The 115343-nt window shown below is 35.4% G+C and carries 111 protein-coding genes, 2 pseudogenes, 1 riboswitch and 2 other annotated features (2 of these 116 only partly in view); of the genes and pseudogenes, 75 read left to right on the top strand and 38 right to left on the bottom strand.

Annotated elements, in window-relative coordinates; translation table 11 throughout:
• Positions 1-119, bottom strand: partial view of a 1,4-dihydroxy-2-naphthoate polyprenyltransferase gene (locus tag GMB29_RS21610; protein ID WP_136352159.1) — the 5' end (the start) only. The gene continues 844 nt to the left of window position 1, outside the view; the window shows 119 of its 963 coding nt (coding positions 1-119); the start codon lies at positions 117-119; the stop codon falls past the left edge of the window.
• 261 nt (positions 120-380) lie between these two features.
• On the opposite strand from GMB29_RS21610, the gene GMB29_RS21605 reads away from it, so the two are divergent.
• From GMB29_RS21605 to GMB29_RS21555, 11 genes and pseudogenes are all read left to right on the top strand, one after another.
• On the top strand, positions 381-1784 hold the full coding sequence (locus tag GMB29_RS21605) for an isochorismate synthase (RefSeq protein WP_136352158.1): 1404 nt from the start codon (positions 381-383) through the stop codon (positions 1782-1784).
• Positions 1777-3528 (top strand): 2-succinyl-5-enolpyruvyl-6-hydroxy-3-cyclohexene-1-carboxylic-acid synthase, encoded by a 1752-nt coding sequence (menD, locus tag GMB29_RS21600; protein WP_136352157.1) that lies wholly within the window; start codon positions 1777-1779, stop codon positions 3526-3528. The genes GMB29_RS21605 and menD overlap by 8 nt, the downstream gene beginning before the upstream one ends.
• The gene (gene menH / locus GMB29_RS21595) at positions 3525-4337 is read left to right on the top strand and encodes a 2-succinyl-6-hydroxy-2,4-cyclohexadiene-1-carboxylate synthase (protein WP_136352156.1); all 813 of its coding nucleotides are present in this window, start codon (positions 3525-3527) and stop codon (positions 4335-4337) included. The genes menD and menH overlap by 4 nt, the downstream gene beginning before the upstream one ends.
• Positions 4338-4339: 2 nt before the next feature.
• The gene (menB, locus tag GMB29_RS21590; RefSeq protein WP_136352155.1) at positions 4340-5158 is read left to right on the top strand and encodes a 1,4-dihydroxy-2-naphthoyl-CoA synthase; all 819 of its coding nucleotides are present in this window, start codon (positions 4340-4342) and stop codon (positions 5156-5158) included.
• A gap of 248 nt (positions 5159-5406) precedes the next feature.
• A complete protein-coding gene (locus GMB29_RS21585; RefSeq protein WP_196305281.1) occupies positions 5407-6873 on the top strand; it encodes an o-succinylbenzoate--CoA ligase in 1467 nt (488 codons plus the stop codon).
• A complete protein-coding gene (gene menC / locus GMB29_RS21580; RefSeq protein ID WP_136352153.1) occupies positions 6870-7973 on the top strand; it encodes an o-succinylbenzoate synthase in 1104 nt (367 codons plus the stop codon). Before GMB29_RS21585 ends, menC begins: the two co-directional genes overlap by 4 nt.
• Before the next feature lie 396 nt (positions 7974-8369).
• On the top strand, positions 8370-9296 hold the full coding sequence (locus GMB29_RS21575) for a metal ABC transporter solute-binding protein, Zn/Mn family (protein WP_136352152.1): 927 nt from the start codon (positions 8370-8372) through the stop codon (positions 9294-9296).
• Positions 9297-9341: 45 nt separating this feature from the next.
• Positions 9342-10088, top strand: coding sequence for a metal ABC transporter ATP-binding protein (locus GMB29_RS21570; protein ID WP_136352151.1), 747 nt, complete (start codon positions 9342-9344; stop codon positions 10086-10088).
• 12 nt (positions 10089-10100) lie between these two features.
• On the top strand, positions 10101-11417 hold the full coding sequence (locus GMB29_RS21565; RefSeq protein WP_136352150.1) for a metal ABC transporter permease: 1317 nt from the start codon (positions 10101-10103) through the stop codon (positions 11415-11417).
• Positions 11407-12309, top strand: a complete 903-nt coding sequence (locus GMB29_RS21560; RefSeq protein ID WP_136352149.1) for a metal ABC transporter permease — start codon at positions 11407-11409, stop codon at positions 12307-12309. Before GMB29_RS21565 ends, GMB29_RS21560 begins: the two co-directional genes overlap by 11 nt.
• Positions 12310-12573: 264 nt before the next feature.
• A pseudogene (locus GMB29_RS21555) lies at positions 12574-12945 on the top strand (DapH/DapD/GlmU-related protein); the annotation flags it as partial.
• A gap of 306 nt (positions 12946-13251) precedes the next feature.
• Here the strand turns inward: GMB29_RS21555 and GMB29_RS21550 are convergent.
• The 3 genes from GMB29_RS21550 to GMB29_RS21540 form a co-directional block, all read right to left on the bottom strand.
• Positions 13252-13437 (bottom strand): hypothetical protein, encoded by a 186-nt coding sequence (locus GMB29_RS21550; RefSeq protein ID WP_136352148.1) that lies wholly within the window; start codon positions 13435-13437, stop codon positions 13252-13254.
• A 141-nt stretch (positions 13438-13578) separates the two neighbouring features.
• Complete coding sequence (locus GMB29_RS21545; RefSeq protein ID WP_136352147.1) at positions 13579-13734, bottom strand: DUF1540 domain-containing protein; 156 nt, start codon at positions 13732-13734, stop codon at positions 13579-13581.
• 152 nt (positions 13735-13886) lie between these two features.
• The gene (locus GMB29_RS21540; RefSeq protein ID WP_136352146.1) at positions 13887-14945 is read right to left on the bottom strand and encodes a metal ABC transporter solute-binding protein, Zn/Mn family; all 1059 of its coding nucleotides are present in this window, start codon (positions 14943-14945) and stop codon (positions 13887-13889) included.
• A 243-nt stretch (positions 14946-15188) separates the two neighbouring features.
• Here GMB29_RS21540 and GMB29_RS21535 point away from each other — a divergent pair, with 243 nt between their 5' ends.
• Positions 15189-15752: a beta-class carbonic anhydrase gene (locus tag GMB29_RS21535; protein ID WP_136352145.1), complete on the top strand. Its 564-nt coding sequence runs from the start codon at positions 15189-15191 to the stop codon at positions 15750-15752.
• A gap of 161 nt (positions 15753-15913) precedes the next feature.
• Here GMB29_RS21535 and yidD read toward each other — a convergent pair whose 3' ends face one another.
• A complete protein-coding gene (yidD, locus tag GMB29_RS21530; protein WP_136352144.1) occupies positions 15914-16153 on the bottom strand; it encodes a membrane protein insertion efficiency factor YidD in 240 nt (79 codons plus the stop codon).
• Positions 16154-16379: 226 nt separating this feature from the next.
• Here yidD and GMB29_RS21525 point away from each other — a divergent pair, with 226 nt between their 5' ends.
• On the top strand, positions 16380-16853 hold the full coding sequence (locus GMB29_RS21525; RefSeq protein ID WP_136352143.1) for an S-ribosylhomocysteine lyase: 474 nt from the start codon (positions 16380-16382) through the stop codon (positions 16851-16853).
• 130 nt (positions 16854-16983) lie between these two features.
• On the opposite strand, the gene folE2 is transcribed toward GMB29_RS21525, so the two are convergent.
• Complete coding sequence (folE2, locus tag GMB29_RS21520) at positions 16984-17886, bottom strand: GTP cyclohydrolase FolE2 (protein WP_136352142.1); 903 nt, start codon at positions 17884-17886, stop codon at positions 16984-16986.
• 158 nt (positions 17887-18044) lie between these two features.
• Complete coding sequence (gene ytzI / locus GMB29_RS21515) at positions 18045-18200, bottom strand: YtzI protein (RefSeq protein ID WP_136352141.1); 156 nt, start codon at positions 18198-18200, stop codon at positions 18045-18047.
• Positions 18201-18335: 135 nt separating this feature from the next.
• Between ytzI and GMB29_RS21510 the strand changes: the two genes are divergently transcribed.
• On the top strand, positions 18336-18776 hold the full coding sequence (locus GMB29_RS21510) for a Dps family protein (protein WP_136352140.1): 441 nt from the start codon (positions 18336-18338) through the stop codon (positions 18774-18776).
• A gap of 152 nt (positions 18777-18928) precedes the next feature.
• On the opposite strand, the gene GMB29_RS21505 is transcribed toward GMB29_RS21510, so the two are convergent.
• A complete protein-coding gene (locus tag GMB29_RS21505; RefSeq protein ID WP_136352139.1) occupies positions 18929-19141 on the bottom strand; it encodes a hypothetical protein in 213 nt (70 codons plus the stop codon).
• A gap of 150 nt (positions 19142-19291) precedes the next feature.
• On the opposite strand from GMB29_RS21505, the gene GMB29_RS21500 reads away from it, so the two are divergent.
• Positions 19292-19624 carry a hydrolase gene (locus tag GMB29_RS21500; protein ID WP_136352138.1) on the top strand — a complete coding sequence of 111 codons (333 nt, stop codon included), beginning with the start codon at positions 19292-19294 and terminating at the stop codon, positions 19622-19624.
• A 69-nt stretch (positions 19625-19693) separates the two neighbouring features.
• Complete coding sequence (ytkD, locus tag GMB29_RS21495) at positions 19694-20167, top strand: RNA deprotection pyrophosphohydrolase (protein WP_136352137.1); 474 nt, start codon at positions 19694-19696, stop codon at positions 20165-20167.
• Positions 20168-20200: 33 nt separating this feature from the next.
• Here the strand turns inward: ytkD and GMB29_RS21490 are convergent, their stop codons facing one another.
• The 3 genes from GMB29_RS21490 to GMB29_RS21480 are packed head-to-tail and all read right to left on the bottom strand — an operon-like array spanning position 20201 to position 22775.
• Positions 20201-21016, bottom strand: a complete 816-nt coding sequence (locus GMB29_RS21490) for an ABC transporter permease (protein ID WP_406600287.1) — start codon at positions 21014-21016, stop codon at positions 20201-20203.
• Positions 20994-21773 (bottom strand): ABC transporter ATP-binding protein, encoded by a 780-nt coding sequence (locus tag GMB29_RS21485; RefSeq protein ID WP_136352135.1) that lies wholly within the window; start codon positions 21771-21773, stop codon positions 20994-20996. Before GMB29_RS21485 ends, GMB29_RS21490 begins: the two co-directional genes overlap by 23 nt.
• Before the next feature lie 12 nt (positions 21774-21785).
• Complete coding sequence (locus GMB29_RS21480; protein WP_136352134.1) at positions 21786-22775, bottom strand: ABC transporter substrate-binding protein; 990 nt, start codon at positions 22773-22775, stop codon at positions 21786-21788.
• A 207-nt stretch (positions 22776-22982) separates the two neighbouring features.
• On the opposite strand from GMB29_RS21480, the gene GMB29_RS21475 reads away from it, so the two are divergent.
• Positions 22983-23762, top strand: a complete 780-nt coding sequence (locus GMB29_RS21475) for an alpha/beta hydrolase family protein (protein WP_136352133.1) — start codon at positions 22983-22985, stop codon at positions 23760-23762.
• Positions 23763-23833: 71 nt separating this feature from the next.
• On the top strand, positions 23834-24076 hold the full coding sequence (locus tag GMB29_RS21470) for a DUF2584 domain-containing protein (protein WP_136352132.1): 243 nt from the start codon (positions 23834-23836) through the stop codon (positions 24074-24076).
• A gap of 478 nt (positions 24077-24554) precedes the next feature.
• Here the strand turns inward: GMB29_RS21470 and pckA are convergent, their stop codons facing one another.
• Complete coding sequence (gene pckA, locus GMB29_RS21465) at positions 24555-26141, bottom strand: phosphoenolpyruvate carboxykinase (ATP) (RefSeq protein ID WP_136352130.1); 1587 nt, start codon at positions 26139-26141, stop codon at positions 24555-24557.
• A 390-nt stretch (positions 26142-26531) separates the two neighbouring features.
• Positions 26532-26715: riboswitch (SAM riboswitch) on the top strand.
• A 230-nt stretch (positions 26716-26945) separates the two neighbouring features.
• Here pckA and metK point away from each other — a divergent pair.
• The 3 genes from metK (at position 26946) to GMB29_RS21450 (ending at position 30856) form a co-directional block, all read left to right on the top strand.
• Positions 26946-28148: a methionine adenosyltransferase gene (gene metK / locus GMB29_RS21460; protein WP_227551767.1), complete on the top strand. Its 1203-nt coding sequence runs from the start codon at positions 26946-26948 to the stop codon at positions 28146-28148.
• A gap of 169 nt (positions 28149-28317) precedes the next feature.
• Positions 28318-29112: a FixH family protein gene (locus GMB29_RS21455; protein WP_136352128.1), complete on the top strand. Its 795-nt coding sequence runs from the start codon at positions 28318-28320 to the stop codon at positions 29110-29112.
• Between the two features lie 454 nt (positions 29113-29566).
• Entirely contained in the window at positions 29567-30856 is a 1290-nt protein-coding gene (locus tag GMB29_RS21450; protein WP_168733787.1) for a methyl-accepting chemotaxis protein, read from the top strand.
• 63 nt (positions 30857-30919) lie between these two features.
• Here GMB29_RS21450 and GMB29_RS21445 read toward each other — a convergent pair whose 3' ends face one another.
• The 3 genes from GMB29_RS21445 to GMB29_RS21435 all read right to left on the bottom strand — a co-directional run bounded on the left by GMB29_RS21445 (position 30920) and on the right by GMB29_RS21435 (position 33652).
• Positions 30920-32062 carry a glycosyltransferase family 4 protein gene (locus GMB29_RS21445; RefSeq protein ID WP_136352126.1) on the bottom strand — a complete coding sequence of 381 codons (1143 nt, stop codon included), beginning with the start codon at positions 32060-32062 and terminating at the stop codon, positions 30920-30922.
• An 85-nt stretch (positions 32063-32147) separates the two neighbouring features.
• Entirely contained in the window at positions 32148-32702 is a 555-nt protein-coding gene (locus GMB29_RS21440; RefSeq protein WP_136352125.1) for a phosphatase PAP2 family protein, read from the bottom strand.
• A gap of 440 nt (positions 32703-33142) precedes the next feature.
• On the bottom strand, positions 33143-33652 hold the full coding sequence (locus tag GMB29_RS21435; protein ID WP_136352124.1) for a gamma carbonic anhydrase: 510 nt from the start codon (positions 33650-33652) through the stop codon (positions 33143-33145).
• A 93-nt stretch (positions 33653-33745) separates the two neighbouring features.
• On the opposite strand from GMB29_RS21435, the gene GMB29_RS21430 reads away from it, so the two are divergent.
• Positions 33746-34555 carry an alpha/beta hydrolase gene (locus GMB29_RS21430; protein WP_136352123.1) on the top strand — a complete coding sequence of 270 codons (810 nt, stop codon included), beginning with the start codon at positions 33746-33748 and terminating at the stop codon, positions 34553-34555.
• Positions 34556-34647: 92 nt separating this feature from the next.
• Complete coding sequence (locus tag GMB29_RS21425) at positions 34648-35727, top strand: tetraprenyl-beta-curcumene synthase family protein (protein WP_136352122.1); 1080 nt, start codon at positions 34648-34650, stop codon at positions 35725-35727.
• Between the two features lie 83 nt (positions 35728-35810).
• Here the strand turns inward: GMB29_RS21425 and GMB29_RS21420 are convergent, their stop codons facing one another.
• From GMB29_RS21420 to GMB29_RS21405, 4 genes are all read right to left on the bottom strand, one after another.
• Positions 35811-36827 carry a FecCD family ABC transporter permease gene (locus GMB29_RS21420; RefSeq protein ID WP_136352121.1) on the bottom strand — a complete coding sequence of 339 codons (1017 nt, stop codon included), beginning with the start codon at positions 36825-36827 and terminating at the stop codon, positions 35811-35813.
• Positions 36824-37837: a FecCD family ABC transporter permease gene (locus tag GMB29_RS21415; protein ID WP_136352120.1), complete on the bottom strand. Its 1014-nt coding sequence runs from the start codon at positions 37835-37837 to the stop codon at positions 36824-36826. Before GMB29_RS21415 ends, GMB29_RS21420 begins: the two co-directional genes overlap by 4 nt.
• Before the next feature lie 68 nt (positions 37838-37905).
• The gene (locus tag GMB29_RS21410; RefSeq protein WP_136352119.1) at positions 37906-38829 is read right to left on the bottom strand and encodes an iron-hydroxamate ABC transporter substrate-binding protein; all 924 of its coding nucleotides are present in this window, start codon (positions 38827-38829) and stop codon (positions 37906-37908) included.
• Positions 38780-39625, bottom strand: a complete 846-nt coding sequence (locus tag GMB29_RS21405) for an ABC transporter ATP-binding protein (protein WP_136352118.1) — start codon at positions 39623-39625, stop codon at positions 38780-38782. The genes GMB29_RS21410 and GMB29_RS21405 overlap by 50 nt, the downstream gene beginning before the upstream one ends.
• Positions 39626-39948: 323 nt before the next feature.
• Here GMB29_RS21405 and GMB29_RS21400 point away from each other — a divergent pair, with 323 nt between their 5' ends.
• Positions 39949-40998 carry an NAD(P)/FAD-dependent oxidoreductase gene (locus GMB29_RS21400; RefSeq protein WP_136352117.1) on the top strand — a complete coding sequence of 350 codons (1050 nt, stop codon included), beginning with the start codon at positions 39949-39951 and terminating at the stop codon, positions 40996-40998.
• 140 nt (positions 40999-41138) lie between these two features.
• Here the strand turns inward: GMB29_RS21400 and GMB29_RS21395 are convergent, their stop codons facing one another.
• Both GMB29_RS21395 and GMB29_RS21390 read right to left on the bottom strand, forming a co-directional pair.
• Positions 41139-41711 carry a tRNA 5-(aminomethyl)-2-thiouridylate-methyltransferase MnmM gene (locus GMB29_RS21395; RefSeq protein ID WP_136352116.1) on the bottom strand — a complete coding sequence of 191 codons (573 nt, stop codon included), beginning with the start codon at positions 41709-41711 and terminating at the stop codon, positions 41139-41141.
• Positions 41708-42673, bottom strand: a complete 966-nt coding sequence (locus tag GMB29_RS21390) for a tRNA modification radical SAM protein MnmL/YtqA (protein WP_136352115.1) — start codon at positions 42671-42673, stop codon at positions 41708-41710. The genes GMB29_RS21395 and GMB29_RS21390 overlap by 4 nt, the downstream gene beginning before the upstream one ends.
• A gap of 232 nt (positions 42674-42905) precedes the next feature.
• Between GMB29_RS21390 and GMB29_RS21385 the strand changes: the two genes are divergently transcribed.
• The 17 genes and pseudogenes from GMB29_RS21385 (at position 42906) to GMB29_RS21305 (ending at position 58377) form a co-directional block, all read left to right on the top strand.
• Positions 42906-43178, top strand: coding sequence for a YtzC family protein (locus GMB29_RS21385; RefSeq protein WP_136352114.1), 273 nt, complete (start codon positions 42906-42908; stop codon positions 43176-43178).
• On the top strand, positions 43175-43345 hold the full coding sequence (locus GMB29_RS21380) for a glycogen biosynthesis protein GlgD (RefSeq protein WP_136352113.1): 171 nt from the start codon (positions 43175-43177) through the stop codon (positions 43343-43345). Before GMB29_RS21385 ends, GMB29_RS21380 begins: the two co-directional genes overlap by 4 nt.
• A gap of 414 nt (positions 43346-43759) precedes the next feature.
• On the top strand, positions 43760-44176 hold the full coding sequence (locus GMB29_RS21375; protein WP_136352112.1) for a GntR family transcriptional regulator: 417 nt from the start codon (positions 43760-43762) through the stop codon (positions 44174-44176).
• Positions 44142-44411 (top strand): annotated as a pseudogene (locus GMB29_RS21370) (ATP-binding cassette domain-containing protein); the annotation flags it as partial. The gene GMB29_RS21375 and the pseudogene GMB29_RS21370, both read left to right, overlap by 35 nt.
• 36 nt (positions 44412-44447) lie before the next feature.
• On the top strand, positions 44448-44684 hold the full coding sequence (locus tag GMB29_RS21365) for a hypothetical protein (RefSeq protein ID WP_136352110.1): 237 nt from the start codon (positions 44448-44450) through the stop codon (positions 44682-44684).
• A 16-nt stretch (positions 44685-44700) separates the two neighbouring features.
• Entirely contained in the window at positions 44701-44988 is a 288-nt protein-coding gene (locus GMB29_RS21360) for a hypothetical protein (RefSeq protein WP_136352109.1), read from the top strand.
• Positions 44989-45007: 19 nt separating this feature from the next.
• Positions 45008-45706 (top strand): ABC transporter ATP-binding protein, encoded by a 699-nt coding sequence (locus tag GMB29_RS21355; RefSeq protein WP_136352108.1) that lies wholly within the window; start codon positions 45008-45010, stop codon positions 45704-45706.
• The gene (locus GMB29_RS21350) at positions 45696-47015 is read left to right on the top strand and encodes an ABC transporter permease (RefSeq protein ID WP_136352107.1); all 1320 of its coding nucleotides are present in this window, start codon (positions 45696-45698) and stop codon (positions 47013-47015) included. Before GMB29_RS21355 ends, GMB29_RS21350 begins: the two co-directional genes overlap by 11 nt.
• A 180-nt stretch (positions 47016-47195) precedes the next feature.
• Entirely contained in the window at positions 47196-47681 is a 486-nt protein-coding gene (locus tag GMB29_RS21345) for a GNAT family N-acetyltransferase (protein WP_136352106.1), read from the top strand.
• A gap of 224 nt (positions 47682-47905) precedes the next feature.
• Positions 47906-49096 (top strand): MDR family MFS transporter, encoded by a 1191-nt coding sequence (locus GMB29_RS21340; protein ID WP_136352105.1) that lies wholly within the window; start codon positions 47906-47908, stop codon positions 49094-49096.
• 147 nt (positions 49097-49243) lie between these two features.
• On the top strand, positions 49244-50608 hold the full coding sequence (locus GMB29_RS21335; RefSeq protein WP_136352104.1) for a sigma-54 interaction domain-containing protein: 1365 nt from the start codon (positions 49244-49246) through the stop codon (positions 50606-50608).
• 333 nt (positions 50609-50941) lie between these two features.
• Entirely contained in the window at positions 50942-51646 is a 705-nt protein-coding gene (locus tag GMB29_RS21330; RefSeq protein WP_136352103.1) for a CoA transferase subunit A, read from the top strand.
• The gene (locus GMB29_RS21325; RefSeq protein ID WP_136352102.1) at positions 51643-52308 is read left to right on the top strand and encodes a CoA transferase subunit B; all 666 of its coding nucleotides are present in this window, start codon (positions 51643-51645) and stop codon (positions 52306-52308) included. Before GMB29_RS21330 ends, GMB29_RS21325 begins: the two co-directional genes overlap by 4 nt.
• Positions 52309-52333: 25 nt before the next feature.
• Complete coding sequence (locus tag GMB29_RS21320) at positions 52334-53653, top strand: GntP family permease (RefSeq protein WP_136352101.1); 1320 nt, start codon at positions 52334-52336, stop codon at positions 53651-53653.
• Between the two features lie 17 nt (positions 53654-53670).
• On the top strand, positions 53671-54447 hold the full coding sequence (locus tag GMB29_RS21315; RefSeq protein WP_136352100.1) for a 3-hydroxybutyrate dehydrogenase: 777 nt from the start codon (positions 53671-53673) through the stop codon (positions 54445-54447).
• 458 nt (positions 54448-54905) lie between these two features.
• Positions 54906-55132, top strand: a binding site (T-box leader).
• A gap of 237 nt (positions 55133-55369) precedes the next feature.
• Positions 55370-57784, top strand: a complete 2415-nt coding sequence (leuS, locus tag GMB29_RS21310) for a leucine--tRNA ligase (RefSeq protein ID WP_136352099.1) — start codon at positions 55370-55372, stop codon at positions 57782-57784.
• Between the two features lie 266 nt (positions 57785-58050).
• Positions 58051-58377 carry a rhodanese-like domain-containing protein gene (locus GMB29_RS21305; RefSeq protein WP_136352098.1) on the top strand — a complete coding sequence of 109 codons (327 nt, stop codon included), beginning with the start codon at positions 58051-58053 and terminating at the stop codon, positions 58375-58377.
• Between the two features lie 48 nt (positions 58378-58425).
• Here the strand turns inward: GMB29_RS21305 and GMB29_RS21300 are convergent, their stop codons facing one another.
• Together GMB29_RS21300 and GMB29_RS21295 are read right to left on the bottom strand one after the other, a co-directional pair.
• Positions 58426-58608 carry a sporulation protein Cse60 gene (locus GMB29_RS21300; RefSeq protein ID WP_136352097.1) on the bottom strand — a complete coding sequence of 61 codons (183 nt, stop codon included), beginning with the start codon at positions 58606-58608 and terminating at the stop codon, positions 58426-58428.
• A 212-nt stretch (positions 58609-58820) separates the two neighbouring features.
• A complete protein-coding gene (locus GMB29_RS21295; protein ID WP_136352183.1) occupies positions 58821-60086 on the bottom strand; it encodes a BaiN/RdsA family NAD(P)/FAD-dependent oxidoreductase in 1266 nt (421 codons plus the stop codon).
• 303 nt (positions 60087-60389) lie between these two features.
• Between GMB29_RS21295 and GMB29_RS21290 the strand changes: the two genes are divergently transcribed.
• Positions 60390-62021 carry a putative polysaccharide biosynthesis protein gene (locus GMB29_RS21290; RefSeq protein WP_136352096.1) on the top strand — a complete coding sequence of 544 codons (1632 nt, stop codon included), beginning with the start codon at positions 60390-60392 and terminating at the stop codon, positions 62019-62021.
• Positions 62022-62119: 98 nt separating this feature from the next.
• Positions 62120-62848 (top strand): pseudouridine synthase, encoded by a 729-nt coding sequence (locus GMB29_RS21285; RefSeq protein ID WP_136352095.1) that lies wholly within the window; start codon positions 62120-62122, stop codon positions 62846-62848.
• A gap of 196 nt (positions 62849-63044) precedes the next feature.
• On the opposite strand, the gene GMB29_RS21280 is transcribed toward GMB29_RS21285, so the two are convergent.
• Positions 63045-63266 (bottom strand): DeoR family transcriptional regulator, encoded by a 222-nt coding sequence (locus GMB29_RS21280; RefSeq protein WP_136352094.1) that lies wholly within the window; start codon positions 63264-63266, stop codon positions 63045-63047.
• Positions 63267-64031: 765 nt separating this feature from the next.
• Here GMB29_RS21280 and map point away from each other — a divergent pair.
• Entirely contained in the window at positions 64032-64778 is a 747-nt protein-coding gene (gene map, locus GMB29_RS21275) for a type I methionyl aminopeptidase (RefSeq protein ID WP_136352093.1), read from the top strand.
• A gap of 503 nt (positions 64779-65281) precedes the next feature.
• Here map and GMB29_RS21270 read toward each other — a convergent pair.
• Positions 65282-66586 carry an NCS2 family permease gene (locus tag GMB29_RS21270; protein WP_136352092.1) on the bottom strand — a complete coding sequence of 435 codons (1305 nt, stop codon included), beginning with the start codon at positions 66584-66586 and terminating at the stop codon, positions 65282-65284.
• Between the two features lie 270 nt (positions 66587-66856).
• Here GMB29_RS21270 and pepV point away from each other — a divergent pair, with 270 nt between their 5' ends.
• Positions 66857-68257, top strand: a complete 1401-nt coding sequence (gene pepV, locus GMB29_RS21265; protein WP_136352091.1) for a dipeptidase PepV — start codon at positions 66857-66859, stop codon at positions 68255-68257.
• A 165-nt stretch (positions 68258-68422) separates the two neighbouring features.
• Positions 68423-69076, top strand: coding sequence for a YdeI/OmpD-associated family protein (locus GMB29_RS21260; protein ID WP_136352090.1), 654 nt, complete (start codon positions 68423-68425; stop codon positions 69074-69076).
• A 169-nt stretch (positions 69077-69245) separates the two neighbouring features.
• Here GMB29_RS21260 and cysK read toward each other — a convergent pair whose 3' ends face one another.
• On the bottom strand, positions 69246-70175 hold the full coding sequence (cysK, locus tag GMB29_RS21255) for a cysteine synthase A (RefSeq protein WP_136352089.1): 930 nt from the start codon (positions 70173-70175) through the stop codon (positions 69246-69248).
• A 188-nt stretch (positions 70176-70363) separates the two neighbouring features.
• Here cysK and thpR point away from each other — a divergent pair, with 188 nt between their 5' ends.
• The 7 genes from thpR to GMB29_RS21220 all read left to right on the top strand — a co-directional run bounded on the left by thpR (position 70364) and on the right by GMB29_RS21220 (position 77719).
• Positions 70364-70939: an RNA 2',3'-cyclic phosphodiesterase gene (gene thpR / locus GMB29_RS21250; RefSeq protein WP_136352088.1), complete on the top strand. Its 576-nt coding sequence runs from the start codon at positions 70364-70366 to the stop codon at positions 70937-70939.
• On the top strand, positions 70940-71326 hold the full coding sequence (locus GMB29_RS21245; protein WP_136352087.1) for a CidA/LrgA family protein: 387 nt from the start codon (positions 70940-70942) through the stop codon (positions 71324-71326).
• Positions 71323-72009: an LrgB family protein gene (locus tag GMB29_RS21240; protein WP_196305202.1), complete on the top strand. Its 687-nt coding sequence runs from the start codon at positions 71323-71325 to the stop codon at positions 72007-72009. The genes GMB29_RS21245 and GMB29_RS21240 overlap by 4 nt, the downstream gene beginning before the upstream one ends.
• Positions 72010-72247: 238 nt before the next feature.
• Positions 72248-73204 carry a nuclease-related domain-containing protein gene (locus GMB29_RS21235; RefSeq protein ID WP_136352086.1) on the top strand — a complete coding sequence of 319 codons (957 nt, stop codon included), beginning with the start codon at positions 72248-72250 and terminating at the stop codon, positions 73202-73204.
• A 205-nt stretch (positions 73205-73409) separates the two neighbouring features.
• A complete protein-coding gene (locus tag GMB29_RS21230) occupies positions 73410-74342 on the top strand; it encodes a diacylglycerol/lipid kinase family protein (protein WP_136352085.1) in 933 nt (310 codons plus the stop codon).
• Between the two features lie 26 nt (positions 74343-74368).
• Positions 74369-76495: a type I pullulanase gene (gene pulA, locus GMB29_RS21225; protein WP_136352084.1), complete on the top strand. Its 2127-nt coding sequence runs from the start codon at positions 74369-74371 to the stop codon at positions 76493-76495.
• 411 nt (positions 76496-76906) lie between these two features.
• Positions 76907-77719 carry a phosphotransferase family protein gene (locus GMB29_RS21220; RefSeq protein WP_196305201.1) on the top strand — a complete coding sequence of 271 codons (813 nt, stop codon included), beginning with the start codon at positions 76907-76909 and terminating at the stop codon, positions 77717-77719.
• On the opposite strand, the gene GMB29_RS21215 is transcribed toward GMB29_RS21220, so the two are convergent.
• Entirely contained in the window at positions 77716-77994 is a 279-nt protein-coding gene (locus GMB29_RS21215) for a YtzH-like family protein (RefSeq protein ID WP_136352181.1), read from the bottom strand. The two genes, GMB29_RS21220 and GMB29_RS21215, sit on opposite strands and share 4 nt — an antisense overlap.
• 327 nt (positions 77995-78321) lie before the next feature.
• Here GMB29_RS21215 and trmB point away from each other — a divergent pair, with 327 nt between their 5' ends.
• Positions 78322-78996 (top strand): tRNA (guanosine(46)-N7)-methyltransferase TrmB, encoded by a 675-nt coding sequence (trmB, locus tag GMB29_RS21210; RefSeq protein WP_136352082.1) that lies wholly within the window; start codon positions 78322-78324, stop codon positions 78994-78996.
• A 943-nt stretch (positions 78997-79939) separates the two neighbouring features.
• Positions 79940-80785 carry a YtnP family quorum-quenching lactonase gene (locus tag GMB29_RS21205; RefSeq protein WP_136352081.1) on the top strand — a complete coding sequence of 282 codons (846 nt, stop codon included), beginning with the start codon at positions 79940-79942 and terminating at the stop codon, positions 80783-80785.
• 64 nt (positions 80786-80849) lie between these two features.
• On the opposite strand, the gene GMB29_RS21200 is transcribed toward GMB29_RS21205, so the two are convergent.
• Complete coding sequence (locus tag GMB29_RS21200) at positions 80850-81161, bottom strand: PepSY domain-containing protein (RefSeq protein WP_136352080.1); 312 nt, start codon at positions 81159-81161, stop codon at positions 80850-80852.
• A 257-nt stretch (positions 81162-81418) separates the two neighbouring features.
• Here GMB29_RS21200 and GMB29_RS21195 point away from each other — a divergent pair, with 257 nt between their 5' ends.
• The 8 genes from GMB29_RS21195 (at position 81419) to murC (ending at position 90694) form a co-directional block, all read left to right on the top strand.
• A complete protein-coding gene (locus tag GMB29_RS21195) occupies positions 81419-82492 on the top strand; it encodes a M42 family metallopeptidase (RefSeq protein WP_136352079.1) in 1074 nt (357 codons plus the stop codon).
• Positions 82493-82512: 20 nt separating this feature from the next.
• Complete coding sequence (locus tag GMB29_RS21190) at positions 82513-83061, top strand: DUF84 family protein (RefSeq protein WP_136352078.1); 549 nt, start codon at positions 82513-82515, stop codon at positions 83059-83061.
• Positions 83062-83475: 414 nt separating this feature from the next.
• Positions 83476-83976: a hypothetical protein gene (locus GMB29_RS21185; RefSeq protein WP_136352077.1), complete on the top strand. Its 501-nt coding sequence runs from the start codon at positions 83476-83478 to the stop codon at positions 83974-83976.
• A gap of 140 nt (positions 83977-84116) precedes the next feature.
• Positions 84117-84434, top strand: coding sequence for a thioredoxin family protein (locus tag GMB29_RS21180; protein ID WP_136352076.1), 318 nt, complete (start codon positions 84117-84119; stop codon positions 84432-84434).
• 35 nt (positions 84435-84469) lie between these two features.
• Positions 84470-85273: a DUF1444 domain-containing protein gene (locus GMB29_RS21175; protein ID WP_136352075.1), complete on the top strand. Its 804-nt coding sequence runs from the start codon at positions 84470-84472 to the stop codon at positions 85271-85273.
• A 401-nt stretch (positions 85274-85674) separates the two neighbouring features.
• A complete protein-coding gene (locus tag GMB29_RS21170; protein ID WP_136352074.1) occupies positions 85675-88257 on the top strand; it encodes a DNA translocase FtsK in 2583 nt (860 codons plus the stop codon).
• Between the two features lie 85 nt (positions 88258-88342).
• Positions 88343-88966, top strand: coding sequence for a hypothetical protein (locus GMB29_RS21165; RefSeq protein ID WP_136352073.1), 624 nt, complete (start codon positions 88343-88345; stop codon positions 88964-88966).
• A gap of 429 nt (positions 88967-89395) precedes the next feature.
• Positions 89396-90694, top strand: coding sequence for a UDP-N-acetylmuramate--L-alanine ligase (murC, locus tag GMB29_RS21160; RefSeq protein WP_136352072.1), 1299 nt, complete (start codon positions 89396-89398; stop codon positions 90692-90694).
• Between the two features lie 242 nt (positions 90695-90936).
• Here murC and GMB29_RS21155 read toward each other — a convergent pair whose 3' ends face one another.
• Positions 90937-91626 (bottom strand): FHA domain-containing protein, encoded by a 690-nt coding sequence (locus GMB29_RS21155; RefSeq protein ID WP_136352071.1) that lies wholly within the window; start codon positions 91624-91626, stop codon positions 90937-90939.
• A 131-nt stretch (positions 91627-91757) separates the two neighbouring features.
• Here GMB29_RS21155 and GMB29_RS21150 point away from each other — a divergent pair, with 131 nt between their 5' ends.
• From GMB29_RS21150 to GMB29_RS21140, 3 genes are read left to right on the top strand one after another with little or no spacing between them, the layout of a single operon-like run.
• Positions 91758-92741 carry a glycerophosphodiester phosphodiesterase family protein gene (locus GMB29_RS21150; RefSeq protein WP_406600356.1) on the top strand — a complete coding sequence of 328 codons (984 nt, stop codon included), beginning with the start codon at positions 91758-91760 and terminating at the stop codon, positions 92739-92741.
• 25 nt (positions 92742-92766) lie between these two features.
• Positions 92767-93696, top strand: coding sequence for an ABC transporter ATP-binding protein (locus GMB29_RS21145; protein ID WP_136352069.1), 930 nt, complete (start codon positions 92767-92769; stop codon positions 93694-93696).
• A complete protein-coding gene (locus tag GMB29_RS21140; RefSeq protein ID WP_168733785.1) occupies positions 93696-94457 on the top strand; it encodes an ABC transporter permease in 762 nt (253 codons plus the stop codon). Before GMB29_RS21145 ends, GMB29_RS21140 begins: the two co-directional genes overlap by 1 nt.
• A gap of 102 nt (positions 94458-94559) precedes the next feature.
• Here the strand turns inward: GMB29_RS21140 and GMB29_RS21135 are convergent, their stop codons facing one another.
• Complete coding sequence (locus GMB29_RS21135; protein ID WP_136352067.1) at positions 94560-95675, bottom strand: aminopeptidase; 1116 nt, start codon at positions 95673-95675, stop codon at positions 94560-94562.
• 268 nt (positions 95676-95943) lie between these two features.
• Between GMB29_RS21135 and GMB29_RS21130 the strand changes: the two genes are divergently transcribed.
• From GMB29_RS21130 to ccpA, 5 genes are all read left to right on the top strand, one after another.
• Positions 95944-96372 carry a DUF948 domain-containing protein gene (locus GMB29_RS21130; RefSeq protein WP_136352066.1) on the top strand — a complete coding sequence of 143 codons (429 nt, stop codon included), beginning with the start codon at positions 95944-95946 and terminating at the stop codon, positions 96370-96372.
• Between the two features lie 37 nt (positions 96373-96409).
• Positions 96410-96913 carry a YtxH domain-containing protein gene (locus GMB29_RS21125; protein ID WP_136352065.1) on the top strand — a complete coding sequence of 168 codons (504 nt, stop codon included), beginning with the start codon at positions 96410-96412 and terminating at the stop codon, positions 96911-96913.
• Between the two features lie 74 nt (positions 96914-96987).
• The gene (ytxJ, locus tag GMB29_RS21120; RefSeq protein ID WP_136352064.1) at positions 96988-97317 is read left to right on the top strand and encodes a bacillithiol system redox-active protein YtxJ; all 330 of its coding nucleotides are present in this window, start codon (positions 96988-96990) and stop codon (positions 97315-97317) included.
• 491 nt (positions 97318-97808) lie between these two features.
• On the top strand, positions 97809-98885 hold the full coding sequence (locus GMB29_RS21115) for a bifunctional 3-deoxy-7-phosphoheptulonate synthase/chorismate mutase (protein WP_136352063.1): 1077 nt from the start codon (positions 97809-97811) through the stop codon (positions 98883-98885).
• An 867-nt stretch (positions 98886-99752) separates the two neighbouring features.
• Positions 99753-100757 carry a catabolite control protein A gene (ccpA, locus tag GMB29_RS21110; RefSeq protein WP_136352062.1) on the top strand — a complete coding sequence of 335 codons (1005 nt, stop codon included), beginning with the start codon at positions 99753-99755 and terminating at the stop codon, positions 100755-100757.
• A 279-nt stretch (positions 100758-101036) separates the two neighbouring features.
• Here ccpA and GMB29_RS21105 read toward each other — a convergent pair whose 3' ends face one another.
• The 3 genes from GMB29_RS21105 to GMB29_RS21095 all read right to left on the bottom strand — a co-directional run bounded on the left by GMB29_RS21105 (position 101037) and on the right by GMB29_RS21095 (position 103564).
• Positions 101037-102194, bottom strand: coding sequence for an acetoin utilization protein AcuC (locus GMB29_RS21105; RefSeq protein ID WP_136352061.1), 1158 nt, complete (start codon positions 102192-102194; stop codon positions 101037-101039).
• Positions 102191-102835: an acetoin utilization AcuB family protein gene (locus GMB29_RS21100; RefSeq protein WP_136352060.1), complete on the bottom strand. Its 645-nt coding sequence runs from the start codon at positions 102833-102835 to the stop codon at positions 102191-102193. Before GMB29_RS21100 ends, GMB29_RS21105 begins: the two co-directional genes overlap by 4 nt.
• A 96-nt stretch (positions 102836-102931) precedes the next feature.
• The gene (locus tag GMB29_RS21095; protein ID WP_136352059.1) at positions 102932-103564 is read right to left on the bottom strand and encodes a GNAT family N-acetyltransferase; all 633 of its coding nucleotides are present in this window, start codon (positions 103562-103564) and stop codon (positions 102932-102934) included.
• 367 nt (positions 103565-103931) lie between these two features.
• Between GMB29_RS21095 and acsA the strand changes: the two genes are divergently transcribed.
• Positions 103932-105644: an acetate--CoA ligase gene (acsA, locus tag GMB29_RS21090; protein ID WP_136352058.1), complete on the top strand. Its 1713-nt coding sequence runs from the start codon at positions 103932-103934 to the stop codon at positions 105642-105644.
• Positions 105645-105748: 104 nt separating this feature from the next.
• Here acsA and GMB29_RS21085 read toward each other — a convergent pair whose 3' ends face one another.
• Positions 105749-108583, bottom strand: a complete 2835-nt coding sequence (locus tag GMB29_RS21085) for a transglycosylase domain-containing protein (RefSeq protein ID WP_136352057.1) — start codon at positions 108581-108583, stop codon at positions 105749-105751.
• 132 nt (positions 108584-108715) lie between these two features.
• Positions 108716-108934, top strand: a binding site (T-box leader).
• Between the two features lie 68 nt (positions 108935-109002).
• On the opposite strand from GMB29_RS21085, the gene tyrS reads away from it, so the two are divergent.
• Entirely contained in the window at positions 109003-110262 is a 1260-nt protein-coding gene (gene tyrS / locus GMB29_RS21080; protein ID WP_136352056.1) for a tyrosine--tRNA ligase, read from the top strand.
• A gap of 176 nt (positions 110263-110438) precedes the next feature.
• On the opposite strand, the gene GMB29_RS21075 is transcribed toward tyrS, so the two are convergent.
• Both GMB29_RS21075 and rpsD read right to left on the bottom strand, forming a co-directional pair.
• Positions 110439-110732 carry an RNA polymerase alpha subunit C-terminal domain-containing protein gene (locus GMB29_RS21075; RefSeq protein ID WP_136352055.1) on the bottom strand — a complete coding sequence of 98 codons (294 nt, stop codon included), beginning with the start codon at positions 110730-110732 and terminating at the stop codon, positions 110439-110441.
• A 389-nt stretch (positions 110733-111121) separates the two neighbouring features.
• Positions 111122-111724, bottom strand: a complete 603-nt coding sequence (gene rpsD, locus GMB29_RS21070; protein WP_136352054.1) for a 30S ribosomal protein S4 — start codon at positions 111722-111724, stop codon at positions 111122-111124.
• A 353-nt stretch (positions 111725-112077) separates the two neighbouring features.
• Between rpsD and GMB29_RS21065 the strand changes: the two genes are divergently transcribed.
• Positions 112078-113880, top strand: coding sequence for a sensor domain-containing diguanylate cyclase (locus tag GMB29_RS21065; protein WP_155443929.1), 1803 nt, complete (start codon positions 112078-112080; stop codon positions 113878-113880).
• A gap of 41 nt (positions 113881-113921) precedes the next feature.
• Here GMB29_RS21065 and GMB29_RS21060 read toward each other — a convergent pair whose 3' ends face one another.
• Entirely contained in the window at positions 113922-114401 is a 480-nt protein-coding gene (locus GMB29_RS21060) for a GAF domain-containing protein (protein WP_136352052.1), read from the bottom strand.
• A 123-nt stretch (positions 114402-114524) separates the two neighbouring features.
• Here GMB29_RS21060 and refZ point away from each other — a divergent pair, with 123 nt between their 5' ends.
• Entirely contained in the window at positions 114525-115175 is a 651-nt protein-coding gene (refZ, locus tag GMB29_RS21055; protein ID WP_136352051.1) for a forespore capture DNA-binding protein RefZ, read from the top strand.
• Here refZ and hisJ read toward each other — a convergent pair.
• Positions 115161-115343, bottom strand: the end of a protein-coding gene (hisJ, locus tag GMB29_RS21050) for a histidinol-phosphatase HisJ (RefSeq protein ID WP_136352050.1). The gene runs 624 nt beyond the window's last position; 183 of the gene's 807 nt are visible here — the last part of the coding sequence; its start codon lies off the right edge, out of view; its stop codon occupies positions 115161-115163. The genes refZ and hisJ overlap by 15 nt on opposite strands.

Raw genomic sequence — 115343 nt, 5'->3', positions numbered from 1 at the left:
AATGTATGCGGACGAAGTAGCATCCACCATATTCTCCACCCATGGTCCTTTTCAACAGAAGGAATAGATGGCGTTGTTCGTGGTTGCTTTCGAACCCTCCTTTTTTGTGAAGAAAACATATCATAACGACTCCATAGAATAGTTTTGGTAGATAAAATAAGAGTGTCATTCTTTTTCAATGCACTAATTCAGCTTATTATTACCAGTTATACCTATAAAATGATACCTACTTTCAAGATGTTTTCATTTTAATCCTGTTTCACAAGATATATAATATAGATATAATGCAATTTTAGACATTAAATCCTACTTATTGACATGCCTAAAACGTGGGTGTATCTTAACATAATATAAGCATTTTCGGTGTCGGGGGGATAAGCTTGTTAACAACTTTGGATGATACAATTAAAGATAATATACAACATGCATTGGAAGAGGCAAAAAAATCGCATCAATCTGTGATCGTTAGTCGCATAAAAGAAGTGGATGCAATTGACCCCCTCCATTTCTTTTCTTCAGGTGAGGAATCATGGTTAGGAGAACGTTTTTTCTGGTCTACCCCAACTGATGACTATACAATGGTTGGATTAGGAAATGAACTCGTCCTCGAGAATCATCTTGATAACAGTGAGCGTTTTCGCGAAATTGAAAAAGAATGGAAGCGTTTAAATAAACGAGTGGTGTCTGATCATCATAAAATAATCGGGACAGGCCCTCTTTTATTCGGTGGGTTTTCATTTGATCCGCTGAAAGAAAAGTCTTCCATATGGGATGCATTTAGTGAAGCGAAATTTGTTTTGCCGACAATCATGTTAACAGCAACAAATAATAAATCGTACATTACGATCAATAAATTAATTACACCATATGATAAGCTAGAAACTTGTATCCAACATTTTGAGCAATTCGTTGGGGAGAATCAAAATTATCATCTAGATTGTGAAAAAGGTAACGAATTCGCATCAATTGAATTAAAAACAACAGAATGGGTTGAAGCTGTGCAAAAAGCAACAGCTGATATTCATAAAAATGAAATGGATAAAGTCGTACTAGCGCGTGAAGTCCATTTGGAATTCACAGAAAAGATTGATCCATATCAACTAGTTGGCCGTTTGCAAAAAGAGCAACCAACAAGCTTTATATTTGGTTTTGAAAATGGAATGCAATATTTTATCGGTGCAACGCCTGAACGATTAGTTAAGAAAAAAGAAAATCAAGTTCTTTCAACCTGTCTTGCTGGTTCAATTAAAAGAGGAACAACTACCTACGAAGATAATGTGTTAGGACAGCAGTTATTGCAAGATGATAAAAACTTAAATGAACATAATATTGTTGTGAAAATGATAAAAGAAGTATTTAAAGATTGCTGCTATGATGTTGAAGTGCCAAATGATCCTGCCTTATTAAAAATAAAAAATATCCAACATCTTTATACACCTGTAAAGGGGTTTGCAAAAGAAGACCAAACACTTCTTTCATTGGTTGAAAAGCTTCATCCTACACCAGCTCTTGGAGGATTTCCGCAAGTCAAAGCAATTGAAAAAATTAGAGAGCTGGAGCCAATGCATCGTGGCTGGTATGCTGCACCAATAGGCTGGTTAGACTATGAAGATAATGGTGAATTTGTTGTAGCGATTCGTTCTGGATTAATTGAAGGAAATAAAGCTGCTTTATTTGCAGGATGTGGAATTGTTGCAGAATCCGATCCAAAATCGGAATACTTTGAAACGAGAATTAAATTAAAGCCTATGTTATCAGCTTTAGGAGGCGTAGAGAATGAGTGAAACAGATTCATTTACACAGTATGTTGCTAACTTTGTTGATGAATTAGTTTGTTCTGGAGTTGATACAGTCGTTATTAGTCCAGGATCACGCTCAACACCGTTAGCGATTTTAATGGCTGAGCATCCTGAGCTAACTTGTTATATGAATATAGATGAAAGATCAGCAGGCTTTTTTGCACTTGGAATTGCTAAGTCGCAACAAAAGCCTGTTGCCTTGCTATGTACTTCAGGAACAGCTGCTGCAAATTATTTTCCGGCCATTGTTGAGGCAAAATATGCCAGAGTTCCTTTGCTTGTGTTAACAGCAGATCGACCTCATGAACTAAGAGATGTTGGTGCACCACAGGCAATTGATCAAATACATATGTATGGTCAATATGCAAAATGGTTTGTTGACCTTGCATTACCTGAGGAGAATCTAGGAATGCATAGATATGTTAGAACGGTTGCCGGCAGGGCAGTTGCTACAGCAGCTGCAAGCCCAGCGGGAGTTGTACATTTAAACTTTCCGTTTAGAGAGCCATTAATGCCAAATTTAAACTTATCTAATTTGTGGAATAAAATGGATGGAAGACATACATATCTCCATATACCAACAACAAGTTCTGTTATTTCAGATATTGAAATAAACAAAATAGCTCAACTTATACAAGACGAAACAAATGGGTTAATTATTTGTGGTGAGCACAATGAACAGGATTTTGCAAAAACAGTTCAAAAACTATCTGAGTACTTAAAGTTTCCAGTTTTAGCGGATCCAATTTCAAGATTACGAGCAGGTATACATAAACAAGAAGGAATAATAACAAGCTATAACACTCTATTAAATGACCCAGCATTGCTAGATGAGTTGAAGCCAAATGTTGTGATTCGGTTTGGCGCGATGCCTGTATCCAAACCATTGACACAAATGTTGAAAAAGTATCCCGATATTAAACAAATTATCGTTGATCAAGGTGGCAGCTATCGAGATCCAACTTTAAATGCATCCTATTTAATTACGTGTAATGAAACCATTTTTTGTGAAAATCTGATGGCAAAAGTAAATAATAGAGATGTAACTCGTTTCTATGATACATGGGTAAAATGTAATACTGTTTATGGAGAAATGGTTGATCACTTATTAGAAAATGTAACAGAGATGTTCGAAGGGAAAATTGTTCGAGAGCTTCACAAACTTTTACCTAATCAATGTACATTATTCGTTGGAAATAGCATGCCTATTCGTGATGTCGATACGTTTTTTGGACAAACAAACAAAGAAATTACGATCATGTCAAATAGAGGTGCTAGCGGCATAGACGGTGTTGTATCAACAGCATTAGGTGCAAGTGTAAACAGTAAACAACCTACGTTTCTTCTTATTGGAGATTTATCTTTTTATCATGATTTAAACGGTCTTTTAGCAGCGAAATTGAATCATCTCGATCTAACGATTATTTTAGTTAATAATGATGGCGGCGGTATTTTTTCATTTTTGCCACAATCTAAGGAAGAAAGGCATTTCGAAACACTGTATGGCACACCTATTGGATTAGACTTTTCAAAAGCAGTGAGCTTATATGGGGGGATGTATGAGAAAGTCGAATCATGGGATGAACTACAGAATCATTTTAATATGATTCAATCTTATAAGGGCCTAAAAGTCATTGAGATACAAACAGATCGAAAAACGCGTGTAAAAATTCATCGGGAATTGTTAGATCATGTTTCCCAGGAAATAAGAAAAGTGTTGAAACAATGAACATCAGGGGTATACATTATCATGTTGATGTCATGTTTGACGGGGAACCACTTGTTTTTCTTCATGGCTTTACAGGATCTTCACTAAATTGGAAACAGGTCATTAATGAATTTGCAGGATATAAGCTTATTCTTATCGACATAATTGGTCATGGTCTTACAGAGTGTCCTGAGAAGCCATCCAGATATAAAATGGAAGAAGTTGTAGAGGACCTGGCAACCATTCTTAATGAATTACAGATTGAGAGAGCAAATTTTCTCGGTTATTCAATGGGAGGAAGATTAGCATTATCATTTGCTGCCATACATTCTTCTCGTGTGAAAAAGCTCATTTTAGAAAGCAGTTCACCAGGTCTCCAAAATGAGGCTGAACGTGAGAAACGCAAAATAGCCGATAAAAAGCTAGCAGATGAAATTGAAAGAGAAGGTATGATCCATTTTGTTGATAAATGGGGAAATATCCCTCTTTTTGCTAGTCAAAAGCGTTTACCAATCCAACAACGAAACATGATTAGACAGCAAAGATTACAAAATTCGCCTCGTGGGTTAGCAAATAGCTTGATTGGAATGGGGACTGGGGCTCAGCCTTCATGGTGGGATCATCTCCAACTGATTGACATTCCAGTTCTAATCTTGTGTGGTGAATTAGATCAGAAATTTTGTGACATAGCTAAAAGAATGCATCAAATGTTGTCGAAGTCCATCGTAAAAGAAATAAATGGCGTCGGTCATGCAATACATGTGGAAGAACCTCGAATTTTTGGTAAAATAGTTAATGAGTTTATAAAAGATATGAATGAGGAGGTTTAATATTGGCAATTGAATGGGTTGTAGAACGTAAGTATGAGGAAATTATTTATTCAACATATAACGGAATAGCAAAAATCTCAATTAATCGTCCACACGTACATAATGCATTTACTCCTAAAACTGTAATGGAATTAATTGATGCATTTGCATATGCACGTGATGATCAAAATGTTGGAGTCATCATCTTAACAGGTGAAGGCGGCAAAGCATTTTGTTCAGGCGGAGATCAGAAAGTTAGAGGACATGGTGGTTATGTAGGCGAAGACCAGATTCCTCGTTTGAATGTTCTTGATCTACAACGTTTAATCAGAGTCATTCCGAAACCGGTAATTGCGATGGTTGCAGGATATGCAATTGGTGGCGGTCATGTGTTACATATCGTTTGTGATTTAACAATTGCAGCCGATAATGCTGTATTTGGTCAAACTGGTCCTAAAGTTGGCAGTTTTGATGCAGGTTATGGTTCAGGCTATCTTGCAAGAATCGTTGGTCATAAGAAAGCTCGTGAAATTTGGTACCTTTGCAGACAATATGGGGCACAAGAAGCACTTGATATGGGCTTAGTAAATACAGTTGTACCACTTGAAGAGCTAGAAGCAGAAACAGTTCAATGGTGTGAGGAAATTCTAGAAAAGAGCCCGACAGCCATTCGTTTCTTAAAAGCAGCATTTAACGCTGATACTGATGGTCTTGCTGGGATTCAACAGTTTGCTGGAGATGCGACTTTACTTTATTATACAACTGATGAGGCAAAAGAAGGCCGTGACGCATTTAAAGAAAAACGTACTCCTGACTTTAAACAATTCCCTCGTTTTCCTTAATAAGCAAGATTATATGTTTTTAAACAGCTTGATGGTTCATTATACATCAAGCTGTTTTTATTAAAGAAACATCCCCCGTTAAGTCTTGACTTGAAACTTAGCGTCTAAGTCATTAAGGCCTAAATGCACATAAATTTAGGCAATGAAAGCCTTCTATTTAATGAGCGTCATGTGGCATGGTCAAGGCTGATCATCGCGTTTTCAAGAACTTTTAATAAATTTTGGTGGTGAATCAATTGGATCAATTAATGCCGAACTGGTTAAGACAACGTGCAGAACTTACACCAGATCGTCTTGCAGTTATAACGGAAAATGAACAAGTAACGTTTAAACAATTATATATAAACGTACAAAAACGTGTAGGTCTCTTATCCTTATACGGAGTGGAAAAAGGACAGCATATAGCAATTCTTATGAAAAACAGTATGGATATGATTGAAACAATTCATGCTGTCCTGTCTTTAGGAGCAGTTGCAGTTATGTTAAATACACGTCTTACAAATCAAGAATTAATGTGGCAACTTCTTGATGTAGAAGCTTTCCATGTCATTTGTCATGATGAATTTAAGCATAAAATTCAGGATGTACATCATGTAAAGATAATTGTTGGTGAAGAAGTGAATCAAGAATTAACACATACTACTCCAAAACTACACGAGGTTGATTACTCAACAAATCAGGTTGCGACTATCATGTATACATCCGGAACGACTGGTCATCCGAAAGGTGTCTTACAAACCTTTGAAAATCATTGGTCAAGTGCAGTAGGCTCAGCACTGAACTTAGGATTACAATCTAATGATCGCTGGCTTTTAGCTGTTCCGCTTTTTCATATTAGCGGCTTGTCAATATTAATTCGGAGTGTTATTTATGGAATGGGAATTGTTTTACATGAACGCTTCGATGCCTCGAAAATGAACCAAGCAATCATACATAATAACGTGACAATTGTCTCTGTTGTCACAACGATGCTTAAACAGATGCTTGATAATCTAGACAAACAGCAGTATCCATCAACTTTACGATGTATACTTGCAGGAGGGGGACCTGTTCCGAAAAGCATACTAGAAGATTGCCAAAGTAGGAATATTCCTGTTTATCAAACGTATGGAATGACAGAAACAGCTTCACAGGTTGTCACACTTACACCCGAACATAGCATGTCAAAGATAGGATCTGCCGGCAAACCATTATTTCCATGTCAAATAAAAATTGTAAAAGATGGGAAAGAATGTTCCCCAAATGAAGAAGGGGAAATACTCGTAAAAGGTCCTAACATAACTAAGGGATACTGGAAGCGAGAGGAAGCTACGAATAAAGCAATACAAGACGGCTGGTTACATACAGGTGATCAAGGCTATAAAGATGACGAAGGATTTTTGTTTGTGTTAGACCGTCGGTCAGACTTAATTATTTCTGGAGGAGAAAATGTTTATCCTGCTGAAATCGAAGCCGTTTTACTCTCGCATCCAAAAATTAAAGATGCAGGAGTAGTTGGTGTAGAAGATAACAAGTGGGGGCAGTCGCCACATGCCTTTATTGTTACACGAGAAGACATTTCAATATTTGAGCTAGAACAATTTTGTAAAAGCCGATTAGCATCATATAAAATACCAAAAAATTTTTCTTTTTTGGACGAACTGCCTAGGAATGCAGCAAATAAATTACTAAGAAGAGAATTAAAAGGTCGAATGAACAAAGGGATGAAGCAATGATTAAGATAAAAAAAGTGACATTGCATCATATTACGCAAACGATAAAGGAGCCATTTACTTCAAGCATTGGTCATGTAACTGAGAGAGATAGCATACTTGTAGAAGTGACTGATCTTGATGGAGTAACTGGATGGGGCGAAGTCGTTGCCTTTTCTACACCATGGTATACAGAAGAAACGATTACGACAGCTTTTCATCTTTTAAAAGATCTATTAATTCCTCTTGTTAAAAAGGAAACGATCAACCATCCAAATCATCTTCAACATATTTTTAAAAATATAAAACGGAATAATATGGCAAAAGCAGCCCTTGAAGGTGGGATATGGGATGTATTCGCAAGAAAACAAGAGTTGTCTTTATCACACGCTTTAGGAGGAGTAAAAACAGAAATTGAGAGTGGTGTTGTGATTGGAATATCAACAATATCGAAGATGACTGAGCAAATAAGTCAGTATCTTGATAACGGTTATAAACGATTTAAAGTAAAAATCTCACCAAAACAAGATATTGAGTTGATTAAGATCATTCGTAATCAATTTCCGGATTTACCCTTGATGGCTGATGCAAACTCGTCCTATTCCCTGAATGATATTGATAGGCTAAAAGAGCTCGATCAGTATCATTTAATGATGATTGAACAGCCATTTGCTTCAGATGATATTATTGATCATGCAAAGCTTCAACATGAGCTGAATACACCAATTTGTTTAGATGAAAGCATTGTGTCATGCGAAGATGCCAGAAAAGCGATCGAACTTGGCAGCTGTAAGGTGATAAATATTAAACCAGGGCGAGTCGGCGGCTTAACTGAGTCAAAAAAAATACATGATCTCTGTCAAAAACATAACATTCCAGTTTGGTGTGGTGGAATGATTGAAACGGGTATTTCACGAGCACATAATATTGCTATTGCATCTCTTTCAAATTTTTCAATTCCTGGTGACATCTCCTCTTCATCACGATATTGGGAGGAAGATATTGTTTATCCGGAAATAAAGGCTGTAGATGGCAAGATAGCCGTGCCAACAGGGCTTGGCATCGGATTTGAAGTACAAAATGATGTAATTGTAAAATACCGTAATTCGGTAACGGTTTTCTAAGTTCGTAAAAGCTAAAAAGGAACTTTATGGAAGAATTCTATAATTTTTTATATTTAAAACGAAAAAATAGCAACTTGTTAAGCAAACAGCAGAGCGATATAGTTATCCTCGAAAGAAAAACATAAACGAATAGTTTCTCTTTCTGCTCATATTTTCATCCAGCCAAATGGCTGGATTTTTTTTTTTGTCGATAAAAGAAAGTTGACATTTATGGGTTAACACATTATTTTTGTATTAGGGAAACTTTTTTAGTTGTACAAATAAAATATGTAGACAGTTAAAAGAGTAGCGTATATCTCAAAATGTCCATATACTATATTAGATGAGAAAGAGTAAAAAATTTTATAGGAAAAGTTGCACTAGGGAAACTTAGAAATAGAATGGGAGGAATAAAAGATGAAAAAGTGGTTAGTTAATTTAGGGTTAACGATTGCAGCAATCTGTTTATTAACGGCGTGTGGAAATAATCAAACATCAACAAAATCAAATGATAAAGTAGAGGTTACAACAACAACAGGTCAAGTAGCAGATGTAGTTAAAAACATTGGCGGAGACAAAGTGGAGGTTACATCGTTAATGGGACCTGGGGTGGATCCGCATCTTTATCAAGCCTCACAAGGAGATATAAAAAAATTACATGATTCAGATATTATCTTTTATAGTGGGCTTCATTTAGAAGGTAAAATGGGGGAAATTTTCGAAAAAATGTCAAATGATAAACCAACAGTTGCAGTAGCAGATTCCATTCCAGAAGATATGCTGTTAAGCGCAAATTCTGCAAATACACATGACCCGCACGTTTGGTTTGATATTCAAGCTTGGATTCATGTGGTGGATGAAGTTGAAAAAGAACTGACAAAGCTCTCACCTGATAATGAACCATTATTTAAAGAAAATGCTGCAAATTATAAAAAAGAGCTTATGGAAATGGATCAATACGCAAAAGAGCAAATTAACACCATTCCGAAAGAAAGTCGTGTTCTTGTAACAGCACATGATGCATTTAAATATTTCGGTCATGCATATGGACTAGAAGTAATGGGGTTACAAGGATTAAGTACTGATTCAGAGTATGGTTTAAAAGACGTTCAAGCGCTCGTCGATCTATTAGTTGAGCGGAACATTAAAGCTGTCTTTATTGAAAGCAGTATTTCTGAAAAATCCATTAATGCTGTTGTAGAAGGTGCGAAGGAACAAAATCATGAAGTTATTATTGGCGGTGAGCTCTTCTCAGATGCAATGGGTGAAGAAGGTACAGAAGAAGGGACTTATATCGGTATGTTTAAGCACAATGTTGATACAATTGTTTCTTCTTTAAAATAGTTTTATGAGAATCATAGATTGCTAAAAAGAAGGCTGGTGTAATGAATGATACCTGTACAAGTAGAAAATTTAACGATTGCCTATCACCATAAACCTGTACTTCAGGAAGTTAGCTTCGAGGTTCCGGAAGGAAAGTTAATTGGGATAATTGGTCCGAATGGAGCAGGGAAATCCACATTAATTAAAGGGATATTAGGATTAATTCCAACAGCGTCTGGTGAGGTAACGATTTACGGAGAAACATATCAAAAGCAACGTAAAAAAGTAGGCTATGTTCCTCAACGCGGATCAGTTGACTGGGATTTTCCGACAAATGCATTAGACGTTGTGTTAATGGGGAGATATGGCCATATTGGTTGGTTTAAGCGGCCAGGTAAAAAAGATATTGAATTTGCAAAAGAATGCCTGACTAAAGTAGGAATGCTGGAATATGGCAATAGGCAAATAAGTGAGCTATCAGGAGGACAGCAACAGCGTGTTTTCTTAGCTAGAGCTCTTGCTCAAGATGCTGATGTATATTTTATGGATGAACCGTTCGTTGGGGTGGATGCAGCGACTGAAAAAGCCATTATTGCCTTACTTAATGACTTAAAGGCGAGAGGGAAAACGGTTCTTGTTGTCCATCATGATTTACAAACTGTAAATGAATACTTTGATTGGGTGCTTTTGTTGAATATGAGGAAGATTGCATTCGGACCAACGAAAGAAACATTTACGATTGATAACTTGCAAAAAACATACGGTGGAAAGCTTACATTTTTACAAGATCAATCTGTTTTATTAAAAAGATAGAGGTGAAGTCAGGTGATTGAAGATCTCATTTTACAATTGCAAAATCCAAATACACAATGGGTGTTAATCGGTACAATGCTCCTTGGGGTCGCCAGCGGTGTAGTTGGAAGCTTCACTTTGCTGAGAAAACAGAGCTTAATAGGAGATGCAATGGCTCATTCAGCCTTACCAGGGGTATGTATTGCCTATCTTTTATATGGGTCAAAATCGTTACTAATCTTCTTAATTGGAGCCGCTATTGCAGGATTCATTTCTTCCTTTTGTATACAAATGATCATTCAGCACTCCCGCATCAAAGAAGATTCTGCTCTAGGAATTATTATTTCTGTATTTTTTGGTTTTGGGATCGTTCTATTAACCTATATTCAGCATAATGGAACAGGAAATCAAAGTGGGTTAGATGATTTCATTTTTGGGCAGGCGGCATCGATGATTGCGGCAGATGTAAACTTAATAGCTGTGATCTCACTCATTTTACTTTCAATCACAGCTATTTTTTATAAAGAGTTTAAATTATTAACATTTGATCCTCAATTTGCAAAAGGAATTGGGATACCTGCTAAATTCTTTAATGGTTTATTACAATTGCTTATTGTTTGCGCAGTAGTGATTGGTCTGCAAACAGTCGGGGTTGTTTTAATGGCCGCAATGCTTATTACACCCGTAATCAGTGCTCGGTATTGGACAGATAAGCTGAGTCAAATGATCATTCTATCTGGAGTGATAGGTGGAATTAGTGGTGTTGTAGGTACGTTGCTTAGTACGATAACCGAAGGTATGGCAACAGGACCGCTTATTATTGTTTCAGCAACCTGTATATTTCTTATTTCTCTTGTGTTTGCACCGAAAAGGGGATTATGTGCGAAAGCATTTAAACAACTCTCATTACGTAAAAAAACAGCAATCGAACAAGTTTTGTTAAGTTATTATGATAGTGCTGAATCTGGAAATATTAAGGGAGTAACAGAAAAAGAACTTTTGAAAATGAGAAAAGTATCCTCTAATCTTTTTGATTATGCGAATAGTGTTCTTCAAAAGAATGCGTATATTAGGAAAATTAGTGATGAAAGATGGGTTTTAACTGATAATGGGATCCAAGAAGGTTATAAGCTTGTATTGCAGCAACGATTATATGAAATGTATTTAATGCATGAAATGGAATTTTCTCATTTAGAGCTTAACTCAAGAGATGATCTAAATCTAGGTACAATCTCACTTGAAACAAAGGAACAGCTTTTTACGCTATTGAAAATTCACGACCGGGCTCCTCTATTAATACCTGAGTCATCAAATTTTGGTAATCAGAGGAGGATCATTAATGACTTATGATGCATGGATTATTTTAACTGGTTCTTTAGTTGGCATTACATGTGCAATGGTTGGATGTTTTTTAGTATTACGTAAAATGGCGATGCTAGCTGATGCGATATCACATACAGTATTATTAGGTATTGTAGGTGGTTATCTAGTTAGCCGCAGTTTGGAAGGCCCTTTCTTGTTAATCGGTGCAGTTGTTGTTGGCCTATTAACAGCCATGCTTGTTCAAGTGCTAAATGGGAAGGGTGTTCAGGCTGATGCTGCGATAGGTGTTGTCTTTACATCTCTTTTTGCAGTGGGTGTTATCCTCTTATCCGTATTTGCGGGTAACATTCACTTAGATGTTGATCATGCATTAATGGGAGAAATCACCTTTATCCCTTGGGATACAGTTGAATGGAATGGGTTAGAGTTAGGGCCAAAAGCTGTTTGGCTGTTAACGTTCGTGTTTATTGTTAATTTGCTAATTATTATTTTCTTTTATAAAGAATTCAAGATTAGCTCCTTTGATCCTGAAATGGCAGCAGCGATAGGGATACCTGTATTACTCATCCATTATTTACAAATGGGAATGCTTTCAATTACAACGGTTGCTTCATTTGACAGTGTTGGAGCGATACTAGTCGTTGCAATGTTAATCGTTCCAGCTTCTACTGCCTATTTGTTAACAGATAAACTTATCAATATGTTGTTTATTAGTGCAGGTATTGGTGTATTTTCCAGCTTTAGTGGATATTACATTGCAACTATATTGAATGTTTCCATTGCAGGTTCAATGGCAACTTCAACAGGAATCTTGTTTGTAATTGCCTTTCTATTCTCGCCTAGACATGGATTAGTTGCTAAAAAAAGAGCCCAGCAAAAACTCTCTAAAGACCGAAATGTAGCTAGTGAAATAAGATAAGCAAAAAGGCTGATACTCTGTAAAATGAAGTAAAAGTGAATGTACCTTTTTATAGGCAAAGTAGATGTTTATCTTTAAAATCCCACATTAAAAGAAAAGTAAGTACAGCACTTATATATAGTGGTGTACTTTTTTGTTTATATGACCTCATTTACTACCATAACTATACAATAAATTTATTTATCTACAACAACAATACCGTTGTAAAAGGAACAAATATTCCCAAACGTACATTTTAATGAGGGGTGTTGTAATAACGAAAGTGAGCCGACATTTCGTTGTGATTATGGCTACAACATACACGTTGGCGAAAATTTCTATGCTAATTATGATTGTGTGCTTCTAGATGTTTGTGAGATTCAAATAGGTGATAACTGCTTTGTTGCACCAGGTGTTCATATATATACCGCCACTCATCCGATAAATGCCAATGAAAGAATATCGGGTGCAGAATACGGACTTCCAGTTAATATCGGTGATAATGTTTGGATTGGTGGAAGAGCTATTATTAATCCTGGAGTTAAAATTGGCAATAATGTTGTTATAGCTTCGGGTGCGGTTGTGACAAAAGATGTGCCAGATAATGTGGTTGTAGGTAGAAATCTTGCGAGATTAATTAAACCAATCGAAGAATGAGTATAGCTTAATTCATTGTTTCTTGTTTAACTAGCGGGTTCAATAGCACAACAACATTACATTTTTTGCTGTAGTAAATGTGGTCATATGTAGTATAAAAAAGGATAGATAGAGCATATTTTTTTTACTCATCTATCCTTTTTACTTTATTTCTTATAATGGCTGACATTAAATAAAATTTTACTATTGTTAAGGGTTTCGTGAAATATCTTGACTATTAATAAAACATGTAGTCAGTCTTTTTTATGAGATGAATGTGTCATTATTTGAATTCACATCGGCTGGCTTTTAGCTCATCCTTAAAACTTACTCCATCAACCCATACTCTATTGCACGATCTGCTACAAGTGCATCAACATCATGTGGAAGGTCATCCAATGAACCAAACTCGTAATCCCATAAGTTTGTAAATGAATCAACATACAGTGGAAATGAGTCCGCATTTGAATTTTTGACATCATTGCGAAATGAATTAAGTAAACTGTCCTTCACATGATTTCCCCCTTTAGATTTTCTACAAATAGTTTGTGATTAAGAAAGAAAAAATATGTAATTCCTGCATAAAAATGAAAATCATTATCAATAATAAAAAAGAAGGTAACGAGTAGTTGCAGCTACTCGTTCCAATGGTGATTATTCAGTTGGTTCAAAAGTTTTACAATCTGTTTCTTTGCTGCTTTCAGCTTTTTCACCTGTATGACTTACTACATAGATTGCATCGGCTTTACACTTATTCCCTTGTGCCCAATAACTGCAATTGTTTACTTCACATAAAACGTCTTGTGCCATTTTAGAACCCTCCTTTTAAAAATGAAATACATCTATAGTCTGCCATTTCTACAGGATTTCATACTATCTGTAACGTGAAAAAAACGCCTTTATAAAAGACGTTTTTATGAAAAAGCTATAAGTAGGTTTGCTAAGATTTAAAAATGACTATTTTATTTACTTGAAAGTGCTTTTTCTATTGTTTCTAAATTTTTCTTCATGATACTGAAATAATCTTCATTGTTGTTTTTATCTTCTTCTGTTAAGCTTTCTAAATTATTTAAAGTTAAGGCTTCTGCTCCAATTTCGGATTGGACAATATCAGTTATATCGCTGCTTACATTTGCTTCGAAGATTATATACTGAATATCATGTTCCTTTGCAGTCTCAATAATGTTTTGTAATTCCTTCTGGGAGGGTTCCTCAGTTGGAGAAAGGCCTAAAACACTGATTTGTTCAATGCCATAGCGGTCTTCCCAATAACCGTATGCAGCATGTGAAACGAGAATTTCCCTTTTTTCGCCGTTACTTACTACATCTGTAAAGGACTTATCAAGATCTTTTAACTGTGCTTTTACTTGTTGAAAGTTTTTTTCAAATGTTTCTTTGCCATCTGGGTTTAATTCAACTAGTGAATTTTTAATATTCTCTGCTAATGTAATTGATAGGACTGGATCAAGCCAGACATGTGGATCTTTGTCACCGTGATCATGTCCCTTATGTGATTCTTCTTCTTCAGAATGTGCTTCATCTTCGTGTTCATGAGCAGCTTCATCTTCAGAATGTGCTTCATCTTCGTGTTCATGAGCAGCTTCATCTTCAGAATGTTTTTCATCACTATGCTCATGTTCTAAAAGGTCAATCCCATTTCCTGCATTTATAAATGCAACATCTTCTTTTTCTAAAGATTTTTCAATTTTTGCGGCAAAGCTTTCAATTCCCACACCAGAGTAAATAAATCCGTCTGCATTTGCAATATCAACCATCATTTTTGTTGTTGGCTCATAAGTATGTGCATCAGATCCAGGGGGAAGGACATTTTCAACCTCTACCAAATCACCGCCAATTTTCTTGGTGAAGTCCTCAAGTGGAAAAATAGTTGTATATATTTTCAGTTTTGTATCAGCTGATTCGTTGTTTGTTGATTGTGAACTAGTGTTATCACCATTACATGCAACTAGTGTAATTGCTAATAATAAAAGTATACTTATGAATAAAGAACGTTTTTTCATTATTTCTCCTTTCAATAAATCATTATGATTACGATTAAGACTTTCATATTATATCTTAATCATTCCGTTTTGAGAACAAATTTTTATTTTTATTTGTGGTAATTGTAGTATAAGCAACAAGAAGAAAAATCTGCATGAATGATTAAAAAAATAAATAGTAATTATTACGATTTATATAATATCGCAATAATAGTGAAAAAACAATAGATATGATATATTTAAAATAAAACAAGGAGGATACATATGAGAATCATTGATGAAATTTTAAATCATAATGAAAAATTTGTAGCTGAAAAGGAATTTGAGAAATTTGAAACTTCAAAATTCCCTGAGAAGAAGCTTGTCATCTTATCATGTATGGATACTAGATTAGTTGAATTATTACCAAAGGCAATGAACATTAAAAATGGTGATGTGAAAATTGTCAAAAGTGCAGGTGCGATTGTTGCCCATCCTTTTGGAAGTATTATGAGAAGTATTTTAGTTGCTGTTTATGAATTAAATGCCGATGAAATTTGTGTTGTCGGTCATCATGATTGTGGAATGAGTAAAATAAATGCAGATGACTTTTTATCAAAAGCAGTTGAAAGAGGCATTGCACAAGAAAAAGTGGATACAGTTAGATATTCTGGAATCGATTTAGATCAATGGCTTAAAGGATTTGATCGAGTAGAAGATAGTGTCAGAGATAGTGTTGATCAAATTAAAAATCATCCATTATTAACGAAAGATATTCCTGTTCATGGCCTAGTAATCGATCCTGCAACAGGGAAACTAGATATGGTTGTAAATGGATACGAAAAATAGATGAAAGTAAAAAAGGTTATGAGTAAACTCATAACCTTTTTTTACTAGATATGTTTATTTACTTTAAATTACTTATTTTACCTTCTTTGTACAGCTAGGGAAGGATCTAAGACTCGCGGTCATAAACTTTCTAGTAGGAGAGTCTTCTGCTAGAAATCGTTTTATGATTGTTCCTTATTTATGTTCTTTTTTTCAGGGACTGGATCAAAGCCGCCTGGATGGAAAGGATGGCATTTTAAAATTCGTTTTATCGTTAAAAAGCTGCCCTTTATGGCTCCGAAGCGTTGATATGCCTCCAAGCCATAATGTGAACAAGTTGGATAGAAGCGGCAAGTTGGGGGCGTCATCGGAGAAATAAATTTTTGATAAAATTTGATAATGGTTATAAAAAAATGCTTCATGAAAGCATCGTCTCCTAATTTTTATGTCTCTTTAAGTATACTTTGTTTTAATAAAAAGCCAAGTTTTTAACTTTTCATAACATACATTAGAAGTAGGTGTTCTTTGCGAATAAGTCGTGTAAACCATTTAGTACGGAAAGATAATTCTTACTAAAGAATTCTAGCTTTATAGACTTCCTTTGATTATGATACAATGAATGAAGAATTTACTTGAGGAGTGAATAAAATGCCTTCAGTTGAAAGTTTTGAATTAGATCATAATGCTGTAAAAGCTCCATATGTTCGTCATTGTGGTGTTCATAAAGTTGGCAGCGATGGAGAAGTAAATAAATTTGATATTCGTTTCTGCCAGCCGAATAAACAAGCGATGAAACCTGACACAATTCATACTCTTGAGCATTTGCTCGCGTTTAATATTCGTGACCATGCAGAGAAATATGATCACTTTGATATCATTGACATTTCACCAATGGGGTGTCAAACAGGTTATTATTTAGTTGTTAGCGGGAAACCAGAAGTAAGTGAAATCATTGACTTATTAGAAGATACATTAAAATCTGCTGTTGAAGTGACTGAAATTCCAGCTGCTAATGAAAAACAATGTGGCCAAGCAAAGCTTCATGATTTAGAAGGTGCAAAACGTTTAATGCGTTTTTGGCTCGAGCAAGATAAAGCAGAATTATCAAAAGTATTTGGATAATAAAATATTGTTTAGAGTCTAAATAATAAAAAAATCGGTGTTCCAAATTGGAATCACCGATTTTTTTATGCTTGTTGCGAACAAAAGCAGACTTGATGTTTTCGTATCCACATAGCTTGGAGGCGCTTTTTTATTTCCGATAGCTCAAACTAGCAATGGCATCATGTAAATGAATCGATTCTTCGTTTCTACATTCTACTGTAAATGCTTGGACAAATTCCAATTCATATAAATCTGCTGCAACTAGTCTGACCATATCCTCAACGAATCGAGGATTTTCATAAGCAGTCTCTGTTACCATTTTTTCATCAGGTCGTTTAAGAACGGGATGAATCATAGCACTTGCATTTGACTCTGCTGCATGCAATAATGCTGCTTTCCAGTCTTTTTCCCCGCGGTAATCATCTGTAAACTCTACATGCATTGTTACATATCCCCGCTGATTATGTGCACTATATTCACTTATTTCTTTCGAGCAAGGGCAAAGGGTTGTTACAGCACATGTTAAAGATGCTGAAGTTTTGAAGCCAACCCCTTCTTCAAAAGAAACTGTTAGCTTAGCATCTGCATGATTTAAACCTATGAGTTCAGAGCTTGGTCCTTTACGTTCGTAAAACCAAGGAAATGTCATTTCAATACTAGCATCTTTTTGTTTAAGACGCTCTGCTAGTTCCTTCGTAAAATCAAATAGGTTATTACAAGTTAAGACAAATCCGCCAGATTGACGATATTTTTCTAGCTGCTCAGTAAATCTGCTCATGTTTGTACCTTTAGCATCATGAGAGATTTTACTTGTCATTTTAACATTAGCAATGGTTGTTTGTTGTTGTGGATTCAATTCAGATTTAATGATAACTGGATGTTTTACATTGCTAATTCCAACTGCATCTATAGTAAAAAGGAAGTCTTTTTTAGTATTTTGCAAATCGGGCATTTTGTCTTTTTCTATTGGTTTAAGCTTTACACCTGGTTCAACGGAGCCGAAAAGCTTATGACGTTCTTTCTTTGGTGGTAAGTTTATCTTTCTAGTCATAATGATCTCTCCTTACTTACTCGATATTGAGAGTATACTGTAAGTTTATAGGAAACATCAACGATTAATCTAAAATTGTGTCGAAGATTGTAGAATTTGATAAGGCAGAGTAAAAACATTGTGAACATAAAATAATCGTTCGTAAATAAATGACGTGCTTATTTTTCAGAATCTTCTTCATTAACTGATGGTTCATCAGGCTTCTTTATAGGATCAACAGTATGTTTATATTGATATGCCTTTTTAGTTGTTAAAACACTTAACAGCAGTACAATAATGACGATTATGATACAAACAATAAAGATAGATTTCATATTAAATCCTCCATATTAATAAAAAGAACATTCTTTTTTCTCTTATTTTATCATGAGAAGTCTTAGATAAAATAGGATGTTTTGGAGAATGATAAAGAGGGTATGTAGTAAATAACAATAAAAGGAGGAGTTACCATGTCAGAAAAATTAAACAGTACTGTCAATAAACAAGTAGCAAATTGGACGGTTCTTTACGTGAAACTACATAATTATCATTGGTTTGTAAAAGGAAGTAACTTTTTCACATTACATGCTAAATTTGAGGAACTTTACACAGAAGCTTCAGTTCATATCGATGAATTAGCTGAACGACTATTAGCTCTAGAGGGTACGCCGGTAGCTACTATGAAAGAGTGCCTTGAACTCTCATCTATAAAGGAAGCAGAAGGTAAGGAAACCGCTGAGCAAATGGTTCAAAGCATTAATGACGACTTTACCTTACTAGCAGAAGAATTAAAAGAAGGAATGGAACTTGCTGGTGAAGTAGGTGATGAAACAACTGGAGACATGTTATTAGCTATTCACCAAAGTTTAGAAAAGCATATTTGGATGTTAAAATCATTCTTAGGGAAGTAAGCTATCAAGTGCAAGACAATCCGAAAAGCAAGTGATGACGCAAAGAGGTATACCCAGAAATTAATTCTGTACATTAACAGGATGCAGAGGCCGCTATAGCATTACATTGAAACTGAAAGCAGGTGAAATCATTTTGTGATTTCACCTGCTTTTTAAAGTTCTTTTTCAGCCAGTTCTGCTGTCATTTTCTCAGCAATGTATGGTGTAATTAAAGAATGTAAATCACGTTCGGATAAGTGACTGATCCAAGATAGGATCTCGTCTTTATCTGTTTTATTAATGATTAATTGTACATAGGCATTTAGATCTTCTTCATCGGCACGAAATCTACTGATATCTGGATTAGAAAAAAATTCATGAGTCATACACTTTCTGTGACCTCCCATTATGTCTATCAAGATTACCTCTATTTTCTGCACAAAGTCAGCAATCTATCCCGTAAACACTTTAGGTCTGTATAAATACAAAAATCAGGGCAAAAAATAATAGTAGGAACCAGCGAAGGAGTTGTCAACATGGAGAATACGAAAAAAACGTATTATATAACTGTTGCAAATGGGCAAATATCCCAATCAAGTACAGCATCAGCCTGGGATTTCAAAATAGAAGGAACAGATGAAGAGATTATTCAACTTCGTGAATATTTTGATCAGGTTTATTCCTCAGATTGGCAAGGTTTTTTTCGTGCTCATACACCATATGTTCAATATCATTATGATCGCGAAAATGATGCCGTTGATGAGACAAACAAAAGGATTTATCAAATGATTTATGAACTTGGTGATGAGGAAGCAAAAGAGCTGATTCGCACACAAGGTATTATTTCAAAAATTAATGAACAAGAATAAACCTTATACAGAAATATAACATTGTGATAAGATTTGAATAGAACAGGAAAAAAATTGAGGGATTAAATTATGTATCGGTTTTTCGATTATTATCACAATGAAGTACATTTATCATTTGAGGATCACCCTTTTTCTACTAATCCAAAACATGTATTAGTTTTATGCCGCTATGAAGATAAGTGGCTGTTAACAAAACATTCAGATCGAGGATATGAATTCCCGGGTGGTAAAGTAGAAGAAAACGAAATGGCAAAAGATGCTGCCATAAGAGAAGTTAAGGAAGAAACAGGCGGAATTGTTACCTCAATCGAATATATAGGTCAATATAAGGTGATGGGCAAAGAAAAAATTATTGTAAAAAATATATATTTTGCTATGATAAGCGAGCTAATTAAGCAAGATAATTATTTTGAAACATTGGGTCCTGTCTTATTACAAGAGATTCCTCAAGCGGTGAAAAAAGATAAACAATTTAGTTTTATTATGAAAGATGATGTCTTAAAAAGAAGTCTTCAGGAAATTAAAAAGAGAATCTTTAAGTAAAAATAAGAGGTGACAAACGACTAGCTGTCGAAGTCAGCCTCTTTTTTCTGATTTAACAACTCGCTTTTCTAAAAGCTCAACAACTTGATACATGATTGTTGCAAAAAATGCAATAATCAAAAGACTTAATAATACGAGTGTAAAGTTAAATACTTGAAAACCATAAATAATTAAATATCCTAATCCTCTTGCAGAAACAAGAAATTCTCCAACAATAACCCCGACCCAAGATAGTCCTACATTTACTTTTAAGCTTGATACAATGGTTGGATATGAAGCAGGGAGAACAGCCTCTTTGAAAAGCTGCCATTTCGTTGCATCAAAAGTTTTTAACACCTTTAAATAATTTGCATCAACCTCTTTAAACGAAGTATACACAACGATTGTTGTTATAATAACCGAGATAATTGTTCCCATCGCAATGATCGAAACGAAGCCTGGTCCTAGAGCAACAATTAAAATTGGACCAAGGGCAACTTTTGGCATAGCATTTAATATCACAAGATATGGATCAAGAATCTTTGAAATACGATTTGACCACCAAAGGATTGCTGCCAGAATCGTACCAAGTAGTGTGCCCAATATAAACCCGAGAATTGTTTCAAACAGAGTCGTGCCAATGTGTGAAATAAGAGTACCATCATTCATCTTGGTAACAAATAATTCCCATATTTTCGAAGGTGCGCTAAATAATAATGGATCAATCCATTCTCTTTGACCAGCCATTTCCCATAATCCAAAGAATAAGAAAAAAATGAGTAATTGATAAAATCGGACCCATCTTTTTTCTTTTTTTAGTTCATTAATGTAATTTTTGTGAAGGAGATCAGTGGTCGTTTTTTGTTTCAAGTTGATCTAACTCCTTCCATATTTGTTGGAATAACAATGAAAATGAAGGATGCTGCCTAGCGTCAAATGGTGTAAGTTCTCTTAGTTCTTTTGGAACGACATATGTTCGGTTAATCTTTCCAGGCTTTGAGGAAAATACAAATATTCGATCACTCATCGCGATTGCTTCACCAATATCATGTGTGACGAGCAGAGCGGTTTTCTTGAATTCTTTTAATGTTTCCACAACTAAATCTTCAAGCTTTAATTTTGTCTGATAATCCAAAGCTGAAAAAGGTTCGTCAAGTAATAATATCTTCGGATTTGTCGCTAATGTACGAACTAAAGCTGCTCTTTGTCTCATCCCGCCTGACAATTGACCTGGATATTGATTTTCAACACTATCTATCCCCATCGTTTTTAAGAGTGATAACGTAGTTCTCTTTGATTCTTTTGTTTTTTTACCGATAACTTTTAGTCCTAAAGTGACATTCTCCTCAATGGTTTTCCACGGAAAAAGATAATCCTGCTGCAGCATATAGCCAATAACTGAGTCGGGCTTTGAAATGACTTTATTGGCGATTGTAACAGTACCTTCTACTGGCTTGATTAGACCAGCAATGATTGACAAAAGTGTTGTCTTCCCACAGCCGCTAGGGCCGAGAAAGGAGACAAACTCTCCTTCCTCAACAGAAAGCTGGACATCCTCAAGAGCAACCGTTGCTGAATCCTTTGTAAAGTAAATATGATGAATATGTTCGACTGTTAAGAATGGCATGATTTTTCCTCCTTAATTCTCTGCCACTTCCTCCGCATAAGAGGTATTTACAAGTGTGTCATGATCAATGCGGGTTGGTAATTCACCAGCTTCATCCATAATATCTTGGAGATTATTCCACTCTTTTTCATCAAGGATTGGGTCTGTAGCAAAAGAGCCTTGTTCCTTATACCGCTCGACAACTGTTTCAATAATCTCAAGATCTGTATCTTTAAATTGAGGTGCAATGGATTTTGTAATCTCATCAGCACTTTTTTCTTGAACCCATTGTTGTGCTTTATAAATCGCTGATGTAAATTTTCTTGCAGCATCCTCATTTTCTTTTAGAAAGCTTTCTTTACTCATAAATGTTGTATAAGGAACCTTACCAGATTCCGTTCCAAACGAAGCAACAATATGTCCAGTACCTTCCTTTTCTAAGATGCTTGCTGTTGGTTCAAATAATTGAACGTAATCACCAGTACCTGAAGCAAAAGCACTTGGAATATTTGCAAAGTCTATATTTTGAATGAGCTCAAGATCTGAATGTGGGTTAATACCGTGTTGTTTCAGAACAAATTCACCAACCATCTGTGGCATTCCGCCGACACGTTGACCTAAAAATGTACTGCCTTTTAATTGATCCCATTCGAAATTTTCAATTTTTTCACGACTAACTAGAAAAGTGCCATCTGTTTGTGTTAATTGTGCAAAGTTGATAACTTTATCTTTAGAGCCTTGGGCATGGACATAAATGGATGTTTCAGAGCCAACTAGAGCAATATCTGCACCATCTGAAAGTAATGTAGTCATCGTTTTATCTCCACCCCATGTTGTCGTCAATTCGACATTAAGACCTTCATCCTCAAAAAATCCTTCGGCCATTGCAACATATAATGGCGCATAAAAAATTGAGTGTGTCACCTCAGCAAGCTTAATTGTTTCAACTTTGTTTTGATTACATGCGGAAAGTGGTAAAACAACTACAAGTGCAAGACAAAGCAACAAAATCCATTTTTTCATTTAACAAACCCCCCTAGATGCAATGCATCTTATAATTTTTGTAAAATAGATGTGTGGAATTGTAGAATATGAAAGAAACGTGTGAACTTATAATAATTTATGAATTTAGGAAAAATGTGTGAATGCCCAATTTAAAATTATGATGTGAAGTTATAGCCAAATGGGAACGATAAAAGGGTATTTGACAATAGAAAGAGTGAATTGTTTATGAATGGTGAAATCCTTAGTAAAGTTAAATATCCATCCCCAAATCCAAACATACGACTTTGGATTGTCACATACTTTTCGAACAACTTAAAAGTAAAAGGTCTTTTAGCAGAACCGACTGCATCAGGTAGCTATGATGGATTTCTTTACTTAAGAGGCGGAATTAAAAATGTTGGTATGGTAAGGGTAGGAAGAATTATTCAATTCGCCTCAGAAGGCTTTGTTGTTATGGCGCCATTTTATCGAGGCAATCAAGGTGGTGAAGGGAATGAAGATTTTGCTGGAGATGATCGGTATGATGCGCTCTCATGTCTCGACCTCTTAAGGCAACTTCCAAATGTTCGTTCAGAACGTATTCATGTTTTTGGTTTTTCAAGAGGTGGCGTTATGGCATTATTAGCAGGAATTTTGTCTGACCATGTATGCTCTGTTGTGACATGGGGTGGAGTTTCTGATATGTTTTTAACCTATGTTGAGCGAGAAGATTTGCGTAGAATGATGAAAAGAGTAATTGGTGGTACGCCAACAAAATATCCTACTCGCTATGTGTGGCGAACACCTTTATATGAATTAGAGAAAATGAATGCTCCTGTTTTAATTATACACGGTGTGAAAGATAAAAATGTCTCTGTTGAGCATGCTTACAGACTCGAAAAACGATTAAAGGAATTAAATAAACCAGTTGAAAGCTGGTATTTTGAAGAATTTACTCATTATTTCCCTCCGAAAATAAATCGAGAAACATTACATAGGCTTTGTACATGGATGAAAAATCAATAATATGTTTTTCAAAGTGAACAAGGGTGTTATGATAAAGATTATAGGAAATGGAATAACAAGGAGGTTTTCTGATGGGAATGCCTGTTGAATTTAATACGATGATTGTGACAAAAGGTAATGAACAAAGAATTGATGAAAATATTTTTCAAGTCACAAAAGAGGGCTATCGAATCTACCCAATTGACATTCCAATTGAGGTAAGAAAAACAAAAGCAGGAGAAATAGCTGGTGAAGCAATAGTTGAAAAACTGGAAATTGGTGAAAATAAAACAGTTGTAACGTATCGGTTAATTGCTCTTAATTCAACAAATTAAATGGAAAAACCAGGATTTGCTTTGTTATCCTGGTTTTTTATTTTTATTAAATTGATAATTAATGTACTTTTAGGTAAAGGCTGTTTTCGTAAACTTTGTTGCAATTTACCAAGAAGAGCTGTGTGGTTAATTGCAGCGAGAGGGTGCTCGCTTTTTAGCGGGGCGGGCGATGAGCCACCTTGGTGTAAACGCCTGCATGAGTCTCACCTGTCCCGCTGCTCTAAGCATGAGTCTCGCAATCTGCTCCAATTAACCTTATATAGTTCTCGTTTTAAAATAACAATCTTTACGAAAAGTGCCTAGGTAAATGACTAGTACTGAGCTGATATAAAAAAGAGTAAGACCGTTTGTTTCCAGCCTTACTCTTTTTAGATTTTTTAAAGGAAGTAAATCTCCAATTTCGGATTAAGGATTTACTAAGGTCAGGTCTTAAGGCTATGAAAAACATTGTTTCAGCTTCTAAGCTATATAGCTTACTTTATTTGCTTAATGGACCACCTAAATGCTCGATCTCAGGAGAAACATGTGCGAATTTTTTAAAGTTATTATTGAATTTTGTTGCTAGTTCACTCGCTTTTTGGAGATAATCTTCTTTTGAGCTCCATGTTAGGTGCGGCTGTAAAACATCATCAGGTACACCAGGAACATGAATAGGAATATTAAGGCCGAAAACCTCATCCTTCACTGTTTCAATATTATCAAGATCTCCTTCAATTGCAGCTTGAACCATTGCTCTCGTATATTTTAATTTCATTCGATTTCCGACTCCATATTCACCGCCGGTCCAACCAGTATTAACTAAAAATACTTGTACAGTATGTTCATCAATCTTTTGACCAAGCATATTTGCATAACGTGTTGCTGGCAGAGGTAAAAATGGTGAACCAAAGCATGTAGAGAAGGTAGCTTCTGGCGCTGTAATACCACGCTCAGTTCCTGCTAATTTACTCGTGTAGCCACTCAAAAAGTGATACATAGCTTGTTCTCTAGATAATTTACTGATTGGAGGCAGAACTCCAAATGCATCAGCTGTTAAAAAGACAATTGTTTGCGGATGCCCTGCTATGCTTGGTGTAATGACTTTATCAATTGCTTCTAAGGAATATGCTGCACGTGTGTTTTCAGTGTAAAATGAATCATCATAATCAGCTTCACGTGTTTCATCATCAATCACAACGTTTTCTAATACAGCACCATAACGAATTGCATTGAATATTTGCGGCTCTTTTTCTTTCGTTAAATTGATGCATTTTGCATAGCAACCGCCTTCAATATTGAAAACGCCTGAAGTAGACCAACCGTGTTCATCGTCTCCAATTAAACGTCTGTTAGGATCAGCAGACAGCGTTGTTTTTCCTGTTCCTGATAATCCAAAAAATAATGCAACGTCACCTTCAAAGCCGACATTTGCAGAGCAGTGCATAGGAAGAATATTATTCTCAGGTAATAAATAGTTCATGACTGAAAAGACAGATTTTTTCATTTCTCCAGCATACTCAGTACCACCAATTAAGATTGCTCTTTTTTCAAATGAAATAATAATAAAAGTTTCTGAGTTTGTTCCATCAATCTCAGGATCTGCTTTGAAATTCGGTGCACTGATAATCGTAAAAGGCTTTTCAGTAGATGGAGAATCATTATTTTCTTTAATAAAAAGTTGTTGAGCAAATAAATTATGCCAAGCAAACTCATTGATTACTTGGAGTGGCAATTGATAGCGTTTGTCTGCACCTGCAAAACCATTAAAAATATAAAATTCATCTCGTTCTTTTAAGTAAGAGATTACTTTGCTATAAAGTTTATCAAATGCTTCCTCTGAAATGGGTTTGTTAACAGTTCCCCAATCGATTTTATTTTTTACAGACTGTTCCTTTACTATAAATTTATCTTTAGGAGATCTACCAGTATACGCGCCAGTAGTTGCTCGAATTGCTCCTGTTGATGTTAAAATTCCTTCCTTGCGCTCAAGCACCTTTTCTACAAGTTGAGCAACTGATAAATTGTGATTTGCATTTTCACCTTTAACAAGCTGTGCAAGCTCATTTGACATCTCCACAATATTCATCCCCATTACCATCCTTTTCGTAAAATTAACGTATAACTATAGAAATATATTACAATATACAGACTTATTTTTGAATAGTATAACACATTAATTTTAATAAAACATACTAATTGTGAATTTTTAATGAAAAAGTTTAGACCTAATTGTAAATAAAACAAGCATGATAGACATTAGGAAATTGAGGAAGACTATGTATAGGAACCACAATGATTTAGTCCACAACAAATAATACTACATAATAAAAAAACGTTTATAATTTGCTTTTTAAAGGGGCATTACTAAGAAAGAGATTTTGTGATGAATGAATGTGATAAAAATATTATGTTTAGACTTGTCGGTTTTTGTTGACAGTAGTATTCTTGTGCGCTATGATATTTCCTTGAACGGATTCTCTTATCCCGAGCTGGTGGAGGGACAGGCCCTATGAAACCCAGCAACCTGTATCAAAGGAAAGTGGCGACCTACGTATTATTTAATAGATATAGCTTCTATTAAAAATAAGCGTAAGCAAAACAACATTTCCGATGCAAAGGTGCTAACCTGATGCAAGGCGAAAATCCTTGATCGATAAGAGCGAAAGGCGATGAACGATAACAAACCTTTCCTCATTTAGGGAAGGTTTTTTTGATAACAGAAAATAATGAGTACTTCTTCATTAGAGTTTTACCAGAACAAGCATGTGGTAAAGGTACATAAAACTTCTGTTCACAAAACATGCCAACGTGATTCTTTATAAGGTAAATACCCTTTAGGGAAGAGTTCCGGATCAAAAGAATGAACATGAATATGAGGAGGAAGCTTTTAATTATGACTAAAAAACGTCTTTTTACTTCTGAGTCTGTTACAGAAGGCCATCCAGATAAGATTTGTGACCAAATTTCAGATTCAATCCTTGATGCAATTATTGCAAAAGATCCAAATGCTCGTGTAGCGTGTGAAACTTCTGTTACGACAGGATTAGTGCTAGTAGCTGGAGAAATTACAACAAGTACGTATGTTGATATTCCAAAAATTGTTCGTGAAACAATTAAGGGAATCGGCTATACTCGTGCAAAATACGGTTTTGATGCGGAAACTTGCGCAGTATTAACTTCAATCGATGAGCAGTCTGCTGATATCGCAATGGGTGTTGACCAAGCACTTGAAGCTCGTGAAGGCCAGATGTCTGATGAGGAAATTGAAGCAATTGGTGCTGGTGACCAAGGTCTAATGTTTGGATTTGCATGTAATGAAACAAAGGAATTAATGCCACTTCCAATTTCATTAGCACACAAACTTTCTCGCCGCTTAACAGAAGTTCGTAAAGAAGACATTCTTCCATACTTACGTCCTGACGGTAAAACTCAAGTAACTGTAGAATATGATGAAAATAACAAACCAGTTCGTATTGATACGATTGTTATTTCTACACAGCACCACCCAGAAATTTCAACTGAGCAAATTCAACGCAACTTAAAAGAGCATGTTATTAACCCAGTTGTTCCTGCAGAATTAATTGATGAAAATACAAAGTATTTCATTAACCCAACTGGTCGTTTCGTTATCGGTGGACCTCAAGGTGATGCAGGTTTAACAGGACGTAAAATCATCGTTGATACATATGGTGGATATGCGCGTCACGGTGGTGGAGCATTCTCTGGTAAGGATGCAACAAAAGTTGACCGTTCAGCTGCATATGCTGCGCGCTATGTTGCGAAAAATATCGTAGCCTCTGGATTAGCTGATAAATGTGAAGTCCAATTAGCTTATGCGATTGGAGTAGCACAGCCAGTATCGATTTCTGTTGATACATTTGGTACAGGTAAAGTATCTGAAGACGTATTAGTAGACGTTGTACGTAACAACTTTGACTTACGTCCAGCAGGTATTATTAAAATGCTTGATCTACGCCGTCCAATTTACAAGCAAACAGCTGCATATGGACACTTCGGCCGTAACGATCTTGATCTTCCTTGGGAAAGAACAGATAAAGCTGAAGCGTTAAGTAAAGAAGCATTAAATAAATAAAAAATGAAAAGACCTGATGCGTGAAAGCATCAGGTCTTTTTGTAGTCTACAGGTAAACTCGTCATTGTTAAAATATGTATATTTATCGAAGAAACAAAAGAACTTGTTTTATCTAGCACTTGGAAATACTATACTAGGGATGTATTGGAATTAAGGGAGGCTATGTAGATTGAACTATAAAGTATTAAGCAGTTTTATTGTTGTTTTTTCGATTATCCTGAGTGGTTGTCAAGAATTAGATAGCCACAAGGATCATACAACAACAGAAACAGAAGAAGTAAAAGCACCACATGTGGACATTCTTGCGAAGGAGCATGTTAAGAAAGGTGAAGAAGTTCAAATAGGTGCACACGTATATTATGGAGAAGAACTAGTCGATGATGCAGAAGTGCAGTTTGAGATTCAAAAAGGAGATCATTCAGAAAAAATAGATGCCAAGCTGGTTGATAAAGGTACATATGAAATTAACTATTTATTTAAAGAAGATGGAACATATCAAGTTACAGCTCACACTAATGTAAAAGAGTATCATACCATGCCAACAATAGACATTCAGGTTGGGGAAGGACAGACAGCGGCAACAGCTGAAGAGAATGATGAAGAGCAACCTTCTCATAATAGTGACCACCATGACAGTGAACAAGAAGGGGAGCACTCCCATCATAGTGTAAACATAACTGTTGAAGAATTAACTACATTTCAATTGAATAAAGTGGAAAGATTAACTACGACAATTAAAGAAGGGGATCAACCCTTCTTAGATGCGACGGTACGATTTGAAATTTGGATGGAAGGAGAAGAGCAACACAATTATATTGATGCAGCTGAATCATCAACAAAAGGAACGTATACGTCTTCTTTTAAGTTTGAAAAAGCAGGTATGTATACGATTGTCGTTCATGTTGAAAAAGGAGAGGTTCATGACCATATTGAAACTTCAGTCGAAGTTCAGAAGGGGCCATGAGCCTTTTTCTGTATGATGAAAAAATTTTGTTCTGTGGAGATCATGCAAAACATATAGCTTCAGGTGCAAAGGAATGTGAAAGTACATGTACTTGTGATTTCTATAACGTAGGTAGTTCCTTCAAGGTCTTTTAATGCTCGCTAGAGAAGGAAGCACACATTGATCGCAAATTTACCTAAAATTGATCAAGATGCCTTACATATAGTAACCGTGTATTACAATTACCTGCATCTGAGAAAGTGCAGCTTACTAAGAAGTTGCAGAAATATTGTTGCCTTAATTGAATTTGAGTTATAGAGGATCTCTTTCTAAAAGCTAATGGGAGAGACACAAATTAAAAGCATTGAACGTTTCATTATGTTAGCTGCTTTATTATTTTATTTTTAAAATACCTATAAAATTGCCGCTGCACGTCGATATAATACATAGAATGTCAACATGTGGGGGTATTACATTGAAAGAACATAAAAGGGTTTCAATTAAGTTACTTTTTATTATGATCATATTAGTATTAGTTATGACTAGCTCAATTGGATTTTTTAGTTATTACTTTGTCAAAAATGCTTTAGAACAAAGCCAAGAATTGACCTTCTTAGTATGGAATTTGATTGGCGTGATAGCAGTTATTTCAATAATATGTATGGGTGCACTTTATTTGGCTATTTCAATAAAGTTGAAATTACTAAATGAAATGATGCACAATGCCTCTGAATTGGCGGCAGGATGTTTTAATAAAGCTACATTAAAAGAAAGTAAGGATGAATTTGGAATCTTAGCAGCATCAATAAACAAGATTAGTGAAAATATATATTCATTAGTTTCTGAGTTGAAGGATGCTAGTTACTCTATTTCAACATCATCACACGAGCTAGCAGTATTAACTGAGGGAAAGAGAGTTTCAAATGAGGATGTTAAAAGCGCATTACATGAAATTTCAATTGGCTCAGCATCACAGGCTTCAGATATTGAATCAACAAGTCATAAGGTGAGTGATTTACAAGCAAATATCATGTTAATGACAGAAGAAAGTTCTGTGATTATGCAGTTAACCAAGGATTCTGCACATGCTGTTCACTCAGGAAAAGATAGTGTGAACGGGTTACAAGCATCGAATAGAGAGAACGCAAACATGTTAGAACAAATTAGTTTGGGGATTACTACTCTTTATCAAAGTGTGAATCAAATTTCTGGGATTGTGACAACGATTAACAACATTTCAAAGCAGACTAACTTATTAGCACTAAATGCTAGCATAGAGGCTGCAAGAGCTGGTGAACACGGCAAAGGCTTTGCAGTAGTAGCTGATGAGGTAAGAAAGCTTGCAGAGGAAACAAACCAGGCTACGTCACAAATTCAAACGATGATCCAAAATATTGAAAAAGAGACAGAATCAACTGTGATTGTCATGGCTCAGACGACAGAGATAACAAATGGATTAAATAAAAGTGTTCAAGCAACAGAAAATGAATTTAATCGTATATCAAGTTCTATTAATAAAATAATAGATGAGACCACAAAGTTAAATAGCGAGATTGAAAATGTTTCTGCTCATAGTAATGTTATTTTGGATTCGATTCAAAATATCTCAGCAGTGGCAGAACAAACTGCTGCATCTACTGAAGAAATTACTGCATCAATCGAAGAACAAATGAATTCAATTGGAACCATTAATGTTTCTTCTGAAAAAATAAATAAGTTAAGTGAAAAGTTAGCCTCAACATTGAAAAAATTAGAGATTAAATAATGAATGCGAAAAAGCGATCCTATGAAGGAGTGCTTTTTCGCATTTTAAGATTAAACAATTATTTTATGCATAGCGAATTTGTTTCTTTTCAATTAAAGCCTCTTCATAATCCTTAAGTAAACCCTCAAATATTTGATCCCATGATTGTGATAGAGCATATTTACGTGCATCCTCACTCATTTTTAATCGAAGAGTATCATTTCCTAATAAAGATATAATAGCGGTTTGAAATTGTTCAACATGTTTAGGTTCGCAAAGGGTTCCGGTTATTCCTTGGTTGACGATATTTTTGACTCCCCCTGAATTTGCTGCAATGACTGGAGTTCCAGTTGCCAAAGCTTCCAACACGACATTTCCAAAAGTTTCAGTTGAAGAAGGGAAGACAAATAGATCAGAACTAGCATATACTTTTGCGAGATTTTCCCCATTTAGATAACCAGCAAAAGTCATATTTTCAGGAGCACTTTTTACCATTTCCTCCTTCGAAGGGCCATCTCCAACAATTAACCAATGAATCTGGCTTCTAATTATTTCTGGTAGTTGTAAAGAAATATTTAAAAGTGTTTCGATATCTTTTTCAGGAGCTAGACGGCCAACATATGATAGGATGTACTTTTCATTTATTTGGTATTGCTCCCGTACTTCTTGAACTGAATAGTTTGGATGGAAAAGATTACAATCAACCCCTCTTCCCCATATCCGTATATTTGAAAATCCTTTACGTTTTAATTGCTCCATTGTTTCATGAGATGGAACAAATATTTGTCGTAGAGGTTTATGGAACCAGTGCATATATTTCCATAAAAATTTAGAGAAAAATTGGAGATCATAATATTTTAAATACTGATCAAAATCAGTATGATAGGATCCTACAATTGGGATGTTTAATTTTTTTGCATAATGTAACCCGCAAAGACCTATATTAAAGGGTGTTGCTACATGGATAAGATCTGGTTTAAATCTCTGCAGTTCTGCCTTCACTTGCAGCATGTTTGGCAAGGCTAACCTGCATTCAGGATATAAAAAAAATGGCAGGCTTGCGAAACGATGTATATGGCTGGTAAATCGGCTTTCATTTGTACTTATAGGTGCAAAAACCCGATATTCATATCCATTTGCGTCAAGATAATCAGTAAAACGTTTTAATGTACGTGCAACTCCATTAACATCTGGTGCAAAGGTGTCTGTGAAAATAGCTATTCTCATCGAATCCCCCCAGTAACTAATAAATGAAAGGTGCTTTAATGAGCCTCTTTTTTTAAATTGACTCACCGATTATGATCTGAATCCTTTACGTTGATGCAATAAAAACGATTTCACTTAATAGGGTGTAGCTTAAAAATCCAGTTGTTGTACCAAGTAAGCATCCAGCTAATACATCTGAAGGGTAATGTAATCCTAAATACATTCTTGATAATCCAACACTTAAAGCAAGAGGTATCAAGACAACTGCTAGCTGTGGCATAAAGATAATAAATGGAATAATAACAGAAAAAACAGCCGTTGTATGACCTGATGGAAATGAATGATCCTGTAACGGATTTGCTGCTACCTTTGTTTCTAATAAAGCAATATATGGCCGCTTACGTGGATATAATTTTTTAACAATTGCAACGGGCAGATGGCTAACAAGAAGTGATGCTGCACTTGCAATACTTGTTGCTTGAACAAGTCCTCTTGTAAAAGAGATAAGCAAAACACTTACTAAAATAGTTGCAAGTGCCCCACCCAAATGTGTAATATTACGGAAATAAAAATTAAGAAACTTATGATCGAAGTGACGATTTACACTTCGAAATAGCCTGCATTCAAAATCATACATGTTCGTAATAAGCTTTGTTTTCATTTTTCTTAAACGCTCCTTTATTACTCCTTTTATATTATTTTAGATTAGAAATATTTAGATAATAATAAGAAATTGTAAAAGTTGTGTTCACAAATTTATCATAATTTTAATGAATGCTAAATAAAAACAAATGGTGGCCTTTTCTCCTTAAAATAATTAGAAAAAGATCGTTGTTTAGGGTGTAGGTATTATTAGGTCTTAAATGGAAAAAGAATTTAATCGTTGGTAGTGTCTTTGTGAGGAGGAGAGTAGTTCAGGTGCGTTGACGATTTTTGAAGGAACCGACTAGTAGCCGATTCCATATGAGCTTATTACTAATATATGATGATAAGGCGATAAGTAGATAATGGATTTTGTACTTAATTTTCGTGTTTCGTTCCAGGTCATTTTTAAAGCATTGGACGTGCGAGTGCAGGCGCGGACAAGAAGTCACGCTTTTCTTATTGCATCGATTTATAATACTGCCCCTTCTCAACATATTCACGTCGAATTCGTTCCATGTCAGTTATATCATCTTGAGTTAATGTTCTGACTACTTTTGCAGGTCTTCCTAGCGCAAGCGAGTTTGGTGGGATTTTTTTTCCGGGTGGAACTAAACTACCGGCACCAATAAAAGCACCTTCACCAATTTCTGCTCCATCTAATATAATAGAACCCATACCAATTAATGCTTTTTTACGAATAATTGCACTGTGTAGGACCACACTATGTCCAACAGTTACTTCATCTTCTAAAATTAGAGGGTTATTAGGACTTTGATGTAAACAGCAAAGATCTTGAATATTGACTTTGTTTCCAATGATTGTTGGAGCAACATCTCCGCGAATAACCGTTTGATACCAAATACTAGATTCTTCGCCAATTACGACATCACCTGTAATCGTTACATAATCAGCAATAAATGCTGAATTAGCTATCTTGGGAGTCTTATCTTTATATGGATAAATCATCATTAGTCATCCCTTTCTATGGAAAGATTATGTATTTTATCCTCATTATATCAAAAAATATCCAATAGATGAGTTGAAAGGAGAGCAGCCATCATGTGGAAATGGAAAACTGAGGTTGAACAGCCAAAAGGTGTCATTGTCATTGTTCATGGAGCTTGCGAACACCATGGCCGCTATAAATGGCTTGTTGAAATGTGGAAATTATCTGGCTATCATGTTTTGATGGGTGATTTACCTGGACAAGGCACAACAACAAGAAGACGAGGTCATATCCAGTCTTTTGATGAATATATTATTGAAGTAAATGAATGGTTGAAAGAAGCTAAAAAATTTGGCTTGCCTTTGTTTTTAATCGGTCATAGCATGGGGGGACTTGTTGTTATTCGCGCATTGCAAGAGAAACATCATGAAGTAAAAGCTGTTATATTATCCTCACCATGTTTAGGAATCTTATATAAACCAAATAAAGCCCTGGAACTTGCATCAAGAGGTCTAAATGTGATTGCCCCATCTTTTAAAGTAGATTCAAAATTAAATGTTGAAATTGCAACGAGAAATAAAGCAGTACAAGATTTAGATGAAAATGATTCATTATATGTTACAAAGGTTTCGGTAAGATGGTATCGTGAATTAATAAAAGCGATGGAAGAGGCTCAAAAACAAGTGAATAAATTTCAAGATGTGCCTTTGCTGCTAATGCAAGGCGGGGAAGACAAGATTGTTGATAAATCATTAGTGAAACAATGGTTTAATAAAGTTGATATCTTAGAAAAAACATACAAAGAATGGAAAGGACTCTATCATGAGATTTTTAGTGAGCCAGAACGTGATGAAGTCTTTGAAACTGCTAAGCGATTTTTTGAAGCACATTGTCCCAAACAAAGAGATTTACAATCATTTTGAAGGGGAATAGGAATAATCAACGTTAGCTGACAAACTAAAAGATAAAGCTACACTCAGTGCAATCTTAAAATCTTTAAAGAGGTGACTCTCGCTTGACGATTCCACAGCATCCATTAAGATTAATGAGAAAAGTGTATAAAGAAGTTTTTCCAATCGTTCATTCATATATAAAGTTTTGGAGAGAACAAGCTGAAAAAATTCCTAATGATGAACTTAGAACACAAGCAATTAGTAGTATCGATAAAAAAGAATTTCATTGTGAAGGGGGAGCAATCTTATCGATTATTTCCGGATCAAAGAAGCAAAAATGCATTGAATTTATTGTTGCTTATCAAACGATCAGTGATTACCTTGATAATTTATGTGATCGAAGTACATCTCTAGATCCGGTTGATTTTCGTATGCTCCATCAAGCGATGTTAGATGCGCTTACCTGTACAGCACCATGTAAAAACTATTATCAATTTCGGGAAGATCAAGATGATGGTGGTTATTTACATAAACTAGTTAAAACATGTCAAGGTATATTAGCTGATATAGAACATTATCCAATCATTTCAAAGTATTTACTTGAGCTTTCTACTTATTATTGTGATTTGCAAGTGCATAAACATGTAGAAAAGGAAGATCGGGTACCAAGGCTTGAGGATTGGTTTGAACGTCATAAAACAAATTTGCCTGAGATGGAATGGTATGAGTTTTCTGCTTGTACAGGATCAACACTTGGAATCTTTTGTTTAGTCGCATATGCCTTTCAAGAAAAGTTTGAAGAAAAGTTGGCTATTCAAATCAGGAATAGTTATTTTCCATATGTACAAGGACTCCATATTTTACTGGATTATTTAATCGATCAGGAAGAGGACAAGCTTGAAGGAGATTTGAATTTTTGTAGCTATTATTCATCTGAATCATTGATGATGAAAAGACTTGAGCATTTTGTAGAAAGAGCTGATCACCATTTATCTGGGATTCCTCATGAGAATTTCCATAAGCTAATCAATCGGGGATTATTAGGAGTTTATTTATCAGATGATAAAGTAGCCTCACATAAAGAGCTTAATAAAGTTGCAAAAAGACTCATTAAATTAGGCGGAATGACCTCCTTTTTCTTTTATTTTAATGGGAGAGCATACCGTACATTTCAAAAGATGTCATGGATGAAAAGTTCATAGTATATGAAAAGCCGATTGTCCAAATGAAATGGAAATCGGCTCCTTTAGTCGTCATTATGATATCTTTGAAATGTGGCCAATCGTTATCGGCCAGATTTTTTTAATAATAAATACATAAAATATGGAGCACCAATTAAAGCAACCATAATTCCTGCAGGTATACCATCTGGATTAACTATATTTCGTCCGATTGTATCGGCAAATAATAAGAGCCAACCGCCTATTAGAATGGAGACAGGTAGAAATAACTGATTTCTAGGTCCAACTAAAGCTTTTGCCATATGCGGTGCCATTAATCCAATAAATGTAATTCCTCCTGTGACAGACACAGCAGAAGCCGCAAGCGCAACAGCTGTTAATAGTAAGACAATTCGTTCTTTTTCAATTGAAACTCCTACGCCTATAGCTACAGGCTCACTTAGTCCAAGTAGGTTTAATTTATTTGCTTTGTAGAGAGTGAATGGAATAAATAACACGAGCCAAGGTAGAATGGCCAAAATAAACGGCCAATCAGTACCCCATACATTTCCATTCAACCATTTAGCAATAAAGTCGACTTTTTCACGTTCTGCAGATGACATTATGAAAATCATAGCACCTGAAAGGGCCATTGAAAACCCAATTCCAACTAATACTAATGTTACGGGTTGAAGGCCTACTTTTCGGTTGTAAGAGAGGACATAAATGATGACGGCAGTTAATAAGGCACCAATAAAAGCAACAATTGGAAGCATATAAACAAATGAACCTGCTTCGATAGGGAAAAATAAAAAGAACACAGAAATGGCAACTCCAGCTCCAGAGTTAATCCCAATAATACCTGGGTCTGCTAAATCATTACGGGTTATTCCTTGTAAGATAGCACCAGATAATGCAAGAGCCATACCTGCTAGAAGTGTAATAATGATTCTTGGCAACCGAATTGAAAATAAAACAAATTCTTCTTTAAATGTACCTTCTCCTAATAGAGTTGGAAGTAACCGGTCATAAGATAAAGAAGTATATCCTACTCCTGTCCCAATGATGATCGTTATCATAATTAGAACGAATAAGATAAATAAAATGATCCTTTGCTTTTTTAATAATGCTGAATGAATCATACGAATGTTTTTCCTCCCTTCCTTACAATGAATAGAAAGAAAGGTAAGCCTATTATTGAAATAATCGCTGCAACAGGTGTTTCATATGGAGAATGGATGGTACGACCTAGTGTGTCGGCCAAAAGCATAAAAGCAGCTCCTAAAATGGCTGACATCGGTATAATAAAGCGATAATCTGTCCCAACGATTGAGCGAACAATGTGAGGCACCATTAATCCAATAAAGGCCATATTACCGACAAGTGCAACTGAAGCTCCAGCAAGGAAGATAATGACAATAAATAGAATAACTTTTATCTGTGTTGTTTTTTGTCCTAATCCAACAGCAACTTCTTCATTTAAACTAAGAATCGTCAGCTGTCTTGAAAAAAACATTGCAATCAATATCCCTATCAATATCAATGGGACAATTACTTTAAGCTGACCCCATGAAGTTCCTATCATTCCTCCTGCAGTCCACATTGAAACATCTTTAGAAATTTTAAAGTAAATGCCAATCCCTTCTGCGATCGCATAGAGAAATGTAGAAACAGCTGCACCAGCTAAAACAATTCGAAGTGGTGAAAATCCTCCTTTTTGCATTGCACCAATCCCAAAAACCATAATTGCTCCAACAGCTGCACCAATAAAACATGCTATCATAATACTAAAGTAATTCGCTGAAGGAAAAAATGCTACCGTAAGTGCCAATGCTGCATTTGCACCAGCAGTTAATCCGAGTAAACCTGGATCTGCAAGCGGATTTCTCGTCATTCCTTGCATAATTGCACCAGAAACAGCTAATGCAGCTCCTACAAAAATAGCAGCAATTTCACGTGGCAAACGAATTTCACGGATAATCGAAATTTTTTCATTTGACGTATTATTCGACGTAAGTGACAGCCAAACGTCCTTAACGGTTAGCTCAGCCGCGCCAAAAACCATTGCCACAACAAACATACATATAAAAATGATGATTCCCATAATCAATTTATATACAAATGGGATAGATGGTTGAGTGTCATTCGTCATAGGTATCTCATCTTTCTTTCATAGAATAGGGAAGAGGAATTCCTAAGATAAGAATTCCTCCTGATTTATTAATTACCTAGAAATGATTTCTTAATAAATTCAAGTTGCTTTTCCAATGTAATCGGATCGCTGAAGGAAGCACCATTTCCTTCCATTTCAAACACTCGATTATTTTTAACCGCTGGGATGTTTTTGTAAGTTTCAGTTTCTTGGAAAGAAGTATCAGCGTCTGAGTATTTGCTTAAAATCACATAGTCTCCAGCATATTCAGGAAGGACTTCAGCAGATAACGTATAATAGCCGGATTCTAATGCCACTTCCTTTACTTTTTCAGGCATCTTGAGTTTCATTCCTTGGTACAATATTTCTGTACCACGAGCCCAGTTTTCACCATATACATACAGCTGTTTATCATAGCTTTCGATTACAGATACTGTTGCATCTTCACCGATTTTTGCCTTAATTTCATCTCCAGCAGCTTCTACACGTTTCTTGAAGTCATCAACCCATTTTTGTGCTTCCGCTTCTTTGTTTAAAAGCTTTCCAATTTCTACATGTTGAGATAAATAATCTAATTTACCCCATGTATATGTAACAGTTGGAGCGATTTCATTTAATTTATCAATGTTTTTAATATTCGATAATCCAATAATAAGATCTGGTTCTAATTCAATTATTTTTTCTAAGCTTTCATCTGATACTTCTTCAACATTTTCTAATTCTTCTTTAAACGTTGGATTATTTTTAGACCATTGATCTACACCAACGACATTTACGCCTAGATCTATAACATTACCAGTGAAGCCAGAAAGTAATAGTACACGTTGTGGATCAGCAGGAACTTCAATTGGACCAGTTTCAGATTGATATGTAATTGTTTCTGTTTTTTTTTCTTCTGGTGCCGAGCTGCTTTTTTTATCTGTCGGCTCGTTACCACAAGCACTAATAATTAACAGCAAAAGTAGAGTAAATGGAATCAGTAGTTTTTTCATGTTTATTTTCCCCTTTTATTAAATTGTACGTTATACACATTGGTTTATTTGTTCTAGGGTCTTTTCCAATTTCAGCATCAATTTGAAAGACTTGTCTAAGAACATCATGGGTTATCACTTCTTCACAATTTCCAGCCTTCACGATTTCTCCATCTTTTAAGGCGATGATATAATCAGCAAACCGAGCAGCTTGGTTAAGATCATGTAAGACCATGACAATTGTACTTTGTTGTTCTACATTTAATTTTTGTAAAAGCTCTAACACTTCAAGTTGATGTGCCATATCCAAATAGGTAGTAGGCTCATCAAGGAAAATCATTTCCGTTTCTTGAGCGAGTGCCATTGCAATCCAAACACGTTGGCGTTGACCTCCAGAGAGTGCATCAACAGGTCGATATTTAAAATCGATTGTTCCAGTCACTTCAAGTGCCCAGTCAATGACTTCATAATCACGTTTTGTTAAGCGTCCGAATCCTTTTTGATAAGGGAAGCGCCCATAGGAAACAAGCTCACCGACAGTTAAACCGCTTGCACTTTCAGGTGTTTGAGGAAGAATAGCCATTTTTGTTGCAAGTATTTTTGTGTTTTCTTTTACAATATTTTCACCATCTAAAATAACCTCACCGGTGTGATGTGGAATAATCCTTGTTATTGCTTTCAATAAAGTAGATTTTCCACAACCATTTGAACCGATAATTGTTGTTATTTTTTTATCTGGAATTTGAATATTTAAATTTTTCACAATTAATCGCTCTCCATAGCCGATGTTTAAGTCATCTGTATATAGGCGAACCATAATTGACCTCCTTTAGTGAGAGTTAACGATTTAATTGAAAATGATTATCGATTTCAATGTATGGGATTAATATAATGCGGACTGAAATGATTGTCAATAGTTTTATCATTTTAAGGTGTATAAGAAAGATTAAATCTGATTCCATTGTTACTATTAGTAATCCTTCAAGAGCAAAATTTAATTACCTAACACAATGCTGTTTAGTAAGAAGGAGTGGTGGTTTTTAGGACATTCATTTTTGTTCTTGTAATAGGATTAAAAAAAGTGTATATTTTAATGAGAATGATAATCAATTACATTTGAATGCGAAGGTGTGAACTTGGATGGATCAGTGTGAATTATTTGATGTGACAGTGATAGGTGGAGGCCCTGCAGGACTATATTCAGCCTTTTATAGCGGGCTAAGAGAAATGAAAACAAAGCTTATTGAATATCAACCTCAATTAGGCGGGAAAATCCATGTCTATCCTGAGAAGATGATTTGGGATGTTGGCGGTCTTACTCCTATTCCTGGTGAAAAATTAATACAACAGCTGGTCGAACAAGGTTTAACATTTAACCCGGAAGTAGTCTTAAACGAAAAAGTAGAGTCCATTTCACGCAATGATGAAGGTGTTTTTATATTAAAAGCAGAGTCCGGGCAGAAGCATTATTCGAAGACGGTTATTGTTGCAGTAGGAGGAGGGATCTTAAATCCCCAAAAACTTAAGATTGAAGGCGCAGAAAGATTTGAGGTCACAAACCTAAATTATACAGTGAAATCTTTAAAGCGTTTTAAGGATAAAACGGTGATTATTTCTGGCGGAGGTAATTCTGCTATTGATTGGGCAAATGAGTTAGAGCCGATTGCCAAAAAAGTATATTTAACATATAGAAAAGATTCTTTAGCAGGCCATGAAGCACAGGCAAAGCAACTAATGAATAGCTCTGTTGTTTGCTACTTTCAAACAACGATTACAAAATTAATTGCTGATACGAATCATGAAGTAATAGAACGTGTTGAACTGACAAATCAAGAAACGGGAGAGGTTACATATTTGCCTATCGATGAAGTAATTATTAATCACGGATATGAGCGTGATACAACATTGCTCCATAATAGTGAATTAAAAATTGACATTGCAGATCAGTATTTTATTGCTGGAAATGCTATGAGCGAATCTTCGATTGATGGACTATATGCAGCTGGAGATATATTAAAGCACGACGGAAAATTACATTTAATAGCAGGAGCTTTTCAGGATGCAGCTAACGCTGTAAACAAAGCCAAAAAATATATTGATCCTGATGCCAATCAAAGTGCAATGGTTTCTTCACATAATGAGATATTTAAAAAGCGCAATCGGGATTTAGTCAAACAACTTGTGAAGTAAACAGCTAGATCGTCCCTATTTCCTACCAGTGATACCTTGCTCATCATATTGGTATAAAAAGAAGTAAAGGATGATAAAAAGCTATTACTAAAAATTGTAATAGCTTATTTATATTTAATTTAGTTATATTTAGACCATGCTTAACATTTTTCAATTGCCACAATATAAGGCGGATTGTTTTGCTTATTAATAAATTGATATTGCAGGACATGTGCTAGACGCGGGTCAATCTTATTGACAAAGGTCATTAGTTCGTCTCGTTCAACTTGTCCTTCCTCATGTCCATGATAAATAACAATAACAATTATTCCTTCAGGTTTCATAATTTCGATTAGCTGTTCAATCGCTAATATTGTTGTTTCTGGCATTGTGACAATTGATTGATCACCACCAGGTAAATAACCGAGATTAAAAATTGCTCCGGTTATTGTTCCATGTAGCTCAGCTGGAATTGTCGTTTTAATATGCTGATGACCTTTATGAACGATTGTTACACGTTTTTCTAATTTCTCGACTTTTAGACGATCTCTCGTATTATTGACAGCCTCTTCTTGGATATCAAACCCAAAAACATGGCCGCTGCTTCCAACGAGTTTTGCTAAAAAAACAGTGTCATGTCCATTACCTATCGTTCCATCTACAACAATATCGCCCTCTTGAACGGCTGTGTGAAGTAGTTGTTTAGCGTAAGGTAAAATTCTTTGTAGCTTCATGACTTGCCAACCTCTGCTTTTTGATGAAATTTTCCTTGATAGCTATTACGTCTTTTTAGTTCAGCATCAATTGAATTTAAGACATTCCACTTATTGACGCTCCACATTGGACCGATCATTAAATCAATTGGACCATCGCCTGTAATTCGATGAACGATCATTTCCGGAGGAATCAGTTCCAATTGATCACAAACAAGGTTTACATATTCTTCTAAAGAAAGAAATTCAAGCTTTCCTTTTTCATATTGCTTAACAAGAGGTGTCCCTTTTAATAAATGTAAAAGATGAATTTTTATCCCTTGAACATCTAAATGAGCAACAGCCTTTGCTGTTTCCATCATCATGTCGACATTTTCTAACGGTAACCCGTTAATAATATGAGAGCACACTCGAATTCCATGCTTACGCAGCTTATTTACACCCTGCACATAACAATCAAAATCATGTGCACGATTGATTAACAGAGCTGTTCGTTCATGTACAGTTTGCAAACCAAGCTCAACCCATAAATAAGTTCGCTTATTTAGCTCAGCTAAATATTCGACAACATCATCAGGTAAGCAATCTGGACGAGTAGCAATAGATAATCCGACAACTCCATCTATCCTTAAAACCGTTTCAAATTTCTCTCTTAATACTTCAACAGGTGCATGAGTATTAGTATATGCTTGAAAGTAAGCTATATATTTTCCGTCTTTCCATTTGTTATGCATTTTATTTTTTATTTCATTGAATTGTGTAACAAGATCGTTGGCCCTATTCCCTGCAAAATCACCTGAGCCTGCGGCACTGCAAAAAGTACAGCCGCCATGTGCAACAGTACCGTCACGGTTTGGACAGTCAAATCCGCCATCAAGTGCAACTTTAAATATTTTGTTTCCAAATGTATTTCGTAAATGATAATTCCATGTATGATAACGTTTGTCGTCAGATGCATACGGAAATGGATTTGTTTGAGTCAAATCACATACCTCCTAATATCCCATTCTTTGCAATAAGGAAATGTCTCCCTCTTCATTAAGGGACGGTCCCTCAAAACTAACTTCAATCAGAAAATTTTATCATGATTATCATGATAAGGACAGTTTTCCTTTCGACTTTCCAATTATTATTAGTTAAGTTTTCGACGATGTTTGTAAACAATAATCTTGATGAAGCATCACTGACTTCATATCGTTTGGAGGAGAGATCTAGATGGCAACAAGAAAATCAGTTGACGAATATTTGCAGCGATGTACCGAAGCCTTAGAATATGCACAAGAACAATATGAAATTGGGGCTAGACAAGAGCACTATAATGAAACTGAGTATACAAACGCACTTCAAAAGCTTGAGAATGCAGTAAATGATATTAATCACCTTTCATTAAGTGCAAATGATCAACAACAAGATCAACTGTATAGAATGCGACTACAATTACAAAGCCTACAAAATAACATGATCTTAAAAGGGAGTGGTGAGCGATGAAAAAGCGTTCAAAGCAAAATAATCCCGAGCAAAAAACGAAAAATGGAATAAATAACAATGATATAGAGCTTGGTCAAGATTTCGATCCTGTTACTGAAACGAAAGCTAAAAACGCAAAAAAAGGGCAGAAGCTTAAATCAAAACAGAGAGTTGAAACGAAACAATAGGTTAGGTTTTGCTCTATTAACGTCGTATTATTACGGCGTTTTTTCTATTATGCAACAAAGAATGTTATTGAAAAATAAAGGCTCTTTTCATAAAGATTGTTTTTTTAGAAACGAAAACTATTTAAGGTTGATTGGAGCAAATTGCGAGACTCCTGCGGGAGCAGCGGGACAGGTGAGACCCCGCAGGCGTTTACGCAGAGGAGGCTCCGCCCGCCCCGCGGAAAGCAAGCATCTCTCACTGCAATTAACCACACCGCATTACTTAGTAATTAGCAACAAAGTGCCAAAACAGCCAATATAAAAAGCTGCAAGATTACCAATTGACAAAAATAGTAAATGGTATTAATGTATTATGTGTATTATATCATATAGTGCACATAATACAAAATGCATGTAAAGAAAGAGGGAGAAACGATGATACAAATTGATCCAAGAAGTTCGACTCCCATTTATGAACAGATTATTCAGCAAATGAAGGAGCTTTGTTTTAAAGGGTTGTTAAAATCTGGTGATAAGCTACCGTCCGTTCGAGAATTATCAACGATGATCATTGCCAATCCAAATACGGTGAGTAAAGCGTATAAGGAACTTGAAAGGCAAGGCATCATAGAAACGCATCGTGGCCGGGGAACATTTGTATCGGAAAACGCAAGGGAAACGGTAGATGAAGGGAAGATGGAAATGATTAAAGAACAGCTAAAGCCACTAATAATTGATGCGTTTTATGCAGGAATCGACTTTAACCATATTCATGACTGGATCGATGAAATAAAGAAAAAAGTGGGAGGCGAAGCCCATGCTAGAAATAAAAAATCTGAAGAAAACAATTAATGGAAACTATGTACTGAAAGATATAAATCTTAAGCTTACCCATGGTGAAATTTTTGGGTTGCTTAGTCGGAATGGGTCTGGTAAAACAACGTTGCTCAGATGTAAACAATTTAACAAGCTGATGAAGGCTATATTCTGTTTAAAAATGTTTCAATTATCAAACATCCGTTTGTTAAAAGAAAACGTCATTTTTATGCCTGTGCAAAATTCCTTTTATGACCGCTATACATACAAGCACTAAGATACAGACAATTCATTTTGAATCAAATTTTTGGTTTTTACTTGGTGCGTTACTGTATTTTACACGCTGACATTTTCGGCTGGAGGCATTGCGGGAACTTCATTTGCCCAAGGAATTGTTACATTTTCGGTTAGGATTTTACCACTATTAATAGTTGCTTTAATTGCTGTTCAGCTAGAAGTGTTTACAGGGGTTGATTTTACATTAGACGATGACATTTTGGAAAGCACGTATCATTTTACTCCGATTGCGTATGTGTTTTTTTAAATATGCGAATATTCCAGTGAAAGAAATTTATCCTTCCATATTAATGTCTGCCCTTTTTCTCATCATTGGATTTTTTCCATTTAGTAAGCATCCCTTTGAAAGAAATGGAGCATTTTTCCTTTGGAAATGGATGGAGCGACCGATCCAATTTGTAGTCATTCTACTAGGGATCCTAGGTTTTAGTTCATTTGGGTATTTGTCGTCAGCAGAAAATACCATGATGGGTTACTTCATTGGGGCTGCAGTTGGAGCTATTATTGGCTTTCTTGTAAGTTACTTTGTGATCTATAAAAAGAAAAAATAAGATTGTCGGAGGAGAAAACATGATTGAAGTTCGGGATTTAAGTCATTCCTTTAAGGTTGGTAAAAAGGGCAGTAAAAACGAAATACCTGTTCTTAAAAATATTTCTTTAACAATAAAGAAAGGAGAAATTGCCTCCATTGTTGGACGAAGCGGCTCAGGAAAATCAACATTGCTAAATCTAATTTCAGGATATATTTCACCAACTGCAGGTGAAATCATCATAAAAGAAACAAATGTTACATCCTTTAATGAGAAAATGTGGGCTATGTTTCGATTAGATAATTTCGGCTTTATCTTCCAGAGCTTTCAATTGATCCAAAGTTTAACAACGTTTGAAAATGTAGAATTGCCGCTTACCCTAAAAGGAATTTCTTCAACACAGCGTAAAAAGGAAGTGTTGGAGCTATTAGAAAGTGTCGGTTTACATCATCATGCTGATCATTATCCGAATGAACTATCTGGCGGACAGCAGCAGCGTGTAAGTATTGCTCGTGCACTTATCACAAAGCCAAGTATAATCTTAGCTGATGAACCAACTGGAAGTCTTGATTCAGAAACGGAAAAAGAAATTTTAGATTTGATTAAAAAACTGAATGAAGAACAGGGTATTACATTTTTCATCATCACACATGATGAAGAAGTAGCAAAAATCAGCAACCATCAGTTCCATCTACAAGATGGTGTGTTAACAAAAGGTGGTGCATTCATTGAAGTTTAAAGATCAACTAAAATTCATGCAAAAAAATATGAAAAAAAATCGCTTGCGAGTTTTTATGACAATCTTAGCAACAACGATGGCTTGTGCCTTCTTAATTGTTTTAGCCTCTGTTGGATTTGGGATTCAAAAAAGTATTACAGAAGAAATTAAGTCGCAACAAGTCATGACAGAAGTAAGTGTTAAAGGGAAAGAAAAGGATGGAAACTCCGAAGCGATCAACAAAGATAACCTTGCAGAACTTGCTAAGACAGAAAATGTAGCTGCTGTCGTACATCGTAATTCAATTGATAAACCTTTCGAGGTAACGTTCGAAGATCGGAAAGGTGAGGTTTATCCTACAATTACGAATATGGAAGAAGAACTTAAAGGGAATTTAGCTTTGGAAAAAGGAGAAGTACCAAAGTCAGAAAATGAAGTTATTGTTGGATATCATTTTGCAAAATCATTATTAACAAAAGAAGAAAAAGAGCAATATCAAAAAGCGTTGGAATCTTCCCAAGATACTATAGAAGTACCTGCTGGATATGAGGGAGAGCTAGTTGGTAAAGAATTTACAATGACAATATTGAAGGAAATCGATGGGAAGGAAGAGAAAAAAACATTTACCTTCACCATATCTGGAGTTGGGAAAGCACCAACTAGAGACTGGTTTCAGGATCAAAGTATTTACATTAACGACTCACTTAGGGAAGAGATTTTAGCTTTTGCTAGTAATAACGATCATGAATCCTTAACTGATCTACCTTATAGTGAAGTATTAGTTTACTCAACAGGATTAGAGCATGTAGCACAAGTAACAGATGATTTAAAGAATAAAGGCTATATGGTTTATTCAATAACAGAGGAACTAGATAGTGTAAACCTATTTTTTAACGTCTTTAAAGCAGGATTAATCTTTGTTGGGACTGTAGCTGTTTTGATTGCTTCTATTGGAATTTTCAATACAATGACAATGGCTGTTACAGAAAGAACACAAGAGATTGGGATTATGAAAGCATTAGGTGCACAACCAGGAATTATTCGTCGTTTATTTTTAATGGAAAGTGCATATATTGGGATTGTGGGATCGATCATAGGAGTGGTTATTTCCTATGCAATAAGCTATGCTGCAAATATGATGTTACCAATTATTTTACATTCAGTAATGGGTGGAGAAGGTGATATGAACATTACTTTTTCCTATATACCAGTTAGTCTAGTATTCATTTCAGCAGGAATTAGTATAATCGTCGCAATGGTTTCAGGATTACGTCCTGCAGTAAAAGCGACAAATATAAATGTATTATCTGCTTTAAGAAGAGAATTATAGGTGAAACTTGAATTGGCTGCTTAATTAGCAGTCGATTTTTTTACGAGCAAATGTGGACGTAACTGCTTAACTATTGGTTTTTTCCATGTTATTTTACTTGTAGGTGTGATTTTGTCAAAATTAAAGTTTGTCATTTTACGAGAAAATAAGTAGGAATGAGAGCAAGAGAGGATTTTATTTATGAAGGTTGAAATTCGTTTATCAAAAGAGGAAGATTTCAAGCAGCTTATTGCTTTAGACCATCGTATATGGAATTCTACGACAACTCCAGCTGAAATTGCTTGGGCATCTGTTGAAGAATTTGCAAAGAGAAATCCTGCAGAAAGTCAAATTGTTGCACTTGTAGAGGGTGAAATAGCAGGTTACTTAGGATTTCATTATCCAACACCACTAGCAACAAATAAACATGTATTAGAGCTCGATATTGCTGTTGATCAAAGGATACAAGGAAAAGGCATTGGAAAACAATTACTACATAAAGGCAAAGAACTAGCAAAGAAAAAGGGTGTACACAAGTTATCATTACGTGTTTTAGCGACAAATGAAGGTGCAATTGAATTTTATAGAAAGAACGGTTTTATCGAACAAGGTAGATTAATTAATGAGTTTTATATTGATGGGAAATATGTTGATGATATTCTTATGTACATCCTTTTAAATGAATGAAATTTGCTGCAGGAAAAGTCGATAAATTCCCATTATTACAACATTAACAAACTGTGAGTTTCCTCATTGCAAACCGAGTAAAAAGCGTCTAAAATTCTCTGAGTACAGATAGATTAATAGATGATAAAGGCACTATTATCAACTTGTCATCTAATTGGAACGAATCATGGGTAAGCGGATCAGCCCCAATCCATTATTCACTAACTCACGCGAGGAGGATAAAAATGCCGCGTTCACTTTGGTTGCTTGTAGTCGGTATGATGATCAATGTTACGGGTTCATCATTTTTATGGCCGCTTAATACGATCTATATACATGAACACCTAGGCAAATCGTTAACAGTAGCTGGTATTGTCCTTATGTTGAATTCTGCTGCTACCGTTATTGGCAATCTTGTCGGCGGTGTATTATTTGATAAAATTGGCGGATACAAATCAATTATTCTAGGTATTGTCATTACTTTAGTTGCTGTGATCTTATTAATGTTTTACCATAGCTGGCCAATTTATATATATTTGCTCATTTTACTTGGATTTGGATCTGGTATAGTATTTCCAGCTACATTTGCTCTTGCAGGTGCGGTTTGGCCTGAAGGTGGTCGAAGAGCATTTAATGCGATCTATGTTGCGCAAAATGTTGGTGTGGCAGCAGGTGCATCATTAGGCGGATTCATTGCGTCTATCTCTTTTGACTATATATTTATTGCAAATACAGCTTTATTTGCGGTGTTTTTCTTGATCGCATTATTTGGATTCCGCAATATCAATGCAGAAGAAGCAAGCCAAGCCTCTATTTTAAATCAAAAACCAGATGTAAAAGATTCCAATAAATTCAAGGCTCTTGTTATTTTGTGTATTGGCTACTTATTATGTTGGGTTGGGTATGTGCAATGGACATCAACAATTTCGTCATATACACAAAGTCTTAACATTCCTTTACATCAGTATAGCTTTTTATGGACTGTAAATGGTGTGCTAATTGTCTGTGCACAGCCGTTTCTTTCTAAGATTGTAAAACATTTTGCAAAAACCTTAAAACAACAAATGATCATTGGTTTTATTTTGTTCATTGTTTCATTTGTGATCGCATCATATGCTGAACAATATACTGGGTTTTTAGTTGCAATGGTGATATTAACAATTGGAGAAATGTTCGTATGGCCTGCTGTGCCTACGATTGCAAACGATTTAGCTCCAAAGGGAAGACAAGGATTCTATCAAGGCTTTGTTAACAGCACGGCAACAGGCGGTCGAATGATAGGTCCACTTTTGGGCGGAGTAATTGCAGACTTTTATCATATAAATTTATTATTTATGATCATTATTAGTCTTTTATTTATTGGTATCTTTACAACATTTATGTATGATAAAAAACTTAAAGAAATAGGTGAAAACAAAGAATTATCTATTAGTTAACGATCGGAGACAAATGCCATTATGGTAATTGTCTCTTTTTTATTTACATACAGGTAAAAAAGGTTTTAATAATAAATTCAAAGCAACGAGAAAAAATGTAGAATCGATGATAAGATAAAAATAAAAAGGAAAATAGGGAGAGGTAAAATGCTAAATCATGATTTTCCATATGCGAAGGAGATTTTTGAAACAATTATTGAAAACGCTTACGTTTGGATTGTCATTGTTGATGCTAAAGGAAAGATTATTTATATGAATGAAAATTATTGCCGTTTTTGTGAAGTTACTAAAGAAGAGGCAATCGGCCGCCATGTAACAGAAGTGATTGAAAATTCGAGAATGCACATCGTAGTCAAAACTGGTGAAGAAGAAATAGCTGATCTTCAATATATTCGTGGAAACTATATGATTGCAAATCGAATTCCGATTTTCGCTGATAATAAGGTTGTTGGAGCGTTTGGAACTGTGATGTTCCGTGATACAAAAGAGTGGCATGAGATGAATTCACATGTAAGGCATCATTTGTCTTCCATTCAATCTTTTATTGACCAACAGGAAATAACTGGCGCAAAATATACATTAAATGATATTCACTCTAACTCGAATATTATGGCTGAATTGAAGGAAAAGGTTAAATCTATTGCTGCTACTGATAGCTCTGTCTTAATTAGAGGTGAAAGTGGAACAGGAAAGGAGTTATTTGCACATAGTATTCATTTGCTCAGTAATCGAAGTGAAAAGCCATTTATTAAAGTAAATTGTGGTGCTATTCCTGAGCATCTTCTTGAATCTGAATTATTTGGCTATGAAGAAGGTGCATTTACAGGAGCGAAAAAAGGGGGTAAAAAAGGGAAATTCCAGCAAGCGAATGGTGGTACGATCTTTTTAGATGAGATTGGTGACATGAGCTTACAAATGCAAGTTAAGCTCCTTCGTGTTCTTCAAGAAAAAGAAGTTGAGCCAGTTGGGTCAACCAAATCTTTTCCCTTAGATGTAAGAGTCATAACCGCAACGAATCGACCACTTGAAGAACTTATTCAAACAAATGATTTCCGAAGTGATCTTTATTATCGAATTAGTGTGATCCCTTTACATATCCCTGCTTTACGTGAACGGATGGAGGATCTTGAGACACTTGTACGCCATTTTATTAAAAAAGTATCGATCCGCACTGGAAAACGAATTTCAATGATTCAAGAGGATGTTATGGAAACCTTACAACACTATCACTGGCAAGGAAATATTAGAGAATTAGAAAACATTATTGAGGCATCTATTCATCTAGCAAAAACAGATGTGATAACACTTGAATCAATTCCAGACTATATTAAAAAGCCTGCTGTAATTTCTCATAAAGACGCTACGTTGAAGGAAATGTTGCACGATGCTGAGAAAAATATTATTCTAGCTACCATTAAAAAGAACAACGGTGACAAACGAAAAGCTGCCTATTCACTTGGCATAAGTAAGTCAAGCATCTATGAAAAAATCCATAAATATCGGCTTGATTGATTAAAGTAGTCCGAAAAACTGGAATGCAGTCCATGATTATGGACTGTTCTTTTTTTGTTGATGGTAATGCTAATTATCTATATGGACAAATTCATTCTGTTTAAGGAATTCCAGGAAATTGGAATGATCTTCATAGAAGGATGAATATTTATTGAGGAAAGAACGTATTCCTTCAATGAACTTTATTTTTTATCTGAGTCAAACCTTGCCCTTAATGCCTGCCTTAGCTAATCTAACCGCATTGGCCTTGCATGGTTTTCACTTGGGTTTTAAATATTGGCACGAGTCTTGCTTTCCTTATTTATGAAAAGGAGAAAGGAGGAACAAAACTTCATGAAACATATGTTTTATTCATTTAAAGAAGCTGTTCAAGGCATTCATAATGGAGCAACCATTATGGTAGGAGGTTTTGGTCTTTGTGGAATTCCAGAAAATTTAATCGGTGCATTAGTGGAATCTGGAGTGAAAGATTTAACGGTTATCTCAAACAACTGTGGAGTTGATGAATGGGGACTTGGATTACTTTTAAAAAATAAGCAAATAAAAAAGATGATTGCCTCGTACGTTGGTGAAAACAAAGAATTTGAGAGACAGGTTTTAGCACAGGAAATTGAAGTTGAACTTATTCCTCAGGGTACTTTAGCTGAAAGAATTAGAGCTGGCGGAGCTGGTATTCCTGCATTTTATACACCGGCCGGCGTTGGAACACCTATTGCAGAAGGGAGAGAGGTTCGAACATTTAATGGTAAAGATTATTTATTAGAGACTGCTCTTCAAGCAGACTTTAGTTTAATAAGAGCATGGCGCGGGGATCGGATGGGGAATTTGCAATATAATAAAACCGCCCAAAACTTCAATCCCATGATTGCTGCTGCTGGAAAAGTAACAATTGCAGAGATCGAAGAGTTAACTGAAATCGGAGAAATTGAACCACACCATATTCATACACCTAGTATTTATGTACAGCATCTTATAATTGGTCAACAGGAAAAAAGAATTGAAAGAAGAACGATTCGAAAGGAGGAGATCTCATCATGAATCAAGAGAATGTCCGTCAAAAAATCGCTCGACGTGCTGAACAAGAAATTGTAAGCGGTTACTATGTCAATCTAGGAATTGGTATGCCAACATTAGTTGCAAATTATATTCAATCAAATAAACAAGTAGTCCTGCAATCTGAAAATGGATTGCTAGGAATTGGGCCTTATCCACGTCAGCAAGAAATAGATCCAGATTTAATTAATGCCGGAAAAGAGACCGTTACCGCGATCCCGGGTGCAAGTTATTTTCATAGCGCAGAATCATTTGCAATGATCCGTGGCGGACATATTGATCTAGCGATTCTTGGAGGAATGGAAGTTTCAGAGACGGGTGATTTAGCAAATTGGATGATTCCAGGAAAGATGATTAAGGGCATGGGAGGTGCAATGGATCTTGTCAATGGGGCAAAAAAGATTGTTGTCATTATGGAGCATGTTTCTAAAAATGGCAAATCAAAAATTGTAAAACAATGCAGCTTGCCATTGACAGGCAAGGCAGTTGTTGACCGAATTATTACTGATCGTGCTGTTATCGATGTAACGAAAGATGGGTTAGTTTTAAGAGAGGTACTGACACGTTTTTCGATTGAGGAAGTATTACACTCTACCGAAGCGCCTTTGCTAGTTTGTGAGAATGTAAAAGTTTCATCATCTTCTTAGTAATAGCCAAATAAGGGGGATTCATATGTTAAGTATGGTTGGATTAATTGGTGGTTTAGCCCTATTAATTTTTTTAACAATGAGAGGTATGAATCTATTAGTTGCTGGTCCACTTTGTGCTTTATTTGTAGCCGTATTTAGTGGTTTGCCGCTTTTTCCACAGCTAGTCGGTGAAGGTGAAGCAAATTTAGTAGGGAATTATATGACCGGTTTTTCTGGGTTTATTGCTTCCTGGTATTTAATGTTTCTACTTGGTGCAATCTTCGGGAAAGTAATGGAAGATAGCGGTGCTGCTGATAGTGTATCGAAATGGATTGTTGAAAAGCTCGGTATGAAGAGAGCGGTTCTAGCCATTGTCATTGCGTGTGCGGTTTTAACGTATGGGGGTGTAAGTTTATTTGTTGTTGCATTTTCTGTTTATCCGATGGCAGTTAGTTTATTTAGGCAGGCAGACCTGCCTCGGCGTTTTATACCTGCTGCACTAGCATTTGGTTCTGTTACGTTTACGATGACTTCTGCAGGTTCTCCTGAAATTCAAAACTGGATTCCAATTGAATATTTAGGTACGACGCCATATGCAGGTTGGGAAGTAAGCTTAATTGTCGCTGTGTTTATGATGGTTTTCGGATATTGGTGGTTAAGAAGAATGATTACAAAAGCGGTTGCGCGAGGAGAAAAATTTGTAGCACGTGAAAATGATCCAGTTAACGAAGAGAAGTCTCTGCCAAATCCATTTACAGGGTTAATCCCACTTTTGGTTGTACTTATTATTTCGTTTATTTTCCATGATTCCTTACAGCAATCTTCGTTAATTATCGCTTTGCTTGGCGGTGTGATTGCAACCTATTTATTAAATCGCAAGTATTTTAAATCGTTTTGGAATGCCGTTTCAGAAGGGACGCTTGGTGCCCTTGTAGCTCTTGGAAACACAGCAGCTGTTGTCGGGTTTGGTGGAGTTGCAAAAGCTGTTCCAGCATTTGAGGTAGCCGTAAATGCAATGACAAGCATTCCGGGTAGTCCGCTTATTGGTGGTGCCATCGCGGTCAGCGTGATTGCGGGTATGACAGGTTCATCATCAGGCGGTCAGGCAATTGCGCTGCCGCTACTTGCTCCTCATTATATGGATATGGGTGTGAACCCAGAAGCATTGCACCGTGTTGTATCAATCTCATCTGGTGCATTAGACTCCTTACCACATAATGGCTATGTTGTTACAACCGTACGTGCGATTTGTGGTGAATCACATCAGGATGCATATAATCCTGTGGGTGCCCTAACAGTTATTGTTCCAGGCTTAGGCGTTGTTTTGGCAATTATTCTCTTCTCATTTGGACTCGGGATTTAAAACGGAGGGTGGTTAAAGTGGTTCAAGCGCAGGTTGTACTTATAACTGGAGCTGCACAGGGGATTGGTTTTGAACTAGCAAAGGCATTTGCGGAGGTTGGAGCAAAGGTTGTCTTAACAGATTTACATGAAGAACAAGTTGTACAAAGTGCAAATTCGTTAAAAATGGCTGGATTCGATGTTAGAGGTTTAAAATGTGATGTGACAAACGAACAAGAAATCATCAAAACAGTAAAACAAACAGAAGCCGCATACGGACGTATTGATATCCTTATAAATAATGCAGGTTTACAGCATGTAGCACACATTGAAGAATTTCCTACTGAAAAATACGAACTGCTCGTAAAAGTGATGCTTATAGCACCATTTATTGCAACAAAACATATCTTTCCAATAATGAAGAAACAACAATTTGGCAGGATCTTAAACATGGCTTCAATAAATGGTTTAATTGGTTTTGCAGGAAAGGCAGCCTATAATAGTGCAAAACATGGGGTCATCGGCTTAACGAAGGTAGCGGCACTAGAAGGTGCAGAGCATGGTATAACTGTCAATGCCCTCTGTCCGGGATATGTTGACACACCACTTGTCCGCAACCAGTTTGAAGATTTAGCCAAAACAAGAAATATCCCCGTCGAAAACGTATTAGAGGAAGTATTATATCCGCTTATTCCACAAAAAAGGCTATTATCAGTTAGGGAAATTGCTGACTATGCAATCTTTTTAGCAAGTACGAAAGCTAAAGGCGTTACTGGTCAGGCAATTGTGATGGATGGAGGATACACTGTTCAATAATTAACAATAAAAGAAAAGACTTGTGATGGTTGCAAGTCTTTTCTTTTTTGAGGACAATGAAAAAACAAAATGGAAGGTTAACAGTGAGCAGTGATTTAATTTATTTTTATTATTTATCTCTGGGGAACATTTAGTTTAGTTTAATGAGCAAAAAAGGAGACCAACATGGAGTACTGTTTATTTTAGGAGTGTCTTATGTATCATGATCTGTGGGCAATTCTCACCATATTGCCTACCTTGCTTACGGGAATGGTGTTTGTTATTTCTCTTTTAATATATGGCTTATAGTTAGTATTGTTGCAGAAAAAGAATAACGTCTCATACCAAGTAATCGTGCGTGAATCTTCCATACAAAATAACCGGATCTTTTTTCTACTTATTAAAATGTCTTGCGTTAACGACATGTTTACTTGCATATCCCGACAAATTTATATAAAATAAGCTTAAATCTATATACTAAATGAACGGAGATAAGGAGTAGTAATTTGCAAAGATCGTACAGAGAGTTGACGGCTGGTGTGAGTCGACCGAGATTTGCAGATGAACTCACCTTTGAGTTACAAATGTGAAAGCCTATTTTGGTTAAGTAATATTTGTCGGCTATCCACGTTACGGATATCAAAGTGGGCATGTCGCTATGCCAAAGTTGGGTGGTACCACGGGAAATTAACCTCTCGTCCCTATTTGGGATGGGGGGTTTTTCTTATCGTTTTTTAAAATCAATCCCCTGATTGACCGCACGACTCCAGCGAAAAGCAAACATGGCCTTGTAAGTGCAGTCAATACGATATGCCTTTCTAAAATAATTTCTTCGGAGCTGATATAGTTCCCTGAGATTTAAATTGTTGAACTTACTTTGATCCGTTCAAAATGCGGTTAATACTATAAATATACATAAGAATTGCTTTAAGGAGGAAAACAGATGAGCTTCAGTCATCAACAGATTGAAAAAAAATGGCAAGATTATTGGTTGGAAAATAAAACATTTAAAACAACAGAGGACATGGAAAAGCCTAAATTTTACGCGCTTGACATGTTCCCATATCCATCAGGTGCGGGGTTACACGTTGGACATCCTGAAGGATATACGGCAACAGATATTTTATCCCGTATGAAACGCATGCAAGGCTTTAATGTTCTGCATCCAATGGGATGGGATGCATTTGGACTACCAGCTGAGCAATATGCACTTGATACTGGAAATGATCCTGCTGAATTTACCAAGCATAATATTGATAACTTTAGAAGACAAATTCAGTCATTAGGATTTTCATATGATTGGGATCGTGAAGTAAACACAACAGATCCTGAGTATTACAAATGGACACAATGGATCTTTTTACAACTATATAAAAAGGGCTTGGCATATGTCGACGAGGTACCTGTTAACTGGTGTCCTGCATTAGGAACGGTTCTAGCAAACGAAGAGGTTATTGATGGAAAAAGTGAGCGTGGCGGTCACCCGGTTGAACGTCGGCCAATGAAGCAATGGATGCTTAAAATAACGGCTTATGCAGACCGTCTCCTTGAAGACCTTGAGGAGTTGGATTGGCCTGAAAGCATTAAAGATATGCAGCGCAATTGGATTGGCCGTTCTGAAGGAGCACATGTAAATTTTGAGATTGATGGTTATGATGAAAGCTTTACTGTATTTACAACACGTCCTGATACTTTATTTGGTGCTACATATGCAGTATTAGCACCAGAACATTCATTTGTTGAGAAAATAACAACAGTTGAACAAAAGGATGCTGTAGATGCTTATATTAATGAAATTAAACATAAGAGTGACCTAGAGCGTACAGAGCTTTCTAAAGAAAAAACAGGTGTTTTTACAGGTGCATTCGCGATTAATCCAGTTAATGGCGAAAAGATGCCGATTTGGATTGCTGATTATGTTCTTGTAACGTATGGAACTGGCGCAATTATGGCAGTACCTGCACATGATGAGCGTGACTATGAATTCGCACAAAAATTTGACCTGCCAATTAAAGAAGTTGTTAGCGGTGGAGACGTGACAAAAGAAGCGTACACTGGTGACGGAGAACATGTAAATTCTGATTTCTTAAACGGTCTTGGGAAACAAGAAGCAATTGAAAATATGATCACTTGGCTTGAAACGAACAAAAAGGGTGAGAAGAAAGTCACTTACAGACTGCGCGACTGGTTATTTAGCCGTCAACGTTATTGGGGGGAGCCAATTCCAATCATCCATTGGGAAGATGGCACAATGTCTGCAGTTCCAGAAGAAGAGCTTCCACTTGTTTTACCGAAAACAACGGAAATTAGGCCATCAGGTACAGGAGAATCACCACTAGCGATCATTGAAGATTTTGTAAGTGTTGTTGACCCTGAAACAGGCAAAAAGGGTCGTCGCGAAACGAATACAATGCCGCAATGGGCTGGAAGCTGCTGGTACTACCTGCGTTATATTGATCCTAAAAACAACGAAGCACTTGCTGATGATGCGAAATTAAAGCAATGGCTGCCTGTTGATATTTATATTGGTGGAGCTGAGCACGCTGTTCTTCACTTACTATATGCGCGATTCTGGCATAAATTTTTATACGATATCGGTGTAGTTCCAACGAAAGAGCCATTCCAAAAACTATTTAACCAAGGTATGATCCTAGGGGAAAATAACGAAAAAATGAGTAAATCTAAAGGTAATGTTGTAAACCCAGATGAAATTGTTGAGTCACATGGGGCTGATACACTACGTCTGTATGAAATGTTCATGGGACCTTTAGAAGCTTCAATCGCTTGGTCAACAACAGGCCTTGATGGAGCTAGACGTTTCCTTGATCGGATTTGGCGCTTATTTATCGAAGATAATGGTGAACTAAGTCCTAAAGTAGTCAAAGAATCAAGTGAATCACTTGAAAGAGTTTACCACCAAACAGTGAAAAAGGTAACGGAAGATCTTGAAGGATTACGTTTTAATACAGCCATCTCACAATTAATGGTCTTTATTAATGAAGCATATAAAGCAACAGTACTTCCTAAAGAATATGTTGAAGGATTTGTGAAATTATTATCTCCGATTGCTCCTCACTTAGCAGAAGAGCTTTGGGCAAAACTTGGTCACAACACAACAATTTCGTATGAAGCTTGGCCTGCATTCGATGATGCAAAACTCGTTGAAAACGAAGTTGAAATTGTTGTTCAAGTAAACGGTAAAGTCCGTGCTAAAATACTAGTGGCAAAAGATGTAACAAAAGAACAGCTAGAGCCACTTGCTCTTGAAGATGATCGTGTAAAAGAGCATATTGAAGGAAAAACAATTCGCAAAGTAATTGCAGTACCAGGGAAACTTGTAAATATTGTTGCAAATTAATTGTCTAAAAAACGGCCGACTTGTGAGTATGCTACATACTTGCAGGTCTTTTTTTTTTTTTGGTTGCATTCATAAAAGGTAGTTTTAATAATGAGGTTTTCATGCTATATGGTTTGAAATTTGGTGATTATTTGGCGGAAATTCAACCAAGGAAAGGAAAAATGAATGACATTAGACAAAGTATCACTATCTCTAGTCCTCAAAACTAGAATCCTGCACAGTTAATTTGATATAATGCAGGTATTAAAACTGAAAGGGTGTACAGGATGTACGAAATGAAAGAAATTTCACCTGAAGAGATTCAAAAAAAACTTGTAAATGGTGAAAATGTTGAGTTAATAGATGTTCGTGAGGATGATGAGGTAGAAACAGGAATGATCCCTCAAGCGAGACATATTCGCATGAATGATATTCCTGAACAATTAGATGCCATTGATAAAGACAAAGAAACAATCTTTATTTGCCGATCTGGAGCACGTAGTGGAAATGTATGTGCGTACTTACAAGAAAAAGGGTATAACGTCATTAACATGGCAGGTGGAATGTTAGAATATAAAGGTGAGACAAAACCAAAAAGTGAATTAGGAAAATAAAAAAAGGAGTCTGACTGTCCAAGCGGGCATTCAGACTTTAAATATGATCTATTCTCGATACATAATAAGTGCAGAAAAGCAATAAAGTTGGTCACCATCCCTGTCAGTTGTTACAGCCACGCTATATTTAATATTTTTTACTTGATTTTCTTTCAGCTCAGCTAAAAAATGATTAATTTCATCCTCTAAATCTTTTTCATGCTCTTCATCAAAAACGGCTACTTTTAACATAAGCTCACTTCCTTTTATTAAGTTAGTAAACTGTATTCAATATTGCTAGAATTATGACAAGTAATTCTCTTAAATACACAACAAAAAATCATAGTAGTTGGTAGATTTAATAATAAAAAACACAAATAAACACCAAGAAAAAATTCCTGGTGTTAGGCGGGAACCTGTTATTTTATTGATGATAAGTTCAATTGATAGGGTATCAAATAGCCCTAGGCTTTAGAATAAATTCCAGCATTCATTCCTGCCAGCCTGCCTGTAACGAATGCTGACGTAATATTATATCCACCTGTATACCCATGGATATCAAGAATCTCGCCGCAAAAATAAAGACCATTTTTCAATTTTGACGACATCTCACGGGGATGAATTTCTTTAACTGAAACACCGCCGCCTGTTACAAACGCCTTCTCGATTGAGAGAGTACCGTGAACTTTGAACTGAAATTGTTTGCAATCTCTTACAAACGACCGCAGCTTTTCATTTGAAAGATTATCGTATGTTACGAGAGGATCAATTTCATTTTTCTCAAGTAAAAACAATAAATATCTTTCAGGTAATAAACCTTTGATAACGTTTTTTATTGCTTTTTTCGCATCCTGTTTTAAATCCGTAACAATTGTTTGAAAAAGCTGTTCTTCATTTGTATCAGGTACAGCATCAATACTTACAGTAACTGCATTTGTCTTAAATTTCTTCATAGCCTTCACAACAAATTGACTGCATCTTAAAACAGCTGGACCTGAAATTCCAAAATGGGTGAAGATCATATCCATTTTGTGAGTAATGATTGGTTTCCCTTTTGGATTTAATACACTTAAAGCAACATCTCGTAGTGATAGCCCTTGCAATGTTTTGTTCTGGATAAAAGGTTCATTCGAGGTTACAGGTACCTCAGTTGGAAAAAGCTCTGTTATCGTATGTCCTGCATTCTCAGCCCAAGCATAACCGTCACCGGTACTTCCGGTTTGTGGGACACTTTTTCCGCCAACAGCGATGACAACAGCGGATGTCTGTATTGTTTCTCCACTTCTAAGCTTAATGCCAAGGACTTTCTCATCGTCATATAATACGTCTTGCACAGGCTCATTTGTGCGAATCTCCACGTTTAATTGCTTTAGCTCTTTAAGAAGTGCATCAACAACTGATTGTGCTTTATCTGTTACTGGGAACATACGGCCGTGATCTTCTTCCTTCAGCTTTATACCGAGATTTTCAAAAAATGAAATAATGTCTTCATTACTAAATTCAGAGAAAGCACTATATAGAAACCGTCCATTTCCTGGAATATGCTTAATAATTTCGTCTATTGGCAGTCTGTTCGTCACATTGCAACGACCACCACCAGAAATAGCAAGTTTTCTTCCTAACTTATCTCCTTTATCAACTAGGAGGACACGGGCTCCTTGCTGACCCGCAGCAATGGCCGCCATTAAACCTGATGGACCACCGCCAATTACTAATACATCATACTTCATCATTTATTCACAACCTTTATCTCTTGGTCTGCTCCTCATATTATAGCGGAAGATGGAAAAAAGCAAAAAAATAATTTTGGAGGAAACGGGACGAATCCGCTAGATCTTGCAAATAAGAGTAGGATAGTGAAGACTGGCTTAACTTCAATATCTTAAAAACAGGCTTGTTTTCTGTAAGAAATCGAGTTTTCAGGATTTCACATATGTTTGTTATATACTGATAGACAAACTGTGGAATAAGCTTAGGTTTGTGGTAAAATAGAAAAGTTGAATCTTCATAGAGAAGAATGGTGAACTAAAATCATGTCAAATAATTTATTAAGAGGAACGTTTGTTTTAACGTTAGGTACATATCTATCGAGAATATTAGGGATGATTTATATTATTCCATTTGCAGCAATGATTGGAACAGAAGGTGGGGCTTTGTACCAAACAGGGTATGCCCAATATGCAATCTTTCTAAGTATTGCAACAGCTGGTTTTCCAGCTGCTGTATCTAAATTTGTATCAAAATACAATGCAATCGGTGATTATCAAACGAGCAGGCGAATGTTTAAAGCTGGAATAGTGGTGATGCTTGCAACTGGTTTTATAGCATTTGCACTGTTATATTTTTTCGCTCCATTTCTTGCAAAAAGTGCACTTACAGAAAGTACGCAAAGCAGTATAACGATTGATGATGCGATTTTAGTCATTCGAATGGTTAGTATAGCCCTTATTGTTGTGCCATTAATGAGTTTAATTCGCGGTTTTTTTCAAGGACATCAATCAATGGGACCGACTGCTGTCTCACAAGTTATTGAGCAGCTTGTTAGGATTGTTTTTTTACTAGGAGCAACCTATCTCATTATAAATGTTTTAAAGGGCGGTATGGTTTTAGCAGTTGGATATGCAACATTTGCTGCTTTTGTTGGAGCTATCGGTGGTATGCTTGTCCTTATTTATTATTGGATGAAGCGTAAGCATACATTATTAGCTTTACAAGAAAATAAAGTGATAACCCAGCAGAAACCTCTTAGTGAAATGTTTAAAGAAGTATTTAGCTATGCAGGCCCATTCGTGTTTGTTGGCTTAGCAATACCAATTTATAATTATATTGATACGAATACATTTAATCGCTCAATGTATGATGCAGGGTATTCAGAGAATGTTACGATCGCAATGTTTAGTGTATTGCTTCTTTACGTTCCGAAGCTTGTTATGATACCAGTATCATTAGCAACAGCATTTGGATTAACCCTTATTCCTTCAATCACAGATTCATTTACAAATAATAATCGCGCATTATTACATAAACAAATTGATCAAACATTTCAAATCATTATGTTGTTAACATTACCTGCTGTGGTAGGCATGTCTGTGTTGGCAGGACCTGCTTATACGATATTTTATTATGGTAATTCCGAAGATATCGGGACATCGATTTTAATGTGGTATGCCCCTGTTGCACTACTATTCTCACTATTTACAGTCAATGCGGCAATACTACAAGGAATTAATAAGCAAAAGCTGGCTGTTATTAGTCTTGTAATAGGTATCATTGTAAAGCTAGCACTGAATACACCACTTATTCAAATGTTTCAAGGAGTAGGCTCTATTCTTGCTACAGCAGCTGGATATACGGTTTCATTACTTTACGGATTTGCAATGATAAAACGTCATTCGGGATACTCGTTTAGGCTGTTTATTAAACGAACAATTCTAATGACAATCTTAACAATATTTATGGGGCTCACTGTTTCAGTCTTTCATTCGATCTTAAGTATATTTATTAATTATCAGGATGGAATGATTGAGTCAGCTATTGTTGTTGGTGCTTCAGTAGTTGTGGGCGGTGCTGTATATATATACTTAGCTTACAGATCTCATTTGTTAGAAAAAGTTTTAGGTAATCGTTTAAAACGATTCCTGCCCGGCAGTCGTGCGAATGGCTAGGTTATAAAATAGGCAAACAGGAAAATATAGTAATGGTTAAAGCTCGGTGTAAGCCGGGTTTTTTTCATAAATGATATTAAAGAACGTTGGTGGAAGTAATGAGAATTGATAAATTATTAGCAAATATAGGGTTTGGAAGTCGTAAAGATGTTAAGAAGATGTTGAAAACCGGTGTTGTAAAAGCTGATGGTGAGATCATCAAAGATCCAAAAACACATGTTAATCCTGAGGAACAGAATGTAACAGTGAACGGGGAAAAAATTGAATACAAAGAATTTGTTTATTTACTAATGAACAAGCCTGCCGGATACTTATCAGCTACTGAAGATGAGTTCCAAGAAACAGTACTTGATTTGCTAGAAATGGAAGATGCTGTTTATCAGCCTTTCCCTGTTGGAAGGCTTGATAAAGATACAGAAGGGCTATTACTGTTAACAAATGATGGTCAGCTTTCACATCAATTGTTATCTCCTAAAAAGCATGTACCTAAAACGTATTTTGCTGTCATATTAGGTGAGGTGACTGAAGAAGATAGTAAAGCATTTAGTAAGGGCGTTGAGTTAGACGACGGTTATGTGACTAAGCCGGCTAAGCTTGAAATATTATCCTCAGGTAATCAATCAACGATACATATTACGATTACAGAGGGAAAATACCATCAAGTAAAACGAATGTTTGAAGCAGTCGGAAAAAAAGTTACATATTTGAAAAGAATTTCAATGGGGCCAATAATTTTAGATGAAGAGGAATTAAAAATAGGTGAATATCGTGAATTAACTGAGGATGAGATTGAAGCATTAAGACAAGCCCAACCAATTGATTTATAAAAAAATCTTTGTCAGCCCCGATGTGCACAATCCGGCATAAATTAGTGCCCTACTTGGTTTTCCAGTACTTGTTGTCATTTGCTACGGGGCTATAGGCGCTTAATTAAACGATTATAAAGTATACTTTCATCTCAAAAAAGAGGAACCTTCAATTGAAGGTTCTTTATGTATAATCTGTTATTTTCACGTTCATTTCTTACGAAGTCAATTTAACTTTTTTCTTTGTAGTGGCCCATTTACCTCTTGTTGGGCTGTGAACCAAATCGTTATACGCTAACACATTTAAATCTCTTTGTATTGTTCTCGGAGTAATACCAAATTCATCAACAAGTTGCTGTGTGGTCACAGTTCCCCTTTCATTAATAAACATGTAGACTGATTTGATTCTGGTTAGCATACGGTTTGTTGAAGGTTTCAAAAAACCACTCCTTATCGTTTGATCGTACCTGGCAATGCCTACTACAACCTTTCGATGACTGCAACTTCAGATTTCACTTCGTACATATATTTAATGATACGGTAAACGCTACAACAATATCTTACACGATTTCGACACTAACAATCCAGAAAAAAGATTAAATTTACATAATATTAACATTTTTGTCTTAAAAAATATCTACTTTTTCTATCTTTAGATTTTGAGTCGATTTCACAACGTTCATTAACTAAATACATCACCCACCTTATTTCAATCGTCTTCATCGAATCGATGATGTTCTCCGTGGTTCAGCAAGCTCAATTTCTAATTTCCCGGATATTTCTTCATAAACACGCGTGTACTTTGCACAATAAATCTATATGATGTTTATTCTGAATAGTATGACAATAAACTCAAAAATTATGAATCTTTTTCTTTATATGATCTTATCAAAGGAGAATGAGGGGAAACAAAATGGCTATTTTTCCAACTAATGATGTGAGCACTTGATTCATCAAGTATCTTATTAATATTTCCTTTAACGAATCATTTTATGTTTTGTGTGTTTCTTTTGTTTGCGATATATCTATATTATTATTAAAGCAACTAAATATCCTGCATGTAGTATTTGTATGACAGGAGAGTCAACTTGGTAAATGATTTTTCTATGGCAGATAGAGCTTTCATTTTTAAAAGTTGCCTTTTCAATGGTATGCTTATTTATACATTTTATTTACACATATAGGTAATCGGAGGGGAAATGGTTTGATTATTTTAAAAAGTAAACGAGAAATAGAATTAATGCAAAAAGCAGGTCAATTATTGGCAAATTGTCATAAAGAGATCGCAAAAAAAATAAAACCTGGTGTAACAACTTTGGAAATAGATCATTTTGTTGAATCGTATTTAAAAAAGCATGGCGCAACAGCTGAACAAAAGGGATATAAAGGTTACCAATACGCTACATGTGCTTCGATAAATGATGAAATCTGCCACGGGTTTCCGCGAAATACCCCGTTAAAAAATGGTGACATTGTCACAATTGATATGGTGGTAAATTTAAATGGTGCCCTTGCAGATTCTGCCTGGACATATGCTGTTGGTGATGTTTCATCTGAAACTCTCCGATTGCTACAGGTGACAAAAGAATCCTTATATCGAGCAATCGAAAAAGCAAAAGTAGGGACTCGACTAGGTGATATTGGTCATGCCATTCAGTCTTATGTTGAGGGAGAAGGATTTTCGGTCGTTAGAGATTTTACTGGTCATGGAATCGGCAGATCCATACATGAACCCCCAACCATCCTTCATTACGGAGAACCAAACAGAGGTTTACGATTAAAAGAAGGAATGGTCATCACGATCGAACCAATGGTGAATGTTGGTGCATGGCAATCAAAGATGGATGATAATGGTTGGACGGCAAGAACGATTGACGGGAAATTATCTGCACAATTTGAGCATACCATTGCAATTACAAAGGATGGTCCAATTGTATTAACAAAGCAATAATTCATTTATCTTTCTCATGATTATATATATAACTTAAAAATAAGAAACAACCTTACATTTTTATGTTAAAGGTTGTTTTTTTATTGATTTTTAGTCATTACTCCTACTTGCTGAGAATGCGGAAAATAGTAAATTTTCAGAAATTACGTTAGATAATATAACAATAAATGTGAATTTTCTTGATGCTAATAGTATATTAAAAACAAATCAATAGGAAGGGAAGGAAAAATATGAAACTGATGTCGATCAATAACTTAATTAAAAATACCTCATGTAGCCTCGAAATAATCTATCTGTACCTGCTTTTCTTTCTAGTAGAGTTAGAAACGATTACTGAGAATCTAATTAAAATTAGGTAGCTATGTTTGTAACATTACTCTCTTAAGAAAGAGTGAATAAATAAATATCCCCAATTTTGAAAATTTCCTATGATGGTTTTAATAAAGTCAGTCTAAATGATAGAAGGAAAAAAGGAGAACGACAATAAGTCGTCCTCCTTTTAGTTAATGTCCACCTATAAATACAAGTTGTATGAAAAATAGAATAGCGAAAATATAAACGAAGAGATGAACTTCTTTCCATTTACCTTTTGCAATCTTCATTAATGGATATGAAATAAAACCAAGAGCAATACCAGTAGCAATACTTGATGTTAAGGGCATTGTTAATACAACAAGAAAGGCAGGGAATGCTTCATCAAGTTCTTTCCAGTTAATCTCTGCGATAGATCCCATCATTAAGCTACCAACAATAATTAAGGCAGGGGCAGTAATGGCTGAAATGCCAGAAACTGCACCAATTAAGGGACTGAAGAAAAGTGTTAATCCAAACAGGATAGAAACTGTTACAGTAGTTAATCCTGTTCTTCCACCTGCAGCAACACCTGCAGATGACTCAATATATGCACTGGTAGGACTTGTCCCAAACATAGCTCCCACCGTTGTAGCAGCTGAATCAGCTAATAAAGCAGTACGAGCCTTCGGAAGTTCATTCCCTCTCATTAATCCTGCCTGTTGTGCAACACCGATCATTGTCCCTGTTGTATCAAAAATGGTTACCATTAGAAATGAAAAGACGACAGTATATAATCCGTGTGTGATCACATCTCCAAAAGCAGTGAAAGGATTTGCGATAATAATCCCTTCTGGGAGGCTAGGTAGAGAAACGAAGCCATCTTTAAATTCTAGTTGTCCTGTAAAAAAGGCAATAATCCCTGTAATAATCATTCCAATGAATAATGCACCAGGTATATTCATCGTCATTAGCACTAAAGTTGCGGCAAGACCAAAGATAGCTAATACAACTGGTGGTGAAGAAAGGTCCCCTAAAGCTACTAGGTTTGTAGGATCTGCCGTTACAATCCCAGTTAAGCGAAGACCAATAAAAGCAATAAATAGACCAATTCCAGCTGTTATACCATGCTTTAGATTATTAGGAATAGCTTCTATTAGCTTTTTGCGGAAAGGTGTTAATGATAATAGAATGAAAATGATTCCAGCAACAAAAACAGCAGAAAAAGCTGTTGTATAGGAAATATTTTCATTTGCTCCGACAACTGAATAGGCAAAATAAGCGTTTAAACCCATTCCTGGGGCAATTGCAATTGGATAATTAGCTGATAAGGCCATCCAGAGTGTACCTATAATTGTTGCAATAATTGTTGCAGTAAATACTTGATCAAAAGGTACTCCTGCATCTGCTAAAATAATCGGGTTAACGACGACAATATAAACCATTGTTAAGAAAGTCGTAAGTCCTGCAATCATCTCAGTTCTTACGTTCGTATTGTTTTCAGTTAATTTAAACATATGTACCTCCAGTTTTTTACGAACATTGATTCAAAACCTTTCTAATATTATTCGTTTTTTATTTATATTGCAATAGTTTTTTTGAAAATTAATCATCGTTCAATCCTTTAAAACTGGATTTGCATGTGAATGATTGATTATCCTATTATATTATGTGTTTTGAGCAGGTAAATTAAATATAGAAGAAAACATTCAAACTTTAATCTAGCTGGTGTGTTTGGTATGTTAATAAAGTATAGAAAAATTTTCATGATAGGAGGAGGCTGCATAATGAATTGGAAAGCTGAAGTAGAAAAAAGAAAAGACGATATCATAAAGGATACACAAGCTTATCTTAGAATAAAAAGTGTCTTAGACGAAGACACAGTATCTCAGGTTGCTCCATTTGGTGAAGGAATAAATGAAGCATTCCTTCATTTATTACAATTAGGTGAAGATTCTGGTTTTACGGTTAAAAATCTTGATGGGTATGCTGGTCATATAGAATTAACGGGAAGCAGCGATGAAATTGTAGGTGTTCTTTGTCATGTTGATGTTGTTCCTGAAGGTGATGGTTGGACTAGTGATCCTTACGGAGCGGAAATAAGAGACGGTAAGATTTTTGCTCGCGGAGCGTTAGACGACAAGGGTCCAACGATTGCTGCCTTATATGCGATGAAAATTGTAAAAGATCTTGCAGAACCTTTAACGAAAAATGTACGTATGATCATTGGGACAGATGAGGAAAGTGAATGGCGTTGTGTTGATCATTATTTTAAACTTGAAAAAATGCCAACTGTAGGATTTGCACCAGATGCAGACTTCCCGATCATTTTTGCTGAGAAAGGCATTATTGATGCTACATTCATACAAACACCAATACCTTCTAATAAAAAAGGAAATGTTATGCTTCACTCCTTTCATTCGGGAAGACGTTTTAACATGGTTCCTGATTTTGCAGAAGCGACGATAACAATTACAACTAATGATCATTCAGATGTTTCTCAATTATTTAAAGAATACATAAATGAAACGAAATCGAAAGGCAATTATCAGTTTGAAGGTGAAAGGCTTAAATTAACAATTGAGGGCATTTCAGCACATGCAATGGAACCGAATAATGGCAGAAATGCAGGTATTTTATTGGCGGGATTTTTAAATAAGCTTAAACTAGATTCACAAGGTCTGCATTATATTAATATGATTGTTGATGTATTCGAAGGGGATACACGCGGGAAAAATCTTAATATTGCCTATTCTGATGAAATCAGTGGAGAGTTAACTGTAAATCTTGGTGTGATGTCATACACTGAAGCGTCAGGTGGCCAATTAGGAATTAATATTCGTTTTCCGGTTACAGGGAATGCAGATCAAATCAAAAAGGGCTTTTCAAATCTAAAGGGTTTTAAAATAAAAACATTTGAAGTTTCAGAACCACATCATGTTGATAAAAAGCATCCTCTGATACAAACGTTGCAAAAAGTATATGAAGAGCAAACAGGCGAAAAGGCTGAACTAATTTCAATCGGAGGCGGAACTTATGCTAGATCTCTCGAAGCAGGTGTTGCATTTGGGCCTCTATTTCCAGGAAGACCAGATATTGCCCATCAAAAGGATGAATATATGATAATTGAAGATCTTTTAAAAGCAACTGCGATTTATGCTCAAGCCATCTATGAACTAGCAAAATAATGTTTTGAAAAGAAATCTTTCTTTTCTCACATAATAAATTTGGTACACCACAAGAACCAAACTAAAGATGACTTGAATTTTTGTGTCTTCAAATTCAGTTATAGTCAAACTAGTATGAAAGAAATAATTTTCAATTGCAATAAATAATAATATTAGGAGTCAATCATGACAATAATTGATAAATTAAAACTAAATAAGTATACAAATATGGCTATAATCAATCAACCGAGCGACTATGATATTTTTCCTAAAAACATGACTTCTCTATCTAAAGATCATGATGCCATTTTTATTTTTGTTAAAACAATTGATGAAATGATTACCCATACACAATTTATCATGAATAATGATCAAGTGTTACTTGAGAAAGGCTATCTATTTTTCGCATACCCTAAAAAAGGAAATACTCGCTATGATACATTTGTTCACAGAGATGAAATATTTCCAGCAATGAAAGTTGGGGAGGATGGGTATGTTGGAACTAGCGATATTAAGTTTGCGCGTATGGTAAGCATGGATGATGTCTTTACTGTTGTTGGCTTAAAGCGTGAAAAAAAGAAAGAAAAGAAAATGACGGCTGCGAGCCAATGTGTTGCAGATTATGAGGACAATGTTAAAGATATTGAAGCACTATTAGCCGATCATCCAAATGAGCTTAAGTTTTATCAAAGTTTAACACCGGGCTATCAAAAGGACTGGGCACGTTACATATTTTCGGCAAAGCAACAACAGACACGTGATAAGCGTCACATACAAATGGTTGATATCCTGTCTCAGGAATATAAAACACTTGATTTGTACCGTCAGAAGAAGAAATAATCACTCGGTCATAATTAATACGGCAACTTTCGAGGATTGCTGTAAGTTGAATTGCATATGCAACATAAAAAGGATAGATAATTTGCTGAAAATATTCAGTGTTATCTATCCTTTTCTTTAGTTTTCTAGTCACTGCATAATAATCGTGAGGTTGTATCTATAACTAATTTTAATAGTCAAAAACGTCACTTGATAAATATCGTTCTCCAGTGTCAGCTATCATACAAACAACAACATCATTTTTTGTTAATCTATTTGCTACTTCAATCGCGGCATAACATGCTGCACCTGAAGATGGTCCAACTAAGATACCTTCTTCTCTTGCTAATCTTCTTGTCATCTCATAGGCTTGATCATCTTCGATTTTCAGTATTTCATCGTATACTTTTTCATTTAAGATAGATGGAATAAAGCCAGGGCTTGTACCAACTAATTTATGTTTGCCTGGTTTCCCACCTGAAAGGACTGGTGATCCCGCGGGTTCTACAACATGGACATGTAAATCCTTATAATATTCCTTTAATGATTCTCCAGTACCTGTTATTGTCCCACCTGTACCAGCAGTCGCAACAAACGCTGAAAGAGACTTACCAAGTTCATTCATTGCATCAATAATTTCTTTTGCTGTTGTAAGACGGTGTGCGTCTGGATTTGCACGATTTTCGAATTGCATCGGAATAAATGCATTTGGGATCTCTTTTGACAGCTGTTCGGCTTTTCTAATTGAGCCTTGCATCTTTTCATCTCCAGGGGTTAGGATTACCTCTGCACCATATGCTTTCAGTAAGTTAACCCGCTCCTGTGTCATTGTATCAGGCATCACAAGAATTGCTTTATATCCACGAGCAGCAGCATTCATAGCAATTCCTATACCAGTATTGCCACTAGTTGGTTCAATAATTGTAGAATTTGGTGTTAATAAACCTTGTTTTTCTGCTTCAATAATCATATTATAAGCAGCTCGATCTTTTACACTTCCACTTGGATTAAAATATTCAAGTTTTACGTATATATCTGCTCCGTCCTTAGGGTTTAAACGGTTTAATTTTACTATTGGAGTATTGCCAATAAGTTCGGCAATGTTGTTTACAACCTTCATTCTTTCACTTCCCTTTAGAATTCCTGTGCCTTTTTACTTTATATAAAAATCATACCATACCACTATCAAAAATCAATTTGATCGAATGGATATAGCGCGATGTAGATAATTTACATGTTTAGCTTTTTTTTTGATAGAATAAATGAGTGAAACCTTCTTATTCGTCATAATACTTAGGGGGCAAACATATGAAGCATAATACTCATTATTTTATTGCAGTGCCAATTGAGAAAGAACAACAAACAATTATACAAAATTGGTTGGCAACAAAAAAGGATAAACTACCTTTTCAGTCATGGGTTCATCAAAATGATTATCATATTACGTTAGCTTTTTTAGGGCATGTTGATTCGAACCACTTATTAAAACAATTATCTGAACGTATTAATAATAAAATGGAAAATATTCAGCCTTTTATACTTTCATTAAAAGATATGAACGTTTTTGGCAGAAGTGATGCGCCGAGGATATTTTGGGCTGGAGTAGAAGACTCAATCTCCCTCGATCATTTGCAGAGTGAAGTTTTTCAAGCCTGTACTGAAATAGGTTTTACACTTGATTCAAAACCGTTCCGTCCGCATATCACTCTTGCTAGACGGTGGAAATCAGAAAGGCCCTTTGAAAAAACCGAGGAGTTTCAGCAAGCATTTTCCAATATTCAAGCTCCCTTTCGTGTTAACAAAATTCACCTTTATCGTACACATCTTGATCGTTCACCTAAATATGAAGCAATAGAAGTATTTCCATTGCAAGGAGAACAATAAATGAAATATGTAAAAATGAGCCTGCAAATTTTCTGTTTATATATTATTTATCGAATCGGTGTCATAATTCAATCACTAGCAGATCTGCCCATTCCGGGCAGTATTATAGGGATGATTCTTTTATTTGGAGCGTTGTATTTTAAAGTAGTGAAGAGAGAATGGTTTTCGCTTGGAAGCACACTCCTTTTAAAGCAGCTCCCATTATTTTTTATTCCCGCAACAGTTGGGGTTATTGAATATCTTGATCTTTTTAAAGGTAGTGGTCTGATCACAATTGGAATAGCACTGATAAGTACACTTGTTGTTATGATCGTTTCATCATTTATGAGTGATTCTTTATTAGCGAAAGATACTGAAGTTAGTAAGGATAAGGGGTTACAATTATGACGTTGATTTTTTCTATATTTCTAATTGGAATAACAATCACAATGTTTATTCTAATGAAGAATTTATATGGGCGCTTTCCCCATCCACTATTAGTTCCTGTTTTTACAACAACGGTTATACTTGTATGTATTTTACTTGTTACGAAGACTTCTTACAGCACATACATGGGTGGTGCAAAATGGATTAATGAGCTGTTAGGACCAGCTATTGTGGCATTTGCGCTTCCTCTATATGATCATCGAGAAATCTTAAAGAAAAATGGGGTAACGATTTTATTGAGTGTGTTTGTCGGGTCGATTGTTGGAATGAGTAGTGGGATCGTACTAGGGATTATTAGTCATATTAATAAGGAACTTATCTTTTCACTAGCTCCTAAATCTGTCACAACACCAATCGCAATGGAGATCAGCGAAATGGTCGGTGGTACACCTGCTCTTGCGGCTGTGTATGTTATGGTAGCTGGGATTTCTGGAGCGATGTTTGGTCCATATTTAATGAAGTTATTAAATATAAAACATCCTATTTCAAAAGGAATCGGCTTTGGTACAGCATCACATGCAATCGGTACATCGAGAGCATTGGAAATGGGTACGGCCGAAGGGGCAATTAGTTCTATTGCGATGACATTAAGTGCAATTATGACAAGTTTTATTTGTCCATTGATTTTGTCATTTATCTATTAAAAATAAGGCTCTTTTCTAAGAGATTGTTGCTTTTAAAACGAAAACTATTTAAGGTTGATTGGAGCAGAGGGACAGGTGAGACTCATTCAGGTGTTTACGCCGAGGAGGCTCACCGCCCGCCCTGCTAAAAAGCGAGCATCCTCTCGCTGTAATCAACCATACCACACTACTTGGTAAATAGAAGTTTGTAAAAACAGCCAAAAATAAAGATGCATAACTAGTAGGAGCTGATAAGCTTTTGGCGCAATTAATTAAACTTTACGATTATATTTCTCGATATGAACTTGATGCCTACCGTTATCCAAGTCAATTTATTCGGTTAAAAAGACAGCAGTGGGAAAAAGTGCTACGGTCATGGGAGAATAATGCCTTTCACTCATTGATGAAGACTAATCAACCTGCCGTCCAATATCAAGAATTAAGTCAAGAAAAAAATAACCTCTTTAAAAAAATCAAAAATAAAATGACACATAAAGAAACAGTTGAAGCACCTGTTATTGAACCTCTGATAAATGAAGCAGTTCTTGAGGATGAGGAGCTCCAATTCCAATTTACAACAATCCCAAAAACAGTAGATGATCTTAAGCATTTATTTTTAGATTATATTTTTAACTTTCAGATAAGGTGGGCAAGCTCAACTCTTCGAGAAAAATCATCGGTTGATAAAGCAATCTATAGAGATCGTTTATTACGTTATTTTATGCAACGTCTTCCTGATCACTATTTAATGCTCTATCGACCTGTCTTTCAATTGAAAAATGCTCCTGTTGAACTTGATCTTCTGTTGATTGGGACAACCGAGATCTACTGTATAACACTTGTTGAGCAGCAAGATGAAACGGTTTTTACAGGAACAAAAGAAAGGTTTTGGATCGCTAGAAAAGGAGATCACAAGAAAAAGCTGTTAAACCCGTTAATCAGCCTTAATCGGACTGGAACAGTTGTACAAAAATTGATTTCAGCAGGCGATGTTGATATTCCGGTAAAAAAACTAATGATTAGTCGGAATGGTTATATTGATTACCCTTATGCTCCCTATGACATTACGATTTTAGATAAACGGAATTATAATGATTGGTTTCAGCGTTTACGAAATTCATCAGCCCCTTTGAAGCACATTCAATTAAAAGCTGCACAGGTATTGCTTTCTCATTGTTTAACAAATTCTTATTATCGTAAGGAATGGAACGAATGATTGGGTAAAAGGAATGATTTATAACCAAGATTAAGTGCTTGGAACTGTCTCGCCGTATAAGCCAATCAGGAATTGAAGGTAAAGGCGCGGCCTTTTATTTCTGATCGTCTTATGGTTGTCTGAGCTTTCAACAAGGTACTTCTGCTATTAATATGAACACAATAAAGACACGTACATAATATGAAAATATAATGGGGCATAAATAATGAATGGACTATTTTTTATCATTAACCCTGCTGCAGGTCATGGTAAAGCGAAAAAAGTTTGGAATAAAGTGAAGAAAGAGCTTACGAGAAAGAAAGTTTCATATCGTTCTTTTTATACTGAATACCATGGTCATGCAGAAATTCTTGCAAGACAAGTTGCAACACTACAGAATTATCATTTGAAAACGATTATCGGTGTGGGTGGAGATGGAACAATCAATGAAATTGTAAATGGGTTAAGTACATTTTCTAATATACAAATAGGGTTTATTAATGCAGGAAGTGGGAATGACTTTTCAAGAGGATTTCAGCTGCCAACTCATCCGGTTAAGGAAATCAGGGATATATTACTGAAATTGAAAAAACCATTACAGAAATTCTACCTTGGAAACTTCCGTTTAGAAGGGAAGAAAAATGGTCATTATTTTATAAAGAGCATACAGATTGGCTTATATGCAGAGGTCAAAGAGGCATTAAAAAGTAATGTGAATAATAAGCTCATGGCCAGGCTGCACTTGGAGTATATGGGATTTATTATTTCATTAGTAAAGGTGTTATCATATTACCAACCGTTTACATTGTTTGTGAAAGTGGATGGTGAGCTTTCTACCTACCAAAATGTATGGTTCATTTCAATATTAAATATAGCTAATTATCATGGGAGAATGAAAATCGCTTCAAATGCAAAACCAACTGATGGAAATTTAGATGTGACTATTGTAAGCAACATAAGTCGATGGAAACTTTTTAAATTAATTGCTTTAAATAATAGCAGTAAAAAAATGAAGGCTGAATCAATTGAGACCTTCGCATGCAAGTCAATTACCATTCATTCTGAAAGCCCTTTACTAGTTCAAGCTGATGGAGAAATGATTGGAGAGAGTCCGGTTTTAGTTTCAATTCAAAAAGACCGAGTGGCTCTTATTAAATAACAGACGCTCAGTTGGGGGTGGCTAGATTGCTAAAAATAAGCAGGCAATTTGAAGCTTTTTTAGATCGAATAGATGAAATTGCAATTCTCATTCCAAAAGCTTTGGAAAGTCCAAATAAAGCATTTTATTTACAAATAAATCAACGTAATGAACAACTTGTCATTAAGCATAAAATGAATATTGATACACATATGAAATATATTTGTCAGCTTTCAAGTAACATACAATTTGGTCAAACTTATATGATTGTTGATGAATCCGGAAACAAAACAGATCTTCAAATTGGTGCGGTCATTCGTACAAAAGAATTTGATAAGCTATTTGAATATAGAGGAAACGATCTTGGTGCTGTTTACAGAAAAGATCAAACGATTTTTAAAGTGTGGGCTCCTACTGCAACTTTTGTTAAAGTGAGATTGTATCAACAAGACAAAAAGGAATATTGTACGCATGATATGGTGCGTTGTGAAAGAGGAACTTGGTCAATCACATTGGATGGTAATTATGAGGGATACTATTACACTTATCTTGCCTGCGTCAATTTAGTGTGGTGCGAAGTAGTAGACCCATATGCGATTGCCGTTTCAATCAATGGTGAATTTGGGGTCATAATTGATAAAGAAAAAACTAAGGTACCTCCTGTAAGGCTGCCAAGATTTGAGAATAAGACAGATGCTGTTATTTACGAAATTCATATTCGTGATTTTTCTATCCATGAAGATAGCGGAATGGTAAATAAGGGAAAATACGAAGCTTGGTTAGAGAATAATACGAAAAATAAGAATGGTGATTCAACTGGAATTTCTTATTTATCGGAACTTGGTGTCACACATATAGAATTATTGCCTGTAAATGATTTTGAAGAAGTAGATGAAGCAAAACCGCTTTCGTCTTATAACTGGGGATATAATCCACTCCATTTCTTCGCACCGGAAGGCAGCTATTCAAAGGACCCAAATGATCCTTATAAGCGAATAATCGAATTAAAGTCAGTTATCCAATCTCTTCATCAACATAATCTTAGAGTGATAATTGATGTGGTATTTAATCACGTGTATTCAAAAGAAGACTCACCATTTGAAAAATTAGTGCCAGGATATTATTTTAGATATGATGAAAATGGCTTTGCATCTAATGGTACTGGTGTCGGGAATGACCTTGCCTCAGAAAGATTAATGGTAAGAAAATTTATTGTAGATTGTGCTAGCTATTGGATAAATGAATTCGATGTGGATGGATTCCGTTTTGATCTAATGGGCATATTGGATGTAGAGACAATGAGTGAATTACAAAACAAGATTTATTCACTAAAGCCAGATGCCATTTTATTAGGTGAAGGGTGGGACTTAAATACACCATTGCCACTAGATAAGAAAGCAACAATTCATAATGCAAATAAGATCCCCTCAATTAGTTTTTTTAATGATCAGTTTCGCGATGTCATAAAAGGAAGTACATTTAGCGTTCAAGATTATGGATTTGTATATGGCAATCAAGAGAAACTTAATCAAATGAAAGGACTTATTGGTGGATCTCCAACATTGTTTACACAACCCAATCAATCGATAAATTATGTTGAATCACATGATAATCATACAATGTGGGATCGATTTCTCTCCTATTCATCAGCAGAATTGGAAGAAATAAGAAAGATGAGACATCGGTTTGCAACAAGTATAGTAATCCTTTCACAAGGTGTACCGTTCATACATGCTGGTCAGGAGTTTTTTAGGACGAAGCAAAGTGTGGAAAATAGTTATAACTCACCTGATGAAATTAATTGGCTTGATTGGAATTCTCGCTCTGTTCATAAAGAAAATGTTGAGTATGTGAAGGGTTTGATACAGCTAAGAAAACTCCATGGGGCATTTCGCTTACCCACTGCACAGTTGATAAAAAAACATTTGGCATTTAATGAGCACTATCCACAGCTTCTCAGCTATCAATTAAAGGAAGTTGATCATTTTGGCCCATGGCGTTTTATTTACGTCGTTCATAATCATCATCTCAATCATCCTATTACAATTGCCCTTCCAAATGGGAAATGGAGAATGGTTGTAAATCCGGAGAAAGTTTCCATTCATGATCCAATTGACTTAGAAAATATTATAAATATAAACAAATTAGGTACGTATGTTTTTTATAAAAACTAGGTTTTTCAGTTTTGCTTGACTAAGGTTATTATAAGAGGATAAAATTTATAAGGATGGCTATTGTGCATTTTTCAATTATCACCAATAGCGATCCTTTTTATTTCAAAATGAAGATTATTGATGATGAAATGTTAGTCTATTAGCTCAAGCGAATAATCCAGAGCCATATATTATTTTTTGCTTTCTAATAAGAATGCATCTTAGATGATGGAGGATTGACAAAGTACCTGAGCTTACTTTTGATAAATAAAATGTACTTAGTGTTCGTGTCTAGCTCCAGCGCCTAGTCCTTAAAGCATAAGCCGTTATATGAATAAGGTAAGAACCTACTATTCATCAGTGACTTAATTGCCTGAGGCCTGCTCATGGCGCCTGCGCTTTTCTTATTAAATTCTTATATGAAATGTTGGGTTGAAATTGAACGAGAACTGGTTGGAACAAGTATTAGGTGATGAATGGAAAATTACTCCCGCTGGTGGAGCGACAGGTGAAGCTTATTTTGCAAAACGTGATGGACAGGAGCTTTTTTTAAAGCGTAATAGTTCACCGTTTTTAGCTGTGCTCTCTGCAGAAGGAATCGTTCCAAAGCTAGTTTGGACAAAGCGGATGGAGAATGGTGATGTTGTTACAGCACAACATCTTCTGAACGGTCGGGAGTTAAAACCAAGAGATATGAAAGGGCAAAATGTTGCCGAACTCTTAAAAAAAATTCACCACTCAAAAGAGTTACTGGATATGTTAAGACGATTAGGAAAGCAACCACTCACTCCTAACTTCATAATTGAAGATATACAGCAAGCAGTTGCCTTTGCAAAAATAGATCAGCCGGAAATAACACAAGCTCTTACAGCTTTAATTCAAAAGCTTCCCGATGTTCAATGTGATGACCATGTAGTATGCCATGGAGATGTTAATCATAATAACTGGCTATTAACAGAAACAAATCAACTTTACTTAATAGATTGGGATGGAGCGATGATCGCTGATCCAGCTTATGATATCGGCCTTCTGTTATATTGGTACATAGACGAAACTGACTGGAAAGACTGGCTTTCGGCTTATGGTTTAGAGCTAAATGATCACCTGATAATAAGAATGTATTGGTATGTGCTTTTACAGGCATTAATTTCCGTTTTATTGTACCATGCAAAAAATAATGAAAAAGATAAACAAATGTGGATTGAGCGTATTAGAATGATGCTTGGTAAAATGAACGGACATTAAGTATATGAGTCAATATCTTGGATCCATTGAGACAATTGGTCTTGATGCGACTCAATATGCTGATCAAGTGAAGTTGAGTTTTTTCCATTCTGACTGTAAGTGTAAATATCTTCAAGAATTCCTTTTACATGTTGATCAGTGTTTGAGTTCCCAATTAGTGATTTAATGACTCTTTCAAGCTGTTCGCACTCTGCAACTGTACCACAACAATCACTTTGATGATCTGATAATATATCTTTTAATAAACTAACTTGATCATGATATTGTATTGGAATAATAAACACATCCTTTCATTAACCGATATAAATATAACTTGTCTTTATTATGATAGATTTATACGAAGGTAACTGATAAAGAATAATCGATTTTAATATAGAAGGACTGACTATATGTATAGTCAGTCCTTCCGAGTTTATAGGTAGCTCAGGTGCATAAGTTGACAAGGTGTGTTAAGCGATGAGGATCCTTTTCTTTACTGATCGTAACAATAAAAAACTAATTAAGACGTAGGGGTGATCTAAGCCTTTCGAATTTCTGATCTTGCATACATACTTAATTCATGTTATCTTTTAGAGCGATATTAATTCAATTGAGGTGTCTTCATGCGTTTACGTCATAAACCTTGGGCAAGTGAGTATATTGCCGAGCATTCACAATATGCCATAGCGAATCCTGAACAATATAAAGGAAAATGGCACGAAATATTTGGAAATAACAACCCTATTCATATAGAAGTCGGTACTGGTAAAGGACAATTTTTAACAGGGATGGCACAGCAAAATCCTGATATTAATTATATTGGTATCGAATTATTTGATAGTGTTATTGTAGCCGCTCTTCAAAAAGTTGTAGAGCTGCAGTTGCCAAACATGAAATTGCTTAATGTTAATGCGAAAGATTTGGCTGAGTATTTTGATAACAATGAAATAAGCCGTATTTACTTGAATTTTTCCGATCCATGGCCAAAACCGCGTCATACTAAAAGAAGGTTAACATATAAAAGTTTTTTATCTTTGTATGAGAAAATCCTTGTAAAAGGCGGAGAAATTCATTTTAAAACAGATAATCAAGGATTATTTGAATATTCATTAATTAGCTTCTCCGAATACGGTTTAGAGCTTAAATTCCTAAGTCTTGACCTTCATAACAGTCATTTTGAAGGAAACATCATGACCGAATATGAAGAAAAGTTTTCAAGTAAAGGGCAACGAATTTATCGTGTAGAAGCAAAGTATAAGAATGAAGATAATGCCATAAGTAACGATGAAAAGAAATGATAGAAATGTCATTTCTTTTTTTATGTTCTCTTTTGTTAATTTTATCGCTCTATTGTGGGTGAAAAACCCCCTGAATGATTGAAGTCTCGCTTATCCCATACATAACAGGCAGTAGAATCTTATCTTAGATATAGAAGAAAGAAAAAAGCTTTGTGATAAAACTGCATGTAAAGATCCGATAAGTCTCGCTATCAGTAAAACCCCTGATTGAAGTCTCGCTTTATCCCATCATAACAGGCAGTAGGACCTTATCTTAGATATAGAAGAAAGAAGCTTTGTTGTGGATAAAACTGCATGTAAAGATCCGATAAGTCTCGCTATCAATCAGTAAAACCCCCTGATTGAAGTCTCGCTTTATCCCATCATAACAGGCAGTAAAACTTTTTAGATTTAAAGAAAGATAAAAAGTTTTGTTGTAGATAAAACTGCCTGTAAAGATCCGATAAGTCTCGCTATCAATCAGTAAAACCCCTGATTGAAGTCTCGCTTTATCCCATCATAACAGGCAGTAAAACTTTTTAGATTTAAAGAAAGATAAAAAGTTTTGTTGTAGATAAAACTGCCTGTAAAGATCCGATAAGTCTCGCTATCAATCAGTAAAACCCCTGATTGAAGTCTCGCTTTATCCCATCATAACAGGCAGTAAGTTCGTTCCTTATCTTAGATAAAGGAGAAAGAAAAAAGTTTTGTTGTGGATAAAACTGCCTGTAAAGATCCGATAAGTCTCGCTAAGAATCATTGAAACCCCCAATGATTCAAGTCTCGCTTTATCCCATCATAACAGGCAGTAAGTTCGTTCCTTATCTTAGATAAAGGAGAAAGAAAAAAGTTTTGTTGTGGATAAAACTGCCTGTAAAGATCCGATAAGTCTCGCTAAGAATCATTGAAACCCCCAATGATTCAAGTCTCGCTTTATGATAAGATAAAGTTGGGAGGGGATGTTATGGAGACATTACGATTTGGTCAGACACAGATTACATGGTTAGATGGTGGAGTAACATATCTTGATGGTGGGGCGATGTTTGGGGTTGTGCCAAAACCACTTTGGTCTAAAAAATATCCTGTTAATGAATTAAATCAAATTGAATTACGGACTGATCCAATACTTATTCAAAAAGATGGCTTGAATATTCTCGTTGAAACGGGAATTGGGTCTGGTAAACTAACTGAAAAACAGCTGAGAAATTATGGAGTGAAAGAGGAATCACGTCTTGAACAATCATTACTTAAGCTTGGCCTCACAACGAGCGATATTCATTATATTCTCATGACACATATGCATTTTGACCATGCATCAGGACTAACTAAATGGGAGAATGAACAATTAATCTCTGTATTTCCTCAGGCGAAAATTATAACCTCAGTGATCGAATGGGAAGAAATGAAAAATCCAAACATTCGCTCACGAAATACATATTGGAAAGAAAATTGGGAAGCTATTGATGGGCAAGTTGTAACGTTTGAGACATCAGTAGAAATAGTAGATGGCCTTTGGATGCACCATACTGGGGGACATAGTAACGGACATAGTATCGTAATGATCCAAGACGGTGGTGAAACAGTCGTTCATATGGCGGATTTAATGCCTACACATGCACATAAAAATCCTTTATGGGTATTAGCTTATGACGATTACCCAATGACATCAATTGCAGGAAAACAGAAATGGCTTAAATTTGCACAAGATCATCATGCGTGGTTTATTTTCTATCATGATGCTTTTTATCGAGGAATAAAATGGAATAATCAAGGTGATATTGTAGAAAAGGTTGAACGTATAAGACAATAGTTTTTAACTGAAAAAGGGCATGTTATGAAAACAAAGCCCTTAACTAACTCATAAAAATTCTTATTTAGGCAATTTTTTCAACATGTATAATGGTTCCGGTTTTGACATCAACAAAAGCTTCGTATTGTTCTAGTTGATCACTGACAGTACGGGAAACACCAGCTTTATAAACTTCATATGATAAATGTTCATTTTCAAATGTTTCAGGAATTGTATAAATCCAGGAACCATCAATAGGCCCTTTTTCTTTAAATGCTTGTTTAACAAGATCTAATGCTTTTTCTGAGGAGATTGACTTATGTGTTATTTGGTTTTTAAGGATGTATGTAGCTGCAATACCAAGTCCTAAGCCGAGTAAAAAATATTTGCCTTTCATTCATGTCACTCCTTTATTGTTTGGATTATATTTTATTCCATTCTTAACAGTCAGTAAAACCTATCTTGAGTTAGAGAGAAACAAAGAAACTTGTAGTGGAGCTAACTGCCTGTAAAGATCCGATAAGTCTCGCGTTATATTTATGCATAATGTATTTATAACACATTATAGCATGTTATGTAGTATAACGATTTGGATGTACATAAAACATTGTATTACTAATGATAGATAGAAATTCGCTGAAAAGAGGGTTAATGATGAATAATGAAACTTTAGAGTTATTTAAAACCTTAACAGAGCTTCCTGGTGCTTCAGGAAACGAACACCAAGTAAGAGCGTTTATGAAAAAACAGCTTGAACCATTATCAGATGAAATTGTTCAAGATAAATTAGGAAGCATTTTTGGAGTCCGCCGTGGTAAGGAAGAAGAGCCAACCATTATGGTTGCAGGTCACATGGATGAAGTTGGTTTCATGGTTACTGCGATTACTGATAATGGCATGCTGCGTTTCCAGCCACTTGGCGGCTGGTGGAGCCAAGTACTGCTATCTCAAATCGTTCAAATTATTACAGATAATGGCCCAGTTATTGGTGTCATAGGTTCGATCCCGCCACATTTATTAAGTGAGTCACAACGTAAAAAGCCAATGGAAATTAAGAATATGTTAATTGATATCGGTGCTGATAACAGAGACGATGCAAAAAAGATTGGGATTAAGCCAGGTCAACAAATCGTCCCGCTTTGTCCTTTTACACCAATGTCAAATCCGAAAAAAATTCTTGCTAAGGCATGGGATAACCGCTATGGTTGTGGGCTTGCAATTGAACTATTAAAAGAACTAAAAGGTGAAACACTTTCTAACACTTTATATTCTGGAGCAACTGTTCAAGAGGAAGTGGGCTTAAGAGGAGCACAAACGGCTGCGAATATGATAAAGCCAGACCTTTTCTTCGCCTTAGATGCAGGGCCTGCAAATGATATGAGTGGTGACAAAAAAGAATTCGGGCAGCTTGGAAAAGGAGCTGTATTACGTATTTATGACCGTTCTATGGTAACACATCGCGGCATGAGAGAATTTGTTCTAGATATGGCAGAAACAAATCAGATACCATACCAATATTTTGTATCCCAAGGAGGAACAGATGCAGGTCGTGTGCATGTATCGAATCATGGTGTCCCTTCAACCGTAATCGGTGTTTGTTCGCGCTATATTCACACCTCAGGCTCAATTATGCATGTTGATGATTATGCTGCTGCAAAAGAATTGCTTGTCTGTCTCGTAAAAGCTTGTGATGCAACAACTGTTGCAACAATAAAAAATAATTCATAAATAAATTGGAGAGAAAGATTTTGCTTATTGCAATTGGAACGAAAAATCCAACAAAGGTAAATGCTGTGAAATCGGCATTTGCCCCGTATATATCAGGAGAATTTATAGCTACAAAAGTATCGTCTAATGTCTCAGCACAACCCTTAACTGACGAAGAAACAATGACAGGAGCAATAAATCGTGCCAAAAACGCTCTTGAAGCAGAAAATGCACAAATCGGTGTAGGCTTAGAGGGTGGGGTTGTAAAAAATGAAATGGGTATCTTCTTATGCAATTGGGGTGCAATTATTGACAAACAGCTACAGCCGATTGTTGCAGGAGGAGCAAGGATTTTAATTCCTGAGGAAATAGGAAATGAAGTCTTTGCTGGTAAAGAATTGGGAGATATCATGGAACAATTTGCAAAAAAAAATGTTAGCCAAAATGAAGGTGCCATCGGAATATTTACCAATGGTACTGTCGATCGAACTGAAATGTTTACACAACTCTCTAAACTACTTGTAGGACAATTCTTATATGAACAAGGCAATGGTCTGGCTGCTTATCGTTTACATAAACGAGGTAAATAATTAGGGCTTATTTCTAAGAGATTGTTGCTTTTAAAAGGGAAATCTCTTTAAGGTTGATTGGAGCAGATTGTGAGACTTATGCAGGGTTTATGCCGAGGATGCTCACCGCCCGCCCCGTGGAATCTAGTATCTGAACTTGGTAAGTTTGCGAAAAAAGCCATAATTAAAAATGCAGCATTTAGATCAAGCTAATAAGAAGGAGCGCTAAAATGTTTAGCGCTCTTTTTGTGCATTCTATTTTCAAGTAACAGAATGAAAGATAGATAAGCTTTTGGTCCTGTATGAATAACACCAACATATCAAATAATAAATGTCAAACTACTTCTATAACATCATTCTTCAGAAGATGTAAGTAGTGATTCTTGTCAATTAAAAAAGATACCTGTATGATACACTAAATTGAGGAGGTATGATGTGAAGCAATTTATTCTTGTTATAACTTTATTCATGGTGCTTGCCCTAGTAGGTTGTACAATATCAGATGAAGAATTAACACAAACAACAATAGAGCAAACGGAGAAAGAATTTGAGAGTAAACCTAAAAAAGCAAATGAAAAGACAGCGTTGTTTTCCTATTACTTGCCTGATGATTTTTCTGTGACAGAAACAAATAAATTTAATGTATTACTTGAAAAAGATAATCAAGATTATATATTGTTTGTAAATGAAAATGAGAAGAAAAATAGTAAAATATCCTATGATACTTTAGCAGAAGAATTTCAAAAACCTTTCATTTCGGAAACATTTAGTGATAATGATCGGTTCGGATATCTTTTTGTTAATAAGCTAGAAAAAAATAAGTATGAAGTAACAGTTGGAATTGGTGGAACAAAGCTGACAACTGTGTCAAAGGCGAATAAAGTTTCAGATTCAGCAAAGAATATGATGGATATTGCAGCATCAGTACAATATTAACTAAAAAGGATTAAATCTACTACTTTGTAACTTTATGGTGAAAAAAGTATGAAGATTTGAATAAAAAAACCTTAACCCTTGGTTTTTACCTAGGGTTTTTTTATACTATAGATCAATGATAGAAAATGGAGGATATTTTTATGAAGAAATTAACATCAATGGATGAATATAAACAAGTTATTCAAGGTGAAAATACAATCTTAATGTTTTCGGCAGATTGGTGTCCAGATTGTCGGGTGATAGAACCAATTCTACCCCAATTAGAAGAAGAAAATAGCAAGTATACGTTCTATTACGTTGATCGCGACGAGTTTATCGATTTATGTGCAGTTTTAAATGTGTTTGGTATTCCGAGCTTTGTTGCTTTTCATAATGGAGAAGAAATCGGACGTTTTGTAAACAAAGACCGTAAAACACAAGAACAAATTCAAGACTTTATCAATAGTCTTACTATTTAATTACTTTTAATAAAATAGAAAGGAGGGAACAAAACATGAAAATGACTTCAAGAAAAATGGTGGAGATGTTAAAAGAAAAGCTGCAACAAACACAATGGTCGTTTGAATTTGATCGTAAGAAAGATATGTTAAGAGTTGAGGATGCAGCAACGAAAAAAGGAGTTACCTTATCGTTACCAGGCATCATTGCGAAATGGGAAACATCAAAGGAAAAAGCAATTGATGAAGTTGTTTATTATGTAGAAGAAGCGTTAACCGTTATGAATGAAAAACAAGAGTTGACAGGAAAAGAAAAGTCCGTTTTTCCAGTGATTCGATCTACCTCGTTCCCTACTGAAACGAATGAAGGTATTAAGCTGTGTTATAGCGAGCATACAGCAGAAACTAGAATCTATTATGGGTTAGATCTTGGAAATACATATCGATTAATAGATGAAAATATGATGAAAAAAGAAAATTGGACTAGTGAGCAATTAAAAGAAATCTCATTATTTAATATTAGGTCATTAGAGACAAGTGTAAAAGAAGACATCGTAGCAGGTAACATTTTTTATTTTTTTAATGCAAATGATGGTTATGATGCAAGCCGCATCCTGAATGAAAATCTTCTTCAGTCATTTGAAGATAAAATAGAAGGGGAAATGGCAGTAGCTGTCCCGCACCAAGATGTACTTATTATCGTAGATGTTCGAAATGATACAGGCTATGATATCCTTGCTCAACTAACAATGAGCTTTTTTGCAAGTGGAACAATCCCTATTACGGCTTTGTCTTTTTTATATGAAAATAAACAGCTGGAACCAATCTTTATTTTAGGGAAAAATAAACCGTATAAATAAAGCTGTAAAAACATTTTATACCTGTTGTTTGATAGCTAGGCTTGTCATGCTCGAAATGTCATACAAACACCCTTTCCCTCACGGAACATCATGTCATCAACAGCAGCTATCCTAAAGCTCCGCTTTAACCTATGAAAGGGTAGAATGTTACTTTCCGATTAAGCGGGAAGAGGAAACACCCATAAACTCCTTTCATAGATCGAATGATTTAATAGGAAAATAAAAGAAAATAATTAGAGGCGACCGAATAATGTATCTATCCTAATGGAGCATTGATAAAATCGGTTATCCTCTTTTTTTCTTTTATTTTACTAAAACTACTTTTACTTTTGTCTACAAAACTAGTATTTATTGTTACAATAGGATAGATGATATTTTGAATTGTTGAAAGAGTGATAAAAATGAATTGGTTAACTAAGCTAGTCTCCTTTTTATCTGGAGATGATCTGAAAGATGATGAGCAAAAGGACGATGTTTTACCTGAATCTACAAATAATATCCCGCGAAACGTCCTTAACAACCCTTCAACCGAGGGTGCTCAAAGTGGAGCAAATCAAATAGCAGAAGCAAGGATTTCTTATCAATACCCTAAGGGGAATTTTAAATTTCCAATGATACCAGATGAGAAACAAACTTTCCGTGACGAACGTCCAAGACAGCCATCACGTACATACGATAAGAAAAAGCAAAACGGAAATATAGCTTCTTTTACCAACCATACAAATAATCGAACAAGAGATGAGAGATTGAAAAATGATGATGAGAAACCAAAACGGCCTTTTCAACTAACTGCGATTCCGTCTCCTGTTTTTGGATTTCAGTCACGAGAGAAAAGTTCACTGAAGATCCATCAACCTAAAGATAAAATATATTCTGTCAATGATCAATATATTCCCACAGGAGAAAAGGCGAAGCTTTCAGATTTCGTCGTAAATGACATTCAACAAGATCATGGTGCTGAAAAGAATTCTACCAATTATTATGTAGATGATAGACAGAATGAAAAAGAAGAGCAAAAAATGTCCATTGAATCGAGCTACACGATTGATGAGCTTGATTCAATGGAATCTAAAGGGCATTTAGATATTGTTGAAATGGCAGAAGAGGAAGAGTTACAAATAAATGAAGAGATAAGAATTGTAAATGAACAAGTCACGGATATGGCGGAATATGAAGAACATCCAGAAATCATCATTTTAAATAATGACGAGGAATTAGCTGTTGAAGATTATGAAGCTATTGAAAAGGTTCATATCGATTTGTCAGAACATAAGGAAAGAATATACAATCTAGAAGAAAGTAATCTGGAAAAGATTGAACCTATTGATCAAACGGATTATGAAATCGATCTCGTTGATAAAACTGTAGAGAAGTCAAATGACAAATTACCTGTTTTACAAACAAATTCTCCAACCGATCATCATTCTGGTGATCTTCACCAAGATGAACAAACAGTTGAAAGAAAAAAACAAATAAACCATCATTCAACAGCAAAATCTTCTCATCCTTTCAACGTGCTGATGTTTGGTAGAGATAAGCAAAGCATTCCAGCTAGAAAAGATAGCTATCAGTTTCCGTCGCTTTCATATTTAAATGTACCTGAAAATGAATTAGTGGAAGATCATACATGGTTGAATGAGCAGAAGGAACTTTTAGATGTGACACTAAGTAATTTCAATGTTCGAGCAAGTGTTGTAAACGTGACACAAGGCCCGTCTGTGACAAGGTTCGAAGTACATCCGGAGCCAGGTGTAAAGGTAAATAAAATTACAAATTTAAGCGATGATATAAAATTAAGCCTAGCTGCTAAAGATATTAGAATTGAGGCACCAATTCCAGGGAAAAATACAATAGGTATAGAAGTCCCGAATAAAATAAGTAAGACTGTCTACTTGAGAGAGATATTACGAAGTAAAGAATTTCGAGAGAATCCTTCACCAATGACAGCTGTGTTAGGACTAGACATCGCAGGTCAGCCTGCGGTTACAGATTTAAAGAAAATGCCCCATGGTTTAATTGCGGGTGCAACTGGATCGGGTAAAAGTGTTTGTATTAATACAATTTTAGTTAGCTTGTTGTACAAGTCTACACCACATGAAGTGAAGCTCATGCTTATTGACCCGAAAATGGTTGAATTGGCGCCATATAATGATATTCCACACTTAGTAAGTCCAGTTATTACGGATGTAAAAGCAGCAACAGCTGCATTAAAATGGGCTGTGGAGGAAATGGAGCGCCGCTATGAACTTTTTGCTCATTCAGGCACTAGAGAAATAACCCGTTACAATCAACTTGTAAAAGAGCATAAACAAGGAGAACATCTTCCTTATTTAGTGATTATCATCGATGAGTTAGCAGATCTCATGATGGTTGCTCCTAGTGATGTAGAAGAAGCAATTTGTCGAATTGCACAGAAAGCACGAGCATGTGGAATTCATTTAATCGTTGCAACACAACGACCGTCTGTTGATGTTATTACAGGTTTAATTAAAGCAAATATCCCGACAAGAATTGCTTTTTCTGTTTCTTCTCAGGTAGACTCTAGAACAATTATTGATGTTAATGGTGCAGAAAAACTCCTTGGAAGAGGAGATATGCTCTTCTTAGAGAATGGTTCATCGAAAGCTGTCAGGTTACAAGGATCCTTTGTTACAGATGATGAAATTGATCGTGTGGTTAAACATGTAAAACGCCAATCAAAGCCTAATTATTTATTTCACCAGGATGAATTAGTGAAAAAGGCCAATATTCAGGCAGAAGAGGATGAATTATTTCTAGAAGCATGTGAATTTGTTGTACAGCAAGGCGGTGCTTCAACATCACTTCTTCAAAGACATTTCCGCATTGGTTATAATCGTGCTGCAAGACTAATTGATATGATGGAGATTCAAGGTATTATTTCTGAAAATAAAGGTAGTAAACCAAGAGATATCCTCATTTCTGAAGATCAATTAGAATCTTTATATGAAAGCAGCGCCAATTAATTGGATTTTGAACAGATGAATAAAACTAGTTCAAAGCTGCAAGTTAAGAATGGAAGCAAAGGCTGCTTTAAAAAGTTGGGGAATTATGGATAATATTATTTCGATTCAGAAAATGCGTAAGGAAAAAGAAATTCAGCAGTCTGCTTTTATAATTGAGCAGGTTGAATTAATCCAAAATTATGTAAATCGATATGTAAACATTAGAGAGAAAGTAAAGGCAAAATATATATTTAGTGAAATAGTCGGATGTGGGCACGCCCATATATTTTCTAAAATAGAAGAGCAGCTTTTTCTCGATTGGTTTACGTTCGATTATATAACGATTAAAGGTAAAACAATGTACCAAACATATGCAGAGCATGGGCATAGAACACATCCATTACATTCGATTGTCCATGCACTTTTTATGGCAAGTGTACTTGAACCTTTTAAAGTAATAAAATCAGAGGGAAATCATATATTTGCAAAGAAAATAGTAACTGGTGAACATTGTACGATTAAGACGATGATGAAGGATATGAAATATAATGATCATACTGTCTTCTTACGTTCACTTCCAGTACTAGATCAGCTATTATGTATTAGTGAAATTTTTGTTCCGCATGATATGAAATTGAACAATTTAGTCGATCAAGGTGTAACGAATACTGATAACTGGCGAACATATTTAAAGAAATTTGCTATAAAATATTGTTGGAATAACTCTTGAAAAGATTAGACATTATTAATATTCAATAGTTTTCATGGTCATTATCTTTTTCAAGTGATATAATATACAACCGTAAGCTGATTACATATGTTAGTGAAAAATAAGAAAACATAAAATTAGAGTTGTATTTTAAGCTTTAATTTACGAAAAGTAAGTATCGTTTTTTTTGTACTTAGTTTCGATGTTTTGCTCTAGGCGCCATTGGCAAAGCACAGGGTGTGTATGTGAATCAAGATATGAGACTTTCGCGTTTCTGACTGCAAGAGGTCATTTAAGCAATAACTGTCAGAAGGTGAAAGAACATGTCCTTTGCTTGTTACCAAAAATGGCTCTTAGCGCTATTCTTATTGGTTTCATATAGATGGGTTGCAAATCTAGATGAGCGTCATATACTGTTAATCAGATAGACGTTTGTTGGAGGTTCTATTTATGACTGTTTATCATTTTGTTGGAATTAAAGGGACTGGTATGAGTGCCCTTGCACAAATTTTACACGATATGAATTATGAAGTTCAGGGCTCTGATATTGAAAAGAAAATATTTACACAAAAAGCCCTTGAAACTCGTAACATTAAAATTTTACCCTTTGCGAAAGAGAATATTAAAGAGGGGTTAACAATTATTGCAGGAAATGCATTTCCTGATACGCATCCAGAAATAGAAGAAGCGTTCAATCTTGGCCTGCCTGTCATTCGTTATCACCGTTTTTTAGGTGATTTTATGCAAATGTATACAAGTGTCGGGATAACTGGTGTACATGGAAAAACTTCAACAACTGGTTTGTTATCACATGTTATCCAAGGTGCGGAACCAACTTCTTATTTAATTGGGGATGGAACGGGTCATGGGATTCCCAACAGCAAATACTTTGCATTTGAAGCATGCGAGTATCGTAGACATTTCTTAGCATATATGCCTGATTATGCGATTATGACAAACATTGATTTTGATCATCCAGATTATTTTACAAATATTGAAGATGTTTTTAGTGCATTTCAGGAAATGGCACTTCAAGTGAAAAAAGGAATTATTGCTTGTGGGGATGATAAGCAACTGCAGAAAATTCAAGCAAAAGTTCCTGTTGTTTATTATGGATTTGGTGATGACAATGATTTTCAAGCGAGAAACATTGTAAAATCTACAGAAGGAACTACCTTCGATGTTTATGTTCGTAACAATTTTTATGCAACATTTAAAATTACAACGTATGGTGATCACAGTATTTTAAATGCTCTATCAGTTATTGCATTGTGTCATTATGAAGGAATTGACGTTGAGATCATTCAGCAAAGGCTGCAAACATTTGAAGGTGTAAAGAGACGCTTTAATGAAAAAAGAGTTGGTGATCAAATCTTAATAGATGATTATGCCCACCATCCGACAGAGATCAATGCGACAATTGATGCTGCAAGACAGAAATATCCAGACAGAGAAATTGTTGCAGTGTTCCAGCCTCATACGTTTACTAGAACGCAATCTTTCTTATCAGAATTTGCTGAGAGTTTACAAAAGGCTGACTTTGTTTACTTATGTGATATCTTCGGATCAGCTAGAGAAAATGTCGGAAATCTCTCGATTGAAAGTCTTCTTGAAAAAATTGATCATTCTCAATTAATTGAGGAAAACCACACTTCTGTATTGAAAACACATAAAGGTGCTGTATTAGTATTTATGGGTGCTGGAGATATTCAAAAATATCAAGAAGCTTATGAAAAGGTTTTAGCATAATCATTATTTAACTAAAAAGCTGACGCTATTAGAGAATTACGACATGTAATTCCTTAATACGTCAGCTTTTTTTATCGTTTAGGAAATTATAAAATTCTTGTACTGTGGATAAGCGCTCGACATCCAGCTCCAGCGCCTAGCCCCTCGAGGTCATAATCCAATTTGGAATAGAAGGCAAAGAACGCCTTCTATTCCAAATTGGATTATGCTTGTCGGGGCTGTACAAGGCGCTTGCGCTTTTGTTATGTGTCTAGTTTCATGGTTAAAGAGTAACCCTTTCCTCTAATCACTTCGATGTTTATATTAGCAGGTATTTTTTTTCTTAAGCGATAAATAAGAGCATGTACTTCCTCTGGACTAACCATAGGTTCAAGTGTCGATGTGGTGAATCTCTCAGACCAAACATATGTTATAAGTTCTTCCTTCGTGACGAAATAATTATTTTGAAGGAGTAGTTCCATAGACTTATATTCCTTATCCGTTAAAGAATAAGCGGTGTTTTTAAAAAGTATGGCTTGCTTTAGTGGATCAAGCTGAGGACTTAAGGACCTTCTCTTTAACTCTGTAAGATGAAGAGGTGTTAATTCTAATGTTTCTTCTATGCCTTTAAGCGAGAAAGTCATAACGATAAGATCTTTTGCAAAAGAAATGGTGTCATAGTTATTTAGTTTTTTAGGTTGATTTGGTTTAAGACGAATTCCATTCAATGCTGTACCATGTTTACTTGTTAAATCTTCAATATAATAATGGTTTTTTGAATCAACGTAAATGATAAAGTGTTTTCTTGAGACATATACATTGTTGAATGCAATATCAGGTTTCCATTGTAATGACTCTCTGCCAAAAACGGTGTTTGTTTTCGTTAATGAGATAATATCGCCAGCATCATGCTCTGGTGCATGCTCAATTATAAGAAATGATGAAAAATCCATTCTTTAACTCCTAACTCCAAATAAATTATCAGAATCTTATCAGCAAAATATTATCTCATAATCATTGAGTCTGAGCAATCAAAGAATTACTATTTAAATGTGTAAAATGTACTGGAGGATAATTGATGATAATGAGGAAAAAACACATAAAAAAAATCATGATATTTATCGGCATCTTAATTCTTTTTATGGTGTTGAATAATACCAATTTTTTTTCAGGTAAATCGGAGCATCAGCCATTGTTACTTGCTCATAGAGGCATGGCACAAACCTTTGATATAAGTAAGGTGAGCAATGATACTTGTACGGCTGAGATGATTTATAAACCTGAGCATTCATATTTAGAGAATACAATACCTTCAATGGAAGCTGCATTTAAAGAAGGCGCAAATATGGTTGAATTGGATATTAAGCCGACTAAAGATGGACAATTTGCCGTCTTTCATGACTGGACATTAGATTGTCGGACAGATGTTGAAGGAACAACAATGGATTATTCGATGGACGAGCTTAAAAAAGTTGACATTGGATATGGATATACATACGATAATGGGAAAACTTTCCCTTTCCGTGGAAAAGGGATTGGATTAATGCCGTCACTTGATGAGGTATTAAGCTATTTTCCAGAAAAGTCTTTTTTAATTCATATAAAAAGTGATGATGCAAAGGAAGGGGAACAACTCGCGAAAATCCTTTCTAAGCTTCCAGAGGACCGTTTAAGGCTGTTAACTGTCTATGGCGGTGATAAACCAATTGAAACATTAAATGAAAAATTACCTAGTATTAGGGTCATGTCAAAAGGAACCATGAAAAGTTGTTTAATCCCATATATATTAACTGGTTGGACAGGCTATGTTCCAGGAACATGTGAAAATACAGAGTTGCATATTCCAGAAAAAATTGCGCTATTTTTCTGGGGATGGTCCGGAAAATTTATAGAGCGCATGGAAAAATCAAATGCAAGAATTGTTATTGTTGCTGGTGACGGTGGATTTTCAGAAGGCTTTGATTCAAAAAGTGATCTTAATCGTCTTCCTGCTAATTATCAAGGCTGGATATGGACAAATCGAATTGATGTGATAGCTCCAGCTTTTCAAAATAAACATACTGAATAAGTGTGAGATAAATGAAGGTGTTAGTATGAAAGAATTTGAAATTGTTCTAAAAGTAGATCATCTAAGTAAAAAAATCGGGAAATCCCTTATTATTAAAGATGTAAGTTTTGAACTCTCTCGCGGGGAAATCCTTGGCTTGCTTGGTCCGAATGGTTCTGGGAAAACAACAATTTTAAAAATGCTTGTTGGTCTCATTAAACCAACAAACGGGCTGGTATTGATTGAAGGTCATCATATCAACAAAGAATTTGAAAAGGCAATCATGCATGTCGGAGCAATCATTGAAAATCCAATTATGTATGATTATTTATCAGGCTATGATAACCTAATCCATTTTTTCCGAATGACAGATCAATTTTCATCTAAAAGAATCGATGAAGTGATTGAACGCTTAAAAATGGATGACTATATTTTTGATAAGGTTTATACCTATTCCCTAGGAATGAGGCAAAGACTTGGTCTTGCTCAGGCACTTCTTCATCGACCATCCATACTACTTTTAGATGAACCGACTAACGGGCTTGATCCAGAAGGGATTAAAAGTCTGAGAGAAACATTAAGAAAGCTTGCTCGTGAAGAAAATGTGTCAATCATTATCTCAAGCCATATTCTCGCTGAAATTGAATTGATATGTGATAGTGTATTAGTTATGGATGATGGAACATGTATACAACGTGGGTTATTAAGTGATTTACAAGAGGGTACAAGCACGCTGCAAACTTATTCCTTTAAGGTGTTAAATGGAGAGAAACTAAAAACTATAATAGAAAATAAATTGGATCATAATAATATACATTATCATTCGAGTGGCTTTTCAATCGAATTAATGATACATGATGTTGCACAGCTGAATAAGCTGCTTGTCTCATCAGGAATCGATGTAGTCGGAATTGAGAGAACTGGTAGTCCGCTTGAAGAGCTATTTTTACAAACAGTGCGAGGTGAAGGATCATGATGTCTTATCTTCACTTACTTAAAAATGAGCATATGAAACTATTTAAACGTCCTAGAATATGGGTTTTAATTGGCTTAATGGTTATAATAAATATTGTTTTCAGTTTATTTTTTAAATTTCTATTTAAAGGTACTGATTTTACTTTTTGGGATTATATTCAAGTTAGCTCTTATTTGCTAATAGTCATCCAGTTAATGTGTATTATTGTTTCTGGCGACATTGTTTCAAGTGAATTTGAAAAAGGTACGATCAAGTTTTTATTTACAAGGCCTGTAAAAAGGGCAAAAATATTACTATCCAAATATCTAACAGTTTTATATATTACTGGATTATTTGTGTTACTTCAATTATTGATGTCATGCATACTTGGGCTTATTTTTTACTCTGGAACATTATTTGACCTTGATCAAAAAGTATTAGTTGGATTAGGTGGTTATTTGTTTCAGTTCATTGAAATGATTGTCATGTGTTCAATTGCATTTTGTCTTTCTGCTTTAACACGAAGCAGTGTCTTTTCAATCGCGCTTCCTATATTTTTACTGTTTACATCTAGTGCGGTTATCACACTGTTAGATCATTATCATTATGAGGCAGGAAAGTATTTACTATTTGCCAATACAAATTTAATGCCTTACTTCTTCGGAGAGCCTTTATTTGAAGGAATGTCGTTGCCATTCTCTATTTGTAATATATTTATTCATCTTGTCATTTTATTTTATTTTACATTACTCTCATTTACGAAGAGGGATGTACACGTATAAACTAAAAACGAAACGCATGGATTTATTATCCATGCGTTTCGTTTTTATGATTGTTTTTTCACCCACGATGAAATGAAATGTGAAAGTAAGAGCTTGCGTTTCTTATTTTAAATTCTCTGGATTTAAAGCCTCCAACTCGGGTATGACAAAACGGCCATCTTTTCGAATAAGCACATCATCAAAGTAGATCTCACCACCGCCATACTCTGGGCGTTGAATCATAACCATGTCCCAATGGATGTTTGAATGATTCCCATTGTACGCATCATCATATGCTTGACCAGGAGTGAAGTGGAAGCTGCCATCAATTTTTTCATCAAAAAGGATGTCTTGCATTGGCTGAGAGATATAAGGGTTCACTCCAATTGCAAATTCACCGATAAAACGTGCACCTTCATCTGTATCAAAAATTTTATTAATTCTTTCTGTATCATTTGCCGTTGCCTCTACTATTTTTCCATCTTTAAATGTTAATTGAACATTTTCAAATGTAAATCCATTATAAGGTGAAGGCGTATTATATGTAATTTTGCCATTTACAGAATCTTTAACAGGTGCTGTATATACTTCACCATCTGGTATGTTCATCTGACCAGAACATTTTATAGCTGGGATGTCTTTAATTGAGAACGTTAAATCAGTTCCTTCTCCAGTTAAACGAACTTTATCCGTCTTATTCATTAATTCAACTAATGGATCCATTGCTATGTCCATTTTACTATAGTCAAGATTGCATACATCAAAATAAAAATCCTCAAACTGTTCCGTACTCATTTTCGCCAACTGAGCCATAGAAGATGTAGGGTATCTTAATACGACCCATCGTGTTTTTGGAACACGAATTTCACGGTGTACCTTTTTCCCAATTGTTTGGCCCTGCAATTTCATTTTTTCATCTGAAATATCCGCAAATTCATTGATGTTATTTCCAGATCTTAAACCTACGTAAGCATCCATTTTCTTCATTACTTCAGCTTCAAAATCTGCGATTAATTGAAATTGTTCTTCTTGTCCTCCCATCATTAACGCTCGATCAACCTGGTGATCCTTCAAGGAAACGAATGGGTATCCGCCCGCTTTATATGCTTCTTTAACAAGAGCAACCACTAACTCTCTTTGCAGTCCGAAATTTTCAATTAATACTTTTTCGCCTTTTTGTAAACGGATTGAATAATTAATAAGGTTTTTTGCAAGTGTTTCAATACGTGGATCTTTCAAAATAAAACCTCCTAAAAAAGTAGTCTTCCAAGATTTATTTTACCCGAACAGGATTATTCTTACGAACGAGAAGATAAAAAGATAGAAAGCATAAGAGTTTTGTCTTAGTTATTACAATATGGCAAAGGACTAATGTGCTCATGGATAAATACAGGTAATGTCATAAAAATTGTCAAATATAGGAGAGAATTTATCTATATTGTAAAGTTTCTGTTTATAATAGATTATAATGGGTATAGAACATTAAAGACATTAGGAGGTGTAGGACATGATCATTATTTTATATCTAAGTGTTGCTCTAATAGCTGTAGCATTTACGATTTTAGTGGTATATGTGTCGAAAACATTAAAGGCTCTACAAGAAACTTTATCGAATGTAGCAGGAACTTTATCTGGACTTGAAAAACAAATGGAAGGAATTACGCTTGAAACAACAGAATTATTACATAAAACAAATGCACTTGCAGATGATATCCAACATAAGTCAGAAAAATTAAATACGGTTGTTGAATCTGTTCAAGATGTAGGTACAACAATACAACAGTTAAATCATTCTGTTAAGAGAGTGACAACTTCTGTTTCTACAAGTCTTAATCAAAATCAAGATAAAATAAATCAAGTTGTCCAATGGAGTAATGCTGCGATGGAAATATGGGCAAAATGGAAGCAGAAAAGTGAAAGCAAAACGACAGGTTGATCGAATCGATTATCTGATTTAGAGGAGGTAGTTATAAATGGGTAAAAATAATAGTAAAGATTTTATTGTTGGTTCACTAGTTGGAGGATTAATCGGGGCGGCAACAGCATTATTTTTAGCACCGAAATCTGGTAAAGAAATTCGCGATGATCTTGGGCAACAAGCAACAATGGTAAAGAAACGTACAGGACGAATGACTAGTGATGCTCTTGAAAAAAGCTCAGGCATAGCAAGTGCCGCAAAAGAGAAAACCGTTTCACTTTCACAGGCTGTTACTGAACAATCTTCTCAGATTATGAATAAAGTCCGTGATATGAAAGGTACAACAAAAGGACAAAGTGATTTCATTGAAAAGGAAATAGAAGAGGCAATGGAACAAATTTCAGATGATTCAGCAACTTCAAATAAAGACAATGGACAAACAGATCAATCCGTTGCAGTTGTAGAGCCAGTTGACTCCGGTTATGATAATGATAAAAAGGTGCAACAACAGGCTAAAGCTGACGATAACTCAGAAAATCAATTGAAAACAAATTCTTAAGAGGTCTAATTATTAGTATGAAAGAGAACTGTGAAACATGATATCGGTATCTCTTTAGTAGAAAGGTGAAGAAAGTGAGTAAACAAGCGATAGAGACAATAGAACAATTTGAGGAAGTATTAAATAACAATGATGCATTTTTATTTGTAAAAAATAGCTTAACATGTCCAATTAGTCAGGCTGCGTTTGAAGAATATCAAGAATTTACGGACAAACATCCTGACTTTCCAAGCTATCATTTACATGTTCAGGATGCAAAACCACTTTCAAATTATATTTCAGAAACATTTGGAATTAAGCATGAATCACCTCAAGCCCTATTATTTAAAGGGAAAAAAGTTGTATGGGATACTTCTCATTGGAAAATCACTTATGATTCACTCAAAAAAGAAACAATTGGTTAAAAGAATGTGGCTGCCTACTACTTTAAGATTGGCAGTCACTTTTTATTTTTTAAAAAAGCTGTTTTCGCAAACTTTACCAAGTAGTGGGGTGTGGTTGACTGCCGCTCCTGATGCTCGCTTTCCGCGGGGATGGGGGCGTTGAGCCTCCTCGGCGTAAACGCCAGCATGAGTCTCGCAATTCCGCTCAATCAACCTAAAATAGTTTTCGTTTTAAAAGCAACAATCTCTTAGAAAAGAGACTTTATAAATTAATCATTCATTCGATAAATAAAATCATTAATTGGTTTGGTATCATCTTGACTTAAAAAGCATACGTTGTAAAGTGGCGATGAATAAATCGTACACCCAAACACTTTACCGCTTAAAAGCGTTTAAATATTAAAGTTATTAATGACAATACCATTTTTATCGTATATAATAGCAAATAATATAAAAACATATTTTATTATTCAAATTATTTTGAGGATTTTATTTAGGGAAGGATGAGAGAGATGAGTCACGCGGAATTAGAGGCATTAAGAGAGAGAGCAGATGAGATTAATTTACAAATATTAAAGCTAATTAATGAGCGAGGTAGAGTTGTTCAGGAAATTGGTAAAGCAAAAGAAGCACAGGGTGTTCATCGTTATGATCCTGTTCGCGAACGCAAAATGTTAAATAATATTAAAGAATATAATGACGGTCCATTTTTGGATTCAACTTTACAACATATTTTTAAGGAGATTTTTAAAGCAAGTTTAGAATTGCAGGAAGATGACCATAGCAAAGCTTTACTTGTTTCCCGTAAGAAGAAACCAGAAAATACAATCATTGAAGTTAATGGAGTTCGTATCGGTGATGGAAATCAGTCATTCATCGTTGGGCCATGTGCAGTTGAAAGCTATGAGCAAACTGCTGCTGTTGCAGAGCAAGCTGTTAAACAAGGTATCAAAATTCTCCGTGGCGGTGCGTTTAAACCACGTACAAGTCCATATGACTTCCAGGGGCTTGGTCTTGAAGGTCTGAAAATTTTGAGAAAAGTTGGAGACGAGTACGGTTTAGCGATTATTAGTGAAATAACAAATCCTGCTGATATTGAATTAGCATTAGACTATGTTGACATCATTCAAATTGGTGCACGAAATATGCAAAACTTTGATCTATTAAAGGCTGCAGGAGCTGTTCGTAAACCAGTATTATTGAAACGTGGATTAGCAGCAACAATTGATGAGTTCGTAAACGCTGCTGAATACATCATCTCACAAGGTAATGATCAAATTATCCTTTGTGAGCGCGGTATTCGTACGTATGAACGTGCGACAAGAAATACATTAGATATTTCTGCTGTACCAATTTTAAAACAAGAAACACATTTACCTGTATTTGTTGATGTGACTCATTCTACTGGTAGAAGAGATTTACTAGTTCCAACAGCTAAAGCGGCATTAGCCATTGGTGCTGATGGTGTAATGGCAGAGGTTCATCCAGACCCAGCAGTTGCTTTATCTGATTCTGCACAACAAATGGACTTTGATCAATTTGATAATTTCATGAAAGAATTAAAACCTTTAGTTAAAGTAAATGCTTAATCCATTTTAATGTGATAATTGTAAGTGTTAAGTTTGTCTTCAGTGAAAGTTATAAGGGGAATTGAAAGGTTTTTTAGCCTCAGTTCTTCTGGATTTAGAGGCATTGCAATCATTGTCATTGCCCTTCTTTTAGTACTTTGCTTTATGGTCACAGCACTGAATATAAGAAGGATACGGTTGGCTCAACAGTATATCTGAAAAAGAACAAGCTACATTTTATTGCTTGTTCTCGGATATAGCTGGTATATGAGTCAGCCTTTTTATTTTTAGGCTGTTTTCGCAAACTTTGTTGGTATTTACCAAGTAGTGATGTGTGGTTGATTGCAGCGAGAGATTCTCGCTTTTTAGCGGGGCGGGCTGTGAGCCTCCTCGGCGTAAACGCCTGCATGAGTCTCACATCACATGTCCCGCTGCTCCCGCAGAAGTCTCACAATCTGCTCCAATCAACCGGAAATAGTTTTCGTTTTAAAAGCAACAATCTCTTAGAAAAGAGCCTATTTGTAAAAAAAATTAATTAGACTTGACAATTAGCCAAGTTTTTCTAATAAATGTATAATAATAAGGGAAAACTATATGTATAACTTTTTCACCTAAAGAAATAAGTTAAGAATTGGTTGAATTTCAAGAGAATGTAATACTATATCAAAAGAAATATGTGAAAAAACGAACAATATGTGAAAACAACGTAAAAAACAATTGAAATAGATTGCAGAGGTTTTTAGAGTATCGTATGATTATTTACATGGAACGTGATTAAACACGGTTTTTAGACAGAATGTAGCAAATTATCTACATGTTAAACAATACGAAAATTTAAAGTGGAAATTTTAAATAGACGTTTTTATTGGAATAGAAGGAGTGTTCAAAATGTCAAGTGTTACTATTTATGATGTTGCCCGTGAGGCAAGTGTATCTATGGCAACTGTTTCTCGTGTAGTAAACGGGAATCCAAATGTAAAACCTACAACTAGAAAAAAGGTTCTTGATGCAATTGATCGTTTAGGCTATCGCCCAAATGCAGTTGCAAGAGGATTAGCTAGCAAAAAAACAACAACTGTTGGTGTTATTATCCCTGATATCTCAAGTACTTTTTATTCTGAACTTGCTCGTGGTATTGAAGATATTGCAACAATGTATAAATACAACATTATTTTAAGTAACTCTGATCAAAACAAGGATAAAGAGTTGCATCTTTTAAATACAATGTTAGGTAAGCAAGTAGATGGGATTGTTTTTATGAGTGGAAATGTGACCGAAGAGCTTGTCGAACAATTTAAGCGTTCTCCAGTTCCTATCGTATTAGCAGCGTCTGTAGACTTATCTGAAACAACACCATCTGTAAACATTAATTACGAACAATCTGCATATGATGTTATTTCAATGTTAGTTGAAAAGGGTCACAAAAGAATTGCCTATGTTGAAGGACCAGCTGAAGAACCGATTAATCGTTTGAAAAAGACAGTCGGTTATAAGCGAGCATTAGCGGATGCCGGCATTCCATTTGATGAGGAATTGGTTGTGGAAGGTGATTATACATACGATTCAGGTATTGAAGCGTTTGAAAAAATTGACGAACTTACCGAAAAACCGACAGCTATTTTCGTTGGGACAGATGAAATGGCTTTAGGAGTTATTCACGGTGCACAAGACCGAAATTACACAATTCCTGATGATTTTGAAATTGTTGGTTTTGACAATACGAGACTTTCCACAATGGTTAGGCCACAATTAACAACAGTTGTGCAGCCAACATACGATATTGGTGCTGTTGCCATGCGATTACTAACTAAGTATATGAATAAAGAAGAAGTGGATAATCACATTGTAGAGCTGCCACATCGAATTGAATATAGACAATCGACGAAACAATAATAAAAAAGATATTTTTATGAAGATAATGACGGGCTAATCATTTGTTAGCTCGTTTTTGTAATGTCATTACATTACCGATAGTTAAAGCGATCGATTGTTACACAACGTGAATGAAGAGGGGAGGGATTTGCCTTTTTTGTTGTGATCGCTACTAAGGTTTTCGTACTTTTTAAAGTATAACTAAGGGTTTTATATTTAAATAAGTAGCAACCTAATTAATAAATAGGTTGCTATTTATACAGCATTTAATGAGTCGTTCAAAATAGTAGAAATATGAATCTATTTATTTTGCCTTATCATTTGGAGTACTTTCGTTAGGGTTAAGGCATTTTTTTCATTGATTTCTTGTTTGCGCGGGATTGGTTTATATAAGTCATCAGTATCATACCAATTATTAGGAAGAGCAACAGGCGCTTGTTTTTGCCACTTATCAATCCATGATTTAGGCAGTTCATTTGGAACAGTCATATTATTCATTTCGAGCCAAATCAAGCTCCAAGCCCGTGGGACAACCCGCCAAATATCATAGCCGCCGCCTCCAACAGCTATCCAACGCCCATTACAATACTTATGGGCGATTTCATGAGCAAGCTTTGGAATTTCATGATAAATGGCCATAGTAGCAGATAGATGTGTTAATGGATCATAATAATGTGCATCAGCACCGTTTTGCGTTAAGATGACATCTGGCTTAAAAAAGGCTGCAACCTCTTCAACTGATGATCTATATGCATGAAGCCATGACTCGTCTTCTGTAAAAGCATCCAATGGTATATTAAAAGTATAGCCATATCCTTTTCCTGCTCCACGTTCTGTTATATTACCTGTGCCGGGAAATAAATATCTTCCAGTTTCGTGTATTGATAGAGTACATACATTTGGTTCATCATAAAATGTCCATTGAACACCATCACCATGATGTGCATCTGTATCAATATATAGCACTCTTGCTCCATACTTTTCTTGAATGTACTTAATAGCCACAGAGCTATCATTATAAATACAGAACCCTGAGGCTTTACCGCGAAAACCGTGGTGTAAACCGCCGCCGAAGTTTGCAGCGTGAGTTGCTTTTCCTTCCATTACATAATCTACAGCTGTTAAGGTACCACCTACTAGGAGTGAACTTGCCTCATGCATAAGTGAAAAGATGGGTGTATCATCTGTCCCAATTCCATAATTAAGAGCTTCTTGGAGATCTAATTGTCCATATCCAGCCATTTTAACTGCATGAATATATTTCTTATCATGAACAAGTGCAAGTTCATCATCAGAGGCAACTCTTGGTGTAACAATATGTTGGCTGTTAATCGCTTTTATTTCCTTTAATAAATCATATGTCAGTTCAACTCTTAACTGATTAAAAGGGTGGTCTGTGGAAAACTTATATTGTTGAAATTGTGGTGTGTAAATAAAAACTGTATCATTCTTGGTCATTTCATATTCCCCAATACTTTCGGCCACAAAACTTCATATCCTTCAGCCTTTAAATCACTGATAATCATCGAAACGTTCATCGTTTGTACACGAAATACTAGAATTTTTGCATCTTTATTTGAAGCAGGACAAACAAGAACACTTGAAATATTGACTCTTCGTTTTTTTAAGATTGCAGAAACTTCAGCTAACATGCCAGCTCTATTTGGTACTTTCACTTCTATTCGTGAGGAAGGGTGCTCAACCCCGGTAAGCTTTACAAACGTACTTAGTACGTCTGTTTCTGTTAATAGGCCAACTAATCTATCATCTTGTAAAATTGGTAAACATCCAATTTTATTTTCAATTAAAACGGCTGCTAATTCTTCAACAAAATCAAGCGGATGTCCCGTAATAACTTCTGTTTTCATGATGCTCGATATCGGTCTCTCTAAAAAATCTTCTCTTAATTCTAGTTGGAAAATGGATGGGCTTGCATCCTTTACGTCCCGTTCTGTAATGATACCTACTAAAATGTCGTCATCTTTTACAATAGGAATATGGCGGATTCGATTTTGTTTCATCGTGTTTAATGCCATTCGTATACTTTCGTCAGCACGTAAGGTTATCACGTTAGAATTCATTATTTGCCTAACGATCATTGAACTGCCTCCTTAAACATTTTACGCATTTTTCTTTGCAAAATGGGATTTTCCATTTTGGAGGTCAACTATGTTGACAACACCTATTCATAATAATTAATACATAAAGCGATTTTGAAAGCGCAAACGATCAAATTTCTCTATCGAATCTTGGCCGATCCGTTTTCCGATTTTGGCCATAAGGCAATTTGCCGGATGTGAACTGATTTCAGGATCATCAGTTGCATACCATTTTAACCCTCCGGCATTCATCATTTTTTCCATCATCTTTCGATATTCCCAAACGTTTAAACCAGAACCTTTTAAGTCCCAATGCCAATAATATTCAGTAGTGATTATGATGTAATCCTCCATCGCATCATCCATCATTGATACTCTTAATAAATTTTTTCCAATCGAATATCCGCGGAATTCTGCTGCCACCTCAATTGCACCTAATTCAATTAAATCTTCCATTTTTCCTTCAGACCATCTTTCCAATGGATCCGGGTAAAGATATGTAACATATCCAATGATCATCTCACGCTGTCTTGCAATGATAATTCTTCCTTCAGGTAAACCAGCTATTTCAACAAGGGCTTTATGCTGCTGTTTAGGCTGTCTAAATGCAACTAGTCCTTCATGAAATTCATAGTTTGCTAGTTTGTCCTGCGAAACAGGCCCTTCGATAAATATACTTCCATTCGGTGTTTTTATTTCCATTGCATTATATGTCTTATGATGTATCATTACGTCACCGCCTTGCGAAATTATTACCTACAACACTCCTATGGTGAAAAAACTGCCATCATGAAAAAATGAAGGCGAAATTTGGGTTTAATTACAGTAAGAGACAAAGAGATGTTCCGTATAATTAATCAAATTTCCAGCTAATATTAAAATATTTAGTAATTTAAGCGAGTTAAGTTCACATATTTACATAGTATATATAGAAGAAAGATTTTACGTAGGTTTGTCCTATATACTATTATACAAGATTCTTTACACGATAAAGCGTTTACATTATAATATTATTATAACAAATTTTCAAAGATTATGAAAAATGTAGTATTGTAATATAGTAGCAGTACCAAAGTTTACATAAGGGGGAATTAAAATGAAATTGGAAGCATTATCTCCAACAAAGGGGAATTTTAATTTGCAAGACTATGATGCTGTCTATGAATCATTTGATTGGTCAGAGGTTGAAAAAAACTTTACATGGTCAGAAACTGGTCGAGTTAATGCAGCATATGAAGCAATTGATAAGCATGCAGAATCATTCCGGAAAAATAAAATCGCCCTTTATTATCGAGACCCTGAACGTGATGAGAAGTATACCTTCAAAGAAATGAAGGAACTCTCAAATAAAGCTGCTAATGTGTTAAAGAAAACTGCTGATCTTGAAAAGGGAGATCGCCTTTTTGTGTTTATGCCTAGAACACCTGAATTATACTTTGTGTTATTAGGTGCGATTAAGCTGGGAGCAATTGTTGGTCCATTGTTTGAAGCATTTATGGAAGGTGCTGTTAAAGATCGTCTTGAAGATAGTGATGCAAAGGTGATCGTTACAACACCTGAATTGCTTGATCGAATTCCTGTAAGTGAATTACCTGCCTTAAAACATGTTGTCGTTGTAGGAGAATCTGTTGATTCTAAATATATTGATTTTCTAGCTGAAATGAAAACAGCAAGCAAAGAGCTTAACATTGAGTGGGTTGAAAAGACCGACGGGTTACTTCTTCACTATACATCCGGTTCTACTGGAAAGCCAAAGGGTGTCCTTCATGTTCATCAAGCAATGGTGCAGCATTATCAAACAGGACAATGGGTTTTAGATTTACAGGAGGATGATGTATACTGGTGTACAGCTGATCCAGGGTGGGTAACTGGTACTGTGTATGGAATCTTTAGTCCATGGCTTTCAGGTGCAACAAATGTCATTGTCGGTGGACGCTTTAAGCCTGAAGCGTGGTATAAAACGATTGAAGATTATGGTGTAACGGTTTGGTATAGTGCTCCAACCGCATTTAGAATGTTAATGAGTGCCGGTGACGAGCTTGTAAAGCAATTTGATACAAGTTCATTAAGACATGTATTAAGTGTTGGAGAACCACTTAATCCAGAAGTTGTTCGATGGGGAGTAAAAGTATTTCATAAACGTATCCATGATACGTGGTGGATGACTGAAACAGGGGCACAACTCATTTGTAATTATCCTTGTATGGAAATCAGACCTGGTTCAATGGGCAAACCAATTCCAGGAGTAAAAGCAGCCATAGTAGATGATCAAGGAAATGAACTTCCACCTTATCGAATGGGGAATCTTGCGATTAAAAAAGGCTGGCCATCTATGATGTATACGATTTGGAACAACAAGGAAAAATTCGAATCATATTTTATGCCTGGTGATTGGTATGTATCAGGTGATTCAGCTTATATGGATGAAGATGGCTATTTTTGGTTCCAAGGCAGAATTGATGATGTGATTATGACTTCTGGTGAGCGTGTTGGTCCTTTTGAAGTCGAGAGTAAGCTTGTTGAGCATCCTGCCATTGCAGAAGCTGGTGTTATCGGTAAACCGGATCCTGTTAGAGGAGAAATTATTAAAGCGTTTGTTGCACTTCGAGAAGGATATGAACCATCTGATGAGTTAAAAGAAGAAATTCGTACATTTGTGAAAAAAGGCTTAGCAGCACATGCAGCACCTCGTGAAATTGACTTCCGTGATAAGCTTCCGAAAACAAGAAGCGGTAAAATTATGCGCCGGGTCTTAAAAGCATGGGAGCTTGATTTACCAACTGGTGATCTTTCTACAATGGAAGATTAAAAATGGTGGCAATAGCGTAGTAAACAAAAAGAGCCAGAGATTTTCTTGGATATTTCCAATGAAAATCTCTGGCCTTTTTATTTCACTATGATAGAATCAACATTCTATATTGCTTCAGACGGTGGGGTAACAGCAGGTTTTGCTGGCTTAGCTGGAGCAGCTGGTGGTGTTTTTGGTTTGACAGTTTCAGTTGCAACAGGCTTACTCTTCTCTTTTGCATAATTGCCAACTTTAATTATTGCTGATGGTGCTGATTCTTTCCCTGCTACATCAACCGCAACAACATAATAGGCTGCTGGTGCTGTTCCGACATTTGCGGAAGTACTTGATGCATGAACACTAGCTACTTTTTTAAAGTTGGTCGTTTGATTGGCTGCTGCATATACTCTATAACCAATGACATCATTATCTGGATTCGCACCCCAGCTTATTTTTGGACCATTAACAGAAACCCCGCTAACTTGCTTTGGACTCGCTCCATTATCAGAAATTTCCTTATTTTCAGTTACGACAAGATTTCCAAACTTAGCTGTGTTGGGGAGTAATTTTTTTAAATCTCCAATACTGCTAATTCCATGTTTCTTTAGAATATCTTTTTTTAACATGACACCTTGTTGAACAAATTCGGAAGGTGCTGAGGAAGGAACTTTATATGCTTGGTTTTTAACAACGACAAATTTTCCATGTGTAAGACTATCATCAACTTTTGTAGGAACATACTTTGCATTGAAAAGATCACTTGTTACTAATCCAGCACTTCGGCAAAGATCTGAAGGAAGTTCACCTGTTAATGCACAATAAGAGCGTTCGACAATTCCTCCAGGCATTTCAAAGCGTTCTTTTGGAGCAATTAACTCCGGATTGACATCATGAGATACATTCATTAATTTTGCCCATAAAAGAATATTCCGTTTACTATAAGACATCCCTTTATAGTTTCTCTCTAGTGGTTTCGGTGTATCATATCCAATCCAAGTCCCAAAGGTCACATTTGGGTTGGTTGCAACAAACCATGCATCACCATAATCTTGAGTTGTACCTGTTTTACCAGACCAGTCAGCACTAAAAGAAAGGAATCCATTTAATGAAGCGGCTGTTCCACCTCTAATAACGTCTCTCATCATATCAATCGTTAAATAAGCAGTCTGAGCAGAAAATACATCTGTAGCGGTTTTTTCATGCTGATAGATAACTTTTCCGTCACTATTTTCAATTTTTTCAATCATATAAGCATCGACAAATTTTCCTTTATTAGCAAATGTTGCAAAGGCATTGACATTTTCTTCAACTGTTACTCCTGATGATCCTAAACTATGTGAAGGATATAAACTATCAGGAATTTGGGAGATACCCATCTTTTCTAAATAAGATGCTGGGTTTTTATTTATCACAGACATAAATGTTTTTACAGCTGGAATATTATATGAATATTTCAATGCCGTTCTTGCACTTGTTAAGCCATGATAGCTTCCACCACTGTTTTTTGGACTGTAGCCATTTATTGTGTAAGGTACATCCGCAATAACTGAACCTGGCTGCACTAGCCCTAATTCCAAAGCAGGTGCATATACGAGCAATGGTTTCATCGTTGATCCATTTTGGCGGACAGCATTTGTTGCATGGTTAAGATTTTCACGCTCAAAATCTCGGCCGCCCACAAAACTAATGATTTTTCCAGTACTATTTTCAATTAAAACCCCACCGGCTTCAACAGGCTCCTGGATCGTAATCGTTTCTCCTGTATCTGGGTCTTTTATTTGTTCTGGTTTATCACTGCCATAATATTCATACTGGGCAACGACATCTTGCATTTTATCGTATATATCTTTATGAATTGTCGTATGAATACGATAGCCATTATGTCTGATCTCATTGTCTGCTAAAGCCCTGTATTGGTTATAAAGAACATCATCTTTATCCAATTCATCTTCCGTGTAACCATCCTCCGTAGCGAGTTGGAGCATAATGATTTGTTTAGCACGATCCTCAATCTCGTAAGTTAAATATGGGTATTGGTCAATTGAAGAAGGCTTTTTATCAGTTAAGTTTGCACGTATATCATAAGTAAGTGCGGCTTTGTATTCTTCTTCAGTTATATATCCACCACTATACATTCGTTTTAATACGGTTTTCATTCTGTTAATACCTGGATCAAGGTTTTCTTTTACAGCCCCGCCCTTATTAGAGAATGGAGTGTATCCGAAAGGACTTTGGGGTAAACCTGCAATAAAAGCTGATTGTGGGATATTTAAATCTTTCGCTTCCACACCGAAGATACCCTTTGCAGCGGCCTGAACGCCAGCTATATTTCGGCCGTTTGAATTACGGCCAAAATCAGTAACATTTAAATACGCTTCGATAATTTCATCCTTTTCAAAGAATTTTTCTAGCCTTAATGCGAGAAGAATTTCCTTTGCTTTACGATCAAATGAAACCTCATTTGTTAAAATCTGATTTTTAATCAATTGTTGTGTCAAGGTACTTCCACCAGTCTTGACAGCAGCATTTGTAAATTCTTGAAATAATGCACGCATAATTGCTTTAGGCACAACCCCATCATGCTCATAAAAAAGTTCGTCTTCAGTTGCAATGACAGCATGAATGACATGTTGTGAAACATCTTCTAATTTTACCTCTTCACGTTCAATGTCAGCATTTATTTTTCCTAACAATACATTGTTTGCAAAAAATACTTGTGATGTTTCTTCATAATTGTAAATATCGTTTTTCATAACATTGTATGAACGAATTGGTTCGTCTTTTACTAATGAAGCGAAATACCCGGCTCCTACACCTCCGGCAAAACATAAACCAATGAGGCCAATAATAAAGAATAATAAGAGCAGACTTCCAATTACACTGTATGAAATTCGGAAACCTCTTATTATATCTTTGTTAAAAGGTGAGAAACGCCTAAGTTTTTCTTCCTTTTTTTTCATTATTTCAATCCCCCCGAATCTTACCTATTATACCATATGAGAACGCATATTTTGTATGGTTTTGTCAATCTATGTATTACCATTGACATTAGGTAGAATTTATGGTTAAAATGCTTGTAACAACATTAATACGTTATTGCTAAGATTGGGTTCAGTAGTGGAGATCTCCCTATTATAGAGAGCTGATGGTCGGTGGAAATCAGCATATAGATACTCCGTGAATTACGTCCATGAGCTTCTTTTTCGAAAGGGTGAGCCTAGTAGAAAAAGACGGTTTAACCGTTAAATTGCCGAGCGAGGATTTTAAGTTAATCCTAAGTAGGGTGGTACCGCGAATAATTCGCCCCTTCAGTTTTGAAGGGGCTTTTTGTTGTTCATTTTTCCTACTGAACGTTAATACAAAAAAAGGAGATAAAAGGATGAGTGAATTATTAAATGATTTACAATTTAGAGGTCTTGTAAATCAAGTAACAGATGAAGAAGGTTTGACGAAAATACTTGAGGAAGAAAAAATAAAGTTATATGCAGGCTTTGACCCAACGGCAGATAGTCTTCATATTGGTCATTTATTGCCAATCTTAACACTTAAAAGATTCCAACTGCATGGCCATCACCCAATCGCTCTTGTTGGAGGTGCAACTGGACTAATAGGTGATCCAAGTGGTAAAAAAGCAGAACGTACACTGAATACAGCTGATATTGTACAAGAATGGTCTAATCGTATTAAGGGACAATTATCAAGATTTCTTGATTTTGATGCGGAAGTGAATCCTGCAATCATAGCAAACAACTTTGATTGGATTGGCAGCCTTGATGTCATTTCTTTCCTGCGTGATGTTGGAAAAAACTTCGGTATCAATTACATGCTAGCGAAAGACTCAGTTAAAACACGTATTGACTCTGGAATCTCATTTACCGAATTTAGTTATATGATTTTACAATCATTTGACTTTCTTAAACTTTATCAAAATAATGGATGTAAATTGCAAATTGGTGGAAGTGATCAGTGGGGAAATATTACATCTGGATTAGAGCTAATTCGTAAATCTGAAGAAAATTCAAAGGCTTATGGATTAACGATCCCGCTCGTTACAAAAGCAGATGGTACGAAATTTGGTAAAACAGAGGGTGGTGCGATTTGGTTAGATCGTGACAAAACATCGCCATATGAGTTCTACCAATTCTGGATTAATACGGATGATCGCGATGTAATTAAATATTTGAAATATTTTACATTCTTATCACAACAGGAAATTGAGCAATTTGAACAAGAAGTGAGTTCTGCTCCAGAAAAACGCTTAGCTCAAAAAGCACTTGCAGAAGAAATGACAAAACTAGTTCATGGGGAAGAATCTTTGCAACAAGCAATTAAGATTACAGCTGCACTTTTTAGTGGAGATATTAAAGAACTAACTGGCAATGAAATATTAGAGGGCTTTAAAGATGTACCGTCTACAAAAATTGAAGAGGCTGAAATTGGCTTAATTGATCTCCTTATTCAGGCGAAAATTGCACCATCAAAACGTCAAGCACGTGAAGATATTACAAATGGTGCCATTTATATAAATGGTGAACGTGTTCAAGATTTAGAAAAAGTGATTGCTAATCAAGATAAAATTGATGGACAGTTTACGGTAATTCGAAGAGGGAAGAAGAAGTATTTTCTAATTCGATTCTAATTTCAGGGAATACATGCAAATTCCAGAACAACAAAATAAGTTGTTTTGTGCAGTCGAGAAAATGCAAAATAGCATATGCCAAAACAATCCATTAGTATATAAAAGTAAAAAGCTTGGATATAATATCCAAGCTTTTTACTTTTATGTTTTCAATAATGGTTAATCTGTCTTAGTGTTTAAGATTTGAATGATAATCCATTTTCTTTCAAAGCAGTCCTAAGTTTAGGTAAAAATGCTGGTCCCATACCGTGAAGTTTCAAAATCTCTTTCTCACTATATGTTGATAACAGGTGTAAAGAAGTTATTCCGTTGTGTTCCAATGCTCGTCTTGCTGGTGCAGAGAGTAATGAAAGAAATCCATTTTCAGGCTTGCGTTTTTGCTCACAAGTCGGACAGGTTGGACAATCACTGCTTTTATAATATTTATGACCTTTATTGCAGGTCTTTAAATTTTTTTCTGAAGTTGTCATATTAAAATTAAATGTCTCCTTTCTTTACCTCAGGCACCTTACCACATTCCAGTATGTATATTTTTGAGAATACTTCGCTAACTAATCATTTCACTATCCCATATTGTAATAGTAACAGAAAATGACACTTCTATGAAAATACTATACAACACAGTGACAATATCAATTGTCACAATGACGTTTTTTAATGTATATGCGAGTGTTTTCCTATTAATAAAATCAATAATTAGTGAGATAACAATGTTTTAAGTGCTAAAACCACAATAAGGTTTGACCAGAACGTAATTGCGATCGACAAAATCGGGACTGCTTAACCAATATCGATTTTCTTTTTTTATAAACTCTCTATAACAAAAAAAATCCTAGCCATAAGGCCAGGACTTTTTTTATTAACGTGAGTAGAACTCAACGATAAGAGCTTCGTTAATTTCAGCAGGTAATTCAGAACGTTCTGGTAAACGAGTGAAAGTACCTTCTAATTTATCTGCGTCGAAAGTTAGGTAATCAGGTACGAAGTTGTTTACTTCGATTGCTTCCTTAACGATGTCAAGGTTGCGAGATTTTTCACGTAAAGTAATTGTTTGACCTGGTTTTACTTGGTATGATGGGATATCTACACGTCCACCATCAACAAGAATATGACCATGGTTAACGATTTGACGAGCTTGACGGCGAGTACGCGCTAAACCTAAACGGTAAACAACATTGTCAAGACGTGATTCAAGAAGAACCATGAAGTTCTCACCATGTTTACCAGCGATTTTGCCAGCTTTATCAAATAGATTACGGAATTGGCGCTCATTTACACCATACATATGACGAAGTTTTTGCTTCTCTTGTAATTGTAAACCGTACTCAGAAAGCTTTTTACGTTGTCCTGGACCATGTTGTCCTGGAGCGTAAGGACGCTTTTCTAATTCTTTACCTGTACCACTTAATGAAATACCTAAACGACGAGAGAGTTTCCAGCTTGAGCCTGTATAACGAGCCATGCTAACTCCTCCTTTATGTTTTTATTTTGCATAAAATAAAAACCAAACTGATTGGACAATTATGCACATTTTGTTTTCATGTATCCTCGCTCCAGCAGCATAGAGTTACTCGATACACCTCCTAGCATTAAGGGGAACAAAATGAAATCAAAACTGCTACATCAATAGGCTGCATATTTTATACACAACGAACATTATATGTTTTAATATGTATAATGTCAAGATGGTTAGTGTTTTTTATTTATTGATTGATTTATTTATTAATAGTAAGAAAACTCTTATAGTTTCTCTCAAAAAGTAGGTTTTATGATATAATGTTATAAGGATTTTGTCATTTAATAGTGGGTGAAAAAATGGGTGGTCAATCAGTTGATAGTGTGGTTAAAAGTAAACTTTATGAATTGTTAAGTAATCAACTATACCGATATTCAATTAACGAAATAATTGAAAAGCTTATAGATGTTCTAAAAAGTGGGCTGAATATTAGCCATGCAGTTTTTTATACATATAACAAGCAATTAGATTACCTTACACCTTTTAATGAAAGGTGTCCAATTAAGTCTTTGCCACAGGACCTTCATGAAGGAAAATTATCTTCTTTTGGAGAATTTGATTACATACCATTATTTCAAAATGAAACGATTTTTGCTTTGATCGAGCTAAAAGGATTAGATAGAAGTCGCTTTCCTAGTGCTTCTTTAGATGAAATAGTGAAAGCTTGTACATTTTTTCACGCGTGTATTTCACAATTTTTGCTAATTACACAAAAAGGAAGAAAATTTGAACAGCTATATCTTTTGACTGAAAAATTCCATTCGCTTATGAATAAAGATCATGTGCTTGCAGAGCTAATAACAACATTAAAAACCATGTATTCTGATTATCTTTTCTACTTATTTTTATCACATGACAATGATAATCAAGGGGATTTACCGATAAAAGACTTAGGTTTTGATGATCAAGAAGGAAATGAAATAGCAATGGAAGCCTTTGTTACCGGAAACGTCCAGCTTTCTTTTGATAAAAAGAATCTGCAAACCTTGTTTTATTTTCCTATAAAAGGAAAACAAGGTGTGTATGGTGTTCTCCAGGTGGTTATTAATCACAACACTGAACTTGATGAGGAAAATAAAGGTTACATAACAATGCTTGCAAATGCAGCTGGAACAGCATTGGAAAATGCTCAATTGTATGAACAGTCTAAAAGATTAATAAAAGATTTACAATTAATTAATGAAATATCACATCGATTAAATAAAAACTTAAAATTTACAGATACAATGACATATCTATCTTCTAAAATAATGGATTCATTCGATGCTGAAGAAGTTGGATTTTTCTATATTAATCAATACGGGATGATTCAATTCTTTCCAGGAAGTACAAAATTCTTTAGCACAGAAGAAATTAATGTATATATTGAATATTTACGTGAAAAAATTGAAAAGGATTTAGAAGGTCTATTTATTGGTGATATAAAATCATATATACATGATGCAACATATTCATCAGTAATGGCTGTTCCAATGGTTCAAAGCAACAACCTAAAAGGATGTGCATTGGTTCTTCATAAAGAACCTTATCATTTTTCCTTCGATATGTTTAAATTGCTTCAATCATTAATACATCATACCACGCTCGCACTAACAAACTCTTTGTTACGTGAGGAGTTAGAAACATTAGTCAAAACAGATCATTTAACACAATTATTCTCGCGAAGCTATTTTAATGAACGTATTGAGCAATCGATAAATAAGGATCGGCAAGGTACCTTCGTGTTAATTGATATTGATGATTTTAAAAGAATTAATGACACATATGGCCATCAAACTGGTGATGAAGTTCTTGTTCAAGTTGCGAATATTATTAAAAATAATATTCGTGAGGATGACGTTGCCGCCCGTTGGGGTGGAGAAGAGATTTCTGTTTATTTGCCCCAAGTAGACCTTAAAACGGGGATTATTATAGCGGAGAGAATTGTTAAGTGTGTAAGAGAAAATACAAGTCCAGTTATTACGATTTCCTGTGGAGTTTCTTACTGGAATGCTAAAAACCATGAAAACGCAAATAAACTATTTAGTAGAGCAGATAAAGCGTTATATATTGCTAAAAACATGGGGAAAAATCAAGTTATTATACAAGAAGAAGTTACATAAAAAAGTGAGCTGAAAGTTAATCAGCTCACTTTTATTATGGTTTAAATATATTGGATTAGCACTTTGACAAACTCTTCTAAATAAGTTTGATCAAGCTCATCAAATCTATTTTTACTAGGACTATCAATGTCTAATACTCCAATTAGTTGATCCTCTTTTACGAGTGGGATGACAATTTCAGAATTAGAAGCAGCATCACATGCTATATGACCTGGAAATTGATGTACATCTGCTATTCGTTCTGTTTTTTGATTAGCTGCTGCTGTGCCGCATACACCTCTTCCTAATGGTATACGCACACAAGCAGGTAAACCTTGAAATGGCCCTAGTACTAATTGGTTTTTCTTTAAAAGATAGAAGCCTACCCAATTAATATCATTTAAAAATTGATTTAATAAAGCGGAAGCATTTGCTAAATTTGCTGTTTGATCATTTTCACCTTCAAGCAATGCTTGTAGCTGTTTAATAACTAATTGATATTGTTCAACTTTATTGCCATTATATTTTTCGACATGAAACATCGTAAAAACCTACCTTTTGAGAAGAATTAACAAAGTCCAAAAGAACTTTGTCGAGCGAAAGATAAAGGAATCTTCCTAATATCAATGGAATGTATAAATATATGAAAAAAGGAGGTGAATCATATGACTCAACAATCCTTACGAGACACAAAACAAAAAATACTTCATGCTGCAATGTACTTGTTTAATTCAAAGGGGTATAACGGTACATCTGTAAGAGAAATAGCGTCACGAGCAAATGTAAATGTGGCTCATATCTCTTACTATTTTAAAGGAAAAGGCGGCTTATTAGAATACCTTATTTCACAATATTACGAAGGCTATTTGGAAGTGATTGAAAAAAACCACTCTCAGCTTAATTTTGGAAATGCCCACAATATATTAAGTAAAATGATTTTGGACATTTTAAATTATCAACACGAAAATCGTCAACTTTCAAGATTAGTATACCGTGAAGTCACATTAGATTCAGTACTAATACGAGAGGTGATGACAACTTATTTAACGAAAGAAAAATACTTCATTAAGTCAGTCATTGATCAAGGGATTCAGGAAGGGTATTATCGTAAAGGGATTGTATCACATATGATCATACAATTAAGAAGCCTTTTGCATATGCCCTATTTACAACCGCAATATATGAGTGAAGTACTTCATATCCAACCACATGAAGCCTATTTTGTCCATCAATATTATAAAGAGCTAAAATTTTGGTTGAACACATTACGGGTCGAGAATCATTCCTTAGATGGAAAACTATTAGCTATTCGCTAATCTCTCATAATATATGTAATGCTTCCCAACATCCCTTGCACTATGGGCGTCTGAACCATAGATAAGAGGGATCTTTTGTTGGCGTGCCATTTTAGCAATCCATTCACTTGGATATGTTTCACCACAAAACTCTTTTCGTAAACCGGCTACATTATAATCAATTTCCAA

It is taken from the genome of Metabacillus sediminilitoris (genome assembly GCF_009720625.1).
Lineage (GTDB): Bacteria > Bacillota > Bacilli > Bacillales > Bacillaceae > Metabacillus > Metabacillus sediminilitoris.
The sequence above is the reverse complement of the archived record's forward strand: the minus strand, read 5'-3'. Positions and strand labels throughout refer to the sequence as shown.

What these genes read in the sequence shown, in the direction of transcription:
- GMB29_RS21345 (WP_136352106.1), top strand. Translation starts at nt 47,196, where the DNA reads ATGAAGGTTGAAATTCGTTTATCAAAAGAGGAAGATTTCAAGCAGCTT.
- GMB29_RS21525 (WP_136352143.1), top strand. Translation starts at nt 16,380, where the DNA reads ATGCCTTCAGTTGAAAGTTTTGAATTAGATCATAATGCTGTAAAAGCT.
- GMB29_RS21395 (WP_136352116.1), bottom strand. Translation starts at nt 41,711, where the DNA reads ATGAAGCTACAAAGAATTTTACCTTACGCTAAACAACTACTTCACACA.
- ytzI (WP_136352141.1), bottom strand. Translation starts at nt 18,200, where the DNA reads ATGAAATCTATCTTTATTGTTTGTATCATAATCGTCATTATTGTACTG.
- thpR (WP_136352088.1), top strand. Translation starts at nt 70,364, where the DNA reads ATGAAGCATAATACTCATTATTTTATTGCAGTGCCAATTGAGAAAGAA.
- GMB29_RS21545 (WP_136352147.1), bottom strand. Translation starts at nt 13,734, where the DNA reads ATGGCACAAGACGTTTTATGTGAAGTAAACAATTGCAGTTATTGGGCA.
- GMB29_RS21430 (WP_136352123.1), top strand. Translation starts at nt 33,746, where the DNA reads ATGTGGAAATGGAAAACTGAGGTTGAACAGCCAAAAGGTGTCATTGTC.
- GMB29_RS21295 (WP_136352183.1), bottom strand. Translation starts at nt 60,086, where the DNA reads ATGAAGTATGATGTATTAGTAATTGGCGGTGGTCCATCAGGTTTAATG.
- GMB29_RS21470 (WP_136352132.1), top strand. Translation starts at nt 23,834, where the DNA reads ATGGGAATGCCTGTTGAATTTAATACGATGATTGTGACAAAAGGTAAT.
- GMB29_RS21340 (WP_136352105.1), top strand. Translation starts at nt 47,906, where the DNA reads ATGCCGCGTTCACTTTGGTTGCTTGTAGTCGGTATGATGATCAATGTT.
- yidD (WP_136352144.1), bottom strand. Translation starts at nt 16,153, where the DNA reads ATGAAGCATTTTTTTATAACCATTATCAAATTTTATCAAAAATTTATT.
- GMB29_RS21260 (WP_136352090.1), top strand. Translation starts at nt 68,423, where the DNA reads ATGACAATAATTGATAAATTAAAACTAAATAAGTATACAAATATGGCT.
- GMB29_RS21150 (WP_406600356.1), top strand. Translation starts at nt 91,758, where the DNA reads ATGAGGAAAAAACACATAAAAAAAATCATGATATTTATCGGCATCTTA.
- GMB29_RS21505 (WP_136352139.1), bottom strand. Translation starts at nt 19,141, where the DNA reads ATGACTCATGAATTTTTTTCTAATCCAGATATCAGTAGATTTCGTGCC.
- GMB29_RS21335 (WP_136352104.1), top strand. Translation starts at nt 49,244, where the DNA reads ATGCTAAATCATGATTTTCCATATGCGAAGGAGATTTTTGAAACAATT.
- GMB29_RS21140 (WP_168733785.1), top strand. Translation starts at nt 93,696, where the DNA reads ATGTCTTATCTTCACTTACTTAAAAATGAGCATATGAAACTATTTAAA.
- GMB29_RS21075 (WP_136352055.1), bottom strand. Translation starts at nt 110,732, where the DNA reads ATGACAACTTCAGAAAAAAATTTAAAGACCTGCAATAAAGGTCATAAA.
- GMB29_RS21175 (WP_136352075.1), top strand. Translation starts at nt 84,470, where the DNA reads ATGAAAATGACTTCAAGAAAAATGGTGGAGATGTTAAAAGAAAAGCTG.
- GMB29_RS21440 (WP_136352125.1), bottom strand. Translation starts at nt 32,702, where the DNA reads ATGAAAACAAAGCTTATTACGAACATGTATGATTTTGAATGCAGGCTA.
- GMB29_RS21415 (WP_136352120.1), bottom strand. Translation starts at nt 37,837, where the DNA reads ATGACGAATGACACTCAACCATCTATCCCATTTGTATATAAATTGATT.
- GMB29_RS21510 (WP_136352140.1), top strand. Translation starts at nt 18,336, where the DNA reads ATGTCAGAAAAATTAAACAGTACTGTCAATAAACAAGTAGCAAATTGG.
- GMB29_RS21320 (WP_136352101.1), top strand. Translation starts at nt 52,334, where the DNA reads ATGTTAAGTATGGTTGGATTAATTGGTGGTTTAGCCCTATTAATTTTT.
- GMB29_RS21475 (WP_136352133.1), top strand. Translation starts at nt 22,983, where the DNA reads ATGAATGGTGAAATCCTTAGTAAAGTTAAATATCCATCCCCAAATCCA.
- GMB29_RS21535 (WP_136352145.1), top strand. Translation starts at nt 15,189, where the DNA reads ATGAGAATCATTGATGAAATTTTAAATCATAATGAAAAATTTGTAGCT.
- GMB29_RS21300 (WP_136352097.1), bottom strand. Translation starts at nt 58,608, where the DNA reads ATGTTAAAAGTAGCCGTTTTTGATGAAGAGCATGAAAAAGATTTAGAG.
- GMB29_RS21410 (WP_136352119.1), bottom strand. Translation starts at nt 38,829, where the DNA reads ATGAAAAAACTACTGATTCCATTTACTCTACTTTTGCTGTTAATTATT.
- GMB29_RS21060 (WP_136352052.1), bottom strand. Translation starts at nt 114,401, where the DNA reads ATGTTTCATGTCGAAAAATATAATGGCAATAAAGTTGAACAATATCAA.
- GMB29_RS21180 (WP_136352076.1), top strand. Translation starts at nt 84,117, where the DNA reads ATGAAGAAATTAACATCAATGGATGAATATAAACAAGTTATTCAAGGT.
- GMB29_RS21240 (WP_196305202.1), top strand. Translation starts at nt 71,323, where the DNA reads ATGACGTTGATTTTTTCTATATTTCTAATTGGAATAACAATCACAATG.
- GMB29_RS21405 (WP_136352118.1), bottom strand. Translation starts at nt 39,625, where the DNA reads ATGGTTCGCCTATATACAGATGACTTAAACATCGGCTATGGAGAGCGA.
- ytkD (WP_136352137.1), top strand. Translation starts at nt 19,694, where the DNA reads ATGTATCGGTTTTTCGATTATTATCACAATGAAGTACATTTATCATTT.
- cysK (WP_136352089.1), bottom strand. Translation starts at nt 70,175, where the DNA reads ATGAAGGTTGTAAACAACATTGCCGAACTTATTGGCAATACTCCAATA.
- GMB29_RS21270 (WP_136352092.1), bottom strand. Translation starts at nt 66,586, where the DNA reads ATGTTTAAATTAACTGAAAACAATACGAACGTAAGAACTGAGATGATT.
- GMB29_RS21575 (WP_136352152.1), top strand. Translation starts at nt 8,370, where the DNA reads ATGAAAAAGTGGTTAGTTAATTTAGGGTTAACGATTGCAGCAATCTGT.
- GMB29_RS21570 (WP_136352151.1), top strand. Translation starts at nt 9,342, where the DNA reads ATGATACCTGTACAAGTAGAAAATTTAACGATTGCCTATCACCATAAA.
- GMB29_RS21500 (WP_136352138.1), top strand. Translation starts at nt 19,292, where the DNA reads ATGGAGAATACGAAAAAAACGTATTATATAACTGTTGCAAATGGGCAA.
- refZ (WP_136352051.1), top strand. Translation starts at nt 114,525, where the DNA reads ATGACTCAACAATCCTTACGAGACACAAAACAAAAAATACTTCATGCT.
- GMB29_RS21095 (WP_136352059.1), bottom strand. Translation starts at nt 103,564, where the DNA reads ATGATACATCATAAGACATATAATGCAATGGAAATAAAAACACCGAAT.
- GMB29_RS21165 (WP_136352073.1), top strand. Translation starts at nt 88,343, where the DNA reads ATGGATAATATTATTTCGATTCAGAAAATGCGTAAGGAAAAAGAAATT.
- GMB29_RS21195 (WP_136352079.1), top strand. Translation starts at nt 81,419, where the DNA reads ATGAATAATGAAACTTTAGAGTTATTTAAAACCTTAACAGAGCTTCCT.
- GMB29_RS21400 (WP_136352117.1), top strand. Translation starts at nt 39,949, where the DNA reads ATGGATCAGTGTGAATTATTTGATGTGACAGTGATAGGTGGAGGCCCT.
- GMB29_RS21085 (WP_136352057.1), bottom strand. Translation starts at nt 108,583, where the DNA reads ATGAAAAAAAAGGAAGAAAAACTTAGGCGTTTCTCACCTTTTAACAAA.
- GMB29_RS21155 (WP_136352071.1), bottom strand. Translation starts at nt 91,626, where the DNA reads ATGGATTTTTCATCATTTCTTATAATTGAGCATGCACCAGAGCATGAT.
- GMB29_RS21375 (WP_136352112.1), top strand. Translation starts at nt 43,760, where the DNA reads ATGATACAAATTGATCCAAGAAGTTCGACTCCCATTTATGAACAGATT.
- GMB29_RS21205 (WP_136352081.1), top strand. Translation starts at nt 79,940, where the DNA reads ATGGAGACATTACGATTTGGTCAGACACAGATTACATGGTTAGATGGT.
- rpsD (WP_136352054.1), bottom strand. Translation starts at nt 111,724, where the DNA reads ATGGCTCGTTATACAGGCTCAAGCTGGAAACTCTCTCGTCGTTTAGGT.
- folE2 (WP_136352142.1), bottom strand. Translation starts at nt 17,886, where the DNA reads ATGACTAGAAAGATAAACTTACCACCAAAGAAAGAACGTCATAAGCTT.
- GMB29_RS21285 (WP_136352095.1), top strand. Translation starts at nt 62,120, where the DNA reads ATGAGAATTGATAAATTATTAGCAAATATAGGGTTTGGAAGTCGTAAA.
- GMB29_RS21385 (WP_136352114.1), top strand. Translation starts at nt 42,906, where the DNA reads ATGGCAACAAGAAAATCAGTTGACGAATATTTGCAGCGATGTACCGAA.
- GMB29_RS21200 (WP_136352080.1), bottom strand. Translation starts at nt 81,161, where the DNA reads ATGAAAGGCAAATATTTTTTACTCGGCTTAGGACTTGGTATTGCAGCT.
- GMB29_RS21540 (WP_136352146.1), bottom strand. Translation starts at nt 14,945, where the DNA reads ATGAAAAAACGTTCTTTATTCATAAGTATACTTTTATTATTAGCAATT.
- tyrS (WP_136352056.1), top strand. Translation starts at nt 109,003, where the DNA reads ATGAGTGAATTATTAAATGATTTACAATTTAGAGGTCTTGTAAATCAA.
- pckA (WP_136352130.1), bottom strand. Translation starts at nt 26,141, where the DNA reads ATGAATATTGTGGAGATGTCAAATGAGCTTGCACAGCTTGTTAAAGGT.
- GMB29_RS21230 (WP_136352085.1), top strand. Translation starts at nt 73,410, where the DNA reads ATGAATGGACTATTTTTTATCATTAACCCTGCTGCAGGTCATGGTAAA.
- GMB29_RS21585 (WP_196305281.1), top strand. Translation starts at nt 5,407, where the DNA reads ATGCCGAACTGGTTAAGACAACGTGCAGAACTTACACCAGATCGTCTT.
- GMB29_RS21115 (WP_136352063.1), top strand. Translation starts at nt 97,809, where the DNA reads ATGAGTCACGCGGAATTAGAGGCATTAAGAGAGAGAGCAGATGAGATT.
- GMB29_RS21100 (WP_136352060.1), bottom strand. Translation starts at nt 102,835, where the DNA reads ATGATCGTTAGGCAAATAATGAATTCTAACGTGATAACCTTACGTGCT.
- GMB29_RS21105 (WP_136352061.1), bottom strand. Translation starts at nt 102,194, where the DNA reads ATGACCAAGAATGATACAGTTTTTATTTACACACCACAATTTCAACAA.
- GMB29_RS21145 (WP_136352069.1), top strand. Translation starts at nt 92,767, where the DNA reads ATGAAAGAATTTGAAATTGTTCTAAAAGTAGATCATCTAAGTAAAAAA.
- GMB29_RS21435 (WP_136352124.1), bottom strand. Translation starts at nt 33,652, where the DNA reads ATGATTTATCCATATAAAGATAAGACTCCCAAGATAGCTAATTCAGCA.
- GMB29_RS21290 (WP_136352096.1), top strand. Translation starts at nt 60,390, where the DNA reads ATGTCAAATAATTTATTAAGAGGAACGTTTGTTTTAACGTTAGGTACA.
- GMB29_RS21325 (WP_136352102.1), top strand. Translation starts at nt 51,643, where the DNA reads ATGAATCAAGAGAATGTCCGTCAAAAAATCGCTCGACGTGCTGAACAA.
- pepV (WP_136352091.1), top strand. Translation starts at nt 66,857, where the DNA reads ATGAATTGGAAAGCTGAAGTAGAAAAAAGAAAAGACGATATCATAAAG.
- GMB29_RS21480 (WP_136352134.1), bottom strand. Translation starts at nt 22,775, where the DNA reads ATGAAAAAATGGATTTTGTTGCTTTGTCTTGCACTTGTAGTTGTTTTA.
- menH (WP_136352156.1), top strand. Translation starts at nt 3,525, where the DNA reads ATGAACATCAGGGGTATACATTATCATGTTGATGTCATGTTTGACGGG.
- GMB29_RS21560 (WP_136352149.1), top strand. Translation starts at nt 11,407, where the DNA reads ATGACTTATGATGCATGGATTATTTTAACTGGTTCTTTAGTTGGCATT.
- acsA (WP_136352058.1), top strand. Translation starts at nt 103,932, where the DNA reads ATGAAATTGGAAGCATTATCTCCAACAAAGGGGAATTTTAATTTGCAA.
- GMB29_RS21355 (WP_136352108.1), top strand. Translation starts at nt 45,008, where the DNA reads ATGATTGAAGTTCGGGATTTAAGTCATTCCTTTAAGGTTGGTAAAAAG.
- GMB29_RS21130 (WP_136352066.1), top strand. Translation starts at nt 95,944, where the DNA reads ATGATCATTATTTTATATCTAAGTGTTGCTCTAATAGCTGTAGCATTT.
- GMB29_RS21305 (WP_136352098.1), top strand. Translation starts at nt 58,051, where the DNA reads ATGTACGAAATGAAAGAAATTTCACCTGAAGAGATTCAAAAAAAACTT.
- GMB29_RS21125 (WP_136352065.1), top strand. Translation starts at nt 96,410, where the DNA reads ATGGGTAAAAATAATAGTAAAGATTTTATTGTTGGTTCACTAGTTGGA.
- trmB (WP_136352082.1), top strand. Translation starts at nt 78,322, where the DNA reads ATGCGTTTACGTCATAAACCTTGGGCAAGTGAGTATATTGCCGAGCAT.
- GMB29_RS21330 (WP_136352103.1), top strand. Translation starts at nt 50,942, where the DNA reads ATGAAACATATGTTTTATTCATTTAAAGAAGCTGTTCAAGGCATTCAT.
- GMB29_RS21380 (WP_136352113.1), top strand. Translation starts at nt 43,175, where the DNA reads ATGAAAAAGCGTTCAAAGCAAAATAATCCCGAGCAAAAAACGAAAAAT.
- murC (WP_136352072.1), top strand. Translation starts at nt 89,396, where the DNA reads ATGACTGTTTATCATTTTGTTGGAATTAAAGGGACTGGTATGAGTGCC.
- menD (WP_136352157.1), top strand. Translation starts at nt 1,777, where the DNA reads ATGAGTGAAACAGATTCATTTACACAGTATGTTGCTAACTTTGTTGAT.
- GMB29_RS21445 (WP_136352126.1), bottom strand. Translation starts at nt 32,062, where the DNA reads ATGAGAATAGCTATTTTCACAGACACCTTTGCACCAGATGTTAATGGA.
- GMB29_RS21485 (WP_136352135.1), bottom strand. Translation starts at nt 21,773, where the DNA reads ATGCCATTCTTAACAGTCGAACATATTCATCATATTTACTTTACAAAG.
- GMB29_RS21065 (WP_155443929.1), top strand. Translation starts at nt 112,078, where the DNA reads ATGGGTGGTCAATCAGTTGATAGTGTGGTTAAAAGTAAACTTTATGAA.
- ccpA (WP_136352062.1), top strand. Translation starts at nt 99,753, where the DNA reads ATGTCAAGTGTTACTATTTATGATGTTGCCCGTGAGGCAAGTGTATCT.
- leuS (WP_136352099.1), top strand. Translation starts at nt 55,370, where the DNA reads ATGAGCTTCAGTCATCAACAGATTGAAAAAAAATGGCAAGATTATTGG.
- GMB29_RS21245 (WP_136352087.1), top strand. Translation starts at nt 70,940, where the DNA reads ATGAAATATGTAAAAATGAGCCTGCAAATTTTCTGTTTATATATTATT.
- GMB29_RS21170 (WP_136352074.1), top strand. Translation starts at nt 85,675, where the DNA reads ATGAATTGGTTAACTAAGCTAGTCTCCTTTTTATCTGGAGATGATCTG.
- menC (WP_136352153.1), top strand. Translation starts at nt 6,870, where the DNA reads ATGATTAAGATAAAAAAAGTGACATTGCATCATATTACGCAAACGATA.
- GMB29_RS21420 (WP_136352121.1), bottom strand. Translation starts at nt 36,827, where the DNA reads ATGATTCATTCAGCATTATTAAAAAAGCAAAGGATCATTTTATTTATC.